This window comes from Burkholderia sp. COPS, from assembly GCF_019425585.1.
Lineage (GTDB): Bacteria > Pseudomonadota > Gammaproteobacteria > Burkholderiales > Burkholderiaceae > Burkholderia > Burkholderia cepacia.
In genome coordinates, this window is record NZ_WIXR01000009.1 from 280190 (window position 1) to 395532 (window position 115343).

Below are 115343 nucleotides of genomic sequence, written 5' to 3' on the forward strand. Positions count from 1 at the left end.
CGCTCACACCGGCCGCCGAGGCATTTCATCGGATGGTCATCGAGGCGAAGCGTGGCGGGACCGCAAGCAGTGGCGCATCGGCATAACGACGACAGAGAGACACGAAGGAAGACCGGACAGTGAGGTTGGCCAGGCCGCTTGGATCGCTCTACGTGCAGGTTCTGCTCGCGATGATGCTCGGCATGGGCATCGGTCACGCATGGCCCGCGGCGGGCACGATGCTCAAACCCCTCAGCGATGCGTTCGTCGGCCTGGTCAAGATGACCATCGCCCCGATCGTCTTTTGCACGATCGTCTCGGGCATCACGTCGCTGGCGAACGGGAAGGCGATCGGCCGCACGATCGTGCGGGCACTGGCGCTCTTCTATCTGTTGACCGCCGCTGCGCTCGCGCTCGGACTCGTCACCGCATATGTGCTGCAGCCCGGCGCCGGCATGCACGTCGATGTCCACCACCTGGATCCAGGCATCCTCGCTCCGTATGCGAAGCATGCGGAGCCGCGGGGGCTTGTCGCGTTCGGGCTGAGCGTGATTCCGGACACGATGCTCGGCGCGTTCGCCAAAGGCGAAGTGTTGCCGGTGCTGCTGCTGTCGCTGTTGTTCGGCTTCTCGCTGAATGCGCACCCGCGGGCCGGCCGGCCCGTTCTTGCGCTGATCGACGGTGTCGCCCAGGTCGTCTTTCGCGTGCTCGCGATGATCATGCGGCTCGCGCCGCTCGGCGCATTCGGCGCGATGGCGTTCACGGTGGGCCGTTTCGGCATCGGTTCGGTCGGCTCGCTCGCGAAGCTGATGGCGTCCTTCTACGTGGCCTGCGTGCTGTTCGTCACGCTGGTGCTCGCACCGCTCGCGCGACTGCACGGTTTCGCGCTGTGGCGGCTCCTGCGCTACACGCGCGAAGAATTGCTCATCGTCCTCGCGACATCGTCCACGGAGCCGGTTCTGCCGCGTCTGATCGTCAAGCTGGAGGCACTCGGCTGCGACAAGGGCATCGTGGGGCTCGTGCTGCCGGCGGGCTATTCCTTCAATCTGGACGGTACCGCGATCTATCTGACGCTCGCGGCATTGTTCATCGCCCAGGCGTGCGACGTGCCGCTCTCCGCGTCGCAGATCGCGGTGATGCTCGCCATCATGCTGCTCACATCGAAGGGGGCGGCCGGTGTTTCCGGTAGCGGGCTGGTCGCGCTGGTCGCCACACTCGCCGTCATGCCCGACCTGCCCGTCGCCGGCGTCGCACTGCTGGTCGGCATCGATCGCTTCATGTCGGAGGCGCGTGCCCTGACCAGCGTGATCAGCAATGCGTGCGCGGTGATCTTCGTTTCGCTGTGGGAAGGTGCGTGCGATCGTACGCGTCTTGCGCAGAGGCTCGCGGCGGGCGGGCCGGCCTCGCCGGACGGGGCCGATGAAAACGGTGTCGCGGGAGACGGCGGCGGTGACGGGAAGGCGGTCTGACACCAGCCTTCCCGTCGATCAGGCTCAATGAGCGGAAGCGGAATCCAGCCCGGTCGATTGCACGTCGGCCTGCACGTCGGGCGACGCCAGATAATCGAGCAGCGCCTTCGCTTCCTTCGGATGCTGCGCGCCGACGGGGATGCCGGCAGCGAAGCGCGTGACGGACTGCAGCGATTCGGGAATCTTGCCGACGAAGGTCGCACCGTGGACGGGCAGCAGCTCGCTGACCTGCTGGAAGCCGATTTCGTAGTCGCCGTTCGCGACGACAGACGCCACCGGAATCCGCGGGATCATCTTCGCCTTGGACTTCACCTGCTCCTCGATGCCGAGCTTCTTGAACAACTCGCGTTCGATATACACGCCGCTCGCGCTGTCCGAGTAGGCGATCGACTTCGCGTGCAGCAGCACCTGCTTGAGACCTTCGGTGGTGCTGATGTCGGGCTTTGCCGCGCCGTCGCGCACGACCATGCCGATGCGCGAATCGGCCAGCTCGACGCGGGATCCCGGGATGACCTTGCCTTGCTTGATCAGTTCGTCCAGCGCGTAGCCGACCATGATGACGGCGTCGGCGGGCTCGCCGCGCGCGAGCCGGTTCGGAATCGCTTCGGGCGACTTGCCCATCGACGGGCCGAGCGCGGTGTCGAGCGTATTGCCGGTCGTGGACGCGAACCGCGGGCCGAGCAGTTTATAGGCGGCCGTGAAGCCACCCGAGCTCATCACGTGGAGCTCGGCCGCCTGTACGTTGGCCGCAAACGCCGCGGTGGCGACGAGCGCGGTCGCGCAAAATTTCAGGAGCTGATTTCTCATGGTCGTGGTCATGCGAATTCGTGTGGGTGGGTGAGGTTTCGGATGGGCTGAACATCAATGCGCCGGCGTGAGCGTCGCCGTGCGGTGACGGTAGAGCGCGAACGTCGCAAGCAGCGCGCACACCGCGGCGAAGCTCATCCAGTAGCCGGGTGCGGCCTTGTCGCCCGTCATGTGAATGAGCCCGGTCGAGATGGCCGGCGTGAAGCCGCCGAACACGGCCGTCGCGAGGCTGTAGGCGAGCGAGAAGCCCGCGACACGCACCTGCACCGGCATCACTTCGGTGAGCGCGACGACCATCGCACCGTTATAGATCCCGTACATGAACGAGAGCCAGAGCAGGACGAGCAGCATGTTGGCGAACGACGGCGCGTGAGCGAGGAACGACAGCGCCGGATAGGCGGTCAGGACGGTGAGCATCGTCATGCCGACCAGCAGCGGCCGACGGCCGAACCGATCGGACAGCGCGCCGCCGATCGGCAGCCACACGAAGTTCGACACGCCGACGCAGAGCGTCACGAGCAGGCTGTCGGCGGTGCTCAGATGCAGCACCGTCTTGCCGAAGGTCGGCGCATAGACGGTGATCAGATAGAAGCTCGTGGTGGTCATCGCGACCAGCATCATGCCGGCGACCACGACGCCCCAGTTCTGAACCAGCGTGCCGAACACTTCCTTCATGCCCGGGCGATGCTTGCGCGCCTTGAATTCCTGGGTTTCCTCCAGGTTGCGGCGCAGCATGAAGATGAACGGCACGATCATGCAGCCGACGAAGAACGGCACGCGCCATCCCCAGGTGGCGATCTGCGATGCGCTCAGCCACTGATTGAGTGCAAAGCCGAGGCCCGCCGCGATGACGATCGCAACCTGCTGGCTGGCCGATTGCCAGCTGGTGAAGAAGCCCTTGCGGCCGGGCGTTGCCAGCTCGGCGAGATAGACCGATACACCGCCCAGCTCGGCGCCTGCGGAGAAGCCCTGCAGCAGCCGCCCGATCAGTACGAGCACGGGCGCCAGCAGCCCGATCGACGCGTAGCCCGGCACGAACGCGATCAGGATGGTGCCGCTCGCCATGATGGACAGCGTGACGATCAGGCCCTTGCGGCGGCCGACCTCGTCGATGTACGCGCCCAGCACGATTGCGCCCAGCGGCCGCATCAGGAAGCCGGCGCCGAACACGGCGAAGGTCATCATCAACGAAGCGAACTCGCTTTGCGCAGGGAAGAAGACGTTGGCGATCTGCGTGGCGTAGAAGCCGAACAGGAAGAAGTCGAACTGCTCGAGAAAATTGCCGGCCGTGACGCGAAAGATCGCGGCGGCCTTCGAACGTTCGGCCGGAAGGCTGGACGAGGGGTGCATCGAGGTGTCTCCTGAAAATCCGGAAATATGCGGGGCGGGACGATTGTCGTTTTCCGGAATGTTCTCCCGGCGTCGATCAAACGATAAGTGCGATTTTTGGAAGAATTGATGCACTGAGGTTATCAATCGACACGGCGTCGCCTGTTTCGATCAGCGCCTGCACGCCGGGCGACGTCGGCGGGCATCACGAGATGTCGAGCTGATCAAGCGACACATTCGGCGAGGGCCGGGGATGCGCTGCTCGCCAGGATCGCCCACGATCGCCGGCGCAGCATGCTGCCTGACGAGGTGTCCGGGAAGAACCTGATCGCGTTCTACGGAGAAACCCGGGCGACCATCAAGCAGGCGCTCGTCCGCCTGGCGGATCTGCTTTTCGGCGACGCCGGTTACCGTGCGACAGGCGCCAGCGGACCAGCTCGTCTGCGCCGGGACCTTCCTGGATCTCCAGATCCGCCGCGTCGGTCCGCTCCCCCGTCTCCTGATCGATAAAGCTCCACCGCACCTCGGCGCCTGTCTTTCGATTCACGAACCTCATCGGAGGCGCCGAAGCGCCGGAAACGTCCAGACTGTCCCCAATCTGGGCAAGTACCGGCATCACCGGGGCGATCTGCCAGCCCTTGTGAGTCAGGAGATATTCAAATCGCTCCGGATTCACCTGATAGCGCCTACGCTCAACGAGACCGTTGGCCTCCAGATGCTTGAGCCGGTCGCTGAGCGTCGCGTTGGTGATGCCGGACGACTGGCGAAACTCGTCGTACCGGCTGAGCCCGCAAACAAGGTCGCGCAGTATCAGCAAGCCCCATCGGTCGCCGATCGCCGCCATGACGCCGGCAATCGGGCACACCATTCCGTCAAAACCCTTCGAGCGCATGGCCGTTTCCCTGATTAGCCCCGGCGATCGTCGCCGAGAGTGAGTCTCATTATAAGAGTCGCATGAGCGTCGACAGGACGCTTCCGCCCAAGAGCCCGCCGCCTTCCCAGTTCAAGTGCCGAAAAATTCTTGTCTTGTGGGACACTCACTCTTATTATAAGAGTGAGTGTCCCACTTGTTGACCGACGTCGTCAGTGAGCGTCCGTAGCGTCGAACTCAAGGAAACCATCATGCCTCCTCATGCCCCTTCCAGAATCTTCGTCATCGGTGGTACAGGCGCGCAGGGCCTGCCTGTCATCAGCGCGCTCGTCGCGGACGGCAAGTATTCCGTTCGCGCGTTGAGCCGGGATCCCGATTCCCGGCGCGCCAAGGCGCTGCTCGCACTCGGCAACGTGTCGATCCTGAAAGGCACGTTTGCCGACGAAGCCGTTCTGCGGGCAGGCTTTCGCGGCTGCGACGGTGCGTACGTCAATCTGGACGGGTTCAACACCGGCGAGAAAACGGAGATCTACTGGGCGATACGATGCTACGAAATCGCGCTGGAAGAAGGCATCGAGTTCTTCGTGTATGGCAACCTCGACTACGCGCTCAAACAGGCCGGCTACGATTCGCGCTTTCGTGCTGGCCATTACGACGGCAAAGGCCGCGTAGGCGAATGGATCCTGTTCCAGAACCAGACGAACCGGGACCGCATGGGCGCGGCCGTGTTCACCACCGGGCCATACATGGAGATGGCCATTTCGGCGAAGACGCCGATGATGCCCTTCGTCGAGGACGGAGTCGTCACCTGGCGCGTGCCGCTCGGCAACGGCGCGGTGCCGCATGTCGCACTGGAGGATTGCGGCTACTACGCGCGCTGGCTGTTCGATCACCCGGAGCGCGCGAACGGCATGGATCTCCAGGTCGCCATTGAGCACGTCGAGTACGGGAAGCTGGCCGAGGCGTTCGAACGGGTAACGGGGCATCCGGCGCGCTATATCGACACGGATCTGGGCACTTACTGGAACGGCCCGCTCAAGATGGCGGCGAGCTCGCCCGCCGGATACAACGCGGACCCGAATGACAAGAGCACGATGAGTTTCCGCGACAACTTCACCGGATTCTGGAACATCTGGAAGCACGGCGTCATCCGCCGCGACTACGCGCTACTCGACGAAATCCATCCGAACCGCATCCGGACCGTCGAGCAATGGCTTCGACGCGAAGACGAGCGTGGCCGGCAGCAAGGCAAAGGAAGTCTCTGGGAGCGGGTGCAGCCGGAAACCCTGCTCAAGTCGGTGCCGCTTCTGAAGGTATCCGAAGACGGCAGAAAAGGCGCGCTTTAATCTACGGCGTCACGTCCAGTCGATACCGGTAATTCGATCAATGCTTAGTTAACCTAATTGGATTAGGAAATGAATCAGATCGTCGAGATCCGGAAGAACGGCGGGACGGGCTTGCTGGGTGTGCTGATCGTCTGGGGATTGGCCGTTGCCGCGGCGGCCGAAGCGGGGGTTTATCGAGCGATCTACCCGCTGGGGCTCGCCTGCCTCATTGCCCTCGGTATCGTGGCGCCAGTCGTCGTTTATTCGATGTCCCGGGGCTTTCGCACATACGTCGCGACCATCGGGCTAAGAACGCTGACGGCGTTTCATATCTGGCGGATTGCGGCCGCGCTGGTCTTCTTCTGGTACGGGGCGCACGATCTCCTGCCGGAAGCGTTCGTCAGGAATGCGGGATGGGGGGACCTCATCGCGGGGTTGATGGCGTTCGGCGTCACCATGCTGCCGAAAACACGCAACCGGTATCTGACCTTTCATCTGTTCGGGTTCGCAGATTTCGTCGTGGCGGTCGGTACGGGATTGACCTATTTCCTGCTCAACGATCCCCGCATGTCCGGCATCCAGACACTGCCGATGGCATTGATCCCGTTCTACGGCGTCGGAATATCAGGAGCGAGTCACATCATGGCGTTCGACCTGCTGCGCCGCCGCCCGGGCCTCTCGAACGTGCGGTGAAGCTTGCCGAAGCAACGGCACCAGCGCGCCCTGTGCAAAACCGCTTCTTCAATCGGACAAGGAAATCATCGTGAACTTTCGTCGTACCCGTGCCGCAGCCAGCGTGCTGTTCGGCTTGCTGCTGTGCGGCCCCGCGTTTGAGGACACCGCGTCGGCACAGCCCGGTATCCCGTCGGCCGCCTCCGCCGGCGAAGCGACGGCGCCGCGGGACCCGCGCGCGAATCCGACGGCCGTCGAGGCCGATGCCTGGTTCGACAACTACCGGTTCCGGGATGGCGAGACGCTGCCCCGGCTGAGGATCCACTACGCAACGCTCGGCACGCCGCATCGCAATGCCCATGGTGCCGTTGACAACGCCGTCCTGGTCCTGCACTGGACCGGCGCGGACAGTCGAACGCTGCTGAGTCCGACCTACACAAAAGCGCTGTTCGACCGGGGACGTCCACTCGACGCGAATCGCTACTACCTGATTTTTCCCGACAACGTGGGCCACGGCCAGTCGAGCAAACCGAGTGACGGGTTAAGGGCGAAATTTCCAAACTACGATTACGGCGACATCGTCGATCTCCAGCACAAGCTGGTGACTGAAACCTTGGGCATCGAGCATCTTCATGCGATTCTCGGCATGTCGATGGGCGGCATGAACGCCTGGCAATGGGCGGAAACATATCCCGACATGATGGACGGCCTCATGCCCGTGGTCTCACTACCGATTACGGTCTCGGGCCGCAATCTGCTGTGGCGGCGCATGGTGATCGACGCGATCCGTTCCGATCCCGACTGGAAGAGCGGGGAGTACACGCAAACGCCCCGAGGCTGGGTCCAAGGCTTCGGTGTGTTGCGAATGATGATCGACAGTGCGCCCGCGCTACAGCAGGAAATTCCGGACGGCGCGGCGGCAAGCAAGTTTCTCGCGACCGTGCGCTTCCAGGCGGAGCATGTCGACGCGAACGACATTCTTTATTCGCTCAAGTCGTCGTTTGACTACGATCCCGAGCCAGGGCTTTCCAGGATTCGGGCCAAGCTGTTTGCCCTGAATTTCTCCGACGACGAATTCAACCCTGACACCCTGCGCGTTCTCGAGCGACTTGTGCCGACGCTTCAGCATGGCCGGTATCTGGTGCAGCAGGGCACACCGTCATCGCCGGGCCATTTCACGATGACTCGTCCCGATCTTTGGGCGCGGCATGTGGGCGAATTCATGCAATGGCTGGGCGAGGCACCCTCACAAGCGAGTCTTGGCGATATCCGGCCGATTCCGGTTTCAGCCGGCTCATGATGTGTTCTACGAGGGATGGGGGCGCGGCGACCGCTTCTGAATCTCGATGACGCAATTGAGCGGTCTATTGAAGGATCGGCCAGCGGCAGCTACTGGCCGAGACTGCATAAAAGCGCGTTCGATCACCTGGACTGGATCAACCCGTTCCGATGAGAAGCGACGAAGGGGCGTTTTGTCGACGGCGAGGACCACAAGCAAGTAACGTTGCGTCCCGAATGTCTTGATGACTTCATCGCCGAGGACAAATCACTCCCGCTACACCGTTTGCATGAGTTGAGCAGATCTTCCGACTGGGCCAGCGAGCGCTGGATCAGTTCGTTAGCCTGAGTATCGAGGGACCGAACATTTTCGGGCACAGCAACAACCGAACCCATAAACCCGACGATCAGGTCGGGCGGTTCGATCGTATATCCGCTGGGCGCGAGTACCCGGTTCACGTAGTGCCAGGGCGGCAGCCCCATATTCGGATGCGTCGATCGATATCGCATATGCCGTCATGCAGGGCTTCAACAAAGAGTGCGGCGTTATCGGCGAACCGTCACTGAAATTCAAGAGCGTCGCAATTTCGCTACCCGAAAAACATCGCAAGCTTCGAGCCGCGCCACAACTGCGGCGCTCGATGCGCAACGCTCGTACAGTGCCCGGCCAGTTGGCGACCCATTTGTTACATCGCTCGAACGCAATCTTCGCCCCTCCTGCTCGTGGGTTGCTCCAACAAGCGTGGTCACAGCATCGAGCTGACGATGTCGGCATGCTCGTCTACCGAGGCGGGCAAGCGGATCGACAGATATTCGATGTCTCGGCAAACGAACTCGCCCGCTAAAAACTATTGAAAATACGATCTCTGTAGTTCTGCTCACACACCGCAAAAGTGTAGGGTCGCAGAAAAGGTGGCCTTTCCCTACAAAATCCGCAGAAAAGTTGAACTCCGTTTGGACGACGCCCCATAACCCTATAAGAATCAAAGATTTGCGCTGATTCTGGGTCACGCAATCTCATCGTTGTCACAAGGCCCAATCGGCTCCCCCTAAGCCGCATCCGTGCTTTCCTTACTCTGTCAGCTTGAGATATGCAGGCCGAAGCAGCCGCGCATGTGCTACAAATGTGCATATGGTGTGCAACCGGACACCCTCATGGAATCCGACATTACCGGCAGGTCCGGCGATTTCGCCCAATTCATGGCGTCATTGAGAGAGCCGATAAGCATCGCTCCGATCATCTCGGCAAGACGTTTCGCAGTTGCCTTGCACATCGATATGCAGACGCTCGCGCGGCTGGCCCATGTACACCGCAACACGGTGAGCCGCCTGGAGGGCTCGGAGAGCGTCCAGAAGTTCCTTCGAGAGGCGCTTCGGATCATCCGGGCGGCAACCGATATCTCAGGTGACGTGCAGAGCGCGCTCTTCTGGTATCGCAATGATCCGTTGCCAATCTTTGACTACAAGACTGCCGAACAGCTTGTATCGGAGGGACGTACAGAGGACTTGCTGCGCTATATCACATCGCTTGAAGCAGGCGCCGCCGGATAAGATTGAGAACACCCGTTGCGGGTCTGCCAAATAGCAGCTAATCACGAGCAAGCTCGTCGATCGGTCCGAGCTACTCCGGGCGCTGCCGACGACGGCAAGAGAGTTTTGCTGACATGCCGCAGGCTGTGCCCGCAAAACCTTAAGAGTGACACGCCAATACTACTAAACGGTCTCGCCGACAGCTTGACTGCGGCTATCTCGCCTCAGTGATTGGGGGCTGACTCCATACCCGCGTACGAACACTTCACGCAGATGGCGCCGGTCACGGAATCCGGTCTCGCGTGCGATGATTTCGAGCGAATGCCGGCTGCATTCCACCATGTTCCTCGCGACCTCCAGACGAAGTTGCTCAATCGCCTTGGCCGGAGACTGACCAGTCTCGGAGAGGAAAATGCGCCCGAACTGCCGCGTGCTGAGATGCGCGGCCTTTGCCAGATCATCGACGCGCAGCGGCTTCGACAGATTCTGACGCGCGTACGCCAGCGCCATCTGGATTCTGTCCGACTTCGGTGCGAGTTCGAGCAGTTGCGACCGCTGCGGCTGTCCGCCGGAGCGCCGACGCTCCATGACGAGCACGCGCGCGACCGAGGTCGCGATATCCGGGCCGAGATCCTTCTCAACCATGCCGAGCGCGAGGTCCATCGCCGCGGTAAGTCCCGCTGACGTCCAGATGGACTCGTCGACGATAAAGATGCGATCGTCCTCGACTTGTGTGAGAGGGTAGCGTGCTTTCAACGCTTCCACATAGGCCCAATGCGTGGTGGCACGTCGCCCGTCGAGGAGGCCCGCTTCCGCCAGTGCGAACGCGCCGGTGCACAGTCCCGCAATGCGTCGCGAGCGCGCGGAAGCATCGACGATCAATTCGAGCTCGCTGGCGGGCGTGACGTGATTGGTCGGATCGATCACGCCACTGATCATCCACGTGTCCGCGGCAGTCCGGCTGTTCATCGCTTCGGTTACGACCGAGACACCCAGGGACGAGCGAATCGGCCCCCCGGAAACCGAATAGTTCGTCACCTGATAGACACGTTCGCGTGCTAGCACATTCGCGAACTCGAATATCGTTTGCGTGCCGATGGCCATGACCTGAAATTCGTCAGTCAGCAAATAGCCAATCCGATGCATCTTCGCCACCGTCCGTCGTGTCCGAAAAAATGATTATAAATGTCGTTGGAAAAGCACGCTGACCGCGCGGATGATAAGCACTCGATTCAACGCACTGCCGAGCATGCAAACAGCCATGTCGCCGGGTCGCGGAACCGCCGTCGTAAGCAGGGCGCTGTCGATCATAGGCGCCGCTTACGCGGAGCATCTTGCGAAAAACGGCTATGACCTTGTTCTGATCGACGAGATTCGGCCGCTTCTCAACGAGATGGCCGACGAACTGACGACGCGCTGTCGCCGGGCCGTCGAGGTAGTCGTGGTCGATGGCGGATCGGACGTCGACCTAACGGGCGTCCGAGCGAAGATCGATCAGGATGCAAGCATCGTTCTGGTCGTCAACGTCATGGACGGAAATGGCTGCCCGCTGCTTTCCGGCGAGCAGGTCAACGCGTTGATCGAATTTATCGGGCCGGATTCCGCAATCACCTGCGCAGCGATCGGAAAGTTTTCGTCGCGACGGGGTGACGTGAACGTGTATGCCGCAGGCGTCCTGATTACGGCATCCGGGCAAGTAGATGATTTGCCGCGCCTCGTTTAGCGAGGAAATTTATTTACTGAATGACTGGCTCAAACAGCGGACATATATATGGCTCATGTTTCTCAAAGCACGAATGCCACGACCCGATTTGTCGAGGTCGCAGGCCGGCGTCTCGCGTATCGCACGTTCGGAAGCGGAATACCGCTGGTGCTTTGCGTGCGATTTCGCGGAACGATGGACTCGTGGGACTCCCTGTTCCTGGACAGTCTGGTCGAGCAAGGCTTCCAGGTCACGACGTTCGACTACAGCGGTCTCGGCCAGTCGAGCGGCGAGCCGACCTATAGTCCGGCGTCGCTCGCCAAGGACGCGATCGATTTGATCGCCGCGCTGGAACTCGGCAAGGTCGTGATCGGCGGATGGTCGATCGGCGGCATGGTCGCGCAGATCGTATTGGCCACCGCGCCTCGATTGGTCAGCCACGCGGTGCTGATCGCGACGACGCCGCCCGGCCCGCTGGTCAAGCCGGCAGACCCGCTGTTTTACGAAATGGCGAAACGCGAAAACGACTTCGAAGACTTCGTCTCACTGTTCTTCGAACCGGCTTCGCCGGCGAGCCGCGCCGCGGCCGAAGCGTCCGCGCAGCGACTCGCGCAGCCGCGCGCGGATGCCAGCCCGCCGGTACCGTACGAATGGGCAGGGAAACAGCTCGGAGACGGTCCGAAAAATCCCGCGTTTCCAGCAGATGCGGTGCTCGACGCACTGAAGTCGACACCGATTCCCGTTCTCCATATCGGCGGGGACCACGACATCGTCTTCCCGGTCGAGAACTGGTACGCGCTCAACGGCCAGTTGCCGACGATGCATCTGGTGACGTTCCCGCGTGCCGGGCACGGCCCGCAACTCGAACATCCGCGATCGACCGCCCGGCATATCGCCGCATTCGTCGGCGCGACATCGTAGCACGCGCATACGCGACACGATCGACCGCGGCGCGGGCGTCGCTCGCCAGCGTCGCGAATACATGACGATGCCAGTCGCTTCGATACGACAACCCGATATTTCGATTAGGACACTTTAATGAACGACTTGATCCAGCTGGCGCTGGACGCCGCGGGTGGGCTCGACCGCTTTCTCGGTTTCCGGACAGTCTCCGCCCGCCTCCATCACACCGGCGCGTTGTGGTCGCTGAAGCAACGGGACGGTGTGCTGACCGATTGCCGTGTAACGGTCGATCTTCACGAGCAGCGCGTGTCGCACGAACCGTTCGCGCCGACCGACGCCCATTCCGTCTATACGCCGTCTCGCGTCGAGATCCGGCGTCCGAACGGGAGCGTCATCGAGACGCTCGAGCAGCCTCGCGCGTCGTTCGACGGGTACGAGATGGAGACACCGTGGTCGAATCCGCAACTCGCCTATTTCGCCGGCTACACGATGTGGACTTACCTGACGTCGCCGTTCCTGCTTCGACACGACGGTATCGACGCGCACGAAATCGACCCGTGGACCGTCGATGGGCTCACGTGGCGGCGGCTGCGAGTCGAATTCGCGCCGTCCATCGCGACCCACAGCGCGACCCAGACGTTCTATTTCGATGCCGACGGCCTGCTGCGCCGTCACGACTATGAAGTCGACATCCAGGGGCGCAATGCCGCGGCTCGCTACGTCGGCGATTACGTCGAGGTGCAGGGCATCCGGATGCCGACCCGCTTTCGCATCTACCCGCGTACGCCCGAGAACGTCGCGCTGCCCGAGCCGTTGATCGTCGGCGTCGATCTGTCCGATTTTCGCTTCGAATAACGGAGGGCACATGGAACAGCAAACGACTTACCGCGCCGCAGTCGTAACGGGCCCCGGCCGATTGAGCATCGTCGATCGGCTGGTGCAGCGCCCGGCATATGGGCAGGTTCGCATTCGCGTCGAGGCTTGCGGCGTCTGTCATTCCGACAGCGCGACCGTCGAGCGTGCGACACAGGACGGCGCGGCTCAGCGAGTGCCTGGCCACGAAGTCGTCGGGCGCATTGACGCGATCGGCGAAGGCGTTGCCGGCTGGGAAATCGGCCAGCGCGTCGGTGTCGGCTTTCTCGGTGGCGAGGATCGCGTATGCCCGTCGTGCCGGCATGGCGACGCCGTCAACTGCGAGAATCCGGTCATCACGGGCATGACGGTCGATGGCGGCTACGCCGAAATGATGCTGGCCGAGGCCCGCGGTCTCGTCCGCGTGCCCGAGGAACTGGATGCAGCAGAGGCCGCGCCACTACTGTGCGCGGGGTTGACCACGTTCAACGCACTGCGCAACGCGGGCGCCCGCGCGGGCGACGTCGTCGCGATTCATGGAATCGGCGGGCTCGGGCATCTCGCGGTCCAGTTCGCGAACCGCATGGGCTTTCATACCGTCGCGATTGCACGCGGTGCCGACAAGCGCGCGCTTGCGCTGGAACTCGGCGCGCGCCGCTATATCGACGCGAGCGTCGAAGACGTCCCGGGCGCGCTGCGCGCGATGGGTGGCGCCAAGGTCATCCTGGGCACCGCGCCGACCGGCAAGGGCATGTCTGACGTGGTGCCAGGGCTGTCCCCGCGCGGCAAGCTCGTCGTCGTGGCGGTACCGGACGAGCCGATCACGTTGAACGCGCTCGATCTCGTGTTCGGAGGCCGCTCCGTTGCGGGCGCGTTGACCGGCACGGTCGCCGACAACGAGGAGACGTTGTCGTTCGCGCAGCTGCAGAACGTGCGGCCGCTCGTCGAAACGTTCCCGCTCGACCACGCACAACTGGCGTATGACCGGATGATGCGCGCGGAAGTCCGCTTTCGCGCGGTCCTCGTGATGAATGACGAACCCAACGGAGCCGCAGCATGAACACACTCGCTCAAACGATCATCGACGCACATGGCGGGCTGGCCCAGTGGCGCAAGTTCACCCGCGTTCGCGCGAACCTGGTGCAGGGCGGCGTCCTGTGGCCGTTGAAGGGGCAAGCCGGTGTGCTTGACCGTACGTCCGTGACCGTGGCGACCGACCGCCAGTGGTCTTCGCACGCGCCGTTCGGAACCCTCGCCGCACGCAGCGATTTCACGGGCGAGCACGTTGCGCTGCTCGACGGTAACGAGCACATCCTGGATGCACGCGACCAGCCCCGCGCGTCGTTCGCCGGCCACGTGCTGGAAACCGGCTGGGACGCATTGCAGCTCGCGTTCTTCGCCGGCTGCGCGATGTGGACGTATCTGAACACACCGTTTCTTCTTGCCTGGGACGGCGTCGAGTCCGAGGACGCAGGGCAATGGCATGAACGCGGCGAGACCTGGCGAAAGATCGTCGTGCGTTATCCGGCTTCGCTCGAAGTATTCAGCAAAGTCCAGGCGATCTACGTCGGGTCCGACCTTCTGGTCCGGCGCCTCGACTACGACGTCGAGATTGCCGGCAGCACACCGGGCGCGCACTACGTCGACGGCTATACCACGGTCTCCGGGATTCGCTTCCCGACCCGCCGGCGGATCTATCCACGCCAGCAAGACGGCACCTCGGTCGAGCAACCGCTCGTCGTGTCGATCGACCTGCACGACATCACGCTACTTTGACATCGACGAACGCGCGACGCGCGTCGAAAGGACTTGCAACCATGAATTCTACGATTCGGGCCGCCAACGCGCCGACGCAATATGTGGACGCGGCGGGCGTGCGCTACGCGTTTCGCCGGTTTGGTCGCAGCGGCCGCGTGCCGCTCCTCTGTCTGCAACACTTCACGGGCACGCTCGACAACTGGGATCCGGCGATTGTCGATGCGCTCGCCGAGGATCGCGAGGTGATCCTGTTCGACAACGCCGGCGTCGGCGCATCGGGCGGCGAAGTGCCGACGACGGTCGCCGGAATGGCCGAGCATGCAATGCGTTTCATCGACGCGATCGGTCTGACGAGGCTGCACATTCTCGGGTTTTCGCTGGGCGGCTTCGTCGCGCAGGAAATCGCGCTCGCACGGCCGGCCGCCATCGGCCGCCTGATCCTTTCAGGCAGCGCACCCGAAGGCGGAGAAGGCGCGGGCATGGACCGCCCCGAGCTCGTCGCGATCTACACGAACGGTGACATGCCGATGAACGAGAAGCTCAAGCGCCTGTTCTTCCCCGCCACGGCCGACGCCCAGGTCGCCGCCGCGGCGTTTATCGACCGCCTCGAGACGCGCGGCACCGAGCGCGACACGCCGGCGGGCGCTCCGGTGGCTACGGCACAACTGCAGGCGATGATCGCCTGGGCGAACTGGCGTGGCGACGTGCGCGGGAAACTGGCGGGCATCGCGCATCCGGTGCTCGTGACCAACGGCGACAACGACATCATGATTCCGACGAAGAACTCGCTCCTGCTCGCCGAGGGCTTGCCGAATGCGACCTTGATCGTCTATCCGAATTCCGGCCACGGCGCGCTGTTTCAGTACGCATCTGCGTACGTATCGCACGTGCGCGTGTTTCTGGATGGCGCATGAGCGCCGCCACCCATCTTCCATCATGAGGACTGCTTCATGAAAGCCATCGTTTACGCCACGGCCGGCCTGCCGATCGATGATCCGCAGTCGCTGTACGAAGCCGAACTGCCCAAGCCGGAACCGGGGCCCCGCGATCTGCTCGTGCGGATCGACGCCATCGCGGTCAATCCCGTCGACCTGAAACTGCGTCAGGGCGTGCAGCCGGGCGAGCCTCGGATTCTCGGGTGGGACGCGGCGGGCACGGTAGAGGCGGTCGGCGGCAGCGTCGAACTGTTCGCGCCGGGCGACCGGGTCTGGTATGCGGGCGACATCACGCGGCCGGGCAGCTATGCGGAATACGGCCTCGTGGACGAGCGCATCGCGAGCCGCCGGCCGGCTACGCTATCGGCGGCCGACGCTGCTGCGCTGCCGCTGACCGCCATTACCGCGTGGGAGTTGTTGTTCGATCGCCTGCATGTCGCGGAGGGCGGCGGAGCCGGGCAAAGCCTGCTCGTGATCGGTGCTGGCGGCGGCGTCGGCTCGATCCTGATCCAGCTAGCGCGCAAGCTGACCGCGCTGACGGTCGTCGGTACGGCGTCGCGGCCGGAAACGCAGGCGTGGGTCGCCGGGCTAGGCGCGCATCACGTCATCGACCATGCAAAGCCGCTCAAGTCGCAACTGGCCGTAGCCGGTATTGAGCAGGTCGATCACGTGATCAGCCTCACCCATACCGACACGTACTACGCGCAAATCGTCGAGATCCTGAAGCCCGAAGGCCAGCTTGCGCTGATCGACGATCCGGCGACGCTCGATGCGATGCCGCTAAAGCGCAAGTCGATTTCTCTCCACTGGGAATTCATGTTTACGCGGTCGATGTATCGCACGCCTGACATGATTCGCCAGCACGCGCTGCTCGAGCGCGTCGCCACGCTAATCGACGACGGCGTGCTGAAGAGCACCGTCGGCGAACACCTCGGCAGGATCGACGCCGCCAACCTGCGCCGTGCGCACGCATTGCTCGAAGCCGGCCGCGCAAAGGGCAAGATCGTGCTGGAAGGCTTCTGAGGCCCCTCGACGCATTCCTCACTCATTCCGGGAAGACCATGAGCACCATCACCACACAAGACGGCACGCAAATTTTCTACAAGGACTGGGGCGCAGGCCGTCCGGTCGTATTCTCCCACGGCTGGCCGCTCAACGCAGATGCGTGGGACGCGCAGATGCTGTTCCTGTTGCAACACGGGTATCGCGTGATCGCACACGACCGCCGCGGTCACGGACGTTCGGACCAGCCGTCGCAAGGCAACGACATGGACACCTACGCCGACGATCTCGCCGCGCTGCTGGACGCGCTGGATCTGCGTGAAGCGACGCTGGTGGGCCATTCGACGGGCGGTGGGGAAGTCGCTCACTACATCGGCAGGCACGGCACGAATCGCGTCGCGAAGGCGGTGCTGATCGGTGCCGTGCCGCCGATCATGCTGAAGACCGACGCGAATCCGGGCGGCCTGCCGCTCGACGTATTCGACGGAATCCGCAAGGGCGTCGCCGACAACCGCTCACAGTTCTACAAGGATCTCGCGATTCCGTTCTTCGGCTTCAATCGCGCCGATGCCCAGGTGTCGCAAGGCACAATCGACGCGTTCTGGGCGCAGGGCATGACCGGTGGCATTCACGGCCAATACCAGTGCATCCGCGAGTTTTCGGAAGTGGATTACACCGAAGACCTGAAGAAGATCGACGTGCCGACGCTGATCCTGCACGGCGACGACGACCAGATTGTGCCGATCGAAGACTCGGGCCGGCTGTCGGCCGGGATCGTAAAGAACGCGACGCTGAAGGTCTACGCGGGCGGATCGCACGGAATGTGCGTGGTGAATGCGGATCAGGTCAACGCCGACCTGCTCGCTTTCCTGCAGTCGTAACACGCGGCGTTTGGCCGGCGCGCGACGACGTCGACGGCGCTCTGCCAGGTACGCCGCTCCCGCGGCGTAGGCCAGCTTTTCCTACCTTCTCCTTCGACCTGCGCGTCGACATCGGATCATGAATTCCAACCTTCTCACGAATGCCGCCGGCTCGCCCGTCGCGGACAACCAGAACTCGATGACCGCCGGTTCGCGCGGCCCCGTGATGCTCCAGGACGTATGGCTGCTTGAAAAGCTCGCCCACTTCGACCGTGAGGTGATCCCGGAGCGCCGCGTGCACGCAAAGGGCTCCGGCGCGTTCGGCACCCTCACGGTGACGCGCGACATCACGCAATACACGAAGGCGAAGGTGTTTTCGCGAGTCGGCACCGAGACACCGCTGTTCATCCGTTTCTCCACGGTGGCCGGCGAACGCGGCGCCGCCGATGCCGAGCGCGACGTGCGCGGCTTCTCGATCAAGTTCTACACCGAAGACGGGAACTGGGACGTCGTCGGCAACAACACGCCGGTCTTCTTCATTCGCGATCCGCTCAAGTTTCCCGATTTCATCCACACACAGAAACGCGACCCGCACACGAACCTGCGCAGCAACATCGCCGCGTGGGATTTCTGGTCGCGCCACCCCGAGTCACTGCATCAGGTCACCATCCTGATGAGCGATCGCGGCATTCCGAAGAACTACCGGCAAATGCATGGCTTCGGCTCGCATACCTATTCGCTCGTCAACGCGAACGACGAGCGTTTCTGGGTGAAGTTCCATTTCAAGTCGCTCAATGGTGTCGAGCACTATACGAACGACGAAGCTGCTCAGGTCGTCGCGCACGACCGTGAGAGCGCACAGCGCGACCTCGTCGAGAACATCGATCATGGCAATTTCCCGCGCTGGGCATTCCGTGTCCAGGTAATGCCCGAGGCCGATGCGGCGAAGGTGCCGTACAACCCGTTCGACATCACGAAGGTGTGGCCGCATGCAGACTACCCGCTGATCGACGTCGGCGTGATCGAGCTGAACCGCAATCCACAAAACTACTTCGCCGACGTGGAGCAGGCCGCGTTCACGCCGGCGAACGTGGTGCCCGGCATCGGCTTCTCGCCCGACCGGCTGTTGCAGGGCCGCCTCTTTTCGTACGGCGACACGCAGCGGTACCGGCTGGGCGTGAATCACCATCAGATTCCGGTGAACGCGCCGAAGTGCCCGGTCCATTCGTTTCATCGCGACGGCGGGATGCGCGTTGACGGCAATTTGGGCAGCACAGTGAACTATGAGCCGAACAGCTTCGGCGAATTCGCGCAGGACCGCAACGCGCCCGAGCCGCCGCTCGCGGCTGGCGCGGTGGACCGCTACGACCATCGCGAGGACGACGATTACTACAGCCAGCCGGCCGCGCTCTTCCGCCTGTTCGATGCCGGGCAGCGTGCGCGGCTGTTCGACAACATCGCCCGGCATATCGCCGGCGTTCCCGTGGAAATCGTCCAGCGCCAGCTCGACCACTTCCATCGTGTGGACCCGGCCTACGGGGCCGGCGTTCGCGACGCAATCGAGAAACTCGGCTCGCGCTGATGCGGCGAGGCAACTCCGTGCCGGCGGAAGTCTGTGCTTCGCCGGCACGGGACACCGGAAACTGCGTGCGGGCGATCTGCCGATTCGATCGCGCACGCTCCAGCGTTCATTGAAACGAAAAGGATCTCGAAATGGCAGAAACCAAACGATACGACTATCTGTTTCTCGGTGGCGGAAAAGGCGGCAAATCGCTCGCGATGGATATGGCACGCCAAGGTAAACGGGTTGCGGTAATCGAGCGCGGCATGATTGGCGGATCCTGCATCAACGTCGCCTGTATCCCGAGCAAGGCGCTTATTCATGCGGCGCGCTCGATGCAGGTGTGGCGGGAAGCTTCGAAGCAATCGGAGTTGTCGGCGAATATGGAGCGCGTGTCCGAAAGCGTTAGGTCCGTGGTGGGCGGCATGATCGAGATCAATCGCCGCGCGTTCGAGCAGTCGGGCCTCGACCTCGTCATCGGCGCCGGCCGCTTTGTCGGACCGCGTACGATCGTGGTGCGGTCCGACGACGGGGCCGAAACCGTCTACAAAGGCGAAAACGTCTACATCAACACCGGCACCGTGGCGGCCATGCCCGATATCACCGGGCTGCGCGATGCGCATCCGCTCACCCATGTCGAAGCATTGCGCCTCGACGTGCTACCCGAACACCTCGTGGTGCTGGGCGGCGGCTACATCGGCCTCGAGATGGCCCAGGCGTTTCGTCGTCTTGGCAGCCGGGTCACCCTGCTCAGCGATACGCCGCGCGTCGCGATGCGCGAAGACGAGGATGTCAGCGTGGTGATCCAGCAGACGCTTCTCGAGGACGGCATCGAGCTTAGGCTCGGCACGAAGATTGTTGCGGTCCACGGCAGAAGCGGTGCGAGCGTCACGGTTGATTTCGCCGACGGAAGCTCCGTGACCGGTACGCACCTGCTTGTGGCCGCCGGGCGCAAGCCTCAGACGGATGCGATCGGGCTGGATCTCGCGGGCGTCGAGACAGATGCACGAGGCTTAATCAAGGTCGACCACCGGCTTGCAACCACAGCCGAGCGCACCTGGGCAATCGGCGAGGTCGCCGGCACGCCGATGTTCACGCACGCGTCGTTCGACGACTACCGCGTTCTCAAGGCGGGTATCGAAGGCCGTCCGGCGAGTACCGAAAAGCGCATCATCCCCTATGCGCTGTTTATCGATCCGGAACTGGGCCGCGTCGGCTTGAACGAATCAGAAGCAGATGCCCTGAAGATCGACGTCCGTGTGGCGAAGCTGCCGATGACGTCGGTGCCGCGCGCGCGTACCGACGGAAAAACTCGGGGTTTCATGAAGGCGCTGGTCGAGCCAGATACCGGCAGGATCCTCGGATTCACGATGCTGGGTACCGGCGCTGGTGACGTGACGACAGCCGTGCAAATGGCGATGCTCGGCGGACTGCCTTATATGGCCGTTCGCGATGCAATCATCGCGCATCCCCTCATTTCCGAGGGGCTGAATTTGCTCTTCGCAACTTTACCGTAACACCCAATTCTGCATAGGCCCTCCTAATCGTGGATTGCTCCAGCAAGCGTGCTCAGAGCGTCGAGTCGACTATGTCGGCACGCTCGTCTACCGAGACAGGCAAGCGGATCGACAGATGTTCGATGCCTTGGCAACCGGACTCGCCCGCTCGAATTTAGACTATTGAAAATAATAATTTGATAGTTTTGTTCAAATACCGCAAAAGAGATCACCTTTTTTGCCAACCTACAAAAGAGGTCACCTTTTAGCCGGCCCCCACCATCCATCCCCAATAAATCCCCTTGACGGCCTATCTTTCGATATATATCTTTAGATATGTTTTCCGACATATAGGACACGATCATGCGACACAACCCTTCCCGCGGCCATGCCCGAAGCGGCGGTCATGGTGCGCATGCCCGCCCTGACTGGTTCGCCGGTCTCTGGTACGCGATCGGCCGCCACCGTCGCGGCCACGATCCGTTCGGTGGTGGCGGCCCGTTCGGCGGCCGTGGCGGGCGCGGCGGCTTTGGCGATTTCGGCGACGACGGCATGCCACGCGGCCGCCAGTTCAGCTCCGACGATCTCCAGTTGCTGTTGCTTGCGCTCGTCGCCGAGCAACCGAGCCATGGCTACGAGCTGATCAAGGCGCTCGACACGCGTTCGAACGGTTTCTACAGCCCGAGCCCCGGCATGGTGTATCCGGCGCTCACGTATCTCGAAGAAGTCGGCTTCGTCGCGTCGCAGGCGGAAGGCAACCGCAAGCGTTATGCACTGACCGACGCCGGCCGCACCCATCTCGACGCCCAGCGCGAACGGGTCGACACGCTGTTCGCACGCCTCACGCACCTCGCGCGCAAGATGGAGTTCATGCGCCGTGCGTTCGCCGGGGAATCGGCGGGCAACGAAACGCAGGACGAAACGCAAGCAGGCTGGCTGCCGGAGTTCGTCGAGGCGCGCCTCGCACTCAAGCGCGCGTTGCTGCACAAGAGCGCAGCCGGCCCGGATGAACAGCGCCGCGTCGCGGCCATCCTGCGCCGCGCGACGGGCGAAATCGAAGGCGGCACCGGCGCGTGATCCGCGCCGCCCCATCAAACCTCAGGAGAACGGATTGATGCAGAACACATCCGAGCGCACCGTGACCCGCGTGCGCCACACCCTCAAGTTCCGCTTGCTGCAGGTCCTGCGCGTGCATGCCGTGACGCCGCACCTGCTGCGCGTCACGCTCGGCGGCCCCGATCTCGCGGATTTCGAATCCGCGTCGTTCGACGATCACGTGAAGGTATTTTTCCCGCCGCCCGGCGCCGAACGGCCTGCGATGCCGACGCTCGGCGCGAACGGTCCGGAGTTTCCGGAAGGCGAACCGAGGCCGGTCGCGCGCGACTTCACGCCGCGCCGCTTCGACCGCGCCGCCCGCGAACTCGACCTGGAATTCGTGCTGAACCATCCGGGCCCCGCGTCGCAGTGGGCCGCCCAGGCACGCGTCGGCCAATGGCTCGGCATCGGCGGCCCGCGCGGTTCGTTCGTTGTCCCGACCGGTTTCGACTGGCACCTGCTGATCGGCGACGATACGGCGCTGCCGGCGGTCGCGCGGCGCCTCGAGGAATTGCCGGCCGGTGCGCGCGCGGTCGTCGTGATGGAAGTCGCGGATCGCACCGCGCAGATCGCGTTCGACACGCGCGCCGACGTGCATGAAATCTGGCGCTTCCGCGCCGAAGCCGACGCCGCAAACGGCAACGAGCTGCTGAATGCCGTGCGCGACCTGCCGCTGCCGCCGTCCGGCGACGGCTACGTGTGGGCGGCAGGCGAAGCGCTGTCGATACGCGCGGTACGCCAGCACCTGACCGGCGAGCGCGGCGTCGACAAATCGCGCATCCGCGCGGCGGCCTACTGGAAGCGCGGCGCGGCGGCCGTGCACGAAACCCTGGAAGACTGATGGATGCGGGTAGCCGTCAAAGGCGTACCCGGTTGACCGGCGGATGACACAATCGTCGCGTCGGCGCACCAGCGGGCTTGGCACCGCTATCGCGACTGGTATATATCTGTGTGTGCGACGCCGCTGTCGGGCGACAGCCGTCGCAGCCTGCCCAGGAGCGTCCGGTCATGACAAAAGAAAGCCCCGCTTCGCCTTTCCTTCGCAACCTGAAGATCGCCGGCTATTGCGGCCTTGCCGCGGTGGTACTTGCGCTGTTCGTCGCGATGTGCGCGATCCTGAAGGAAAGCGCGCTCGATCGCGACGCCGCGCAACATCCGGCCGATACGCCCGAACTGCACGATGCGGGCGGCGGACCATCCGCATCGGCTGAACCGGCCAGGACACCCGGCTGACGGCGTCCGGCCCGATCCCCCCGCTTACGGCGCGTGCCGGCGCCCCATCACGACTGCATGCACCGAATCGCCGAGCCGTTCGAGCAGTGCGGTCGCGCGTTGTCCATACAGGTGCGCGGCCAGCGCGCCGGCCGTGCCGACCAGCACGCCGCCCGCCATGTCGAACGGCCAGTGCACGCCCGCATAGATACGCCCCCATGCAATCGCCGCGGCCAACGCGACCATCACGAACCCGGTGAGCCGGGTCGTGCCGCCGAGCATCAACCCGACTGCCATGCTCCACGCGAACGTCATGTGGTCGCTCGGAAACGAGCTGTCCGGCGCATGCGGAATCAGTTGCGTGCCGACGCCGGCCATGAACGGACGCGGCGAGAACCAGAAATGCCCGATGACCTGCGCGAGCGCGAGCGCCACGCATACGCCGACGCCGGCTTCGATCGCCTGGCGCCGCGTCGTGCGTGCGCCGAAGATCCAGGTCAGCAGCAGCATCGCGGGCAGCGCATAGACGAGCCAGTCGGCAGCGAAGATGGCGAGGCGGGCAACGCCCGGCTGCGGCGCAACCCCGGCGTTGATGGCGGAAAAAAGGGTGAGATTGAGGGTCTGCATGAATCCGGTTGCGTGGGGCGTAAAAACTCGGCCGGTTGCCCGGCCTGATACGAACGATGCTAGGGCGCTCCCGCTTAAGCGATGCTTAATGCGGCAGTCGCACGCGACGAAGCCCGCCGCGGCGAACGCACTTAGAGCCTGCACTGCAGCACAAGTTCACACAATTGTCACATTCCCGAGCGACCGCCTCCCGGAAAAACTCACCTACCATCCCGTAAAGACTCACCTTTTTCACATCGTGACGTCATCGATGCATGCGAATATCGGGACGCCGGGTGCCGTCCAGGCCGTTTGCATCATTCATCTCAATATTTACGCGTCGAATTCTACGAAATCGGCAACAATTAATTCCATATGCGGCATCGCACAACGGCAACGCACAGGCATAGGATTACGAGCTTACGAGCACTCATCCACGAAGCGATCAACAACAAGGAGTCCGCATGAAACCCAGCGATGTCCGATCGAAAGCGTTTGCGATGCCGTTGACCAGCCCTGCCTTCCCGATGGGCCCTTACCGTTTCGTCGATCGTGAGTTCCTGATCATCACGTATCGCACCGATCCGGACCGTCTCCGCGAAATCGTCCCCGAGCCGCTGCAGGTTACCGAGCCGCTCGTGCATTACGAATTCATCCGCATGGCCGATTCGACCGGCTTCGGCGATTACACCGAAAGCGGCCAGGTCATTCCCGTCGAATACAACGGCCAGCCGGGCGGCTATACGCTCGCGATGTATCTCGACGATCACCCGCCGATCGCCGGCGGCCGCGAACTGTGGGGCTTCCCGAAGAAACTCGCATCGCCCACGCTGCACGTGAACACCGACCACCTCCTCGGCACGCTCGACTACGGCAAGGTGCGCGTCGCGACCGGCACGATGGGCTACAAGCACAAGGAACTCGACATCGACGAGCAGACGAAGCGTCTTGCCGGCCCCAATTTCCTGCTGAAGATCATCCCGCACGTCGACGGCACCGCGCGTGTCTGCGAACTGGTGCGCTACTACATGCAGGACATCAAGATGAAGGGCGCGTGGACGGGCCCCGCATCGCTCGAGCTGGCGCCGCACGCGCTCGCGCCGGTAGCCGACCTCCCCGTGCTCGAAATCGTCGAAGCCCGGCACATCGTCGCGGATTTGACACTGGGCCTCGGCGAAGTCGTCTACGATTACCTGGCTCAGTAACACGTCCGCAGTCCTTTCTCCCTGTCAAACCTTTCACCACGGGAATTCGAACATGAGCAACCTGAATGGCAAGACCGCAGTCGTCACGGGCGCCGCGAGCGGCATCGGCAAGGAAATCGCACTCGAGCTCGCGAAAGCGGGCGCGGCCGTCGCGATTGCCGACCTGAACCAGGACGGCGCGAACGCCGTTGCCGACGAGATCGTCAAGGCCGGCGGCAAGGCGATCGGCGTCGCGATGGACGTGACGAACGAGGAAGCCGTGAACAGCGGTATCGACAAGGTGGCCGAAACGTTCGGCTCGGTCGACATCCTCGTGTCGAACGCGGGCATCCAGATCGTCAACCCGATCGAGAACTATTCGTTCTCCGACTGGAAGAAGATGCAGGCGATCCACGTCGACGGTGCATTCCTGACGACCAAGGCCGCGCTCAAGCACATGTACAAGGACGATCGCGGCGGTGTCGTGATCTACATGGGTTCGGTGCACTCGCACGAAGCGTCGCCGCTGAAGTCGGCGTACGTGACGGCCAAGCACGGGCTGCTCGGCCTGGCCCGCGTGCTGGCGAAGGAAGGCGCGAAGCACAACGTGCGCTCGCACGTCGTGTGTCCGGGCTTCGTACGCACGCCGCTGGTCGACAAGCAGATTCCGGAGCAGGCGAAGGAACTCGGGATCAGCGAAGAGGAAGTGGTGAAGAAGGTGATGCTCGGCAATACGGTCGACGGCGTGTTCACGACGGTGCAGGACGTCGCGCAGACGGTGCTGTTCCTGTCGGCGTTCCCGAGCGCCGCGCTCACGGGCCAGTCGTTCATCGTCAGCCACGGCTGGTTCATGCAGTGAAGCCGCGCGCCCCCACGGAAAAGCAGGCCGTCGATGCGGCGGACCTGCATCACGAAGCCGGCGCACCGGTCCCCGCACGGTCGCTGCCGTACGAAACGATTGCACTCGTGCTGCAAGGCGGCGGCGCGCTCGGCGCGTACCAGGCCGGCGTGTTCGAAGGGCTGCACGAGGCGGGCATTCCGCTCGACTGGATCGCGGGCATCTCGATCGGCGCGCTCAACACCGCGCTGATCGCGGGCAATGCGCCCGAACATCGCGTCGAGCGGCTGCGCGAGTTCTGGGAAACGATCTGCAAGCCGGCGTTCTTCCCGACGGTTCCGGCCGCATTCGAGTTCGCGCTGTTCAACAGCATCGACCAGGTTCGTACGTTCTTCACCGCGTCGCAGGCCGCAAGCGCGATGATGCAGGGCCAGCAGGGCTTCTTCGTGCCGCGCTTCCCGCCGCCGCTGCCGGGCGTGTCGGATCATCCGGAGAAGATCAGCTGGTACGACACGTCGCAATTGCGCGCGACACTGCTGAAGCTGTGCGATTTCGACCGGATCAATTCGGGCGAAACGCGCGTGTCGGTCGGCGCGGTCAACGTCGGCACCGGCAACTTCGTGTACTTCGACAACTCGCGCATCCGCCTGGCACCCGAGCATTTCATGGCGTCCGGCGCGCTGCCGCCCGCGTTCCCGCCGGTCGAGATCGACGGCGAGTACTACTGGGACGGCGGTGTCGTGTCGAACACGCCGCTGATGGAAGTGCTCCGCGCACGGCCGCGCCGCGACACGCTCGCGTTCCAGGTCGACCTGTGGAGCGCGCGCGGGCCGCTGCCGCGCACGATGGCCGACGTCGCCGAGCGCACGAAGGACGTGCAGTATTCGAGCCGCACGCGCTTCGTGACCGACACGCTGCAGCGCGAACAGCGCTACCGCAACGTTTTGCGCCACGTGCTCGAGCAGGTGCCGGAAGAGCAGCGCAAGGCGGATCCCTGGTGCGTCGAGGCCGACGCGATGTCATCCAGCAAGAAGTACAACATCCAGCACCTGATCTACCAGCAGAAGGCGTACGAGCATCACTACAAGGACTATCAGTTCGGTCTGTCGACGATGCGTGACCACTGGTCCGCGGGTCTCGACGACATCCGCAAGACGCTCGCAGTCAAGGACGGCCTCGCGCTGCCCAACAACGACGCGGGCTTCGTGACGCACGACATTCACCGCAAACGGTAATGCCGTGCGCGACGGATCGGCGCGATGCATGCGCCGGTCCGTCCTCTTCCCCGATCAGACATGCCGATTTTCATTGCACTGTTCGCGCTCATCGCTGCCGGATGGGGCGCGGTTCACCTGTTTCACGTCATCGCCGCGCAGTTCGGCCAGCCGGTCGCGATCGCGGCCGCCGTGCTCGCCGCCGCGATCCTGATCGCGCTGGTCGCCTGGTGGATCAAGCGCCGCCGCGACATCGCACCGAATACGAAGGAAGAAGGCTGGACCCACGTCGTGCATCGCGCGTGGGGCGAGCTGCGCGTGTCCGCGACGCAGGGGCTGCTGTGGCTGTCGCACGACGGCGCGGACGGCCGCTATACGCTGTCGCAGCTCGACGGCTGCCAGGCTGCGCCGATCGGCGGCCGCTGGCATCTCGTCGTGCACGTGCGCGACGGCGTGCGCAGCGAATGGAAGCTGCCGATGATGGACAAGCGCGACGCGCAACGCTGGGCGCGCGTGCTGACGCTCGCGAAGGACAACCGGCTTTGAGACGGCATGCCGTGGATGCACGGGCACGGCATGCGCGCATGAACAGCCGCGCCGCCTAGCCTGCATGCCGGTGCGCTATCGCGCGCCGAGCGCCCACAACGCATCGAGTACATGCTGGGTCGCCCGCTCGACCGGCCCCGCCCGATGGGCGATCCCCAGTTCACGCCACAACGCCGGGCGCAACGCCCGCATGACAATGCGCGCATCGGGGAGCGGGGCGCCCGCCTCATGCGGCAGCAGCGTCGCGCCGTACCCCGCGGCGACCAGGCTCTTGATCGCATCGTTGTAGTTGAGTTCGATCCGCGGCTCCGGCCGGTGGCCGCCGAGCGCAAACCATTCCGTCGTCAGCCGTGACAGGCGGGTGGTCGCATCGTTGAGAATCAGCGGGCGGGCGGCCAGATAGCCGGGCGTCACGCGCGCCGGAAGCGGCCAGTCCGCCGGCAGAAACGCCATCACCGGATCGCGCCGCCACGCACGGATCGACAGCCCCGCGACGGCCGTCTGCGGCAGCGCTACCAGCCCGACATCGAGCGTGCCCTGCGCGATGCGCGCCAGCGTGTCGTGCGACGTGAGCACCGCGATCTGGACATCGATGTCCGGATGCTGCTCGCGCAAGCGGGCCACCGCCTGCGGCAGCAGGTGCGCGATCGCCCCGGTCGATGCGCCGAGGCGCACGCGCCCGGTCAACCCCTGCACCTGTCGCTGCACGTCGTCCAGCGTGGATTCGACCTCGGCCAGCAGGCGGCGCGCGCGCTCGACCAGCACTTCACCGATGGGCGACGGCCGCACGTTTCCGCGCGTGCGGGACAGCAACGGCGCGCCGATGCGACTCTCCAGTTCGGCAACGTGAAGACTGACGGTCGGCGGCGCGAGGTGAAGCAGTTGCGCCGCGGCGACAAAGGACCCTTGGTCCGCGATGGCGACCAGCGTGCGCAGGCGGTCCAGGCTGATCTCCCGCATTCTCCACCCCTCGTTCAAGAAAACTGAATCTGATGGTCAGTAAATTCAACTTTTTCTATTCTAGGCGCTCGGTGGACGATACGGCTTTCCCGACCACGAACGCAAGGAACGCGACCACCATGAGCCAGCCCACTGTCTACATCGACGGCGATCAAGGGACGACCGGATTGCAGATCCACGAGCGCCTGCGCGGGCGCACCGACTTGCGGCTCGTCGCGCTGCCGGAGGCCGAGCGCAAGGATCCCGTGCGGCGCGCCGAGGCGATCAACGCAGCCGACATCGCCATTCTGTGCCTGCCCGACGCGGCCGCACGCGAAGCGGTCGGCTTCATCCGGAATCCGGCGGTACGCGTGATCGACGCGAGTTCGGCTCATCGCACGCAGCCGGAATGGGTCTACGGCTTTCCCGAGATGGCCGACGGGCAGGCACGGGCAATTGCACACGCGCGGCGTGTCACCAATCCGGGTTGCTACCCGACCGGTGCGATCGGGCTGCTGCGGCCGCTGCTGCAGGCCGGGCTGCTGCCGCGCGACTACCCGGTGAGCATCCATGCCGTGTCCGGATACTCGGGCGGCGGGCGGACCGCCGTCGACGCGTTCGAAGCGAACGACGCTTCGCGCGCGAATCCGCTCCAGGTTTACGGCCTCGCACTCGCGCACAAACATGTGCCCGAGATCCGGCTGCATGCCGGTCTGGCGAACCGTCCGTTGTTCGTGCCGGCTTACGGTGCCTATCGGCAAGGCATCGTGCTCACCGTGCCGATCGAGTTGCGCCTGCTCCCTGCCGGTGTGACCGGTGAGCAACTGCATGCGTGTCTCGCGCACCATTACGCCGAGTCGCGCCACGTCGACGTCACACCGCTCGCGGACACGCATGCGATCACGCATCTCGATCCGCAAGCGCTGAATGGCACCAATGACATGCGGCTCGGCGTGTTCGTCAATGCCGAGCACGGCCAGGTGCTGCTGTCCGCCGTGTTCGACAATCTCGGCAAAGGCGCATCCGGCGCAGCCGTGCAGAATCTCGACCTGATGCTCGGGGCGGCAGGCGCGGCAGGCGGGGCACAAGCGGCGTAAGCCGTGCGCAGGCACCGGCGTCGGCAGGCCCGGCACCTCGCGACCGCGACGTGTGGGTACCCGTTCGACGCGACCGGCTCGCGACGCGATTGCGAGCCGGAAACGGGGCCTGCCGATGTTGTGCGCATGCCCCCGTAAAAGCTCACCTTTAGCCGGATTCAGGCCGTATCGTCACCCGCCGCGGCATTCAAGCCAGCCAGCGTCTCCATCAGAAAATCCACGCACACGCGCACTTTCGCCGACGCAGCCACGCGCTCCGGATACACGGCCCAGATGTTCGCGGGCTGGATTGCGTCCGGCAGCACGCGACACAGTGCACCGCGTTCGATCAGCGGCGCGGCTTCCCAGATCGAACGCAGCACGATGCCGCGCCCGGCCAGCGCCCATTGCACGGCGACCTCGCCATGGTTCGTCGACAGCGCGCCGCCAACCTTCACCGTGGCCGTTTCACCGCGCACGTTCAGCCGCCACACGCCGAACGGGTGATCACGCTCCTTGATGGCAAGACAGTCGTGCGAAGCGAGATCCGCGAGCGAGCGCGGTGTACCGCGCCGGGCGAGATAGTCGGGCGACGCACACAGCACGCGGTAGTTCGCGGCGAGGCGGCGCGCGATCAGGTGGTCGGCGATCTCGTCGCCGATGCGCACGTCGAGGTCGTAGCCTTCGCCCGCGACGTCGACGAGCCGGTCGAACAGATCGAGCCGCACGTTCAGTTGCGGATAGCGTGCCGAGAAGTCGAGCAGCGCCGGCGCGATGACGTGCCGGCCGAAGCCGAAGCTGCTCGAAATGCGCAGCGTGCCGCGCGGCACCGTGCGCGTGGTCGACACGTCCTCGACGAGATGATCGACGTCGTCGAGAATCTTCTCGGCGCGCGCGAACACGCGCTCGCCTGCTTCCGTGACCGTCACGCGGCGCGTCGAGCGATGCAGCAGGCGCGTGCCGAGCTGCGCCTCGAGCAACGCGATGCGCTTGCTGACATAGGCAGGCGACACCGCGAGCTGCTCGGCGGCCGCGCTGAAGCTGGTCAGGCGGACGACCAGGCTGAACACGCGCAGGTCGTCGAGATTCGGCGATTTATTCACGATTCGTGGAAAGTCGATTAACCTTTCGCGCGATTTTAATCCAGATGGAAATAAATAGAATGACGTGACGCGCCGCTGCCTCTCCCCGCGGCCAGCCCACCAGCCAAGGAGCTTTGCATGACCGACAGGACCTACAGAATTGCCGTGATCCCCGGCGACGGCATCGGCCGTGAAGTGATGCCCGAGGGCCTGCGCGCGCTCGACGCCGTGACCGCGCGCTTCGGCATCCGCTTCGACTTCGTCCAGATCGACTGGGCGAGCTGCGACTACTACGCACAGCACGGCAAGATGATGCCGGACGACTGGAAGGCGCAACTGTCGGGCATGGACGCGATCCTGTTCGGCGCGGTCGGCTGGCCCGCGACGGTGCCCGATCACGTTTCGCTGTGGGGCTCGCTGCTGAAATTCCGCCGCGAATTCGACCAGTACATCAACCTGCGGCCCGCGCGCCTGTTCGACGGCGTGCCGTCGCCGCTCGCCGGCCGCCGCGCGGGCGACATCGACTTCATGATCGTGCGCGAGAACACCGAGGGCGAGTATTCGTCGGTCGGCGGCACGATGTTCGAAGGCACCGATCGCGAGATCGTGATGCAGCAGGCGATCTTCACGCGTCACGGCACCGAGCGCGTGCTGAAATTCGCGTTCGAACTCGCGCAGCGGCGCGCGAAGCGCCTCACCGTCGCGACGAAGAGCAACGGCATCGCGATCAGCATGCCGTGGTGGGATGCGCGCACGGCCGAGATGGCCGAACGTTATCCCGACATCGCCGTCGACAAGCAGCACATCGACATCCTGTGCGCGCGTTTCGTGCTGCAGCCGGATCGCTTCGACGTCGTCGTCGCGTCGAACCTGTTCGGCGACATCCTGTCGGATCTCGGGCCCGCGTGTACGGGCACGATCGGCATCGCGCCGTCGGCGAACCTGAACCCCGACCGCACGTTTCCGTCGCTGTTCGAACCCGTGCACGGCTCCGCGCCCGACATCACGGGGCAATACATCGCGAACCCGGTCGCGATGATCTGGTCGGCCGCCCTGATGCTCGATTTCCTCGGCAACGGCGCAGGCCGCGAACGCGAAGCGCACGATGCGATCGTCGCCGCGATCGAGGACGTGCTGCGCACGGGGCCGCATACGCGCGATCTTGGCGGCAACGCGGGGACACAGGAAGTGGGCGAGGCGATCGCCGCGCGCATCGCGGGCTGACGATCAGGCCCGGCGCAATCGCACGCGCCGGGCAGAGTCTGCACGAATCGGTGTCGGTGAGTTGCACGCCATGCGTTTGCGCACGCATGCGAATTCCCGAGCCTGCCTGGTGAAGTCGAGCGGTGAGCAACGTCGCACCACAACGCGCACGGCACGCGCCATCAGGCGCCGACGTCGATACGATCGGTGAGTTGCACGCCACACACGTGCACACCGATCGTCAAACCGCTACCGGCCCCGATCGATCGGTGAGATGCATCATGTGGTGAAGCACACCGTTGCATACCGATACGCGCATCACGAAATCCCGACGTGCATGGCACGTCCGCGTTGCCCGGGACGATGCCGCGTCGAACGGCTCGAAGCACACAGTCCGACGCGACATTTCCCTTCGTCCCGAAAAACCTCACCTTCAGCGCATCGACTCCCGAATTTCCTCACCGTTGAAGCCCGGTGATGCGTTCGCGGGTCCGTCGAGTCGGCACGCGCGTCACAGGCCGAGATCGGACAGCCCGGGATGATCGTCCGGACGACGGCCGAGCGGCCAGTGATAGAGACGATCCTGCTCGCGAATCGGCAGGTCGTTGATACTCGCGTGACGATGCGCCATCAGCCCGTTTTCGTCGAACTCCCAGTTTTCGTTGCCGTACGAACGGAACCAGTTGCCGGCATCGTCATGCCATTCGTACGCAAAGCGCACCGCGATGCGATTGCCGTCGAATGCCCACAGCTCCTTGATCAGTCGGTAGTCGAGCTCGCGCGCCCACTTGCGCTGCAGCAGCCCGACGATCTCGTCGCGGCCGGTCACGAATTCCGCGCGATTGCGCCATCGGCTTTGCGGCGTATAGGCGAGCGACACGCGCTGCGGGTCGCGTGTGTTCCACGCATCCTCGGCGGCGCGCACTTTCTGGCGCGCCGTTTCGAGCGTGAAGGGCGGAACGGGCGGACGGATTTCGAGGGAAGCGGACATGGGTTGCTCCTGTTCAGGTTCTGGCCACGGACGACCGCGGCCGGTTCGGATTCGCTGCTTCGACTACCGTGACACCGCGTCGAGCAGCAGTTCGGCCGTCGCGCGCGCATCGCGCGCGGCGTTTGCATCACCACTGACGAGCGCCACGCCGATTGCGCCGTCGATCAGCACGAGCCACTGACGCGCGATGCGCGCGAGCCCACGACGCTCGATGCCGGTTTCATCGGCATACGCATCGAACCGCTCGCGCACGAACGCCAGCAAGCGTGCCTTGTGCGCGCGTGCGACGACGCGCACCGGATCGTCGGCATCGGGAATCTCGCCCGATGCGTTGAGGAACGCGCAGCCGTGAAAGTCGGGTTGCCCGAACCAGTCGCGCAGCACGTCGAACATGCCGAGCAGCTGCACGCGCGGTGCCTTGCCGCGCGCGAGCGTCGCGTCGACGAACCAGCGCATCCAGCGCTCGTCGCGACGTTCGAGTGCGGCCAGCACCAGTGCCTCTTTCGATTCGAAATGCGAATAAAAGCTCTTTCGCGCCGCGCCGGATCGCTTGACGATCGCGTCGACACCGGTTGCATGGATGCCGCCCGAGTAGATCAGCGCTTCGGCTGCATCGAGCAGCCGGTCGCGAACGCCCGGTTCGCCGGAAAGGTCGTGATGTGTGTTCATGGGTTTACGGTAGAACGATCGTTCTCCATCGTCAACACTTGGATGAAAAAGCCCTGCTGGCGGGAGGGCTGAAGCGCAACCTGGCGCGCGATGCGCGCCCGCCGCGTTTACGACATTTTTTCTTGAAGCGGACGCGCGACGCTCACTACACTTCGGTCACCCCGTCTGGGCGAAAGGACATCATGCAGCGACCGGAATCCGCGCGCCCCGCGCGCGCCTATGCGGCTTATGCCAAGCGGCTCGACGGCCGCATCGTCGTGCGGCGCTTCGACCCGCGCAACGATTCGTACGACACGTTGACCGCGCTGCTGCATCGCGCCTTCGCACCGCTCGGCGCACTGGGCTTCAACTGCCCGTGCGTCGATCAGCCGGCCTCGGCGACACGCGAACGCGTGCTCACCGGCGAGTGCTTCGTTGCGCTCGGCAACGCGCATCTGGTCGCGACGATGACGATGCGTTCGCACGATCCCGATTCCCGCTGCGATCCGTACCGCAGCCGGCACGTCGCGACGCTCGGCCAGCTGGCCGTCGATCCCGTCTGGCAGGACCGCGGCATCGGCCGATCGCTGCTCGCATTCGCGCAACGGCGGGCCGCCGCGCGCGGCGCGACGCACCTGGCGCTCGACGCACCGTACGCGGCGGTCCGGCTCATCGATTTCTATCGTCGCGAAGGATTTCAAGCGGTCGACGTGATGCGCTTTCCGGGGCACAACTACGACAGCGCGATCCTGTGCAAATCGGTCTGCGTCACGAACGGTCGCATCGGTGCCGGTGATACGACGCAGATCGACATTGCACGATCGGTCGGTGCCGCGTCGTGAAACACGACATGCCGAAGCGCGAAGGCGGCGACGATCGCACCCGGCTCGCCGTCCGGCAGGCACGCGTGCGCGCTGCACTGCGGCTGCGTGGCGTGTTGAAGCTGACGATCGTCACGATCGCGGTCGCGCACGTGCTGGCATTCGTGTTCGACAACCTGCTGGTCGTGGCCGGTTTCGCGCCGGATGCCGCAGCGGTGCTGCTGTTCCGTTTCGTGACGTGCGCGCTGGTCAGCTTCTGGCTGCAAGCGGATGCGTTGCGCGCGTATCAATACGCGGCGCAACACGGTTTCGTCACCGCGCCCGGAGTGCAGGGCGGCCCGGTCGACGTTGCGCCGCAGTGTCCGAGACGCTGGCTCGTCGTGTTGAGTCTTCAGCTCGACCCACGCGGGTTGAACGGTGAACGGATCAAGTAGCCGTCGGCGCACCGATCGACGTCGATCGATATCGAATGGTTTCACGCATGAGTGAGTCGCGACGATGCGCGCAGGCTCACGGTTGACGCCACGGTTCGGCACGACATCGCGTGCGGCGCATGACGAGCGGTCGCGCGGCAAGGCAAGCGGGGAAGTGTCTGGAAGGTGAGAGCAGGTGCCGGAAGGCACGAGGGCGGAAAGCGACGCAGCTTCCGTCAGGTGAAGTGAACGTGCGATTGCAGTTCACCGATGCGCGATCGTGTCGCGATTCGGCGCGCCAACACAGCTCCCGAATAATCTCACCTTGAGCCCGGATTCGTGCGTTTCGGCCTCGGAAACGCAGACGTAAACGAAAGCGGGGCAGGCGGCGAACACGCAGCACTGCCCCGCGGCACTCAGGCCGTCCAGTCGAGAATCACCTTGCCGCTCTCGCCGGACAGCATCGCGGCAAAGCCTTTCTCGTAATCGTCGGCCGCGAAGCGATGCGTGATGATCGGCGACAGGTCGAGGCCGCTCTGCAGCATCGCGACCATCTTGTACCAGGTCTCGAACATCTCGCGGCCGTAGATGCCCTTGATCTCGAGCCCCTTGAAGATCACCTGGTTCCAGTCGATCGCCGTCTGCGCGGGCGGAATGCCGAGCAGCGCGACCTTGCCGCCGTGGTTCATCGCCTCGAGCATGCTCGTGAACGCGCTCGGCACACCCGACATTTCGAGGCCGACGTCGAAGCCTTCGGTCATGTGCAGGTCGGTCATCACGTCGCGCAGCGACTCGCGCGCGACGTTGACCGCGCGCGTCGCGCCCATCTTGCGCGCGAGTTCCAGCCGGTAGTCGTTGATGTCGGTGATGACGACGTTGCGCGCGCCGACGTGCTTCGCGATCGCAACAGCCATGATGCCGATCGGGCCCGCGCCGGTGATCAGCACGTCTTCGCCGACGAGGTTGAACGACAGCGCCGTATGCGTCGCGTTGCCGAACGGATCGAAGATCGACGCGAGATCGTCGGAGATCTCGGGCGGGATCTTGAACGCGTTGAATGCCGGAATCGCCAGATACTCGGCGAACGCGCCTTCGCGGTTCACGCCGACGCCGACCGTGTTGCGGCACAGATGCCGGCGCCCCGCGCGACAGTTGCGGCAGAAGCCGCACGTGATGTGGCCTTCGCCGGACACGCGATCACCGATCGCGAAGCCGCGCACTTCCTGCCCCATCTCGACGATCTCGCCGACATATTCGTGACCGACGTGCATCGGCACGGGAATCGTCTTCTGCGCCCAGTCGTCCCACTTCCAGATATGGATGTCGGTGCCGCAGATCGCCGTGCGGCGGATCTTGATCAGCACGTCGTTGTGGCCGACTTCGGGACGCTTCACGCGCGTGAGCGTGAGGCCGGGGCCGCGTTCGAGCTTTGCCAGTGCTTTCATGGTCGCGCCTCCGTCAGATCACGCCGAGCGACTTGCCGACGCGCACGAACGCGGCGACCGTCTGGTCGATCTGTTCGGGCGTATGCGCGGCGCTCATCTGCGTGCGGATGCGGGCGCGGCCGCGCGGCACGACGGGGAACGAGAAGCCGATCACGTAGACGCCTTCGCCGAGCAGCTTGTCGGCCATGTTCGTCGCGAGCTGCGCATCGCCGAGCATCACCGGGATGATCGGATGCGCGCCCGGCACGAGCGTGAAGCCGGCTTCGGTCATCTGCTTGCGAAACCGCGCGCCGTTCTCGCGCACGCGCTCGCGCAGCTTCGCGCCTTCGTCGCTGCCGAGCAGTTCCAGCACCTTCAGCGATGCCGCGGCGATGCTGGGCGTGAGCGTGTTCGAGAACAGATACGGACGCGAGCGCTGGCGCAGCAGCTCGATCACCTCGCGCCGCGCGGCAACATAGCCGCCCGACGCGCCGCCGAGCGCCTTGCCGAGCGTGCCGGTGATGATGTCCACGCGGCCTTCGACACCGCAGTGCTCGGGCGTGCCGCGGCCGTGCGTGCCGATGAAGCCGACCGCATGCGAATCGTCGACCATCACGAGCGCGCCGTAGCGATCGGCGAGATCGCAGATGCCTTTCAGGTCGGCGATGATGCCGTCCATCGAGAACACGCCGTCGGTCGCGATCAGCTTGTGGCGTGCGCCCGCTGCATCGGCTTCCTTCAGCTTCGCCTCGAGGTCGGACAGGTCGTTGTTCTTGTAGCGGAAACGCTTCGCCTTGCAGAGACGGATGCCGTCGATGATGCTCGCGTGGTTCAGCTCGTCGCTGATCACCGCGTCGTTCTCGTCGAGCAGCGTCTCGAACAGCCCGCCGTTCGCATCGAAGCAGCTCGAATAGAGGATGCTGTCCTCGGTGCCGAGAAAGGCGGCCAGCGCGCTTTCCAGTTGCTTGTGCACGGTTTGCGTGCCGCAGATGAAGCGCACCGATGCCATGCCGAAGCCGTCCTGGTCGAGGCCGGCCTTCGCCGCGTCGATCAGGCGCGCATCGTTCGCCAGGCCCAGGTAGTTGTTCGCGCAGAAATTGAGCACGCCGGCACCGCCGGCGAGCCGCACGGCTGCCGCCTGGGGACTCGCGATCTCGCGCTCGGTCTTGTAAAAACCGTCCGCGCGGATCTGGTCCAGCGTCCCGCGCACCTGGGCGAGAAAGGCATCACGCATCGCAAAGCTCCTGACAGGGTTTCGCATTCCGCAACGCGCCACTCGTGGCGGCGGCGCAACGGCCTGCTACTGTTATAGTCGGTCGTTCGGTTGACCGCATTTATCCGATATTCCGAACTAGAATTCGAAATACCGAACAACTCTAAGCGAACGGAATCCAAATGGCAAGTTCCTCCGGTTCGCGGCGCACGCCTGCCAGCGCCGCACCGCAACCGCCGGCCGCCACGCCGCCGCGTGTCGGCGAGCAGATCCAGCGGCTGCGCAACGAACGCAAGCTGACACTCGACGACCTGTCGCGCGCAGCCGGCGTATCGAAATCGATGCTCTCCGAGATCGAACGCGACAAGGCCAACCCGACGATCGCCGTGGCGTGGCGGCTGACGAACGCACTCGGCATCACGCTCGACGAGCTGTTCTCCCAACCGAAGGCGCCCGAGACTATCCGCGTCGACGGCCCGCACGACATTCCGACGCTCGCCGGCCATGACGGCCGATACCAGTTGCGCGTGTGGGGCCCGATCGACCTCGCCGGCAAGTTCGAGTGGTACGAGCTGACGCTGCCGGGCGGCGGCGCACTGATATCGAACGCCCACGAGCCCGGCACGCGCGAGCACCTGACCGTGCTGCAGGGCGCGATGGAAATCGAAGCCGCGGCGGCAAGCCGGCGCCTGAAGGTAGGCGACACCGCGCGCTACCCGGCCGACGAGCCGCACGCGATCCGCAATCCCGGCAAGGCCGAGGCGCGGGCACTGCTGATCGTGATACACCGCTGACGGCGCGGATAGCCGGCCGAAAGGCCGATTGCAGGCCAGTTGCGGAAAACACTGTATGTTTGTACAGTATACGGACATTCCGCCATGCATGGGCTGGAGCCGGCGCACCGAGGCGCCTGCCCGGTCGACAGGAGCCTGCAATGACAGAAGAACAAGATTTGGCCGCGCTCAGCTTCAAGGCTGCCGCGCACGACCTCGAGCTGATCGTTCGCCATATCGCCGGGCGTTATATCCGCCAGCGCGTGCCGCTGACGTGGCGCCTGCTGCACGCGATCGAAGCCGAGGCGCTTGCCGATCTCGGCTTTGCCAGCCGGCACGAGGCCGGCATGCGTCAATTGTTCGAACGGCCGTCGGACATGACGTTTCCCGAAACGGACGATCCGATCGACTTCGGGCGCTCGAACGCGCTACCGGCCGTATTTTCGTTCGCGGTGCTCGCGTACGAAGCCGCGTCAACCTCCAACGACACCGCGCCTCGCGAGCGGGCTCACCGCCCGTCCAAGGCGTGGGGCGACTGACTGCCCGCCCGGGCCGTCACGCGTGGCGGCCTTGTCCTGCCCCTTGCCTCTTGATGCCCGAGACGTTGCGGAAAGGGCTACCATATACGCAACTAACGGAATAAATCACATGTCCCTTCCCGCCTCTCCCGACACCCCCGCACGCCCGGAAGAAACGGACCTGTTCGACCGCGGCGCGTCCGACTGGATCGTCTCTCCCGAAGCCGCATTCGATGCATGGCTCGCCATGCAGGACTATCGTCGCTCATCGGCCGACGTCTATCGCGCGCAATGGGGCGCGTTTCTCACATGGCTGCGTACGCACCAGAAGAATCTGGCGACGGTCGATACGGCAACCATTGCGAATTTCGTCGGCGAGCTCCCGATCCGGAAAACCCAGCGAATGCGCTATCTTCGGCTGATCGAGCGCGTGCTCGACCATATCCGGCGCACCGAATACGCGTCGACCAACCCGGCCCGGTTCATTGCTCAGGATGGCGAAGCGAACTGGCGCAAGGCGCGCGACAACGAACCTACCGGTTTCCTCACGCCGGCCGAGCGCGCGACGTTGCTCACGTACCTGTTTTCGCCGATCGGCGTATCCGGTTCCGCGTACTGGAAAGAGCGGCGCGACCGCGCGCTCGTTGCCGCGTTTCTTGGCGCCGGCATTAAAACCGGTGAAGCTCGCGCACTTACGATTAGTTGCATCAATACGGCCGGAACGTCGCTTCAGATCGAGTCGACGCACCCTGATTTCTCGCGCGAAACCCATCTGGCGTCGTTCGCGATCGCCCTGCTCGAAGCGTGGCTCACCGAACGCAAGCGCCAGGAGATTCCCGGCGAACTCGTGTTCCCCGCATCCCATGCCGGGCGGCCGATGCACAAGGCGACGATGCTGCGCGCCATCGACGCGATCGTCGAATCCGCCGGGCTCACGTCGTCACGCACCGCGCGCGCCAGCCCGCAAACCCTGCGTAATACCTACGCGGCCGAACTGTTCGAACACGACGTGCCGCCCGAACGAGTCGGCAAATGGCTGGGCTTCATGCGACCGATCTCGTCGAACCGCCTGCATCGCGCATGGAAGAACTGGCGCGACGGTCTGGCCGACAACAATGCCGACGGTGACGCGTCGGGCATCGACGAAACTCACTGATCCCCAAACGGCTGCTCGCGCCAAGCCATCCGTGAGCAGCCTTGTATGGCACAGCCTCACCGTTCAATCGCTCCCGAAAAACCTCACCTCTGGTTTCCCGGATCGTCTCACCTGTGCGATGCAGTCGCCCCTTGAGTCACGTGCGCACAAAGCGGGCGACGGCTTCCAATCGGGATGGCCATGCGCCCGAAGCGTGTTCGCACTCGGGGCAGGCCACTTCAAAACCCTCTTTTCCGTGTGACAGCTCGGGCTCACCGTCGCAATGCGGGCAATGGGCCGGTACCGGCGTCTCTTGATCCAGTGAGGTACCGATCGCGGCAAACGCCTCCGCATCCAGTTGCCCGGCATCAGCCAGGCGGCGGATCAGCGCGGCGATTTCCGGATTCATTCCGCGGCTCGCGCGCAGCAAACTCACATCGCGCGTCGCGCGCTCCAGTTCGTCTCCCTGACTGCGCAACTGCTCTTCGAGCCGGTCGGCACGCGCCTTGGCAGCACTCAATTGCTGCAGGAAATCGAATTCCTTGCGCTGAACGTCGCGTAAGCCGTTCTGGTAGGTCGACGCCGTGCTGCGCAACGAATCCAGCTCGACCAGCATCGGCTTCACGCGGCGTTCGGCTTCGGCCACCGCGTCCTTGATTTGCTGCGCGTAGTGCTCGGTGCGCTGCTGCAGTTCGGCTTGAAGCGCATCGATGCGGTCGCGCAGCGTGGCGTTCTGCGCCTGCTCGGCTTCGACACGGCCGACCGCCGCGGCCAGTTCCTTCTCCAGTCGAGCGACTGTGGTGAGTAACGTCGCTTCGCTTGCCGAACCGTGCGTCGTTTGCGATGCGAGCTGGACTTCGAGTTCGGTCACGCGCGCCTGCAATTGCTCGTTTTTCGCTTCGCCACGTGCGAGCGCGCCTTCGAGCGTCTCCTGGCGGACGATTGCGTCGCGCAACCGCTGTTCGGCGTCGGCCACGTCGGCGCGGACCTGTTCGCGATCGACATCGAGGCTGTCTCGCGCGGCTTTCAACGCTTCTTCATAGAGTGCCCCGAGCAACGCGCCGGCTTTTTCCTCGACGGCTTTCGGAATTGCGGCACCGTCGAGCCTGACCTTGGAGGCGGAACGGATGCGCTCCCAGAAATGGTCGATGTCTTTCGGGATATCGCTGGCGCTGCCGGTCTGGGTGAGATCGCGGACGTTGGCAGCCGACGGCCGGATGCCAAGATCGAAGAATAACCGCTTGCATGCATGCAGCGACAATTCCTGCCGTCGCGCACCTTTTGCACGCAGCGATTCCAGTTCGTCCCGAATGGTTTGGCGTATTTCGTCCAGGGTCATCGCTGTGCTCACAGACATTGAAGTGTGGCAATCATAACGAAATACGTACTTATCGATACTTGTTTCCGCTCGGCGTTGTGAATTTACGTCGCTTCGCACAGAAATCGGGTCTGTGAGCGGATCTGGGCGACTGTGGTCCAGGATTCCGTGAAACAAAGCGAAGAAAGTTAGCCAAGTCCTTGTCGTACAAGCGTTTTCCTGTCGATCCCGAATTTTGGCATTTGTTTCACATGACAGCGGATCCGGTTGCCTGTCGGTGTTCAGGGGTTGGGGTGTCTGTGGAAAACTCTGCAGCCGATGTCTTGAGAGTATTAGAAGTAAACACCCTTGAACCCTTAGTTAAAAACGTTAACGCCACGGCACAGCCTTATGCTGCAAGGCTCTCCGGCCGACAAGGTGAAGTTTTACGGGAGCCAAGGTGATCTTCTGCGGGAGCTGAAGTGATGGGGTTCAGGGAGCTGCGTGAGCCGTTGCGGGAAAGGTCGTGAGCGGATTCGGGATCACAGTGAAACACGAGATTTCCCAAAGGTGAGGCTTTTCGGGGCCTCACAGCCACAGAACCCGCGCTGTGCCTGACTGCACAGTTTTCTGCCTGTGCAGACATAGGTGAGAATTTGCGGGACCTTCTTTGTGCCCCGATTCTGCCCATCTTTTAGGCAGTTTCTGTGAAAGGTGAGGTTTCACGGGATTCCGCGGGCGTTTGATGTGAGGATTTCCGGGAAACGGACGTCATTTTGCACAGCAAAAGTGCTCTCGTGGGCCTGTGATGCACTAAAGGTGAGGTTTTTCGGGAGGGAAATCCGGGTTTTCCTGGCCGGATCCCGCTGAGGTGAGCTTTTTCGGGGCATGGATCACAGGCTGTGATTCGGGCCACAGGTGAGCCTTTTCGGGAATGGAATTTGCCCGAAAAATGGTCAAAGGTGAGGCTTTTCGGGATCTGTGGACGGTCGAATTGGCCGAAAAGCCCGCCAGGACTGGAAGAAATCTCGTTTTTGCTGTGCCTCTTTTTGGCACAGGTGAGATTTTTCGGGGGGCCACACACCGTTGTCGTATGACGGATTTCCATCGAAAGGTGAGGCTTTTCGGGGGATGTCGGCGGCGCACAGCCAAATGCCTTCTGTGCATAAGTATCGGAAGGCATTGAGGTTTTTGATACCGCGTCAGTTACGGTGAGATTTTTCGGGAGCCATTTCCGTGCCAGAGGCGGCACAGCGATTTTTCGGTAAGGTGAGCATTTTCGGGAGGCTCTGGTGGCGAATCCCGCGCGTGCCGGGCATTCGTCGGTATCCAGACGAATGAACATGCTGTGCTCAAGGTGAGTTTTTTCGGGACCCGATACGGTTTTTGCGCTGTACAATGCGCGCCCGGGCCGGCACAGCAGGCTCGTTCGGGTCGCGCGGGCCGGTTTGGCGGGCGTCTTCCGGGGTGGCGGGCCCGATCACGATCGCGCGGTAGCTCGCGCCTGTACATGCATACAGGGCTGAGCGGGTCGATCGGGAAGCGCGATCAGGTGGGATCGCAACCCTGTGCCGAACTTCCGGCAGCGCAGTCGTAAAATTACGACAAATCGAAAGGTGAGCCGATACGGGAGCACATTTCGCACGTTCCGCGCACAGGTGAAATTCTGTGAATCGGCGCATCCCGCAGCACGTCTGGACGAGTCCGGAACGCTGCAAATCCGGACTGGTGAGGGTTTTCGGGAGCGCCTGGGGTGAGTGCCGTTTTACACGCGCACTTCACCCGCTATGGTGAGCATGTCGTTCTGGACGCACTTCACCGCAGACGCTATCCTTCCGGAAAACTTCTCCTCCGACCCGACGTATGGCCACGACGAAGCGCGCCAAGAAAACCGATGTGGATGTGGTGAGTGCCAGTTCAGCCGAATTGCGTAAGGCCGTCGAGGCGATCGCAATTCAGCCGAAGAGCGGCAAGATCACGCTCCTCACTCGCAAGCTGTTCAATGTCCTGCTGGCCGTGGCGCAGCAGGCCGACGACTCGGGCGATACGTATCGCGCGCTGCTCTCGGACATCGTCGCCAACTCCGCCTTCGATTCGAACGACACCGCGCTGGTGAAGGAACACCTGCGCCGCATGGTGTCGGTGCAGGTCGAATGGAGCACGGGGACGTCGAGCCAGAAGCCGGGACGCAAGTGGGGGATCTCGACGCTGATCGCAGACGCCGAAATTCTCGAGGATCCGGCGACCCGCCGCGTGTGGGTCGAATTCTCGTTCGCGCCGAAGATCAAGAAAAAGCTGCTCGATCCGGTCCAGTACGCGCGACTGAGCCTGCAGTTCCAGAGCCAGCTGCGCAGCAGCGCCGGCCTCGCGCTGTACGAAATCTGCGTGCGCTACCTGACGAACCCGAGCCACCTGACGATGCGCGAGCCGTGGGAATGGTGGCGGCCGATCCTGTCGGGCACGCCCGACACGGAAGCCGGCGACGAAGCGAAACGCGAGTACAAGTACTTCAAGCGCGACTATCTGCGTCCCGCGATCGCGGAAGTCAACGCGGTCACCAATATCTTCGTCGAGCTGATCGAACACCGTGAAGGGCGTCGGGTGGCGGAGATCCAGTTCCGCGTGACCGAGCGCAAGCAGCCGATGCTCGCGCTCGACGAACATCCGAACGTGTTCGACAGCACGCTGGTCGACCGGATGGTGAAGATCGGGATCCCGCTGAAGGAAGCGCAGACGCTCTATGCGGACAGCGAGGAAAATCGTATTCGTGCCGCGCTGCAGATGACCGAGCAGCGGATGCGCAGCACGACGCTGCCGCCGGTGCGCAGCGCGCCGGCGTTGTTCAAGGATGCGCTGAAGAAGGGTTATGCGCCGCCGGTCGAATCGGTCGACGCGCTGCCTGCCGGCACGCCGCCTGCGAAGATGGCGGCGGCCCAGCCGGACGATCTGAAGGCGCGCCTGTTGAGCGAGTTCGCTGCGTTCCGCCGCAAGGAAGCGAAGGTGCTGTACGAAGAGCAGGGCGACGCCGAGCGCGAAGTGGCGCGCGAGTCGTTCGAGTCGGAGGCGCTGCCGACGATGGGCACCCATCTGCGCGACGACTGGCGCAAGCGCGGCCTCGATTCCAAGCTGGCCGAGACGGCCTTTTTCGACTGGCTGGCCCAGAAGACCTGGGGCGAGCCGACGGACGGCGACCTGCTGTCGTTCACGCTGAACCAGTCGCGGGCCGCCTGAGGCCCGCTCAGGCCCGCTGACGGGCCGCCGCCGGCCCCGCCCTCGGTTGGCGGGCCCGGCATCTTCACCAGGCCCGGCCGGCCGTCTCCATCACTCCGACAACAGCATCCGCTCGAGCTGCTCGAGGATCGCGTCGCGCTTGTCCTTCGGGAGGCCGCGCAGGCGCAGTTCGATGCGATCTTCGCCATACGACTTCAGGTCGCCGACCGACTTGCCGCCAAGCTTGATCTCGAGACGCTGCGCATAGCGCTGACGGCCGGCAGCCTTCGGCGTTTCCTGCGCCGCGACGCGGCCCTTGACGATGTCCGACACCTGGCGCGTGCTGAGATCATCCGACACGATCTTGTTGATCAGCCGCAGCGTGGCCTCGGTGCCGCGCGCATTGTGATAGCGGCCGACCTGATACGCCATGTTTGAACCGAAGCGATCGGGGCGCGCGACCATTTCCTGCATGATCGCTTCCGGCAGTTTGCCGATCGACAGGGCGACGGCCACCGTCGATTCGTCGAGGCCGAGGTGCTCGGAGAGTTCCTTCTGGCTCTGGAAATGCTTGTCGTCGAGGAAGCGGCGCCACACGACGGCGTTGTCGAACACCGTCTGCGAATCGCGCTGGACGTTGAGATCGTAGCCGAGCTTGTAGCTCTGGATGCCGATCGGCACGTCGATCACGATCGCCTTGACCGACTCCTTGTTGGCTTCCTTCAGCGCCCGCACGCGGCGGCCGCCATCGCTGACGAAATACGTGCCCGGATTGTCGTAGTCCGGAATCACGTGGATCGCCTGCTGTTGCCCTTGCTTCGCGAGGTTGACCGCGAGTTCGGCAATCGACGATTTCAGATAGAAGTGCCGCGGATTGAACGGGCTATGCTTGATCGCCTTCAGCGACAGCTCGATCACCTGCCCGGGCGCATAGCGGTTCTCGAGACGCCACGCACGATATTGCGCCGATTCATCGATCGACGGATCGAGCGTGAGCTCAGGAGCGGGCTGCGGCGCGGTGTCTTTCTTCGCGGATTTGGTCGGTGCCGGGGTAGGGGTCTCGGACTTGACGATGCCGTCGATCGCATTGAGTCGATCGAGCGCCGTGCGCTTCTCGCTCGTCGTGATATCCGGGCGCGCTTGGAATCCTTTGGCAAATTGGGAGGGTTTCATGTGACTCCTTTGTGCGCATAAAGTCAGGGCAGCATCGCGACGATTTCGTCGGCGCATGCGCGGATTTCCATGGCGGCCAGCTTGCCGCCACGATCGTTCATCTGCAGCACGGTCTGACCGAGCGCCATCGCCTGCTTGTACGCCTCCCGGGTCGGTATCTGCGTTTTCAGCAGCGGGAAGCCGAGTTCCTCGAGCGCGCGCTTGAGCTCGCGGGTCAGCATGCGCTTCTCTTCGGTCTTGTTCAGCAGGAAGACTGCGCGGAGGTCTTCGTTCATGACCTGCGCCTGCTGGATCAGTTTGACCAGCCCGACGCTCGACCAGTAATCAGCCGGCGACGATGACGTCGGAATCACGGCAATCGATGCGGCCAGCAGGACGACGCCCGACACCTTCTCGGTGATCGACGGCGGGCAGTCCACGACGATGATGTCGTAGTCGTTGATGAACTTCTTGATCTCGCGATGGATCTGGCCATCGGCTTCGGCAAGGTTGACGACCGGAAACGGGATGCCGTTTTCGCTGTCGCCGGATGCGCTCGACCAGTGAACCAGCGTGTTTTGACGGTCTGCGTCGATGACGAGGACGCGCTTCCCTGTTTCATGGAACGCGGCACCGAGGTGCATGGCAATCGTGCTTTTGCCGACGCCACCTTTTTGTTGAGTGACTGCAATGATTTCCGCGGCCAATTTTCACTCCTATTTTGGTCGTTGGAATTCTACAGGACGATATTTGAATTTCAATGAAATTGTCGTTCGACAACTACGCATTGGCCATTCGGGCTATCGGTTTATGCGCATAAACGAACCGGAGATGGCGAGTGACTCGATTGGAGGGTGTGGCGGGTGTCTGCAACGTCGATGAACGGGGCGGGGTTTGAGTCATCGAGTGTGGCGTCGTCGGTGTGAATAGCGAGTTGCCGCGGGATCGTGGCGCGTTGTCCTTTCCGTTCGATGAGGCGGTTCGGGCTGAGAGCTGGAGAGTTTGTGCGCATAAACTCCGCTGAAACCGAGGCTGTCGATCGCGCGACCGAGGGAGCGACTCTTCTGAGAGTGGAGTGTGAGCGGTATGTCCTGGCCCGGAACACCGCGTTGAGGCGTGCAATTGAATCCGAGAGCGTCGGCATAACCCGCCCCCCTTGGGTGCCTCGTTTATGCGCATAAACTGCGGCCGATGGCGATGGCGATGGCGATGGCGATGGCGATGGCGATGGCGATGGCAAGCGGCAAGCGGCAAGCGGCAAGCGGCAAGCGGCAAGCGGCGAAGGATCACGTCCCGAAGGCTCCGGAATCCAGTGCGCGGTGATTGACCAGCGGGCATGTCGACGTAGCACCCCCATCCACGTGAGGACGTTTCCACAGCTACCGCGCCGCGAATCGAGAGGTACCTCACCCGGCAATCACGCGCTTTATGCGCATAAACCAACCGGCGTGCGACGCAACCGCCCCCCTCCTTTCCGGTCAGAAACGCCCATCGTATTGATCCGGCGTACGGCACCTCGATCCGTCATCCCGTGACAGACAGAAAGCAGCTCACCTTTATGCGCATAAACACATCAACGCAACGCCGTGAAGCGCATCCCGAACAGCACTCCCCTCTCATGGCCTGTCGCACTGCCTCATCCACCTGCCTCTGCGAAGCGGCGAATCCACTCGAGATCCCGCGATCCCGCGCCAACCTCCCCACCCGGACCCCTGATACAGACTGGCTACAATACGGGGTTCTACCCTCCAGGCTTGAACGATGATCACGATCTACCACAACCCCCGATGCTCGAAGTCGCGCGAGACGCTTGCTTTGATCGAGTCGCTGAATACAACCGGTGCGCCCCTGAATGTCGTCGAGTACCTGAAGACGCCACCGACGGTAGAGGAGCTGGAAGCACTGCATCGGCAGCTTGGCCGCCCGGTTCGAGACATGCTGCGCGACGGTGAGGAACCGTACAAGACGCTGAATCTGGCCCGCGCCGATCTGACCGACGCACAAGCCTACGCGGCGATTGCCGCTCATCCGATTTTGCTGCAGCGGCCCATTGTCGTTTATCGGGGCAAGGCCGCCATCGGCCGGCCGCCCGAATCGGTGCGGGCGCTGTTCGAATAATTCTTGCCCGCCGTATTTTTCTGATTGCGTCGGCCCGGCGCAAACAAACATCGGCATTCGAAGCCGACACGATCGCCGAACACCATGCGACCACCACCCGGGCGATCGCAGCCAGGCGAGCCGCCCCTAGCCTTCCCCGGACGACCCATCAGCGTCGTCCGGCCCCCGCCCCGCCGCCGCTTTCGCGGCCGTCCGCAGCAGCGCGATCTGACCGCGATAGGCCCTGCAGCCACTGCAGGTCGGCAGGTGTACTCGCACCTGCAGGCGCTCATGCAGGGTCAGATGCCGGTCGAGCGCATCCGACAGCAGTCGCGTCACGTCAGTACATTTCCCCGGCAGCATCTTCGGTCGTCAGTCCTTTTTCACTGAGGCAGGTTCGCAGGCGCGTGCGCGCCCGATACAGCAGCACGCTGCAATGATTCGTCGTCAGCGTCAATTCGCTGCAGATGTCCGTGATCTCGACATCGAGGAATTCGCGCATCATGAACACGCGCCCGATCTGCTCCGGCAGGTGGTCGAGGCAGGTCTGGAACAGCGTCCAGAACTGCTGTTGCTGCAACAGCGTTTCCGGGCGCGGCCACGGTCGCGGCTTCGCATGCGCGGCCCAGTGCCCGTTTTCCTTGAACAGCTCGCGATCGAGCACCGATTCGCCGTCGAGCTCGGCATCGAGCGCCGACAAGCTCACCGTCCGCTGCCGCGCGCGCAGCACGTCGATCAGCTTGTTGCGCAGGATGCCGAACACCCAGGTCTTGTGGGCCGACAGCCCGGCGAAATCGCCCGCGTGCGACCACGCGGCGGCGAGCGCTTCCTGCACGGCGTCTTCGGCCGCGTCGGCATCGCGGAGCTGGAGTCGCGCGAAGCGCAGCAGGTCGCGCCGCAGTTGCGCGAGATAGGCGGGATCGTCGTATTCGGACGGCATGTCTGGGTTGCGGTGTCTCGAGGCAATCGCGTGCGCCACCGAGCGGGCGCGTCGCGGTGCGAGCAGCTTACTGGGCGCGGTGCCCGCCTGCAATGCATGTTCCGTCGCGAATTCACGAAACCGGTCGACGCGCTGCGCTATGCTTGCCGAACCCTGTGTCGTGTGTCGACTTCGACACGCGGCGGGCAATGTGTAACGTCCGATCATAACGGCCAAGTTATCCACAATTTCTGTGGAAAACCTTGTGGAAAGTCGGCCGGGCGGCCCCGTGGGGCGGTTCGCGGGCTGGCTTGCCTATAAACAGACCTTTGTCGCTCGTTCGGAAGCAATCGATCCGATTCCTCACTCACCGGAAGGAGAATGTCATGTCCTATCGCATCGCCGTGGTCGTCGGCAGCCTGCGTCGCGCTTCGTGGAACCGCGCGCTCGCGCACGCCGTGATCTCGCTCGCCCCCGCCGATTTCTCGTTCGAGTTCGTCGAGATCGGCGAACTGCCGCTGTACAGCCAGGACTACGACGCGGATTTCCCGGAAGTCGCGAAGCGCTTCAAGCAGTCGATCGAAGCCGCCGATGCGCTGCTGTTCTTCACGCCCGAGTACAACCGCTCGATTCCGGGCGTGCTGAAGAATGCGCTCGACTGGGGCTCGCGCCCGTGGGGTTCCAATTCGTGGTCGGGCAAGCCGGGTGCGGTGCTCGGCACGTCGCCGGGTGCGACGGGTACCGCGCTCGCGCAGCAGCACCTGCGCAACGTGCTCGCGTACCTCGACGTGAAGACGCTCGGGCAGCCCGAGATGTTCATCAAGCACGATCCGGCACGCATCGACGATCAGGGCCAGATCGTCAGCGAAGACACCCGCAAGTTCCTGCAGGGTTTCGTCGATCGCTACACGGGCTGGGTGCGCTTGCTGAAGTCGGCCTGAGCGTCGCCCCGTTCATGCCGCCGGCGCCGGCCCGCGCGTAGCGGGTCATGTGCCGGTGTGCCGCGCGTGCCGTGCGTCGCGCGCTTCGCGGATGCCCAGCAGGATCTCGTCGAGCAGCGCGATGTCGAACGGCTTCGACAGCACGCGGACGTTGACGGTGCGCGTGCGGTCGAGTTCCTCCGCGTAACCCGTGACGAGAATCACGGGCAGCTTCTCCGGCCGCTTCTCGACCGCTTCGGCGAGGTCGATGCCATTCAGGCGGCCCGGCATGTGGATATCCGAGATCACGAGGTCGAACGCGTCGTTCGCAGCGGCGCCTTCGATCAGGTGCAACGCGTCGTCGGCGGTGGGCGCGTAGGTCACGCGGTGCCCGAGCAGCGACAGCAGCGCTTCGGTGCCGGCCGCGACTTCGCTGTTGTCCTCGACGAGCAGCACGTGCAGGCCGGCGAGCGCGCCCGTGCCCGTGCCCGCGTCGTGCGCGACCGCCGGCGGCCGTGCGACGACATCCTCGGCGCGCGCGCGCGGCAGGTAAAGGCGCACCGACGTGCCGGCGCCGACCGCGCTGTCGATCGTCGCGAGGCCACCCGAGCGTTCGCAGAACGCGAATACCTGCGGCAGGCCGAGCCCCGTCCCCATCCCCTGAGCCTTCGTCGTGAACAGCGGCTCGAACGCGCGGGCGAGCACGTCGGGCGCCATGCCCGAACCCGTATCGTCGAGCGAGATCTGCACGAAATCGCCGGTCAGCGGAAAGCCGTCCTCGCGACGCAGCGTCACGTTGCGCGCGCCGACCGTGAAGCGGCCGCCGGCCGCCATCGCGTCGCGCGCGTTGACCGCGAGGTTGATCACCGCGAGTTCGAGTTCCGCGACGTCGACGCGGATCGGCCACACACCAGGCTCGATCGCGACGACCAGCGACGATTTCGAACCGAGCGACGTCTTCAGCAGTTCGCGGCATGTGCCGACCCATTGCCCGACGTCGATCGTCTCGTTGTGCAGCGGCTGCTTGCGTGCGACACCGAGGAGCTGGCGCGTGAGCGACTGCCCGTTCTTCAGCGCGCGTTCGATCGCGCCGAGTTCCTTGTCGAGATGCTGGACCCCGCGCCGCCGCACGATCTGCACGTTGCTCGAGATGATCATCAGCAGGTTGTTGAAATCGTGCGCGACGCTGCCGACGAGATTACCGAGCGCCTGCATCTTGCGCGACTGCCGGTACGCCGATTCGATCGAACGTCGCATCGACGCTTCGGCCTGCCAGCGATCCCACGCCTCCTCTTCCGCCTTCAGCCGCTTGAGCGACAGCCAGATCACCGACCACAGCGCGACCGACGGCGCGAACATCGAGAGGAACAGCACGCTCAGGTGTTCGTACCATTCACGCCAGATCGCCGACGTGCGATACGAGCACGTCACGTAGACGGGATAACTGCCGACCTGGCGATACGCGACGATCTCGCTGCTCCCACCGTCGTGGCGCACCCGCACGACGCCGGCGCGCGGATCGTTGCGCGCGTCGCCGAACGTGGCGGCGCGATCGGTATGCGCGAATGCAGGCGGCGGCGGATACGACGCGATCACCGCGCCGTCCGAGCGCGCGAGCGCCATCGTCATCGGCGTGCTCGCACCGCCGAGCAGGTCGCGGTAGAACGCGTTGAAATACGACGACTTCAGCGCGATCGACACCATCCCGGCGAACGAACCGTCGCTATGGCGACGCGCGACGCCCGTGTTGAACACGGGAATGTTCTCGAGCTTGAGCGGCCCCATCATCAGCCGCGAGATGTGTTCGATCACCTTGCCGTCGCGAATGCCGGCGAAATCGTCGCGGTTCGCGATCGACGCATAGGGCGCCGGATAGTAGAGGCTGTTCGCGAGCAGCATCCCGCTCGCGCCGAAGATCGACACGGCCGCCACCTGCGGATAGCCGCCGCCGATCGTGTTCAGCGCTTCGTGGATGTCGGACTCCCTGTTGCGCACGGTCGCGTCGTCCATGTCCTGCACGAGATCGACGATGCGCGCATCGAGCGTCTCGCTCAGGTCGAACACCTTGAGCGCGTGCTCCTCGGCAACCCGCACGGTGCGCATCGTCACGTCGCTCGCGGCGGCCTCGCGCGTCTTCAGGTCGTTGTACGCCATCACCACGACGTAGATGCAGGGCAGCACGATCGCCGCAACGAGCAGCACGATCAGCGTCACGCGCCGCACCGCGAAATCGTGCTCGGGCGCACCGGACGCATAGTTGCCGTCGTCCTGCCAGTCGTCGGCGGGCGGGGAGGCGGGAGCGTGGGAATCGGCGGGCCGGTCGGACGTCATCGAGGAAGCGGGTGAGGCGAAGGTGCCTGCCATCATAAACGAGTTGCGACGGCCCGCCGTACAGCCCCGGATGCACCCGGACGCCAGTAATCCTGTCGATTCCGACAGGCGGAAATTGTCAGATTGAAAACGCGACGAATCCGGCAGCGCAAACGTACACAAGGAAAAATTTTGCGTGCTTATCTCGAAAATGGTCGCGGCTGTTTTCGGAATGGCGCATGTTCGGACCAATTCTGTCCGAAATGGTGAATATGGCGAGTTGCATCGCCTCCGGTTTACTCCGAGAATCGCGCCTTGCTTTCCCTATGACAGATATCTGCGCCTGCCGGCATTCGCCGCGCGGCGCGTCGCGCGCGCCCGCGTTGCGGCGCCCGCGCGCGGTTGCAAGGCGGCTGCCCGCGCCCGAACGCATTGGCGCCTCAAGAAGTGCGCCGCGCGGTCGTTAACGCGAGAGAGACCATTCCGTATACCGCTTCGCCCCATGCCTTTGCCGATTGTAATTGCCGACGATTCGCTGCTCGCTCGCAAACTTCTGACAAAGGCGCTGCCGGGAGGCTGGGACGTCGATGTCGCGTATGCCGCGAATGGTCGAGAGGCCTTGGCGCTGTATCGTGACGGCAAAGCTTCCGTAATGTTTCTGGACCTGACGATGCCCGACATGAGCGGATATCAGGTGCTGGAGACACTGCGCCACGAAGATCTGAACACGTTCGTGATCGTGGTATCCGCCGATATCCAGCCGCAGGCGCAAGCACGCGTGCGCGAATTGGGCGCGATCGCATTCGTTGCCAAGCCCGTGACGTCGGAGGCATTGCTGCCCATTCTCAAGGAGTATGGGTTGTATGCCTGACTCGGTGTTCACGGCGGAGCAACGCGACGCGTTGCAGGAGATCGCCAACCTCGCAATGGGCCGTGCCGCCGCACGGCTCGCGTTGTTGCTCGGGCGCTTCATCGAACTGTCGGTGCCGCGCGTGCGGGTCGTGAAAGCGACCGACGCGGGCGATGCGCTGCGCGAGATGACGGGCATCTACGACAACGTGACCGCCGTGCGCCAGGGCTTCCGTTCCGACATCAAGGGCGAGGCCATTGTGCTGTGCCGTACCGCGAGCATCGCGCGGCTCATGTCGGTCGTCGACCGCACGTTCGGCGAAGGCGTGTACGGCGGGATGGCGACACCCGACGAAGTCGTGTTCGACGTCGCGAACGTGCTGATGGGCGCCTGCGTCGCATCGATCCTCGACGAGCTCGGGCGCAAGCCCGTGTTCTTTCCGCCGGGGCTGCTCGGCGCGAACGTGTCGTTCGACGACGTCTTCCAGCCGACCGAGCTGGCATGGAGCGTGGCATTGCTGCTCGAGGTGAACTTCGGGCTCGAGGACCACGCATTCCGGGCTCACTTCGTGATGCTGATGGCCGAGGATTCGATCCGGCTGATGGGCGACGCGCTCGACGCGTTGCTGTCCGCGCTATGACGGCCGCTGCCCCGTCGCTGAGCGATCTCGTGATCGAGCGGGTGGGCTTCGGCCTGTTCGTGCTCGACCGCGCGATGACCGTGCTGATGTGGAATCGCTTCATGCAGGACCACAGCGGCATCCCGGCCGCCGACGTGATCGGCCGCAACCTGTTCGACTGTTTTCCCGACCTGCCGCGCGCATGGCTGTCGCGCAAGCTCGAGAGCGTGTTCCAGCTCGGCAGCTTCGCGTTCAGTTCGTGGGAGCAGCGGCCCTACCTGTTCCGCTTCGAGCACGACCGGCCGATCACGGGCGGCGTCGACTACATGCAGCAGGACTGCACGTTCATGCCGCTCACGCGCGGCCGCGACGTCGAAGCCGTGTGCGTGACGATCTCGGACGTCACGCACGTGAGCGTGATGCAGCGTGAGCGCGAGGAAGCGGTCGCGAAGCTGCGCGAACACGCGAATCGAGACGGCCTGACCGGCATCGCGAACCGGCGCTTCTTCGAGGCGCGGCTCGGCGACGAATTCGCGCGCTGGCAGCGCTACGGCGGCGACATGTCGGTGCTGCTGTTCGACCTCGACCACTTCAAGACGATCAACGACCGTTTCGGGCACGCGGCCGGCGACGCCGTGCTGCGCGAGACGGCGCGCCGCGTCGCGTCGATCGTGCGCGCGCAGGATACGTTCGGCCGCTTCGGCGGCGAGGAATTCGCGCTGCTGCTGCCGTGCACGAATCTCGACGAGGCGATGCTCGTGGCCGACAAGGTGCGCGATGCGATCGGCAGCGTGCCGGTCGATGCCGAGGGCGTCAGCGTGCCGGTGACGGCGAGTGTCGGCGGCGCGTGTGCAAAGGCGGGCGCGGCCACTTGCGACGTGCTCGTCAACGAGGCCGACGCCGCGCTCTATCGCGCGAAGCGCCTCGGGCGCGACCGCTCGGTGGCCTACGCGTAGGCGCACCCGCACCGCCCTGCTGCGCGCGCAGCGAATGCGCCCCGCGCGTGCCGTGCTCAGCTTTTCGCGATGTCGGCCAGCACGCCGGCCAGGACGGCCGGCTGCGACATGAACGGCGAATGGCTGCTGTCGAGCTGGTGCACGTGGGTCGGGTTGCCGGGCGCGAACGCGTCGGCTTCGTCGATGAAGCGCTGCTGCAGCGCGGGCAGGATCACGCGATCCTGCAGGCACTTGATGTAGTGGCGGTCGATCGCGCCCCAGCGCGCGGCCGTCGTCGGGATCGCGGTCGCGAACGGCGCGGCCGGCACGTCGCAGGTCATCAGGTTCGCGACGGCTTCGAAGTCGGCTTGCGGCACGTCGTCGTACAGCGCGCGCTTCGCGAGCTCGCGATACGCGGCGTCACCGCTGCGCGGATCGATGCGCAGCGCACCGGCGACGCGCGGGCTCGCCAGCATCAGCGGGCCGAGCATCTCACCCTTGTTCTCGGGCGCGCGCACGTAGTCGAGGCCCGGCACGCCCGACGCGGGCATGAAGGCCGCGAGATAGACGATCTTCGCGATTTTCTCGGGCGCGCGTTCGGCAGCCGCCGTGATCGCGAGGCCGCCCATGCTGTGCCCGACGAGCACGACCTTGCCGCGGCCGAGCGCGTACGCGTCGTCGACCGCCTGCATGACCTGCGTCGCGTAATCGTCGAGCGTCGTGTTCGCGACCGGCGACGGCTCGGCGCCGAACGCATCCTTGTCGAGCGGGCGGGTGAAGTAGGAAACCGGAAAGCGGGCGTTGATGCCGTGCGCGGGCAGGTCGCGCGCGATCGACAGGTGGCCGCGCTCGGCCAGCGCGGCCGCAACGTGCGCATAGCACCACGCGCCGTGCCAGGCGCCGTGCACGAGCACGAAAACGGGATGATCGGACTGCGGGGTGGCGCTTGCGTTCGTCTCCATGGTGTCCGGGTCTTCAGATTTTGAGAAAGGTGTCATCTTAGACGAACCCGTGCGCACCCAGACGGGCCGCTTTCGATCTGTCCCTCTTGTCTCGTACAGGCCACATTTCGTCCGTATCCGATATGAATTTATTCCGAAGCGCGCTAATTTGTTGCTTTGCCTGCGATTGCGCCCCATGAACGTCGACTATCTCTTCTATCGGAAGCCGAACAAACCCGGCCCCTATTCGCTCGACGATCTGGGCGACATCGCGCCGCCGATCGGTCCGGGCGACCTGATACGCGCGGGCATCGCACGCGTGTTCGCGCAGATCGACTGGCAGGAATCGCCCGACGTGCCGGGTGCGTGGTTCGGCACGGGCGGCGCCGTGTTCCAGTTCACCGCGGAGCCCGACGGCCACGTGACGAGCTTCATGGGCTCGCGCCTCGAACGCCGCTCGATGTTGCAGCTCACCCGCGAAATGGGGCTCATTGCGCTCGACCTGCAGCGCGACATCGTCTACGGCTGACGCAGCGCCGGCGCCGCTTCCTGCCCGGGCCGGGCGCCCTTGCCGGTCAACGGCCTCCGGCATGCCGCCGCATGCGGCGAGTGTCCGCCATCGAACTTCAAAGATTGCTATACTTTCGCCCAATTCCGGCTTCCGGCCGGTAATTTGTGCCTGTCTGCGTCGATCGTTCGCATATCTCGCACGCATTTGACGCCCTGACCATCCCAGCCGGGCATGGCTTCTTCAATCGCCCCGCGTGGGTGTCTCCGTGGAGCTTGTCTTGGCCGTTTCCAATTCCGTCGTGGACGAACAAGAAACCGACGCCGCTGCCGTCACATCGGGCAGTTCTTTCTATCTTGCGATGCGCATCCTGCCGGCCGTGCAGCGCGATGCGATGTTCCAGGTCTATGCGTTTTGCCGCGCGGTCGACGACATCGCCGACAGCGACCTGCCGCGCGCCGAGCGCAATGCGGGCCTCGATCGCTGGCGCGCCGACATCGACGCATGCTACGCCGGCCGCCCGCCGCGCCACCTGGCCGCGCTCGACCGCGAGATCCGTGCCTTCAACCTGCAGCGCGACGACTTCCACGCGATGATCGACGGGATGGCGATGGATGCGGTCGAAGACATCTGTGCGCCCGACGAGCCGACGCTTGACCTCTTCTGCGATCGCGTGGCGAGCGCGGCCGGCCGGCTGTCGGTGAGGATTTTCGGGATGCCTGAAGCCGAAGGGATCAAGCTGTCGCATCACCTCGGCCGCGCGCTGCAACTGACCAACATCCTGCGCGACATCGACGACGATGCGGCGATCAACCGCTGCTACCTGCCGCGCGAGCTGCTCGCGCGCGAAGGCATCGCGATTACCGGCCCGGCGACGATCGTGCGCGATCCGGCGCTGCCGCGCGTGTGCGCGACGCTCGTCGAGCGCGCGCTCGAGCATTTCCGCCAGGCCGACGCGGTGATGGATACGTGCCCGCGTGCGCAGGTGAAGGCGCCGCGCATCATGTCGGGTGCGTATCGCTGCATTCTCGAAGCCGCGATCGCACGCGGCTTCGCCTTCCCGCGCGCGCCGTTGCGCAAGCCGAAGGCGCGCATGCTGATGATCGCCGCGCGCTACGCGCTGTTCTGAGTCGACCGAGTCGATGCCCAGGACCGTCCACGTGATCGGCGCCGGCCTTGCCGGCCTGTCGGCCGCGGTCGAGCTGCAACGCCGCGGGCGGCGCATCGTGCTGCACGACGCGCACGCGCATGCGGGCGGCCGCTGCCGCTCATGGTTCGACGGGACGCTGAACACGACGCTCGATAGCGGGCTGCACACGGTGTTCGCGGGACAGCCCGCGACGCAGCGCTACCTGCGCGCGATCGGCGCGGCCGACCGGCTCGCGGGGCCCGCGCTGCCTGAATTCCCGGTCGTCGACGTCGCGTCGCAGCAGCGTTGGACGCTGCGCTTCGGCGACGGGCGCTGGCCGTCGTGGCTGTTCGATGCCGCATCGCGTGCGCCGGGCACGACGCCGCTCGACTACCTCGCGCTCGCCCCGCTCGCGTTCGCGCGCATGGGCCGCTCACTCGCACAGACGATGCGATGCGACGGCATGCTGTGGGAACGTTGGCTGCGGCCGTATTTCCTCGGTGTGCTGAACGTCGAGCCGCGCCACGCGAGCGCCGAACTCGCGCGTGCGGCGCTGTGCGGCACGTTTGCCGCGGGCGGCCCCGGCTGCCGTCCGCTCGTCGCGCGCCAGGGTCTCGGCAGCGCATTCGTCGAGCCGGCGCTGCGGATGCTGCAGCACGGCGGCGCGCAGATCCGGCTGAACTCGCGGCTCGACGCGTTCGAATTCGGCGCGCACGGCAATGCGGTCGATGCGGTCTCGGTCGGCGGCGAGCGGATCGACCTCGCACCGGGCGACGCCGTCGTGCTGGCCGTGCCGCCCGAGGTCGCGCAGCCGCTCGTGCCCGAGCTCACCGCGCCCGACACGTTCAGCGCGGTCGTGACCGCGTATTTCGCGATCGAGGCGCCGGCCGGCACGCCGCTGCAGACGGCGGTCGTGAACGGTGTCGTCGATGCGGTGCGCACCGGCGGCGGCCAGCTCGCGGCGACGATCCGCGACGCCGGCCGCTGGCTCGACACGCCGCGCGACACGCTTGCGCGGCGCATCTGGGAAGACGTCGCGCGCGTGACGGGCGCGAACCCGGAAACCATCCCCGCGTGGCAGCTCGTCGTCGAGCCGCGCGCGGGCTTTGCGGCGGTGCCGTCGCAGGAAATGAAGCGTCCGGCCGTGCGTACGCGCTGGACCAATCTCGTGCTGGCGGGCGACTGGATTGCCACCGGCTTGCCCGCCACGATCGAGGGCGCGATCCGCTCCGGCCAGCTGGCCGCGGACGTGCTCCAGACACAGTAAGCAACAGAGGGACCGATGAACGATCTCACCGAAATGGCTACCTTGTCCGCCGGCACCGTGCCGGCCGGCGTCGATGCGGCCGTCGCGCGTGCGACCGACGCGCTGCTGGCCGCGCAGAACGCGGATGGCCACTGGGTCTACGAACTCGAAGCCGATTCGACGATTCCCGCCGAATACGTGCTGCTCGTCCACTATCTCGGCGAGACGCCGAACGTCGAGCTCGAACAGAAGATCGGCAAGTATCTGCGCCGCATCCAGCAGGCCGACGGCGGCTGGCCGCTGTTCACCGACGGCGCGCCGAACATCAGCGCGAGCGTGAAGGCGTATTTCGCGCTGAAGGTGATCGGCGACGACGAGAACGCCGAGCACATGCAGCGTGCGCGCCGCGCGATCCACGCGATGGGCGGCGCCGAGATGTCGAACGTGTTCACGCGCATCCAGCTCGCGCTGTACGGCGCGATTCCGTGGCGCGCGGTGCCGATGATGCCGGTCGAGATCATGCTGCTGCCGCAGTGGTTCCCGTTCCACCTGTCGAAGGTGTCGTACTGGGCGCGCACCGTGATCGTGCCGCTGCTCGTGCTGAACGCGAAGCGCCCGCTCGCGAAGAACCCGCGCGGCGTGCGCATCGACGAGCTGTTCATCGATCCGCCCGTCAACGCCGGCCTGCTGCCGCGCCAGGGTCACCAGAGCCCCGGCTGGTTCGCGTTCTTCCGCGTGGTCGACCATGCGCTGCGCGCGGCTGACGGCCTGTTTCCGAACTACACGCGCGAACGCGCGATCCGCCAGGCCGTTTCGTTCGTCGACGAGCGCCTGAACGGCGAGGACGGCCTCGGCGCGATCTATCCGGCGATGGCCAACGCGGTGATGATGTACGACGTGCTCGGCTACGCGGAAGATCATCCGAACCGCGCGATCGCACGCAAGTCGATCGAGAAGCTGCTCGTCGTGCACGACGACGAAGCGTATTGCCAGCCGTGCCTGTCGCCGGTGTGGGACACGTCGCTCGCCGCACATGCGCTGCTCGAGACGGGCGACGCGCGGGCCGAGGAAGCCGTGCTGCGCGGCCTCGAATGGCTGCGCCCGCTGCAGATCCTCGACGTGCGCGGCGACTGGATCTCGCGCCGCCCGCACGTGCGGCCCGGCGGCTGGGCTTTCCAGTACGCGAACGCGCACTACCCGGACGTCGACGATACGGCGGTGGTCGCGGTGGCGATGGATCGCGCGCAGAAACTCCGGCAGAACGACGCGTATCGCGATTCGATCGCGCGCGCGCGCGAGTGGGTCGTCGGGATGCAGAGCAGCGACGGCGGCTGGGGCGCGTTCGAACCGGAAAACACGCAGTACTACCTGAACAACATCCCGTTCTCGGATCACGGCGCGCTGCTCGATCCGCCGACGGCCGACGTGTCGGGCCGCTGCCTGTCGATGCTGGCGCAGCTCGGCGAGACGCCGCTGAACAGCGAGCCGGCGCGCCGCGCGCTCGACTACATGCTCAAGGAGCAGGAACCGGACGGCAGCTGGTACGGCCGCTGGGGGATGAACTACGTGTACGGCACGTGGACGGCACTGTGCTCGCTGAACGCGGCCGGCCTGACGCCGGACGATCCGCGCATGAAGCGCGGCGCGCAGTGGCTGCTGTCAATCCAGAACAAGGACGGCGGCTGGGGCGAGGACGGCGACAGCTACAAGCTGAACTATCGCGGCTTCGAACAGGCGCCGAGCACGGCGTCGCAGACGGCCTGGGCGCTGCTCGGCCTGATGGCGGCCGGCGAGGTGAACAACCCGGCGGTGGCGCGCGGTGTCGACTACCTGATCGCCAACCAGAACGAAGAAGGCCTGTGGGACGAGGCGCGCTTCACGGCGACGGGCTTCCCGCGCGTGTTCTACCTGCGCTACCACGGCTATCGCAAGTTCTTCCCGCTGTGGGCGCTCGCGCGCTATCGCAACCTGAAGCGCGACAACACGACGCGCGTCACGTTCGGGCTGTAACGCGTGGCGACGCAATCCACCGGCATGCTGCCCGTCATCGCCGTGACGGGGATGGCGTTCGAGGCGCGCATCGCGCGCGGCGACGGCGTCGAAGCGGTCTTCGCCGCGCGCGCCGACCGGCTCGAACGCGCACTGACGGAGGCGACCGCGCGCGGTTGCGCGGGCATCGTGAGCTTCGGCACCGCGGGCGGGCTCGCGCCCGACCTCGCGCCCGGCGCGCTCGTGATCGCGAACGCGATCGACGGGCCGTTCGGCCGCGTCGAGACCGATACGCGCTGGAGCACGCGGCTCGTCGCCGCGCTGCACGACACGCCGGTGTGGGCGCGCGTCACGCGCGGCACGATCGCGGCCGTGGGCGCACCGGTCGTCGGCGAACAGGAAAAGACGGCGCTGCATCGCGCGAAGGGCGCGCTCGCCGTCGACATGGAGTCGCATATCGCGGCGGCCTTCGCGGCGGCGCGCGGTGTGCCGTTCGCGGTGTGCCGCGCGATCGTCGATCCGGCGTGGCGCACGTTGCCCAGCGCGGCGACGGCCGGCCTGCGCGACGACGGCAGCACGGCGATCCTGCCGATCCTGCGTGAACTGCTGAAGCAGCCATCGCAGCTCGGCCCGCTGCTGCAGGTGGCCGGCGACGCGCGCGCGGCGCGCACGACGCTGATCCAGGCGCGGCACGCATTCGAGCGTGCGGGCGCGATGCGGATCGTCTGAGCGGCGTTCGCCGCTTTTCGCTTTCCCTCCTCTTCCCGTTTCTCGCCGACGAATCGCGGACAAATCGCGGACAAAAAAAGAGCGCTGCAGACTTGAACTGCAGCGCTCTTTTTCCTTGCGGCGGTAGCCGTTGCAGCGTTACTGCGCGGCCGGACTGCTCGCAGGCGTTGCCGGCGCGGTTGCCGATGCCGCGGCAGGCGCAGCAGCCGGCGTGCTCGCCGGCATCGCACCGTCCGCACCCGGATCGTCGTACTGCGGCAGCCCCGGCGCGGCCGGCGCATTGTTCGGCGCCGCGCCCGGTGTACCGCCCGACTCGCCCGGATCCTCGTAGTTCGGCAACCCCGGCACGGCAGGCGCCGCGGCCGGCACGGCGCCCGATTCACCCGGTTCGTTGTAGGTCGGCAGCGTCGCCGCCGACGACTGGCTGCGGTACGTCAGCGACTTGCGCTGCTGCAGGTACGCGTCGCGCACGAACGAATACGGATCGAGCGCGGCCTGCTTCAGCAGGTCGGTCGCGCCGAGCAGGTCCGAACGCGCGCTGATGAACTGCGCGATGTACATCGGGTTGCGCGCGGCCGGCTCGATGTAGTTGAGCAGGTTGAAGCGCACGTCCACCGCGCGGCCGACGCCGTCGCGGAACGTGCTCGGCCCGAACACGGGCAGCACGAGGTACGGGCCCGACGGCACGCCCCAGCGTGCCATCGTCAGGCCGAAGTCCTGGTGATGCTTCGGCAGCCCGGCCGGCGTCGCGATGTCGATCAGGCCGGCGACGCCGAACAGCGAGTTCATCGCGACGCGCATCAAGTCCTGCGTCGCATCGGTGATGCGCAACTGCAGCAGGTTGTTCGCGATGTTGCCGAGGTCGCCGAGGTTCGAGAAGAAGTTGCTGATCGCGGTGCGCACGGGCGTCGGCGTGACCTTCTGGTAACCCTTCGCGATCGGCTGGGCGATGTTCGTGTCGACGGTGTCGTTGAACTTGTACATCGCTCGGTTCATCGGCTCGAGCGGGTCGTTGGGGTTGCGGTTCGGTCCCGTCGCGCAGCCGGTCAGCACTGCGCTGGCGGCAACGGTCGCCGCAATGATTCGCACCTTATTCATTGATTCCTTGCGATTGGTTCTTGGCGCGTTTGACGCGCGGTTTGCCCATCAGGACGGGCTGGAACACCACGGCGCCGATCAGCGTGCAGGTCAGGGCCAGCGCGAGCAGCTTGCCCATGCTCGACGTGCCCGGATGGTGCGACAGCCACAGGCTGCCGAATGCGGTCGCCGTCGTCGCGGCGCTGAACAGGACGGCGTGCGTGAGGCTCGAGTGCAGCAGCCCGGTTTGCCCCCCGCGCCACGCCATCACGAAATACACCTTGAACGCGACGCCGACGCCGAGCATCAGCGGCAGCGCGATGATGTTCGCGAAGTTGAGCGACATGCCGAGCACGACGCACAGTTCGAGCGTCACGATGCCCGACACGAGCAGCGGCACCAGCGTGCGCAGCACGTCGCCGAAGCGGCGCAGCGTGACCCACAGCAGGATCGTGATCGAGATGATCGACCACAGGGCCGCATGCAGGAACGCGTTGATGATCGTGTCGGCCGAATGCAGGATCGAGATCGGCCCGCCGGTCGCGCCCGGTTCCGCGGCCTTCACGGTCTTCGCGAAGCGGCGCAGCATCGTGTCGTCGTTCGGGTCGACGCCCTTCGGCACCTTCGGCGAAATCTGCACGAGTGCATGGCCGTCCGGTGCGACCCAGTCGCGCACGAGCTGCGGCGGCAGCGATTCGCGCGTGATGTCCTGCGGCTGCAGCAGCGAGGCGAGCTGGTTGAGCGCGATGCGCAGCGTGTCGGAAAACGCACGCTCGGCGCGGTCGCGCGTCGCGGCGTCCGCGGCGGCGAGTTTCGCGAGCGAGGCAGACAGGTGCTGCGCGGCGGCCGCACCCGGGCCCGGATGATCTTCGGCCGCGTAGCTCAGCAGGTCCGACACGCGCTTGAGCGCGGCGACGCGCTGCGCGTCGGTCGCGGGCGGCGCGGCCGGCTGCGTCAGCGCGGGCAGCAGGTCGCTCGCGGCGGCTGCGATCGCCGCGCGCTTGGCCGGCTGGTCGGCGGGGATGAAGGTCGACAGCGTGGTCGTGCGGCCCACTTCAGGCAGTGCGTCGAGGCGCTTCGCTGCCGCGTCGGCATCGGCGAGCGACGGCGCGAGCAGCGTGACGTCGTTGACGGCGGCTTCCGGCGAATCCTTCAGCGCGAGCAGCGTCGCCATCGATTCGCTGTGCGGATCCTTCAGGTGCAGCGGGTTGAAGTCGAAGTGGAGAAATGCGAGCAGCGGCAGCGCGCCGACCACGACCACGAGCGTGCCGATCAGGATCGGCTTGCGATGGCGATCGAGGTAGTCGTCGACCGGCGCGAGCCACGGGAAGCCCGGCGTCTTCGATTCGCCCGGCGGCGCGAACAGGCGCAGCAGCGCCGGCAGCAGCGTGATCGTGGTCAGCAGTGCGACGAACATCCCGACGCCCGCGATCAGGCCGAGTTCGGACACGCCGCGATAGGCGGTGGGAATGAACGAGAAGAAGCTCGCCGCGACGGCCGCGGTGGCCAGCGCGAGCGGCATGCCCATCGAGTGCGCGGCGCCGATCAGCGCGTGATCGATGCGCGGATCGCGGAAGCGCTCCTCGCGGTATTTCACGCCGTACTGGATCGAGAAGTCGACGCCGAGGCCGACGAACAGCACCATGAACGCGACCGAGATCATGTTCAGCGAGCCGACCATCGCGAGGCCGAGCGCGGCGGTCACGACGAGGCCGACGAACAGCGTGACGAGCACCGAGCCGATCATCCGCTTCGAGCGCAGCGCCAGCCACAGGATGACGAGGACGGCGAGCAGCGTGAGCGCGCCGTTGAGCGCCGCGCCATCTTCGACGGACGCGAATTCGTCGTCGGCGAGCGGCTGTTCGCCGGTCAGGCGCACGGCGGCGCCGTAGCGCTTCTCGAGGTCGAGCGAACGGGCCGCGTCGCGGATCACCTGGCTGGTTTCCGCGCCGGCCTTCAGCGCGCCGTAGTTGACCACCGGCTGCACGGTGACGAACGCGCGCGCGGGCTGCCGCGCGGCATCGTTGTCGACCAGCGCGCGCCACGAGAACGCGGCCGGCTTGCCGGCCAGCACGTCGTCGACCGTCGCGGCGCTGCGTGCGAGCAGCTTCGCCATCGCGGGCAGTTTCACCTGGCCGGTCAGGAGCGGCTGGCCGAGCGTGGTGGAGAGTGTGGTCGCGAGCCCGGTCAGGCTCGGGTTCTTCGCGAGTTCGTTGACGAGCGGGCGGGCGCTCGCGAGCTGCGCGGTGGTATCCGTGACCTCCTGCGGCGACAGGAACAGCAGCCCGTTGTGCTCGAAGAACGGCCCGCCGCCGGGCTCGGCGACCTGGCCGATGCGGCCGGCGTCGGCATCCTTGCGCAGCGCTTCGGTCAGCGCATGCGCGGCGGCGTTCGCGAATTCGGGCGCGGGCGCCTCGACGACCGCGAGGATCGTGCCGTTGCGTTGCGGGAACGCCTTGTCGACGGCCTGCCCGAGCGCGGCCCATTGCGGCTCGGCATCGACGAGCTTGCTGATGTCGGTGTTGATCTTGAAATGCTGCGCGACATAGACGCCGCTGAACGCGGCGATGACGAGCGACAGGACGACGACCCAGACGGGGCGGCGCACCGACCATGCAACGAGTCGGACGATGAGAGATGTCACCATGTGGCGGTGGGGAGCGGCTGGCAAGGGCAAAGTAGCCAAGTATACCGGCGCAGCGTGGCGGCGGTCGTGACGTTGGGGGTTTCGGGGCGGGAAGGAGATTTGTTCGCGACGGCGGAATCGATACCGATGGTTCGCCGGTTTGTAAGGGGATATTTACATAATCGGCGCCGCCGTGCCTCGTCGCGCCGCCGCACGCCTGTGACAAAGGAACCTGAAAGGTAACAGTCGGTCACGGCGGCGCACCGAGGCGTCGGGCCCGGTATACTTTGCTTCGTCGGCCGGTGCAATGAACCGGTCGTTTTTTCTCATCGAGCGATATTCGTATGAAACGTCATCTGTTTGCTTTCGTCGCGGCGGCCGCCGTGTCGGTTTCCGCTTTTGCGCAGAGCGCGCCGGTCGATATCGTCCGCAATGCGGTCGAAGGTACCGTCAACGCGATGAAGGCCGATCCGGCCGCACGCGGCGGGGACATGGCGAAGGTCTCGGCGGTCGTCGAGCAGCGCTTCCTGCCTGCGACCAACTTCGAGCGCACGACCCGCATCGCGGTCGGCGACGCGTGGAAGCAGGCCACGCCGCCGCAGCAGCAGGAGCTTTACAAGCAGTTCAAGCTGCTGATGACGCGCACCTACGCCGCGTCGCTCGCGCAGCTCGGCAGCCAGGACGCGAAGTTCTCGTTCAAGGCCGGCGGCGCGTCGGGCGCCGACGCGCTCGTGCAGTCGACCGTCACGACGCCGGGCGACAGCCAGTCGGTCGGCTATCGTCTCGGCAAGGTCGGCAACGACTGGAAGATCTACGACATCGACATGTCGGGCGCGTGGCTGATCCAGGTCTACCAGGGCCAGTTCAAGAGCCAGCTCGCATCGGGCGGGATCGACGGCCTGATCGCGTATCTGCAGAAACACAATTCGCGGACGAACTGACCGCTGCTGCGCGGTTCGGAATCCGGATGCATGAAGGGCGCCCTCGGGCGCCTTTTTTCATGGCTGTGCGTTGGTTGCGCGTCAGGTGCCGACGCCGAGCATCCGCAGGCAATCGTCGACCACCGCGTCGACGAACGCGGCGCGATCCGTTTCCGGCGCCGCGATGATGTGGTCGGTCGCGCCGTGCACGCCCGCATAGATCAGCAGCGCGGTGACCTGCGGGTGCGCGAGCCGCCAGGTGCCGGCCCGTGCGCCGCCGTCGAGAATCGCGCCGAGCTGTTCGAGGATCGCGTTCTTGTCGGCATTCGCGCGATCGTGGTGATGGTGATTCGCGTAGACGATGTCGTGCGTGCGGTAGGTCGCCGCGTAGATTTCGATGTTGGTGCGGATCCACGCGCGCAGGCGCGCGAGCCAGTCGTCGGGATCGCACGCGTCCACCGCGTGCTGCAACCGGTCGAGGAACGACGCCGTGTAGCGCTGCGCGAGCGCGGCGAGCATGTCGGATTTCGATTCGAAGTAGTGATAGAACGTGCCCTTCGCCACCTGCGCGTGCTCGACGATCTCGCTGATGGTCGTCGCTTCCACGCCCTGCGCGAGGAACAGCGTCTCGGCCGCGGCCATCAGCTCCTCGAGGCGCACTTCCGCCGGCTTCGTGCGCGGCAGCTTGCCCGCCGGCGCGTCGTCCTTACTTGTCGTGGTTCCTGCCTTTGTCCTGTCCGTCATCGCGCGGCTCGACGCCCGTTCGTGCAAAGCCCGCAGTTTAGGCCAGCGCCCCGTTCCCGGCCAACGCAATCCATTGACCGACGGTCAGTCGATATATATGATGCGAATCATTCTCATCTTCGTGCCCGTGAAGGGCCGACCGCCATGCCTCGCTACCGTCGCGCCGCACTCGTCCTGGCCGCCTGTCTCGGCACCTTTCTCGCCACGCTCGACATCAGCATCGTCAACGTCGCGTTGCCGACGTTGCAGACGGCGCTCGATACCGACATCGGCGGCCTTCAGTGGGTCGTCAACGCGTACGCGCTCGCGCTGTCGGCGTTCATGCTGTCGGCCGGCCCGCTCGGCGATCGCTACGGACACAAGCGTGTGTGGCTCGCCAGCGTGGTCCTGTTCACGGCCGGGTCGGTGGTCTGCGCATGCGCGAGCCGGCTCGAGCCGCTCCTGATCGGGCGCGCGATCCAGGGGCTCGCCGGCGCATTGCTGATACCGGGCGCGATGCCGATCCTCACGCATGCGTTTCCCGATGCGCGCGAGCGTGCCCGCGCGATCGGCGGATGGTCCGCGTTCAGCGCGCTCGCGCTGATCCTCGGGCCGCTGGTGGGGGGCCTGCTCGTCGAGCATGGCGGATGGCAGGACATCTTTCTCGTCAACGTGCCGATCGGCATCGTGACCGTGCTGCTCGGCGCGTGGGGCATTCCGGAGCGCCGGCATCCTCAGCACGCGGCGTTCGATCCGCTCGGCCAGGCGCTGAGCGTGGCCTGGCTCGGGTTGCTCACGTACGGGCTGATCGGCATCGGCGAAGCCGGCGCGTCGCACGTGAAGGTGCTCGCGCCGCTCGCGGGCGCCGCGGTGGCGTTCGTCGTGTTCGTGCGTGTCGAAACGCGCGTCGAGCGGCCGCTGCTGCCGGTCTGGCTGTTTCGCGACCGGCGGCTGGTGCGTGCCAATCTCGCGTCGTTCGTGCTCGGGTTCTCGGGGTACAGCAGCCTGTTCTTCCTGTCGCTGTTCCTGCAGCAGGCGCAGGGCCGCACGCCCGCCGCCGCCGGCTGGCAACTGATGCCGCAGTTCGTGATGACGGCGATCACGTCGATGCTGTTCGGGCGCATCGCGGCGCGTATTCCGTTGCACGCGCTGATGGTGGCCGGGTATGGCCTGGTCGGCGCGATGCTCGCGGCCATGGCGGGCTTCGGTGCGGGAACGCCGTATGTGCCGGTCGGCGTCGCGCTGGCGGTGCTCGGGGTCGGCATGGGGCTCGCGGTGCCCGCGACCGGCATGACCGTGATGGAACTCGCGCCGGCCGAACGCGCGGGCATGGCGTCGGCGACGATGAACGCGTTGCGCCAGACGGGGATGAGCATGGGCATCGCGGTGCTCGGCAGCATGATGAGCGTCGGTGCGCTGCACCGGATGACGGCCGCAATGCAAGCGGCCGGCAGTGCGCAAGCGGATACGCTGGCGCGGCAGGCGGTGATGGAGCATGTGTTTGCGGCGGGACAGCCGGCACTGCTTGGCGCATATCGGGATGCGATGGCGCACGGGTTTTCGATCGCGGTCCTGTGTTCCGGAATCCTCAGTATCGGTATTGCGGTGATGCTGATGATGCGGCGTGAAACGAAGAAGCAACCGGGGCGCGCGGCGGCGGCGCGTGTGACGTCTTCACGGCCGGAATGATGCGGCTTGCCGGCCGGCGAGCCTTTTGCGGCAGATCGCGGCGCCGAGCTACTTTCGCCGATGCTCGACCGCGAACTTGATCAGCTCGGCCTGTCCCTCGATCTCCAGCTTGCGCTTCAGGTTGAGCCGGTGCGTCTCGACCGTGCGCACCGACAGCCCCGTCTGTTGCGCGATCTGCTTGCTCGACAGCCCTTCCGCCAGCGCGTCGAGGATGTCGCGTTCGCGCGGCGTGAGCCGGTCGAGCGGCGACGCGGTCGTGCTCGCGTGGATCATCCGCGCGGCGAGCCCTTCGCTGAAGAACGTCTGGCCCGCCAGCACCGTGCCGATCGCGCGCACGATCTCGCTCGCGGGCGAATCCTTCAGCAGGTAGCCGCTCGCGCCGGCACGCACGGCCTGCGTCACGTATTCGACGTTGTCGTGCATCGACAGCATCAGCACGCGGATGCCCGGAAAGCGTTCGTGAAACACGCCCGCGAGCGTGATGCCGTTCATTCCGTTCATGCCGATGTCCATCAGCGCGAGATCGGGTTCGAGCGACGCGGCGAGCGCGAGCGCCTCGTCGGCGTTGCCGGCTTCGCCGACCACGGACAGGTCGGCCGCTTCGAGCCGCATCCGCAAGCCGTCGCGCACGAGCGGGTGATCGTCGACGAGCAGCAGTCGGGCGACGGGCCGGGCGGTGTCGGGGGCGCTCATGCGTGAAAGGTCTCCTGTGATGGGGCGCGTCATGACGCGGCGCCGGGTAGCGGCACGCGCGCGGCGACGATCGTGTGGCCGACCTGCGACGTGATCGTCAGCGTGCCGCCGAGCGCGTCGAGGCGCTCGCGCATGTTGCGCAGGCCGATGCCGTGGCGCACGTCGGCCTGCGAGCGTTCGGCGTCGAAGCCGCAGCCGTTGTCGGCGATGGTCAGCGTGACGGATTGCGCGCCGACGTCGAGCGTGACGGCCGCGCGCGACGCGCGCGCATGATGCACGATGTTGCTCAACGCTTCCTGCGCGATCCGGAACAGCGCGGTGTTGACCGCCGCGGGCAGCGGCCGGGCGCCGCTGTGTGCGACCTGCGTATAACCGATGTCGATGCCGCTTTCGGCGCCGAGCTCGCGCACCAGTTGCTCGAGCGCCGCCGCGAGGCCGAGATCGTCGAGCATCGCGGGGCGCAGCGCATGCGAGATGCGCCGCACTTCACGCAGCGTGTCGCCGAGCCGCACGACGCCCGATGTCAGCGCCTGCTCGGCCTCGGGCATGCGCGCGGTACCGCGTTCGAAGCGCGCGAGCGCGGATTCGAGCATCAGCTTCGCCGATACCATCATCTGGCTGATTCCGTCATGCAGCTCGCGTGACAGCCGCGCCCGCTCCTGCTCCTGCGATTCGACGACGCGCTGCGCGAGCAGCTTGAGCTTCGCGTCGGCACTGCGCGACTCGCTGACATTCAGCACCAGCGCGCACACGGCGATCGCGGCGGCACCCGTGAGCGCGATCGCGGTGAGCCAGCTCATCGTGCGCTCGATGTTCGCGGACGCGCGCGCGTCGATGCGCTGCAGCGCGGTGTCGACATCGTCGAGATAGATGCCGGTGCCGACCATCCAGCCCCAGCGTTCGAGCGCGATGACGTAGCCCAGCTTCGGCGCGACGCGGCCCGTCGACGGCCGCTGCCACGCGTAGCGCACGTAGCCGCCGCCGCTCGACGCCGCGCCGATCAGCTTCTGGATCGTCAGCGCGCCCTGCGGGTCGCGCATCGACCAGTAGTTGTGGCCGACGCGCTCGGGCTCGCGCGGATGCATCAGGGAATTGCCGTGCAGGTCGTACACGAAGAAATAACCGTCCGGGCCGAAATCCATCTTCTGCAGCATCGCGAGCGCCTGCGTGCGCAGCAGCGCGTCGTCGCGCGCGTTGCGGCCGCTCGCGTCGTAGAGCGGCATGATCGCGCTCGTCGCGAGCTCGACGTAGTGCTTGAGCTCGACCTCCTTGCTCGACAGGTACGCGGCCTGGATCGTCGCATGCTGCGTGCGCGCGAGGGACGTCGCCTGCTGGCGCACGCCGAAACCGATGCCGGCGATCGCGAGCAGGAACGGCACGATGGCCAGAAGGAAGATCTTTGCCTTGAGTCTCATGGTGGTGCGAAGCGGCCGCGCACCGCGCGGGCCGGCCGGGCCAGGCAGCCGCGGGGCGGCGTGTCGAGGCGACATTGTCGGCGATTTTGCGCGCGGGCGGCGACAGGGGCCGGCCAGCCGCCCTGCCGTCGCCCGGCGGTGGCCCGTTCAGGCCCGCCGCGCCGCGAGGCCGCCGGAGGGGGCCGCGAGCACGACGATGCGGTTGCGCCCGCCTTCCTTCGCGCGATACAGCGCGTCGTCGGCCAGCTTCAGCGCGGCCTGCATGTCGTCGTCGTGTTCCGGATAGCTCGTCGTCACGCCGATGCTCACCGTCAGGCGGCCGGTCGCCCCGGCGTCGTGCCGGATGCCGAGATCGAGGACGCCGGTGCGGATCGTCTCGGCGATCGACGCCGCGCCGTCCGTGTCGACGTCGGGCAGCACGACGACGAACTCCTCGCCGCCGTAGCGCGCCGCGTAGTCGGCCGGGCGGCGCAGGCAGCCGGCGATGCAGTGGCCGACCGCGGCGAGCGCGTCGTCGCCGGCCTGGTGCCCTTGGGTATCGTTGTAGCGCTTGAAGTAGTCGACGTCGATGAACAGAAGCGACAGCGCGTGCTGCGAGCGCGCGGCCCGACGCCATTCGCGTGCGAGCGTGACGTCGAGCATGCGGCGGTTGTCGAGGCCCGTGAGGCCGTCGGTGCGCGCGAGCGCCTGCAGTTCGGTTTCCGCGCGGTGGCGCTTGCGCAGCTGCACGTCGAGCAGCAGCGACAGGCCGACGAAGCCGATCGCGAGCGCGACCATCGCCGAGCCGATCGGAATCGCACGGTCGTACCACGCGGCGTAGGTATCCGCTTCCGAGCGCGCGACCATGATGATGAGCGGCAGGTGCTCGAGATGCCGGAACACGTACAGGCGGCGCACGCCGTCGATCGACGCGGTATCGGCGAAGCTGCCTTCGTTGGCGGTCATGAAGCGCCGGAACGTGCTGGCGCGGCTGATGTCACGGCCGACGATCTTCGGGTCGTACGGCTCGCGCGCGAGCATCTTGCCGTCGGTGTTGATCAGCGCGATCGAGCCGCGATCGCCGAGCGACAGCCGCGAGAACAGGTTCTGGAAATATTCGAGCCGGATCGACATCACGGCGGCGCCGCCGAACGAGCCGTCGGGCTTCGTGATCCGCCGGCTGAGCGCGATGCTCGGCGAGCCGCCGCGCAAGCGCGAATGATACGGGGGGCTGACGTACAGGCCGACGTCGGGATGGTCGCGGTGCACCGCGAAGTACGGCTCGTCGCCGAAGTTGGCCTTGCGCGGCACGTCGCTCTTGCCGTCGACCGCGATGTCGCCCTTCGCGTCGAGCACGTAGATGCCGCCGAGGTACTTGGCCGTCGTCGCACGGTCGAACAGCACCTGGCGGCGCAGCGGCATCGGCAGCTTGACGACATCCGGGTCGTTCGCGCCTTCGACGACGGCCTGCAGCGACAGCGAGTAGATCTCGATGTTGCGCTCGATGTCCCACGACGCCATCAGCGCGAGATTCTGCTGCATCGAGATCGAGCGGTCGCGCGCGTCGATGCGGCCTTCGTACAGCACGATCCCGCACAGGGACAGCAGGAGCAGCGCGATCAGCAGCCCGGTATAGAAGATCAGGTGCGGCAGCAGGAGCCGGCGCAGATGTGCGGCGACACGGCTCGTCAGGCCGGATTCGCTGGGCACTGCGTAATCGGTTTCTGCCATGGTCCGTGGATCGATGGGCATTGCCGCCGGGCGGCGGGCCGATGCAATTGTTCGTATGACGTGGCGGCGGCGATCCGCCACGCGTCCATTCGACGCCTTTCTGCCGGCCGGCGAGAAAATGGACACTGATTACCGGGAATCGCGGCCAGATATACCGGTAAATCGCGCATTTACTGGTGACATCTACGCCGATTCAACGATCCGACGAATCGGCAGTGTGAATTCAACGGAGTATAACGCGCGCGTTCGCGCGCGCGAAAAATGTTGCGGGCCGTTGATCCGGATCAAGTTTCAGTGAATTCCCGGGCTTGCGAATATCCGGCAAAGCGTTCCGGCGCAAGGCTGTACGGCATGAGCGGCGAAACCGCCGCGCGCGCGGCCGCCGATTCCATCGGGTTAACGGCAGGCGAGTAAAAAAATGAAGGTATCGATATGCGCCGATTATTCGTTTCAACAGCCGTGCGAACGCGAAAATGAATACGGGCGGCCGTTGCGGCCGCCCGTTTCGTGAAGCCCGGCGTACGGGCTCCCGTCATACGGGCTCCCGGCACGCCGGAAACCCGCCGCACGGCCGTGCTTATCCGCCGTGCTGTTGCGCCTTGAACGCGAGCCGGAACCGGTGCAGCAGCGGCTCGGTATAACCGCTCGGCTGCGACGTGCCCTGCAGCGCGAGCGCGCATGCGGCCTTGAACGCGGTCGACTGGTCGTAGCCGGGCGCCATCGGGCGATAGTTCGGGTCGCCGGCGTTCTGCTGGTCGACGACGCGCGCCATCCGCTTGAACACGTCGAGCACGAACGCCTCGGTGATCACGCCGTGGCGCAGCCAGTTCGCGATGTGCTGGCTCGAAATGCGCAGCGTCGCGCGGTCTTCCATCAGGCCGACGTCGTGGATGTCGGGCACCTTCGAGCAGCCGACGCCCTGTTCGACCCAGCGCACGACGTAGCCGAGGATGCCCTGCGCGTTGTTCTCGACCTCGCTCAGGATCTCGGCTTCGCTCCACTCGGCACGCTCGACGACCGGCACGGTCAGCAACCCTTCGAGCAGCGTGTCGCGTTCGCTCGCGTACGGCGTCTTCTCGAGTTCCTGCTGGACGGCCTGCACGTCGACGAGGTGGTAGTGCAGCGCGTGCAGCGTCGCGGCGGTCGGCGACGGCACCCACGCGGTGTTCGCGCCGGCGCGCGGATGCGCGATCTTCTGCTCGAGCATCGCGTGCATCAGGTCGGGCATCGCCCACATGCCCTTGCCGATCTGCGCGCGGCCGCGCAGGCCGGCCGACAGGCCCGCGAGCACGTTGTTGCGCTCGTACGCCTGGATCCACGCCGACGATTTCATGTCGCCCTTGCGGATCATCGGGCCCGCTTCCATCGCGGTGTGCATCTCGTCGCCGGTGCGGTCGAGGAAGCCGGTGTTGATGAACGCGACGCGCGCGGCGGCGGCGGCGATACACGCGGCGAGGTTCACGCTGGTGCGGCGCTCCTCGTCCATGATGCCCATCTTCAGCGTGTTGCGCGGCAGGTTGTACAGATCCTCGATGCGCGCGAACAGCGTATCGGCGAATGCGACTTCGACCGGGCCGTGCATCTTCGGCTTCACGATGTAGATCGAGCCGGTGCGCGAGTTGCGCTTCGCCTTCAGGTCGTGCAGCGAGCACAGCACCGTGACGACGCCGTCGAGGATCCCTTCCGGAATCTCGTTGCCGTCGCGGTCGAGCACCGCGCCGTTGGTCATCAGGTGGCCGACGTTGCGCACGAACAGCAGCGAGCGGCCGTGCAGCGACAGCGTGCCGCCGTCGGGCGTCGTGTACTCGCGGTCGGCGTTCAGGCGGCGCGTGAAGGTCTTGCCGCCCTTCGCGACTTCCTCGACCAGCGTGCCCTGCATCAGGCCGAGCCAGTTGCGGTAGAGCTGGACCTTGTCGTCGGCGTCCACCGCCGCGACCGAATCCTCGCAGTCGATGATCGTGCTGACCGCGGCTTCGAGCACGATGTCCTTCACGTTCGCGAGATCGGCGCGGCCGATCGGCGTCGATGCGTCGATCTGGATCTCGAGGTGCAGGCCGTTGTGCTTCAGCAGGATCGCGGACGGCGCGTCGGCCGCGCCCTGGTAGCCGACGAACTGCGCCGGCTGCGCGAGGCCGACGATCCCCTTGGCGGTTTCGACGGCAAGCTGGCCGTCCTGCACGCGGTAGCGCAGCGCGTCGCGGTGCGAGCCGCTCGCGAGCGGCGCCGCGTTGTCGAGCACGTTGCGCGCGTAGTCGATCACGCGCTGGCCGCGCGTCGGGTTGTAGGCCGTGGTGCGTTCGGCGCCGCCGTCTTCCGGCAGTGCGTCGGTGCCGTACAGCGCGTCGTACAGGCTGCCCCAGCGGGCGTTCGCGGCGTTCAGCGCATAACGCGCGTTCGACAGCGGCACGACGAGCTGCGGGCCGGCCTGCGTCGCGATCTCGCTGTCGACGTTCGCGGTGGCTGCCGCGACGTTCGACGGGACCGGCACGAGGTAGCCGATTTGTTCGAGGAATGCGCGATACGCGGCGTGGTCGCGCACCGGGCCGGGGTGCGCGCGGTGCCAGGTGTCGAGTTCCTGCTGCAGGCGGTCGCGTTCCGCGAGCAGCTCGCGGTTGCGCGGCGCCAGGTCGTGCACCAGGGCCGAGAAACCGCTCCAGAACGCGGCCTTGTCGATGCCGGTGCCCGGCAACGCTTCGTTTTCAATGAACTGGCTCAGCGCTGGCGCGACTTGCAGTCCTGCTTGGTCGATCATCGTTAATCCTCCCGGGGAAAAATGCGCGCGCGGTTTGGCTGGTTATGTCGCGACGCTTTGTGTGCCGGCGCGGGCAATCTGCGCGTCCTGTTCGGACTTTACGCCAGACACGCCGATCGCGCCCGCGATCCGGCCGCCGACGGTGACCGGCACGCCGCCTTCGAGCAACCCCGTCAGCGGCGCGCTGAGAAACGCGGTGCGGCCACCGTTGATCATATCCTCATACGCCTTCGTCTCGCGCCGGCCGAGCGCCGCCGCGCGCGCCTTGTCCTGCGCGATACAGGCGCTGGCCGGCGATGCGCCGTCCAGGCGTGCAAACGCGAGCAGGTGGCCGCCGTCGTCGACGACGGCGATCGACACGGCCCAGCCGTGGCGTTCCGCTTCCGCGCGGGCGGCGGCAAGCATGCGGTCGGCATCGGCCAGTTCGAGTTCGGGTTTCGTCTGCATGGAGATCCTCCGGAATCAGGTCAGTTGACGAGATGGTTGTCGACGAGCTCGATCCAGTGGCGCACCGGCGTGCGGCCTGCGCCGTTCAGGTGAGTCTGGCAGCCTACGTTGGCCGTGACAATCAGGTCCGGGCGTGCGGCTTCGAGCGCGTCGAGCTTGTTGTCGCGCAGCGTCGTCGCGAGTTCGGGCTGCGTCAGCGAATACGTGCCGGCCGAACCGCAGCACAGATGGCCGTCGGCGACATTCGTCAGATCGAAGCCGAGCCGCGTCAGGATGTTTTCCACCGCGCCGCCGAGCCGCTGCGCGTGCTGCAGCGTGCACGGGCAATGAACCGCGATGCGGCGCGGCGTCGATTCGGCCAGCGCGTCGAGCGGCTCGGCCGCGATCACTTCCGCGAGGTCGCGCGCGAGCGCGCTGACGCGCCGCGCCTTCTCCGCGTAGACGGGGTCGGAGCGCAGCAGGTCGCCGTATTCCTTCACGAACGCGCCGCAGCCGCTTGCCGTCAGCACGATCGCTTCCGCGCCCGCTTCGATCGCGGGCCACCATGCGTCGATGTTGCGGCGTGCGCGGGCGAGGCCGGCATCCTGCGCGTTCAGGTGATATTCGGTCGCGCCGCAGCAGCCGGCCTCGCGCGCCGGGCTCACGCTGATGCCGAGCCGGTCGAGCACGCGCGCGGCGGCCGCATTGGTGTTCGGCGACAGCGACGGCTGCACGCAGCCCTCGAGCATCAGCACGCGCCGCGCGTGGCGCACGGGCGGGCGCGGCGCGGCCGCGGGCACGGCGGCCGGGATCTTGTCCCGCAGCGTGCCGGGCAGCAGCGGGCGCAGCGCGCGGCCGGCCTTCAGCAACGCGGCGAACGTTGCCGGGCGCGGCACGACGTGCCGCAGCCCCGCGCGCAGCAGGCGCTCGCGCGCGGGCCGCTGCGCACGCTTTTCGGCTTCCGCGCGGCCGATGTCGAGCAGCGTGTGATAACGCACGCCGGACGGGCAGGTCGTCTCGCAGTTGCGGCACGTCAGGCAGCGGTCGAGATGCCGCTGCGTGCGTTCGCCGCACGGCTCGCCTTCGAGCAGCTGCTTGATCAGGTAGATGCGCCCGCGCGGCCCGTCGAGCTCGTTGCCGAGCACCTGGTAGGTCGGGCAGGTCGCATTGCAGAAGCCGCAGTGCACGCACGCGCGCAGGATCGCTTCCGCTTCGTCGGCCCGGGCGAGGGCCTTGCTTGCTTCGCTGAGATTGGTTTGCATCGGCGGGTCGGGATCGGGGTCGCGTCAGAAATCGGCGTACAGGCGGCCGGGATTGAAAATCGCATGCGGGTCGAGCTGTGCCTTGAGCTGGCGGTGCACGCGCAGCAGCGCGGGCGGCAGCGGCTGGAACGGCTCGTGCGTCGTGCCCGGCGTGAAGCAGGTCGCGTGCCCGCCCCATTGCGCGGCGAGCCGCTGCACGTCGGCCGGTGCGGCGTCGCTTTTCAGCCAGCGCTGCGCGCCGCCCCAGTCGGCCAGCAGCGCGCCGGGCAGGGCGTCGAGCGGCGCGGCGGCCGGCACCGACACGCGCCACAGCGGGCGCGGGTCGTCGAAGAACGGCAGCGCAAGGTCGCGCAGCCGTGCCCAGAACGCATCGTCATGGTTGTCCATGGCGTTGCCGCCGATCGTGCCGCGAGCGGCCTTCACCGAGCCCTCGCCGCCTTCGATCCGCACGCGCAGCACGCCGTCCGCGTGGCAGGCGCCCGCGAGCGGCAGCCCCGCGCGCCGCCATGCGGCGACGCGCTGCACGGCTTTGTCCACTGCGAGCGGCAACGCGAGATCGCACGTCGCACGGGGCTTCGGCAGCACCTTCAGCGACACCTCGGTCACGACGCCGAGACAGCCGAAGCTGCCCGCGAGCAACCGCGACACGTCGTAACCCGCGACGTTCTTCATCACCTCGCCGCCGAAGCGCAGGTGTTTCGCGTGGCCGGTGATCACGCGGCAGCCGAGCACGAAGTCGCGCACCGCGCCGGCCCACGGGCGGCGCGGGCCCGACAGCGCCGCCGCGACCATGCCGCCGACCGTGGCCGCGCCGCCGAACGACGGCGGCTCGCACGGCAGCATCTGGCCGGCCGAATCGAGCATCGCCTCGAGGTCGGCGAGCGGCGTGCCCGCGCGCGCGGTGACGACGAGTTCGGTCGGGTCATAGGACACGACGCCGCGATGCGTGCGCACGTCGAGCGTGCGGCCTTCGACGGCGCGGCCGAGGAACGCCTTGGTACCGGCGCCGCGAATGTGCAGCGGCTGGCGGTCGTGGATCGCCGCGTCGACCTGGGCGACGAGTGTCGCGCTGTCGTCGATCGATTCGATTTCGCGTCGCATCAGAAACGCTCCAGTTCGGGAAACGGCAGCTTGCCGTGATGGACGTGCATCGCGCCGAATTCGGCGCAGCGGTGCAGCGTCGGGATGTTCTTGCCGGGATTGAGCAGGCCCTGCGGATCGAACGCGGCCTTCACCGCGTGGAAGAACGTGATTTCGTCGGCGTTGAACTGCACGCACATCTGGTTGATCTTCTCGCGCCCGACGCCGTGCTCGCCGGTGATGCTGCCGCCCGCCGCGACGCACAGCTCGAGGATCTTTCCACCCAGCGCTTCCGCGCGGTCGAGTTCGCCGGGGCGGTTTGCGTCGAACAGGATCAGCGGGTGCATGTTGCCGTCGCCGGCATGGAACACGTTCGCGACCGGCAGCCCGTATTCGGCGGACAGCGCGGCAATTCCTTCGAGTACGCGCGGCAACTCGCGGCGCGGGATCGTGCCGTCCATGCAGTAGTAGTCGGGCGACATGCGGCCGACCGACGGGAACGCGTTCTTGCGGCCGGCCCAGAAGCGTTGGCGCTCCGCCTCGTCGCGCGCGACACGGATCTCCGAGGCGCCGGCATCGCGCAGCAGCGTGGCGACGCGTTCGGCATCTTCGTCGACGTCGGTGGGCGAGCCGTCGAGTTCGCACAGCAGGATCGCCTGCGCGTCGACCGGATAACCCGCGTGGATGAAATCCTCGGCCGCGCGGATCGCGAGGTTGTCCATCATCTCGAGGCCGCCGGGGATCACGCCCGCGCCGATGATCCGCGCGACGGCGGCACCGGCTTCGGCGACGTCGTCGAAGCTCGCCATCAGCACCTTCACGCTCGGCGGCTTCGGCAGCAGCTTCACGGTCACTTCGGTGACGATGCCGAGCATCCCTTCCGAGCCGGTGAACAATGCGAGCAGGTCGAAGCCGGGTGCGTCGAGCGCGTCGGCGCCGAGCGTGAGCGTATCGCCGTCGATCGTCAGGATCTCGATCTTCAGGATGTTGTGCACCGTGAGCCCGTATTTCAGGCAGTGCACGCCGCCCGCGTTCTCGGCGACGTTGCCGCCGATCGAGCATGCGATCTGCGACGACGGATCGGGCGCGTAGTAGAGGCCGTGCGGCGCGGCTGCCTGCGAGATCGCGAGGTTGCGCACGCCGGGCTGCACGCGCGCGACGCCGGCATCGGGGTCGATGTCGAGAATCCGGTTGAACTTCGCCATCACGAGCAGGAGGCCTTTTTCGAGCGGCATCGCGCCGCCCGACAGCCCGGTTCCCGCGCCGCGCGCGACCACCGGCACGCCGAGCGCGGCGGCGACGCGCAGCACTGCGCGCACCTGCTCGACCGTGTCGGGCAGCACGACCGCGAGCGGTACCGTGCGATAGGCGGCGAGGCCGTCGCATTCGAACGGCTTGAGCGCTTCGCGCTCGTGCAGCACGTCGAGGCCTGGCGCCGCCGCGTGCAGTGCGGCGACGAGTGTGTCGCGGCCGACGGTCGCCAGCGGGCCGTCGATCCGTTCGTCGTAGGTGAAACTCATCGTGTGTCTCCGTCTCCACTCTCTTCACCATGCGGGCGGCCGCGGGATGCGCGACGCGCCGGATGGACGGCATTCTTGGCGGCCGGCCGGTGTGTGTCCATACGTCGCGGTCGTGGTCATACCAGTTTTTCGAAGTGTGCCGTGAAGGCGGGGTGGGTCTTGACGTAAAAGCCAATCACGACAAGGGTTTATGAGAAAATCGGCGACATCCGTCCAAAGTGGTCATACCAGTATGGAAATGCAGGATCGACAAGCGCCGGCGCGCAATGTCGCCGATGTCGTCGCCGAGCGGATCGAGCAATTGATCGTCGACGGCGTGCTGAAGGCCGGGCAGGCGTTGCCGTCCGAACGGCGGCTGACCGAAAAGCTCGGCGTGTCGCGCACGGCCGTGCGCGAAGGGATGAAGTTGCTGCGTGCGCGCGGGATCATCGAGACGACGCACGGCAAGGGTTCGTTCGTCGCGAGCCTGACCCCGCAGCGCGAAGTCTCGCCGATGATGCATCTGCTCGGCTCGCAGCCGCGCACGCTGTACGACCTGTTCGAAGTGCGCGGGATGCTCGAGACGGAGGCCGCGCGGCTGGCGGCGCTGCGCGGAACGTCCGCCGATTTCATCCTGATCAAGCGTCGTTATGACGAGATGACCGCCGCCGATGCGCAGGATCTCGACCCGGTCGCGCGCGCGAAGCTCGATCACGCGTTTCATCTCGCGATTTGCGAGGCGTCGCATAACCCGGTGCTCGTGAATACGTTGCAGTCGCTGACGGATCTGCTGCTGAGTTCGGTGTTTGCGTCGGTGAACAACCTCTATCACCGCGAGCCGTTGAAGAAGCAGATCGATCGCCAGCATGCACGGCTCTATAACGCGGTGACCGGGCGGCTGCCCGAGCAGGCGCGCAAGGCGGCGAGCGAGCATATCCGCCAGTGCGTCGAATATCTGAGGGAGATCGAGCAGGAGGAGCAGCGGCTCGTGCGGTCGACGTTGCGGCTTGAAGGGTGGACTTGAGCAGGCGCCGGTGTGTTCGTGTCATGACGTCCATCAAGCGACGTGCGTTGGCGATGCGGGTTGATTGGTTGTTGCATCATGATGTGACGTATATGGCACGAGGCACGCGCTGATTTGCACGTTCGTGCAACACGCGCCGTGTACCGTCGCACGTATTACGCCATCGATCCTGACAGGAGGGTGCTGCATGTCGATTCCGACGCATGGCGACGGGCCTGACGCCCGCGCCGATCTGACTCCGCATGAAGACCGCGCCGCGCTGGTGGCGACGCTTGACGAGTTGCTGGAGGCCGAGCGCGCAGGCGCACGTGTCGCATCCGAAATGGCGGCCGAGGTGAGCGACGATCCCGAACTGCACCGGCTGATCGCCCATATTCGCCAGGACGACACGCACTGGTGCAGCGTGCTCGTCGATGCGATCCGGTCGCTCGATGCGGAACCGACGCGTGCGACCGGCGTGTTCTACGAGAAGGCAATGGCGATCGACGATCTGGCTGGGCGGTTGGCGTTCCTGAATCGTGGCCAGCGCTGGGTCGTGCGGAAGCTGCAGGCGTTGCTGCCGACGCTCGCCGATCGGGACATGCATCACGCACTGTCGTTGATGCTGGTGGCGCACGAGAAGAATATCGGGGCGGTTGATGTGCGGCTGCGCGGCGGGGCGCAACCTGCGCCGTAATCACTGGAATTGCGGCTTTAGCCCGGAGTACGTCCATGTCATTTGCCTCGCCTGGCCTGATCGAGCCTCTGCTGCGTCATCTGCAGGGCCTCGATTGCCAGACACCCGAGCCGGTGCGGGCCGAGGCGATTCCTGCCGCACCGAGGGGCGAGTACGTCATGGCCGCGGCCGAGACCGTCACGGGCAAAACGGCGGGTTTTGCGCAGCCGCTGCTGCAACGCCTCGTCCGACACGGCCCGGCGGTGTCGAGCAACCGCGCGCATGCTCGCGCCTGCGCGTGAACCGGCCGAACAAGAACTGCAAAGCTTCGTCGAGTACGGCAAAGGCCTCGAAGAAGCGGGCTCCGACTGCGATTGCGCGGCAACGGTGCTTGCGCCGAGACAGGTGGGCCCATTCCATTCGCGGCCATCGCGTAATAATCGATACTATCCGGCGGGCGGCGCCATTCTCTGTCGATCATCGCGGCCGCCGGATGCCACGTACGCTGCTTGAACCACGCGCTCAATCGTTACAACCGACCTATGAATCGATCGCTTCTCTCCGTCGTCTCGGCAATGTTGTTGATTTTGGTTCCAATGACCGAGGTATTGGCTAGCGAGCCCGGCAAAACGGTAACCACTGATCCCTCGCTCGTACCGGCGACGGTCGATTCAACAAGCGCGCAACAGACAGCTGTCACGCTCGCTCAACGTGGGCAGGCAGCAGAAAAAGCCCAAAACTACCCGCTAGCCATCAGCTATTACACCGCGGCGCTCAACTTGCATCCGCTTTTTCTTGACGCGCTGGTAGGGAGAAGTCTTGCATACGACAAGATCCACGAGCGGGAAAATTCCGCGGATGATGCCTTGGCTGCGGCGAAAATAATAAACGACGCGGGAAAAAATTACAGGCTTGCGTCCTATCTATACAGGTTCGCGGGTCTTGGATACTACTTGTCGAACAAGTATGAAAAATCCGTAGTCGCCTTTACGGGGGCAATTAATATCGATCCGTCGGATCCGGGTGCCTATGTACACAGGGCGGGTTCATATAAATTAATGCTGGATTTCGATCATGCTCTCCTGGACCTGAAAAAGGCGTTGGAACTCGACCCCGGGAGCATCGCCGCAAAAGACAGTTATGCAATGGCCTTCGCAGATATGGGGTTGTATCAGGTCGCCATCGACAAATTGAACGAGTCGCTGGCCGCGGATAAAAATGCGTCGACGACCTACGTGAATCTCGGCCAAGTGTATATGTCGATGGAAAGGTACGACGACTCCCGCCGAAATTTGAACAAGGCGCTACAACTCGATCCGCAAGATTGGGATGCTGTCTTGAATGACGTGAAGCTGAATTTCTATACAAAGAATTATGCGGCCGCATTGCGTGAAGCCAATGCATGGCTGGACAACAACAGCGAAAACAGCAGTTCCGAAGATGTCGCATACATGCTGATCTGGAAGCACCTGGCATCGCAACGGCACGGAGTGGATGACCGGGTGAGCCTGGACGGCGAATCTTCGAGATTGCGGAATCAGGAATCGTGGCCTCGCCCGGTCATCGATTTCTTCCTGTCGAAAATGGATGCCGACCAACTCAGGACGGCAGCGGCCAAGGGTGATGCCGTGCCTCCCGGGGCACGTCAATGTGAAGCCGAGACTTATATCGGGGAAGCGAATATGATGGCCGGCAAGGTGGAGGACGCAATGAGAAATTTCGAAACGGCTGCTTCGCTTTGTCCGGTTTCGTGGGCTGAATATGATTTGGCGAAATTCGAAATAAAATCGATAAAGAATTTCGTCGCGTCACCGTAATGATCGCTTGCAGATCGTTTGGCGACATCCATCCCGATCCGCGAAGATAAAAAAAGCCCGCCGAAGCGGGCAACCTCTCGATGCAGAGGGGGAGATACGAATACGCAGGGCTGCGCGCGTTCAGCCTTTGGTCGCTCCAAACGTCAGCCCCGCCACAAAATGCTTCTGCATCGCGAAGAACATCGCGACGGACGGCAATGCCGCCAGAATCGACCCGGCCGACACGAGATTCCACGACGTCGTCCATTGCCCCTTCAACGCGGCGACCCCTGCCGTGATCGGCGCGGCCTCATCGCCTTGCGTGAGACACAGCGCCCAGAAGTAGTCATTCCACACGAACGTAAAAACAAGAATCGCCAGCGCGGCCAACGCCGGCCGGATCAACGGCAACACGATCCGCCAGAACACCGTCCATTCCCCCGCTCCTTCGATCCGCGCCGCCTCGATCAGCTCGAACGGCAACTGCTTGATGAAGTTGCGCAGGAACAGCGTGCAGAACCCCGTCTGGAACGCGACATGAAACAGGATCAGCGCCTCGACCGTATTGAACACGCCGAGCCGCAGCGACAAGTCCCGCACCGGAATCATCAGCACCTGCACCGGCACGAAATTACCCGCGACGAACGTGCCGAACAGCGCCGTGCTCCCGCGAAACTTGTAGGTCGCAAGCGCAAAGCCCGCCATCGCCGCGAGCGCGATCGAGCCAAGCACGGACGGCACCGTGATCTGCACGCTGTTCCAGAAGTAATGCAGCATCGGCGACGTGGTCAGCGCATCGCGATAGTTCTCGATCATCGAGAAGTGCCGCGGCCAGCCCCAGTAGTGGCCTTCGACGAGTTCCTCGGTCGAGCGCACCGACGTGACGAACACGGCGATCATCGGCAGCAGCCAGATCACGAGCGCGACGGGCAGCGACAGCTTGTACAGCCGGCGCGAAACCGGCTTCCATTGGGCAACGGGTGTCGGAAACATGATGAAGGCATCCCCGGAAGGTCATTGCTCGTTGCGCAGCAGGCGGCGCAACTGGAACACGATGTAGACGAGCATGATCGCGAACAGCACGACCGCGATCGACGCGGAATAGCCGAGCCGGTAGTACTTGATCGCCTGGTCGTACATGTAATACGCAAGCACGGTCGAGCTCTCGAACGGGCCGCCGCTCGTCATCACCGAGATCAGGTCGAAGCTGCGCAGCGCACCGATCACCGTGACGACGATCGCCATGAAGGTGGTCGGCCGCAGTTGCGGCAGCACCACGTGCCACAGCAGCGCGAAGCCGCGCGCGCCTTCCATGCGTGCGGCTTCGATCTGTTCCGGATTGAGCGACGTGAGGCCGGTGAGGTACAGGATCATGCAGTACGCGGTTTGCGGCCACAGCGCGGCGAACACGATGCCGAACGTCGCGTAGCGCGCGTCGCCGAGCACCGGGATGCCGTGCCCGGCGATCAGCGCGAGCAGGCCGAACGTCGGATCGTAGAACCACGAGAAGATCAGGCCGACGACCACACCCGACAGCACGAACGGCGCGAAGAACAGCGACTTCACGAGCCGGATGCCGGCGACCGCCTGGTTCAGGTACAGCGCGAGCGCGAGGCCGAGCGGCGGCGCGAGCATGAAGAGCGCGAGCCAGATTACGTTGTTGCGCAGCGCCGTGTAGAACGTCGGCGCTTGCAGCAGCTCCGCATAGTTCGCGAGACCGACAAACGTGCGCTCGGTCATCCCGTCCCAGTTGTACAGGCTCAGCCACAGCGTCGACAGGATCGGCCAGATCACATAGACGGCAACCATCGCGCAGGCCGGCGCGAGAAACAGCCACGCAGCACGCCGTTGCCGCCGCACGGCGGGCGACGGGCGGCGCGCGGGTAGTGCAACAGCGGAAACCGCGGCGGGCGCGCGAGGGTGCGGCGGTTCCGGCGGCGCGGCGGGCGGCTCGAGGTGTCGGGACGAAATCGGACTGGACACGGCAGGGCTCCTGAACGAGCGAACGATGGGACAGCCGCAGCGGCGGAGCACCGCCGCGCGGGTCACGGCATTACTTCTTGTAGATCCGCTTGCGAGTCTGTTCGAGCTGCGCGAGCACCGTATCGAGCTGCGCCGGATTCGCGAGGAACTGCTGCATCCCCTTCATCCCCTCGTCGGCCATTTCCTTCGTCATGTCGCGGTCGTAGAACTGCGCGACGCCGCCCTTCGTGTCGGCCAGGATCCGGAAGCCGATGCGCGAGACCGGATCGGCCGGCTCGGGCGACTTGCTGTTGGCCGACAGCGAACCGAGGCCTTCCGCGAGCTTCGCGCCCATCTCGGGTGTTTCGACGAACGCGAGGAACGTGTGCGCGTCGGCCTTGTTCTTCGCCTTCGTCGGGATATGCAGCGATTCGACCGGGCCATCCTCGGCGGTCGGCACCTTCGGGTCGATGATCGGGAAGCGGTAGTAGCCCATTTCCTGCTTCACGTTCGGCGGAAATCCCGCCGCGATGAAGGTGCCCATCAGCATCATCGCGGCCTTGCCCTGGAACAGGAACGGCTGGGCGCCGTCGAGATCGTAGGACAGCGCGTTGTCGATGAAGTAGCCCGCGTCGATCAGCGACTTCCACGTCGTGTAGACCTTCTTCACGCGCGGGTCGGTGTACGGCACGTCGCCGGCCATCAGCTGCTGGTGGAACGCGTTGCCGTTCAGGCGCAGGTCGAGATAGTCGAACCAGCCGGCGAGGGTCCACGCGTCGCGGCCGCCGATCGCGACCGGCGTGATGCCGGCCGCCTTCAGCTTCTTGCATGCGTCGAGAAACTGGTCCCACGTCTTCGGCTCGTCGGCGATGCCGACCTTGCGGAACAGGTCCTTGCGGTAGAACAGCCCCCACGAGTAGTAGACGGTCGGCGCCGCGTACTGCTTGCCGTTGTACGACGATGCGTCGCGCGTCGATGCATACATCGCGCCCCAGCCGTTCTTCGTCCAGTCGCCGCTCAGGTCCTCGAACAGCCCGCGCTTCGCGTAGTACGCCATCCGCTCGCCGGCGTGCCAGTTCACGACGTCCGGCGCGACGGTCGTGAGCCAGGCGGGGAGCTGCACCTTGTACGCTTCCTCGTCGACGAAGGTCGCCTTCACGTCGATGTCGGGATGCGCCTTGTGGAACGCGTCGAGCGTCGACTGCCAGACCGCGCGCTGGCTGGCGCCCTTGAACGCGATGTTGATCGTCAGCGTGCCGGCATCGGCCGGCGCCGTCGTGCCGAGCGATGCCAGTGCGACAGCGGCGGCCGTGGCGAGCCGGGTGGCGAAGCGAAGGGGGCAATGTGTCATGCGTGTCTCCATTCCTGTGTGTCGTCTTGTGCGTGACCGGCGCATCGTGGCGCCGGTGCCAGGGTGCTACGAACGGCTTCGATACACGGCGACGTCTTGCGGCCCGACTTGCGCGGTGCCGAGCACGAACGCCGACGGCGGTACCGCGTCGATCGTGTGCGGCGTGTCGCCATAGTTGAAAACGTAGGTCAGGCCGCCGCGCCGGCTCATGCGCACGCCGTCGCCGAGCGGCGTCGGCGTGAGGCCGGCTTCGGCCGCGACATCGGCGAACAGCCGGGCGGTGGTCGCGTCGTCGAACAGCGCGGCCCAGTAGTGCAGCGTGCCGTGCGACACGCAGGCCGGGTGACCGTCGGCGAAGCGCGCGCGCACGACGCTGCGCGTGTCGTCGTGCAGTTCGACGAAGTCGCGCCAGTGGCGCGCATGGCCCGCGAGCGGCGTACCGTCGCATAGCGTGCCGTCGATTCGCTCGGTCACGTTCGGCCGCAGCGATTCGACGCGCCATACGCGCACCGGCAGGATCGACGCGAGCGGGCCGGGCGGCAGCGTCGGCGGAATCTGCAGGTCGACGGTTTTCGAGCCGGTGCGCGGCCCGAACACGGCGTGCGCGCCCGAGGCCGCGAGCCGCGCGGCGAAATCGTCCGGGACGACCGGCAGCGGCGGCACGACGACGAGCCGGTAGCCGTCGAGCGGCGCATGCGCGGAAACGATGTCGACGTCGAGGCCGAGCGAACGCAGCGCCGTGTAGTACTCGAACGCGAAGCGCGGGTAGTGGAAATCGGCGCCTTGCGGCTGCACTTCGAACAGCCACTTCGCTTCGTAGTCGAACACGAGCGCGACGGGGGCACGCACCGCGCCGTTCGCGTCGACATCCGCGCCGGCGTCGAGCACGGCGGCGATCTCCTGAGCGACGCGCTGCGCCTCGCGGCCGCCTTCGTCGAGCCGGTTGTCCGGCGTGTTCAGGCCCGCATGCATCTGCTCCTGCGCGAACGGCGCCTGACGCCAGCGGAAGTACGACACGCAACCGGCGCCGTGCGCGAACGCCTCCCAGCTCCACAGGCGCACCATCCCCGGCAGCGGCGCGGGGTTCCACTGCGCCCAGTTCACGGGGCCCGGCTGCTGCTCCATCACCCAGAACGGCAGCGTCGACATGCCGCGATAGAGGTCGTGATTGAACGACGCGAAATCGGGATGGCCGGTGCGCAGCCAGCGCGCCTTCACGTCGGGCGCGAACCATTGCTCCTCGAGCGCGCCGAGCGGATAGCTGTCCCACGTCGCAACGTCGAGGTCGCGCGCCACTTCGTAGTGGTCGAACTCGGTGAACAGCTGCATGAAGTTGTGCGCGACGGGCCGGCCCGGCGAGTGCGCGCGGATCACGTCGACCTGCATCCGGTGATAACGCGCGACTTCGTCCGACGCGAAACGCCGGTAGTCGAGGCGATGCGACGGGTGCGCTTCGGTCACGGTGCCGACGGGCGCATCGACCTCGTCGAAATGGCGATACTCCATGCTCCAGAACACGGTGCCCCACGCGCGGTTCAGCGCATCGATCGTGCCGTAGCGCGCCTTCAGCCACGCACGGAAGCGCACGAGCGCGGCCGGCGAATAACTGACGACGGTCTGGTGGCAGCCCAGCTCGTTGTCGGTCTGCCAGTAGCGCACGGCCGGGTGCCGGCCGTAGCGCTCGGCGACCGCCGTGCAGATCTGCCGCGACGCCTCGAGATAGGTCGGCGACGAGAAGTCGTAGTGGCGGCGCGAGCCGAACGCGCGCGGCCGGCCGTCGGCGCCGATCGCGAGGATGTCCGGATGGCGGTCGACCAGCCATTTCGGCGGCGTCGCGGTCGGCGTGCACATCACGATCTCGAGGCCGGCCGCGCCGAGCACGTCGACCGCCCGATCGAGCCAGCCCCAGTCGTATTCGCCGGGCGACGGCTCGATGCGGCTCCACGCGAATTCGGCGATCCGCACCTGCTCGATGCCGAGCGCTTTCATCCTGCGGGCATCGTCGGCCCACATCGATTCCGGCCAGTGTTCCGGGTAGTAACAGACTCCGAGGCGCATGCCCGATCCTTATGCGTAGTGGTGAACGTGGATGTCGGCGCACGCGGGCACCGCGCGGCCGTCTTCGGCGAAGAGATGGCACGCCGCGGCCGGCGCATGTACGTGCACGCGCTCGCCGGTACGCACCTGCGCGTCGCCGGGCACTTTCGCGATCAGCGCGTGGCCGCCGGGCTGGTCGAGGTGCACGTAGGTCTGTTCGCCCAGGCGTTCGACGAGCGCGACGTCGCGTGCGAGTGTCGTGGCGTCGTGCGCGGCGCCGAGCGTCAGGTGTTCGGGGCGAATGCCGAGCGTCACGGCGGCGCCGGCGCCGAGCGCCGAGCCGTCGCGCGGCAGCGTGAAGGTTTCGCCGGACGGCGTGAGCGTGACGGTCGTGCGACGGGCATCGCACGCCGTGACGACGGCCGGCAGGAAGTTCATCCGCGGCGAGCCGATGAAGCCCGCGACGAAGCGGCTGGCCGGGTGGTGGTAGAGGTCGAGCGGCGCGCCGACCTGCGCGATGCTGCCGTGCTGCGCGGTGTCGGCGCCGGCGTGCAGCAGCACGATCTTGTCGGCGAGCGTCATCGCTTCGGTCTGGTCGTGCGTCACGTAGACGACGCTCGCGCGTTCGAACTGCCGGTGCAGCCGCGCGATCTCGATGCGGGTCTGGCCGCGCAGCGCGGCGTCGAGATTCGACAGCGGCTCGTCGAACAGGAACACGCCGGGCTCGCGCACGATCGCGCGGCCGATCGCGACGCGCTGCCGCTGGCCGCCCGACAGCGCCTTCGGCTTGCGCTCGAGCAGCGTGTCGAGCTGCAGGATGCGCGCGGCATCGCGCACCTTCCGGTCGATCTCGGCTTTCGGCACGCGTGCGAGCTTCAGCCCGAACGCCATGTTCTCGTAGACCGTCATGTGCGGAAACAGCGCGTAGCTCTGGAACACCATCGCGACGCCGCGCTCGGCGGCCGGCACGTCGTCGACGCGGCGGCCGTCGATCGACAGCTCGCCCGCGCTCAGGTCCTCGAGCCCGGCGATCATCCGCAGCAACGTCGACTTCCCGCATCCGGACGGCCCGAGGAATACGCAGAACTCGTGCGCGCCGATCTCCAGATCGACGTCGCGAATGACCGGCGCGTGATCGCCATAGGCTTTCTGCACGCGCCGCATCGAGATGCTCGCCATTGTCTCCGCTCCATGTTTTAATGCGCCATCATCGGTGATTAAGCGCTTAATCATCGCGATCAAAAAAAGAGGCGATGTGATCGCGGCCGAGTCGCGCCCATCGGTCGGGCGGCAGGGTGTGCGGCGATAGTGCGCCGCTTCGGTAAACGAAGCAAATACTGGATAGACGTCTCATATAGTGAGCAAGCGATGGCAACCCTGGATGAAGTGGCGCGCCGCGCCGGCGTGACGGCCGCGACCGTGTCGAACGTGCTGCGCGAGCGCGGCCGGGTGGGCGAGGCGACGCGTGCGCGGGTGCTGGAAGCCGTGGAGGCGCTCGGGTATCGGCCGCATCTCGCGGCGCGTGCGCTGGCGGAAGGGCGCGCGCCGACGGTCGCGCTGATGGTGTCGAGCATCGCGAACCCGTTCTACCCGGAGTTCGCGCTGGCGGTCGAGCGCGCGGTGCGCCGCAACGGGCAATTCCTGATCGTCTGCAATACGAATGAAGATCCGCTGCAAGGGCGCGCGTATCTCGACCAGATTGCCGGCACGATCTCCGAAGGGATTCTCGTGACCAACGCGAACCTGCACCTGCCCGATCTGCTCGACGTGGCGGCGCGCGGTGTGCCGGTCGTGCTGTGCCTGTGGGAGCGGCCGGAGGCGCCGCCCGACGGATTGCCGTGCGTCGCGATCGATTTTCGGGAGGCGGGGCGGATCGCGACGCGGCACTTGCTCGAGCTGGGCCACGAGCGGATCGGCGTGATCGTCGGCGGGTCGGCGAGCGGCGTGCAGGCGGCGCGTTACGACGGCTTCGTCGATGTGATGCGTGAAGCCGGGCTCGATGCGTCGATCGTCGCGGCGGAACCCGATTCGATCGACGGCGGCGTGCGCGCGGCGGGGCGGCTGCTCGACGCGCATCCGCGGCTGACCGCGCTGGTCGCGACCAACGACCTGCCGGCGATCGGGGCGATGCATGCGGCGGCCGATCGCGGCAGGCGTGTGCCGGACGACCTGTCGATCGTCGGGATCACCGACATACACCTGGCCAGCGACACGCGCCCCACGCTGACGACCGTTGCGATCCCGACCGCCGAGGCTGCGGGGCTCGCGGTCGAATTGCTCAATGCGCTACGCGACGCGGGCGCGCGCAGCAGCGCTGCGTCGCGCGTGCGGATCGCGTCGCTGCCGAAACTGGTGGTGCGCGGGACGACCGGCCGCGCGCCCGGCGGGAGCGCGACGCGGCCGATTTGATGTATCGATATGCTGAATGTCGCGACGGAGGTTGGCGCCGCGATTGGCGCGACCCGACAAGGCACGACAAGACCGGCCCGCCCCGCGCGCGCGGGGCAGCAGGCGGCACACGCAGCACCGGCTTCAATCGCCTTCGACGAGCCCCATCACGATGCGCCTGGCCGATTCGAGATGCACGACCGTCATCGACCGAGCGGCACGCGCATTGCGTTCGCGGCACGCCTGCAGGATCTCCTCGTGCTCGACCTGGAACGACGGCGTATCGGCGAGCAGCGTGGCCTGCAGGCGCTCGTACCGTTCGACCTGGCTGCGCAGCTCCGCGATCGTCTTCAATTGCCGTGCGTTGCCGCAGCACGAATACAGCAACGCATGGAATTCGCGGTTCAGTTCGCCCTGCCGGCGCGGCACGGCCGTATCGCCGAGCAGGCGATGGACGAGTTCGGCACGCGCGAGGGTCTCGTCGTCGAGCCGCTTCACGCTTCGGTAGATCGCGTCGCCTTCGAGCAGCACGCGCAGGTCGTAGATTTCCTGCACGTCCGACGCGCCCAGCATGCGCACCACGGCGCCGCGATTCCTGAAGATGTCCAGCAACCCTTCGCGCTCCAGGCGCTGGATGGCCTCGCGCATCGGAATCCGGCTGATGCCGAAGCGGTCGGCGAGGTCGCGCTCGACGAGCCGCTCGCCCGCTTCGAACTCGCCGTTGATGATCATGTCGCGCAACGAGGCGGCGACCGCGTCCGCCGTGGAATCGAGTTTGGCTTCCATGCCTGTGTGTTCCGTCAATTTGGAATAATGGTATACCAAACGAAAATCCGGTGCCAAAATGGCGAACGCAGGCGGGCTCCGTACGACGAAATCCGGCCCGGTCGAAGCAACCCACATCAATGGAGAGCGAGATGGCATCTGGCGAACACAAGTATCGCGTCGCAGTCGCATGGACGGGCAATCGCGGCACCGGCACGTCGGGGTATCGCGAATACGGCCGCGATCATGTGATCCGGGCCGGTTCCAAGCCGGAAATTCCCGGTTCGTCGGACCCGGCGTTTCGGGGCGACGCGTCGCGCTGGAACCCCGAAGACCTGTTGCTGGCGTCGGCATCGGCGTGTCACAAGCTGTGGTACCTGCACCTGTGCTCCGAAGCGGGCATTCGCGTGCTCGCTTATGTCGACGATGCGGAAGGCACGATGGTCGACCGTGACGAGCCGGGCCGCTTCACGGAAATCGTGCTGCGCCCGCACGTGACGATCCAGGCCGGCGACGATCGCGAGCGGGCGGAACATCTGCATCACGATGCGCACGCGAAGTGCTATATCGCGAACTCGGTCAATTTTCCGATCCGCTGCGAGCCCACGATCGAATTCGCCACGGCGTGACGCCGACACCCGCCGGACGAAATCGACGATGAAGCTTTTCTACTACCCCGGCAACGCCAGCATGGCGCCGCACTTCGTGCTCGAGGAAATCGGCCAGCCGTTCGAGCTTGAATACGTCGACCGCACGCACGATCGGCACAAGTCGCCGGACTACCTCGCGCTCAATCCGAACGGGCTCATTCCGGTACTGATCGACGGCGACCTGGTGCTGTACGAAGCCGCGGCCATTTGTCTGCATCTCGCCGATGCGCATCCCGAGAAGCGGCTGGCGCCCGAACTCGGCACCCCGGAACGGGCGCAGTGGTCACCGCAGCGACTCGTGCGCCCGGCGATCCAGCGCGCGATGAAATTCGATTCGCCGTTGTTCCGGAGTGCGTACAGGTGGATATACGAAAGGTCCGCTTGAAATCGATCTGGTCTGGCCGACGGATTCTTTGAGAAACCGATTGGGGATGTCCGATTCCATGTCAATCAGACGAGACTGAAATTCGGAATTTGTGGTTTCCATTCAACGGCTTGGCATTTGTTGACAGTTGCCTTTCGATCGGCTCGGTAAGATCGCGTTCAATAACCAAACGAACGGACGCGGGCCGCGTCGACCAGAATGAATAAGAATGCGCACCGTCTGGTGTTTTCCAGGCTTCGGGGTATGGTGGTGGCCGTCGCGGAGACAGCGACAGCTGAAGGGAAATCCGCAACAGGCGAAGCTCGCGCGCGGCGGCGGTCGTCGACGTCCGCCGCTCGCGTCCTGGTGGCGGGCGTCGCCGCACTCGGCATGCTACCCACCCTGTCCGATGCGCAGATCATCCCGACGCCCGGCACCAGCACGCAGGTGATCCAGACGCCGAACGGCCTGCCCCAAGTCAACGTGGCCAAGCCTTCGGGGGCCGGCGTGTCGGTCAACACCTACAACCAGTTCGATATCCAAAAGGCTGGCGCGATCCTGAACAACTCCGCCACGATGGTTCAGACGCAGCAGGCGGGCTGGATCAACGGCAACCCGAATTACGGAGCCGGGCAGGTCGCGCGGATCATCGTCAACCAGGTCAACAGCCCGAACCCATCTCAAATTCGCGGCGCCTTGGAGATCGCAGGCACTCGCGCAGAGCTGGTCATCGCTAACCCGTCCGGGATTTTAGTGGATGGTGGAACCTTCCTGAATACCAGTCGCGCGACCTTGACGACTGGCGTGCCGTTCTACGGCGCCGATGGTTCGCTCGCCGGTTACAAGGTCGACCGTGGGCTTGTGACCGTCTCGGGCACGGGCCTGAACGCTACCGGCACCGATCAGGTGGACCTTATCGCTCGCGCTGTACAGGTCAATTCCGCTATCTATGCGAAGAACCTGAACGTGATCGCAGGTGCCACCCAGGTCAACCACAACACGCTTGCCGCGACGCCGATCGCCGGCGACGGCTCCGCTCCGGCGGTCGCGATCGACGTGAGCCAGTTGGGTGGTATGTATGCCAATCGGATCGTCCTTGCATCGAACGAGTTTGGTGTGGGGGTCGCCAACGCCGGCACCATCGCTGCGCAGGCAGGCGACCTGACGTTGCAGTCGAACGGCCGGCTCGTGCTCACGGGCAAGACTGCGGCAAGCGGCAATATGGCGCTGTCGGCCTCGGGTGGTATCCAGAACAGCGGCATAACGTACGCGCAGCAATCGCTCTCGGCCAATACGAGCGCCGATCTCACGAATACCGGCACGCTCGCGGCGCAGCAGAATACGGCAGTGAATGCCGGGAGCGTCAACTCGACCGGCACGCTCGGCGCCGGCGTGAACAATGACGGCACCGTCGCACACAGCGGCGACTTGAACCTGACGGCGTCGGGCCTATTGACCGCGACCGGCCGGAATGTGGCGGGCGGCAATGCATCGCTGACGGGCGGCAGCATGAATCTCGCCGGCAGCCAGACAGCGGCGAACGGCAATCTGTCGCTGAGCGCGACGGTCGGCGACGTGAACCTCTCGAACGCGACGACGAGCGCGCAAGGCGCCATTCAGGCGAACGCATCGGGCACAGTGATCAACGACCACGGCAACCTGTCGAGCGGCGACAGCACGACGCTGACCGGTGGCAATCTGTCGAATCAGGGTGGCGAGATCTCGTCGCAGGGGCCGTTGTCGGTGAGTGTCGCCGGCCAGATCGCCAACCAGTCCGGCGGACTGGTATCCGAAAGTACGGCGGACGTGCGTGGTGGCGCCATCGCAAACAACCAGGGCACCGTTCAAAGCGCGGCCGGCATGACGGTGGCCGGCGCGTCACTGGATAACACGGCGGGCCGAATTACGTCGCTCAACGGAGATGGCCTGTCGGTGAAGACGAGTCGCCAGTTGACCAACGTCGCAGGAACGACCGCGAACGGCGCGCAAGGCGGTGTGATCGGCGGCAACGGTGATGTTTCGATCCAAGGCGCAAACGTTGTCAATCGCGGCGCGATTACATCCAATACGAATCTGCGGGTATCGGGCCAATCGGTCGATAATGGCAGCGGTACGCTGCAGGCTGCGCAAAAGGTGGCTGTCGATGCGGGCGCGCGCCTGATCAACAACGGCGGCTCGATCGTCGGTCTGACGGCCGCGCTGACGGGCACGACCCTCGACAATAGCGCGGGAGACGTTCAGGCCGTCCAGCTTTCGCTGACTGCAACCGACCTCGTGAACCACGGTGGCACGATCACGCAGACGGGCGCCGGCCCGATGGCCGTCAATGTGTCGCGTACGCTCGACAATTCCAAAGGCGGCACGCTGCAAACCAACAGCACCGACCTGGCGCTCACCCCCACCGCACTCGCGAATGACGGCGGGACGATCACGCATGCCGGCAACGGCACACTGACGCTCGGAGGCGGCTCGGGCTCGATATCGAACGTAGGCGGTTCGATCGCGAGCAACGGACGCGTCGCCGCCCAAACCGGCGCGCTAAACAACGCGGCGGGCTCGATCAACGCGCAGAGCGGACTGACGGCAACCGTCGCCGGCACGCTGAACAATGCGAGCGGCAAGCTGTTGTCGAATACGGATCTGAGCGTCACCAGTGGCATGCTGACGAACGATGGCGGCCAGATCGGTGCGGGCACGAACGCGACAATCCACTCAGGCTCGATGACGAACCAGGGCGGTTCGATCGTCGCGCCGAACCTGTCGATCACAGCCGCGTCGACGCTCGACAACAGCGGCGGCAAGCTCGAGGCCAATCAGCTTGGGCTCACGGCCGCAAACCTCGTCAACCACAGCGGCACGATTACGCAGTATGGGGCGTCAACGATGGGCATGAATGTCAGCGGCACGCTCGACAACTCGGCCGCTGGCGTGATCCAGACCAACAGCACGGATCTGACGCTCAAGCCCGCCGAGCTGAACAACGCGGGTGGCACCATCACACATGCCGGCACGGGCACCCTGACGATCGCGCCGGGCAATGGCTCGAGCGCGCTGAACAACGCGTCGGGCACCATCGTGACGAAGGGGCAAGCCATCGTCAACGCGGCCGCCTGGAACAACGCGAGCGGTATCCTCGCCGCGCAACGCGGCATCAACGCGACCATTGCAGGCGACGTGAACAACGCGCAGGGCCTGCTGCGATCGGACGTGTCGCTGTCGTTGAAGAGCGGCGGTGCCTTGTCGAACCAAGGCGGCCACGTCCAGGCCGGACAATCTACTGCTGGTGACACCAGCACACTCGACATTCAATCGGCTTCGATCGACAACGCGGATGGCGCCATTGTCGACCTCGGTGCGGGCAAGATGACGGTGCAAGGCGACAACCAGGTCGCGAACAGTCATGCCGGCGGTGTGTCCGGCATGGGTGCGATTACCGGTAACGGCGACGTGACGGTCAGCGCGGCATCGATCAGCAATACGCAGGGCGGTCAGCTCAGTGGGGCATCGCTGCATGTCCAGGGGAACTCGCTCGACAACAGCGGCGGCATCATCGGGAACGTCACGAATTCGAACGGCAACGTGAACGTTACGACGACCGGCGCGGTCACGAACACGAACGGCCAGATCGGCTCGACGCACGACCTGTCGGTCGCAGCGGCCACGCTGCAAGGTGGCGGCACATACAGCGCGGCGCACGACGCCACCGTGAACCTGCAGGGCGACTACACGGCGGCATCCGACACGCAGTTCAAAGTCGGTCACGATCTCGCCTTCACGCTGCCCGGCACCTTTACGAACAACGCGAACCTGCAGTCGGTCAACAACCTGAGCGTCAATGCGGGCAACATCGTCAACGCGGGCGCCCTGACGGCCGGCGGCTTGCTGCGTATGCAGTCGACCGATTTGACCAACACGGGGGCGCTGGTCGGCGCCAGCGTATCGCTCAACGCGACGAATACGATCTCGAACCTTGGACCGACCGCGCTGATCGGCGGATCGGACAGCAACGGTACGCTCGAAATCCTCGCGCGTGACATCGAAAACCGCGACGACACGACGGCCACCGACTCGATGGCGACGACGGCCATCTTCGGGATGGGCAAGGTCGTGCTGGCGGGCGGCAAGGACGCGAGTGGCAACTACACGAACGCAGCGTTGGTCAACAACGTGTCTGCCTTGATCCAGTCCGGCGGCGACATGGATTTGCATGCCGACAAGGTGACAAGCACGCGCCGCGTGATGAAAACTTCCATCAGCCAGATCGATCCGGCTTCTCTCGCGCAGTTCGGCATTCCGATCAGCGGACGCACGGGCCAGGTCGGCGTGAAGGATCCGTACAGCATCGGCGGCGTCTACACCGAGCCGCCTCACGGCGGTCAGTGGAACAGCACGTATCAGTTCACGACCTACTATGCGGACAGCGCGACGGCGACGACCGTAACGGACATCAGCCCGGCCGCCCAGATCGTGTCGGGCGGCAAGATCGACGCCTCTTCGGTCGGTACGCTGCAAAACTACTGGAGCAACATCGCGGCGGTCGGCGACATCAAGATGCCAGCCCGCTACGATGCCGACGGCTGGGCGGCGTCCGGTCAGAAACTGCCGGGCGTGTCGGTTTCCTACTCGGGGCAATATCACTACAACAATTACGACAATTCCGAATATGACTGGAAGCTTCCGTTCGGCAATGCACCGTTTGTCGGCTCTCGGCCGGGTGGCTACACGCAGGCGGCGCCAGCATCGATCAAAGACTACAAGTTGCCGCGTTACGATGCGACGTTGAATTCGAACGGCACGATTTCCGGTACTGGAGTGAGTGTCAACAACTCGGCGGGTAACGCATCGATTCCGTCGCTCGGCCTGCTGCCGGGACAGTCGGTGCCGGGTCTCACGCCTACCAATCTGAGCGGGAACGCGAGCGGTGCGAAATCGGGGGCGTCGTCCGTGCACGGTGGTGCGCCCGCGCCGGTCGACCCGATCATCGCCAGTGCGACGGCGCTGAACGTGCTGAACAATCTCGCCATTCCGCAGGGCGGATTGTTCAAACCGACTACCGCGCCGAACGCGAGCTATGTGATCGAGACGAACCCTGCGTTCACGAACCAGAAGAATTTCATTTCGAGCGACTACTTCTTCGGCCAGCTTGGCGTCGATCTCACGCACATCCCCAAGCGCCTCGGCGACGGTTTCTACGAGCAGCAGCTTGTGCGCAACGAAGTCACGTCGTTGACCGGCAAGGCGGTACTCGGGCCGTACGCCGACCTGGAGACGATGTACCAGTCGTTGATGGCGGCTGGTGCGAGCCTGTCGAAATCGCTCGATCTCCCGATCGGCGCGAGCCTGTCTGCCGATCAGGTATCGAAGCTGACCAGCAACGTAATCATGATGGAAACGCGTGTGGTCGACGGTCAGTCGGTGTTGGTGCCCGTCGTGTATCTCGCGAAGGCCAGCCAGCAGAACATCGACGGCCCGCTGATCAGCGCAACGAACATCGATTTCCAGAACGCGCAGTCGTTCGCGAACAGTGGCACGATCAAGGCGGACAATACGCTGGCAATCCAGGGCAAGCAGATCGACAACGCATTCGGCGCGCTGCAAAGCGGTGGGCTGATGTCGCTGAAGACAGAGAACAACATCGATCTGACGTCGGCGAACGTGAAGGCGGGCAGCCTTCAGCTTGATGCCGGCAAGGACTTGATTCTCGACACGGCGACGAAGACGAATACGCGCGTGAGTCGGGACGGCGCGACGAGTGTAGTGACGACGCTCGGGCCGACCGCCAAGCTGGAGGTCGCGGGTGACGCGTCGCTCGTCACCGGCGGCACCTTCCAGCAGAACGCGGGCAATCTGTCGGTAGGCGGCAACCTCGGGATGAACGTCGGCGGCAACTGGGATCTCGGTGCGGTGCAGACGGGCGAGCACAAGATCGTGCAACGCGCCAACGGCGTATCGAACACCGACATCAACACGGTCACCGGCAGCTCGGTGAAGGTTGGTGGGCAGTCGAGCATCGGCGTGGGGGGTGACTTGACGGCCAAGGGCGCGCAGATCGACCTCGGCCAGGGCGGGACGATCGCCGCCAAGGGTAACGTGACGCTCGGCGCGGCGAGCGCGACGTCGACGGTCAACAGCAACAGTTCAGGCAGTGATAGTCACGGCAGCTATGCGGAAACGCTGCACACGTCCGATCAGGCGCTGACCGGCACGACGCTCAAGGGCGGCGATACCGTTACGCTGGCGTCAGGCAAGGATCTTACAATCAGCGGTAGCACGATCAGCCTGGATAAAGGTAATGCGAACCTGCTGGCGGCCGGCGATGTGAATATCGGCACCGCAACCGAAACGCACGAGTTGAACTCTCACGAAACGCATAGCCACAGCAATGTTGTCAGCGGAGCGAAGATCGCGAGCGGGATCGACCAGACGGCGACCTATAGCCAAGGCAGCACGGTGTCGGCCGACGGCGTCAACATCGTCAGCAACCGCGACATCAACGTGACGGGCAGCAACGTCGTTGGTACGGACGACGTCACCTTGCAGGCGAAGCGCGACGTCAACGTCACGACCTCACAAGACACGACTCAATCGTCCAGCTATTTCGACAAGAAGGAGTCGGGTCTGCTCACGAATGGTGGTTTGTCTGTGACAGTGGGCTCACGCTCGGCCGCGCAGCAAGACCAAAGCAGTTCCGTGACGAACAAAGGGAGTGTGATCGGGTCATCGCAGGGCAATGTGACGATCCAGGCAGGGAAGGATGCGTCGATTGCGGGCAGTACGGTCGTTGCGGGCCAGGATGTCGGCATCACGGCACAGAACGTGACCGTAAATGCTGCATACGATACCTACAAGGACGCGCAGTCTCAGCAGTTCAGCCAATCGGGTTTGAGCGTCGGATTGGGTGGCGGCCTGGTTGGACTCGGACAGTCGATGGCAGGTGCGGTCCGCCAAGGCCAGCAGTCGGGTGACTCGCGTCTCGTGGCAGTGCAGGCGGTGGCGGCCGCCGAGCAGGCTTACCAGAACCGCGGTGGGATCAAGGACGCGGCCAATGCCCTGTCGAACGGCAACGTAAGCGAGGCTGCCAAGGGTGTTCAGGTACAGCTCAGCATCGGATCGAGCCATAGCAGCAGCAATGCGACGACATCGATCTCGAGCGCGAAAGGTTCGTCGATCATCGGCAACGGCAACGTCTCCATTACTGCGACCGGCGCGCCGGACGCGGACGGAAATGTTCAGGCAGGTACCGGCAACATCGCGATGACCGGAGCGTCGGTACTCGGCAAGAATGTTGCTCTCGACGCCAACCACGCGATCACGCTGCAAAGCGCGCAGAGCACCGATCAGAGCACGAGCTCGAACAGTTCGACTGGCTGGAATGCGGGCGTCGCGATCGGCGTGGGCAAGAACACGGGCATCAGCGTCTTTGCGAATGGCTCGAATTCGCATGGCCAGGGCAACGGCGACAGCGTGACGCAAACCAACACGACGGTGGCGGCCGGCAACTCGCTGACGATGATGTCGGGCGGTGACACGACGCTGTCGGGCGCCAAGGTGTCTGGCGACAAGGTCAAGGTAGATGTCGGCGGAGACCTGACGATGACGAGCCTTCAGGATACGTCGAACTACAGCAGCAACCAGCACAACACGGGCGTCAGTGGCAGCTTTACGTTCGGCTATGGTGGTGGCGTTGACGCGTCGATCGGCCATACCAGTATCGACGCGAACTATGCGTCGGCGAACCAGCAAACTGGCATCGTGGCAGGCAAGGGAGGGTTCGATGTCAACGTGACGGGCCATACGCAGCTCAATGGCGCGCAGATCGCGAGCGCGGCGCCGGCCGACAACAATACGCTGACGACCGGCAGCCTCGGATTTACCGACATCCAGAACAAGATGTCGTATTCGGGCTCGTCGGAAGGTTTTTCGACGTCGGGCGGTCCGAGCTTCGCGCAGACGAGCGATAGCGCAAGCGGCGTCACGCACGCGGCGGTGAGCCCGGCGAAGATTGTCGTGAAATCGGATGAGCAGAACGGCACGGACAGCACGTCCGGCCTGTCGCGTGACACGACGAACGCGAACCAGACGGTGGAGAACACGTTCAACCTGCAGAAGGTCCAGAACAATATGGCCTTCGCCCAGGCGTTCGGCAAGGTCGCGACTTTCGCGGTGGCGGAAGCGGCGACGCAGCTGGAAAACAGCAGCCCGCAGATGAAGGCGGTGTTCGGCGAAGGCGGTGCAGGTCGTGACGCGCTGCACGCCGCAGTGGCGGCGATCGGGGCAGCGCTGTCGGGTGGGAACATCGGTGGAGCGGTCGCGGGTTCGCTGGCCGGAGACGTGTTGCAGTCGCTGGCGCAGCCTATCATCGATCAGACCGTGAGCCAGTTGCCGCTGAGCGCACAAGCCGCCGCGCGGAATGCGCTGAACGAGATCGTGGCGACGGCGGGCGGTGCGGCGGCTGGCGCTGTCGCAGGTGGCGGTTCATACGGTGCGCTGGCCGGTGCAGGTTCGGCCGTCAACAACGAGCTTTACAATCGGCAGCTTCACGTAGAAGAGGTGAAGGTTGTCGAGCAGCTCGCAAAGGAAAAAGCGCAGGCGGTATGCCGTGGCGATTCCAGTTGCGTGGCGAAGGCAACGACCTACTGGACCGACATGCTCGAGCGCGCGGCGAAGGGAATGGTCGACGACACCGCCAACAAGGAAAACATGGCGTATCTCCAGACGCTGATCCAGACGGCTAACAATCCGACCAGCGAAGGTGCAATGGGCGGCCTCAGTTCCTACCTGGCGAACCTTCAGACCGCGCAAGATATGTTGTCGCAGTATATGGGCAAGCCGATTCTGGTCCGCGGCACGCCGATCATCTCCGACGGTTCGGCTCAGACGTATTTCAGTGCGACACCGGAGCAACGTTCCAATCAAAGCCTCAATGCGATATTGGGCTCGCTGCCTGGCTCGATCGTGCCGGGTGCGAGCCAACGCGATCAGAATCGAGTGGATTCCTTCGCGACGCAAAACGGCTCCGTGAAACCCGATTACACGATCGAGGAAACAGTCATCGGCGGTATCCTTACCAACAAAATCGCGTCGACAGCCGCGCGCGTGGGCGAGTCGATTGATGTTTGGTTGGCGGGGCCGGTGAATCCGACGGGCAAAGGGTTCATCAGCACCGGCAAGGTGACGATGGAGAGCATGCCGGTGAAATTGAATACCGCAGAACAAGGCGTGCTGTCACAACTCGACCAGCTGCCGTCCAAGGATTTGCAGGGACAGGCCCGTGAATATGTGGCGAACAACTACTTCGTACGGAATGGCTTTACGCCGCTTGATGGGAAGTGTGGGGCCAATTGCTTTGACGGCGTCTACATCAAGGGCGACACTGTCTACGTCAATGAAGTAAAGCCGTTGAACAAATCTGGCTCGATTAACTTAAATCCTGAAAACCCGGCGACCGGACTTCCGACTCAGCAAACGGATAATTGGGTGGAATACGCCATTAAACGTCTGAAAGACACCGAGGACCCGCAATTCGTTAACACGGCAACTGTTATAGAGCAAGCCATGAAAAAAGGAAAGCTAGTGAAGTTGGTTTCCGGAGTTGACTCCAATGGAATGGTTATTGTAAAGATTCCCCGGAATTAACCATGACAAATCGAACGGCATTGGATAAATTGGCGAATTTTGTTCAAATTGAGAGAAATGGAATTCCCGAGCTTGTTCATGATGCGATATATCGACGAAATAAAGTTCGCCTTGGCATTGTTTACAATGCATTGGCAAGTCGTGCGCGAGCACAGGCGGTTTTTGATTATTTTTCCGATAGAAATATCGCTGCGAGCAAGCAAAATTTTTATCTATCGTCAAAGTTATCCATAGCGAGTTGCGATTTGGATGGAGGTGCTAGTTTCACCACAGGACTTGAGATGCTCTGTGCGATCTTGTCTGATAACGAAAGTGTTATTGAGGCAGCGGCACGTATGGAAACGTCGACGCTGTTGAATGGAAGAAATGATCCAAAATCGGCGGCAGCGTTTCAATACAGATTCCAGCTCGCGATCTTGGGTAAGGATCAGGAGTTGGGGGCGCGTATCGAGGAGGTGAAAAAAAATGGAACCAAAGCTGATCGGCAGGCCATTTCAAATGGTGAGTATTTTTTCTCATTGCTTCTAGCTCGCGATGCCGCAGGGTTAAGGGCGTTGATCGAAAAGCGGCACGCAAACGTCAAATGCGTTTGGCCGGATTTGGAGAACTTCATCTCATACCTTGGGACGCTTGAGACAAAAATTTGCTGGCGACGTGGCATCCAAATTGAAATCGACCATCCGCTGGTGCCAATGGAGTTGATGCCAGTCAAGCCACTCGATCACTACGATGACGTCTACGACTTTCTGAAGCCGGGGTGGGTGCCGCCTCCGCAGGGACTGATTGGCCGCGTTTCCCGGTGGTTTAAGACGTGATCGGCGCACATCGCACTCGCTTTGAGGCAACGATGAAGAAATCCAAATGGCCCGTAGCCCTAGCGTTTGTCATGTCGACGCTTCTCGCTGCATGCGAGACCGTGCCACCTGATGCACCGCCGCGTCCTCCGCCGAAACCGGAAATGGAGCCTGTGTTGCCGTCGTGGTCGAGCACGATCTGGGTGATGGGCTTCTGGAAATGGAGCGGTACCGAATGGGTTTGGATTCCGGGGCATTTAGCACCCAAACCATAAAATCGAACGAACAACACCACCTCTATGACAATCCGTACCCCGGTCGTGCTGCTGTCGGCCGCATGGTTGATTCCAATGGCCGCGTCGGCGCAGGAAGCGCCGCGCCTGATCATTCCGGGCAACGACCAGCAAACCCGACAGCAGGAAGAGGCACGTGAGCGCGAACGGGCCGTCACCGCGCCCGGGGTACGATCGAACGTGGCGGCAAGCGCTGGGTATCCCACGCTGCCGTCCGAAACGCCCTGCTTTCGCATTGACCGCTTCGCACTCGACGTACCCGATGGGCTACCCGCTTCCCTGAAGTTGCAAGGCGCGTCGACGTTGCCGATGGATCGCTTCGCCTTCGCGCGCGAATGGCTCGAGCACTACACTGGGCAGTGTATAGGCAAACAGGGACTCGACATGCTCGTCAAGGGTCTGTCGCAAGCCATTCTGGCACGCGGGTACGTCACGACGCGCGTGCTGCTGCCCGAACAGGATCTGTCGACCGGCGCCCTCAAATTTTCGCTAATCCCCGGCGTAATCCGCCATGTACGTTTTGCCGGCGAGAAGCTGCGCGGCACCTGGAAGACCGCCTTCCCGACCGGCGACGGCGAACTGCTCAACCTGCGCGACCTTGAGCAAGGTTTGGAGCAGATGAAGCGCGTGTCGAGCCAGGACGTGTCGATGCAGATCGTCCCGGCCGACGTGCCCGGCGAAAGCGACGTCGTGCTCGACGTGAAGCGCGCCAAGCCGTGGACCGTCGTCGCGTCGATCGACAACTCGGGCACGCGGGCGACCGGCCGCCTGCAGGGCAACCTGTCGCTCGGCATCGACAACCCGCTCGGCCTGAACGACATCTTCAACGTCGGCGTGAGCCAGGATCTCGAGTTCGGCGACAAGCGGCTCGGCTCGCACGGCTGGAACGGCTTCTACTCGATCCCGTGGGGCTACTGGACCGCAACGCTCTCCGCATATACGAGCACGTACTACCAGCAGATCGCCGGCGTGAACCAGACGTTCATCGCAAGCGGCAATTCGAAGACGGTCGACCTCAAGCTGAACCGCGTGCTGTCGCGCAGCCAGAACGACGTGTTCGGTGCGCAGTTCCGGCTGTCGCGCCGCTTCGGCCAGAGCTTCATCGAGGACACCGAGATCCCGCAGCAGCGCCGCAACAATACGTTCGTCGAGTTCGGCTTGACCGATCGGCACTACTTCGGCAACGCGCAATTCGACGGCACGCTCGCGTACCGGCAGGGCATCGGAGCATTCGGCGCGCAGGAGGACATGCTTGCGGCCGACGGCGGCCCGACCTACCGCTACAGGATGGCCGTGCTCGACGCGAACCTGTCGGTACCGTTCGCGCTCGCGCAGCAACCGTTTCGCTACGTGACGACGTTCCACGGCCAGTACACGGGCAACACGCTCTACTACATCGACGACCTGACGATCGGTAGCCGCTATACGGTGCGCGGCTTTGACGGGGAGACGATGCTGGCGGCTTCGCGCGGTTTCTACTGGCGTAACGAGCTTCAGGCGCCGATTGGGCAGACGGGTATGGCGGTCTACGCGGGCCTCGACTACGGTCGAGTGTGGGGCCCGCAGCCGGTCGCGCTGGTCGGCACGCAACTGGCAGGCGCCGTGATCGGCATAAAGGGCAGCGTCGCGACTCGATTGGGCGCCTACGGTTACGACCTGTTTGCCGGCACGCCGATCTACAAGCCATCCGGATTCCCAACGGCACGCGTAACGGTGGGTTTTCAGGTCACGGCACAGTTCTGATGAAGCGAGCGCAATACGGCACCCGGCCCGCCGTCGTTGAAGAGGGCGGCGGCGAAGCGCGAGAGCTGACGACTTCGATCGCATAGAACGGGTACTGTCGTCGGAGAGCCCCGAACGACGACCTTGCTCTCCACGTCCGGCGGCGGAACCCTACCCTACCGCCGCTACCTCACGGCACGACCCCATAAACCCCCCGCGCCGCCGCGCGAATCGCATCGGCCATCACCGCGACGGCCGGCGAATGCAGCCGGTCGGTGCGCGTGATGATCCCGAAATCGTCCATCCGGCAATCCATCTCCAGCGGCAGCATCGTGACGATCCCGTGCCGCGCGTAGTAGCGCGCGACGTCCTCGGCCAGCACCGCGATCATGTCGCTCTGTTCGAGCAGCTGCGTGATGAACAGCAGCGCGGACGTCTCGACGAGGTTCGCCGGCGGCGCGAGGCTCGCGCGCTGGAACACGAGCTCGAAGCGATGGCGCAGCACGCTGCCGGCCGGCGGCACGACCCACGCGGCGCGCTGCACGTCCGCGAGCGCCAGCGGCGCCTGCGCGAGCAGCGGATGGCCGGTCCGCACGACGGCCGCCACCGACTCGCCGGTCAGCGGCTCGTAGCGCAGCCGCAGCTTGTCGTGTTCGGCGGAAAGCCGGCCGACCACGATGTCGATCTTGTCCTGCGCGAGATGCTCGAGCAGCACGTTGCTGGTGTCGATCTCGACCGATACGTGCAGGCCCGCATGCGTGCCCTTCACCGCGGCCACCGCCGGCGGCACGAGCCGCAAGCCCGGCGACGTGATCGCGCCCACCGCCACGTGGCCGAGATGGCCGGCCTTCAGCGCGGCCAGTTCCTCGTGCGCCTGGTCGAGGCTGCCGAGCGCCGCGCGCGCGTGACGGATCAGCGCATCGCCGTACAGCGTCGGCCGCATCCCGCGCGGCAGGCGTTCGAACAGCACCGCGCCGATCGATTCCTCGAGTTCGCGCAGCAGCTTCGACGCGGCCGGCTGCGTCATGTTCAGCGCGGCCGCCGCGCGGTGGATGCTGCCTTCGTCGGCAAGCGCGACGACCAGCAGAAGCTGGCGCGTCTTCAGGCGGCCACGGTTTCCCCACGGGCTGGCTTCGGGCATCGTACGGGTTTATATCGATATCGGAATCGATATCGTAATCGCCAAAAACGTCATTAGCCAGTTATCAAAATTCTGCCTAGACTGCGCCGGTATCCCGTCACCACAGGACTGACGATGTCGGCAACAAAACCCAGGCTGCGCTCCGCCCAATGGTTCGGCACGAACGACAAGAACGGCTTCATGTACCGGAGCTGGATGAAGAATCAGGGCATTCCCGATCACGAGTTCGATGGCCGTCCGATCATCGGCATCTGCAACACGTGGTCCGAACTGACGCCGTGCAACGCGCACTTCCGCAAGCTCGCCGAGCACGTGAAGCGCGGGATCTTCGAAGCGGGCGGCTTCCCGGTCGAGTTCCCGGTGTTCTCGAACGGCGAATCGAACCTGCGCCCGTCGGCGATGCTCACGCGCAACCTCGCGTCGATGGACGTCGAGGAAGCGATCCGCGGCAATCCGATCGACGCGGTCGTGCTGCTCGCCGGCTGCGACAAGACGACGCCCGCGCTGCTGATGGGCGCGGCGAGCTGCGACGTGCCGGCGATCGTCGTATCGGGCGGGCCGATGCTGAACGGCAAGCTCGAAGGCAGGAACATCGGCTCCGGCACGGCCGTGTGGCAGCTGCATGAATCACTGAAGGCCGGCGAGATCGACCTGCATCATTTCCTGTCGGCCGAAGCCGGCATGTCGCGCTCGGCCGGCACCTGCAACACGATGGGCACCGCGTCGACGATGGCGTGCATGGCCGAGGCGCTCGGCGTCGCGCTGCCGCACAACGCGGCGATTCCGGCCGTCGATTCGCGCCGCTACGTGCTTGCGCACATGTCCGGCATCCGCATCGTCGAGATGGCGCTCGAAGGGCTCGTGCTGTCGAAGGTCCTCACGCGCGCGGCGTTCGAGAACGCGATCCGCGCGAATGCGGCGATCGGCGGCTCGACGAATGCGGTGATCCACCTGAAGGCGATCGCCGGACGCATCGGCGTGCCGCTCGAACTGGAGGACTGGATGCGCATCGGCCGCGACACGCCGACGATCGTCGACCTGATGCCGTCGGGGCGCTTCCTGATGGAAGAGTTCTATTACGCGGGCGGGCTGCCGGCCGTGCTGCGTCGGCTCGGCGAAGGCGGGCTGCTGCCGCACCCGGACGCACTGACGGTGAACGGCAAGTCGCTGTGGGACAACGTGCGCGAAGCGCCGAACTACGACGACGAAGTGATTCGCCCGCTCGACCGGCCGCTGATCGCGGACGGCGGCATCTGCATCCTGCGCGGCAACCTCGCGCCGCGCGGCGCGGTGCTGAAGCCGTCGGCGGCGAGCCCCGAGCTGCTGAAGCATCGCGGCCGCGCGGTGGTGTTCGAGAACCTCGACCACTACAAGGCGACGATCAACGACGAGGCGCTCGACGTCGACGCCAGCTCGGTGCTCGTGCTGAAGAACTGCGGGCCGCGCGGTTATCCGGGGATGGCCGAGGTCGGCAACATGGGGCTGCCGCCGAAGCTGCTGCGCCAGGGCGTGAAGGACATGGTGCGGATTTCCGACGCGCGGATGAGCGGCACCGCGTACGGCACGGTCGTGCTGCATGTGGCGCCGGAGGCCGCCGCCGGCGGGCCGCTCGCGGCCGTGCGCAACGGCGACTGGATCGAGCTCGACTGCGAGGCCGGCACGCTGCATCTCGACATTCCGGATGACGAACTGCAGCGCCGCCTGTCGGACGTCGATCCGACCGCGGCGCCGGGCGTGGCCGGGCAGCTCGGCAAGGGCGGCTACGCCCGGCTGTACATCGATCACGTGCTGCAGGCCGACGAGGGGTGCGACCTCGACTTCCTGGTCGGCACGCGCGGCGCGGACGTGCCGAGCCATTCGCATTGAGCGGCAGGCGGCGCGAGAGGTGCCACACACGCGCGCCGCAGCCGGTTGCGGGCCCGCCCGGGCCCGCTTCGTGAAACCGTGAACGCATGACGGCCGGTCACCACCGACGCCGAAGCAGGACGCGAACCATGACATCGAGCAGCACGCCGCGTTATCGCGGCATCTTCCCCGTCGTCCCGACGACCTTCACCGACACCGGCGAGCTCGACCTCGCGAGCCAGAAACGCGCGGTCGATTTCATGATCGACGCGGGTTCCGACGGGCTGTGCATCCTCGCGAATTTCTCCGAGCAGTTCGCGATCACCGACGACGAACGCGACGTGCTCACGCGCACGATCCTCGAACACGTCGCGGGCCGCGTGCCGGTGATCGTCACGACGTCGCACTACGGCACGCAGGTGTGCGCGGCGCGCAGCCTGCGCGCGCAGCAGCTCGGCGCGGCGATGGTGATGGCGATGCCGCCTTATCACGGCGCGACGTTCCGCGTGCCGGAAGCGCAGGTCTTCGACTTCTTTGCGCGCGTTTCGGACGCGATCGACATCCCGATCATGATCCAGGATGCGCCCGCGAGCGGCACGGTGCTGTCGGCCCCGTTCCTCGCACGGATGGGGCGCGAGATCGAGCAGGTCGCGTACTTCAAGATCGAGACACCCGGGGCGGCGAACAAGCTGCGCGAACTGATCCGGCTCGGCGGCGACGCGATCGAGGGGCCGTGGGACGGCGAGGAGGCGATCACGCTGCTCGCCGACCTGCATGCCGGCGCGACCGGCGCGATGACGGGCGGCGGGTTTCCGGACGGTATCCGGCCGATTCTCGAAGCCTGGCGCGAGGGGCGCCACGACGACGCTTTCGAGCGCTATCAGGCGTGGCTGCCGCTGATCAATCACGAGAACCGCCAGTCCGGGATCCTCACCGCGAAAGCGCTGATGCGCGAAGGCGGCGTGATCGCGTGCGAGCGGCCACGGCATCCGATGCCGGAACTGCATCCGGACACGCGCGCGGAACTGCTCGCGATCGCGCGCCGGCTCGATCCGCTCGTGCTGCGCTGGGCGCACTGAACGACCACCGAACGATTCGCGAAGGAGGCATGCACGATGAGTGATCAGGTTTCGCTGGGTATCGTCGGCGTCGGCAAGATCGCGCGCGACCAGCATCTGCCGGCGATCGACGCCGAACCGGGCTTCAAGCTGACCGCGTGCGCGAGCCGCCATGCGGAAGTCGCCGGTGTGCGCAACTATCGCGACCTGCGCGCGCTGCTGGCCGCCGAGCGCGAGCTCGACGCCGTGTCGCTGTGCGCGCCGCCGCAGGTGCGCTACGCGCAGGCGCGCGCCGCGCTCGAGGCCGGCAAGCACGTGATGCTCGAGAAGCCGCCGGGCGCGACGCTCGGCGAAGTGGCCGTGCTGGAGGCGCTCGCGCGCGAGCGCGGGCTCACGTTGTTCGCCACATGGCATTCGCGCTGCGCGAGCGCGGTGGAGCCCGCGCGCGCGTGGCTCGCGACCCGCACGATCCGCGCGGTGCAGGTGCGCTGGAAGGAGGACGTGCGGCGCTGGCACCCGGGGCAGCAATGGATCTGGGAACCGGGCGGCCTCGGCGTGTTCGATCCGGGCATCAACGCGCTGTCGATCGTCACGCGGATCCTGCCGCGCGAGCTCGTGCTGCGCGAGGCGACGCTGATCGTGCCGAGCGACGTGCAGACGCCGATCGCCGCCGAGCTCGATTGCACGGATACCGACGGCGTGCCCGTGCGCGCGGAATTCGACTGGCGGCACGGCCCGGTCGAGCAATGGGAAATCGCGGTCGACACGGCCGACGGCGTGCTCGCGATCAGCCGCGGCGGCGCGCAACTGTCGATCGCGGGCGAGCCGGTCGAGATCGGGCCCGAGCGCGAGTATCCGGCGCTGTATGCGCACTTCCATGCGCTGATCGCGCGGGGTGAAAGCGACGTCGACGTGCGGCCGCTGCGGCTCGTCGCCGATGCGTTCCTGTTCGGCCGGCGCGTGCAGACCGACGCGTTCGGACGCTGACTGCACTCACTACGCTGACTACGCGGGCGCGCTGACGCGCGATCGCGCATGACGAATCATTACGGCACAAGCCGACATCAAGGAGACACTGCATGAACCGCACGACCCACACGATTCGCCGACACACCCTGCGTGCGCTGCTCGCCGCGCTGTGCATCGCGCCGCTCGGCATGCAGGGCGCGGCGCGCGCCGACGCGCCGCTGAAGATCGGCTTCCTGGTGAAGATGCCCGAGCAGGCATGGTTCATCAACGAGCAGAACGCGGCGTCCGCGCTCGGCCAGAAGGAGAATTTCTCGGTCGTGAAGATCGGCACGCCCGACGGCGAGAAGGTGCTGGCCGCGATCGACAACCTCGGTTCGCAAGGCGCGCAGGGCTTCGTGATCTGCGCGCCCGACGTGCGCCTCGGGCCGGCGATCGCCGCGCGTGCGAAGCGCTACAACATGAAGTTCGTGACCGTCGACGACCAGCTCGTCGATTCGACCGGCAAGCCGCTGCCGAACGTGCCGCACCTCGGGATGTCGGCGACCAAGATCGGCAACCAGGTCGGCCAGGCGATTTCCGACGAGATGAAGCGACGCGGCTGGAAGCCCGAGGAAGTCGGCGCGCTGCGGATCACGAACTACGAGCTGCCGACCGCGAAGCTGCGCACCGACGGCGCGACGCAGGCGCTGCTCGCGAACGGCTTCCGCCAGGAGAACATCTTCGATGCGCCGCAGAAGACGACCGACGACGAAGGCGGCTTCAGCGCGGCCGCGCCGGTGCTCGCGCGGCATCCGAACATCAAGAAGTGGGTGGTCTACGCGCTGAACGAGGAAACCGTGCTCGGCGCGGTGCGCGCGACCGAACAGCTGCATATTCCGGCCGCCGACGTGATCGGCGTCGGCATCAACGGTGCCGGCGAGGCGTTCGCCGAATTCCAGAAGAAGGAGCCGACCGGCTTCTACGGGACGATCGCCGTCAGCTCGACGAACCACGGCAAGGACAGCACGCAGAACCTCGTCGACTGGATTCGCAACGGCAAGACGCCGCCGGCCGACACGCAGACGAGCGGCAAGCTGATGACGCGCGCGAACTGGCAGGCCGTGCGCGCCGAACTCGGCATCTGAGCGTGCGGGGCGGGCAAGCGATGACGACGCAGACGATGACGACCGTATCTGCCGGCAACACGGACACAGCCACGGCCGCCGCAGCCGCCGCAGCCGGCACGTCGTGGCCGGACGCGGCATTGCTCGCGCTCGACGGCATCACGGTGACGTTCCCGGGCGTGCGCGCGCTCGACGCCGTGTCGCTGTCGGTGCGCGCGGGCGAAGTGCACGGGCTGATGGGCGAGAACGGCGCGGGGAAGTCGACGCTGCTGAAGGTGCTGTCCGGCGTGAACCAGCCGCAGGCCGGCACGCTGACGCTGAACGGCGCGGTGCAGCACTTCGCGTCGACGCGCGCGGCGCTGGAGGCCGGCATCGCGATCATCTACCAGGAACTGCATCTCGTGCCCGAGCTGACGGTCGCGGAAAACCTGATGCTCGGGCAACTGCCGAGCCGGCTCGGCGTGGTCGACGAACGCGCGCTTGCCGTGCGCGCGCTCGATGCGCTGGAGCGGCTCGGCGAGCACATCGATCCGGGCATTCCGGTGAAGTATCTGTCGATCGGCCAGCGCCAGATGATCGAGATCGGCAAGGCGCTGATGCGCGACGCGCGCGTGATCGCGTTCGACGAACCGACGAGCTCGCTGTCCGCGCGCGAGACCGCGCAACTGTTCCGGATCATCCGTGCACTGCGCGCGGAAGGCCGCGCGATCATCTACGTCACGCACCGGATGGAGGAAGTGTATGAACTGTGCGACCGCGTGACCGTGTTCCGCGACGGCCGTCGCATCGAGACGTTCGAATCCGTGGCCGATCTCGACCGCGACCGGCTGATCGGCTGCATGGTCGGCCGCTCGATCGAGGACGTGTACGGCTACCGGCCGCGCACACCCGGCGACGTGCTGATCGAGGCGAAGGGGCTGGCGGGGCCCGGGCTCGCCGAGCCCGTGTCGTTCACCGCGCGGCGCGGCGAGATCGTCGGCTTCTTCGGGCTGGTCGGCGCGGGCCGCTCGGAGCTGATGAAGCTGCTGTACGGCGCCGCGCGCCCGAGCGCGGGGCACGTGGAGCTGAACGGGCGGCGGGTCGCGTTCGGGAGCCCGCGCGACGCGGTGCGCGCCGGCCTCGCGCTGTGCCCGGAAGACCGCAAGCAGGAAGGCATCGTCGCGATCGCGTCGGTGGCCGACAACCTGAACATCAGCGCGCGCCGGCATTTCAGCCCGGCGCGCATGCTGCTCGACGGGCGGCGCGAGCGTGAACTCGCGCAGCGCTATATCGAGCGGCTCGCGATCAAGACCCGCGACGGCGACACGCCGATCGGCGCGCTGTCGGGCGGCAACCAGCAGAAGGTCGTGCTCGCGCGCTGGCTGGCCGAGCGCATCGACGTGTTCCTGATGGACGAGCCGACGCGCGGCATCGACGTCGGCGCGCGCGCGGAAATCTACAACCTGTTCTACGAACTCGCGGAAGCGGGCCGCACGGTGATCCTCGTGTCGAGCGACCTCGCCGAGGTGATCGGCGTGTCTGACCGGATCATCGTGATGAAGGAAGGACGGATCGCGGGCGAGGTCGCGAAGGCGCAGGCGACGCCCGACGCGCTGATCAAGCTCGCGCTGCCGCGCTAGCGGCCTGCAGTCAACCGGAAAGCAACTGATATGAGCCAGGCAATGCAACCCCAACGCACTTCCCCGTCCCCCGATGCCGCGGCCACGGCCGCGCCCGCGCGAGCGCGCGGCGGCGTGTGGCAACTGATCAACCGCTCCGGCATCGTGATGGTGTTCCTCGTGCTGTTCGCGACGCTGTCGCTGACGGTGCCGGACTTCCTCACGCCGCGCAACATCCAGGGCCTGCTGCTGTCGGTCACGCTGATCGGCTCGATCGCGGTGACGATGATGTTCGTGCTCGCGCTCGGCGAGGTCGACCTGTCGGTCGCGTCGATCGTCGCGTTCGCGGGCGTCGTCGCGTCGACGCTGATCACCGCGACGCACAGCGTCGTGCTCGGCATCGCCGGCGGCGTGCTCGCGGGCGGCGCGGTCGGGCTCGTCAACGGCGTGCTGATCGCGCGCTGGCGGATCAACTCGCTGATCGTCACGCTCGCGATGATGGAAGTCGTGCGCGGGCTCGCGTTCATCACGTCGAACGGCGACGCGGTGATGATCTCCGAGGAGCGCTTCTTCGATCTCGGCGGCGGGTCGTTCCTCGGCATCTCGTATCCGATCTGGAGCAACATCGTCGGCTTCGTCGTGTTCGGCTTCCTGCTGCGCAAGACGGTGTTCGGCAAGAACGTGCTGGCCGTCGGCGGCAACGGCGAGGCGGCGCTGCTCGCGGGGCTGCCGGTGATGCGCATCAAGATCACCGTGTTCGTGCTGCAGGGGCTCGTGACCGGCTTCGCCGGCGTGATGCTCGCGTCGCGGATGAGCCTCGGCGATCCGAAGACCTCGGTCGGCCTCGAGCTCGGCGTGATCTCCGCGTGCGTGCTCGGCGGCGTGTCGCTGACGGGCGGCGTCGCGACGATCTCCGGCGTGCTGGTCGGCGTGCTGATCATGGGCTCCGTGCAGGACGCGATGAGCCTCCTGAACGTGCCGACGTTTTACCAATATCTGATACGCGGCGGAATTCTGTTGCTCGCGGTGCTGTTCGACCAGTATCGTCGCAACCAGCGGCGCGCGATGAAGATCTGACCCTGACGAACGCGCGGCCGCCTGCGAAGGCGACAGACATCGGGAGACGGCATGCAACAGATTCATCCGGGCGCGGCGGCGCTGCTCGTGGACAGCCGCAACACGCTCGGCGAAGGCGCGACGTGGTGCGATGCGACGCACGCGCTGTACTGGACGGACATCGAAGGGGCGCGGCTGTGGCGCTGCCGCGCGGACGGCTCGGGCCTCGCGCAGTGGCCGATGCCGGAACGGCTCGCGTGTTTCGCGCTGACGCAGGATCCGGACGTGCTGCTCGTCGGGCTCGCGACGCATCTCGCGTTCTTCGACGTGCGCAGCGGTGCGTTCACGCGGATCGTCGACGTCGAACCCGATCTGCCGACGCGGCTGAACGACGGGCGCTGCGATGGGGCCGGCGCATTCGTGTTCGGGATGAAGGACGAAGGCAGCGAGCCGCCGCAAGCGGTCGGCGGGTTCCATCGGCTCAATCCGGATCTCACGCTCGAGCGGCTCGCGTTGCCGCCGGCCGCGATCGCGAACAGCATCGCGTTCTCGCCGGATGGGTCAAAGATGTATTTCTGCGATTCGCTGGTGCGCGAGATTTTCGTGTGCGATTACCGCGCGGGCGGCGATGTCGCGAACGTGCGATCGTTCGCGCGGCTGACCGATGCGGACGGCGATCCGGACGGCTCGACGGTCGATCGCGACGGTGGCCTGTGGAACGCGCAGTGGGGCGGCCGGCGGGTGGTGCGCTACGGGCCGGACGGCGTTGAAACGGAACGCGTCGAAGTGCCGACCGCGCAACCGAGTTGCGTGGCGCTCGACGGCGAAGGCCGGCTGTACGTGACGAGCGCGCGCGTCGGGCTGAGCGACGACGCGCTGGCGAGCGATGCCGACGCCGGCGGCGTGTTCGTCGCCCGCACGCGCCACGCGGGGCTGCCGACCGCGCGGTTTGCGGGCAAGCCCGCGAACTGAGTACGGCTGGTGCGCGCAGCGGCGCGGCCGGTCGCGCCGCCGCGCGCTGCCGGCGCCGTCATGGCCGGACGGGTCACGACTGCTGCGCGGCCTGCAGCCCCAGCAACGCGACCGCGTTGTCTTTCAGAATCAGCGAATGCACGTCGGGCCGGAACCCGGCACCCTGAAAATCCTCGAGCCAGCGGTCCGGCCGGATCAGCGGAAAATCGGACGCGAACAGCACCTTGTGCCTGAGCAGCGTGTTCGCGTATTTCACCAGCTCGGGCGAGAAGTACTTCGGCGACCATCCCGACAGGTCGATGTAGACGTTCGGCTTGTGCAGCGCGATCGACAGCGCCTGCTCCTGCCACGGCCATGAAGGGTGCGCGATCACGATCTTCATGTCCGGGAAGTCGGCCGCGACGTCGTCGAGGTGAATCGGTTCGGAGTACTTCAGACGAAGCCCGCCGCCGCCGCGCATCCCCGATCCCATCCCCGAATGCCCGCTGTGGAAGACGGCCGGCAACCCGTATTCCGCGATCACCTCGTAGATCGGATAGGCGAGCCTGTCGTTCGGGAAGCATCCCTGCATCGTCGGATGGAACTTGAAGCCCTTCACGCCGTGCTCGTCGATCAGGCGGCGCGCCTCGCGCGCGCCGAAGCGGCCCTTGTGCGGATCGATGCTCGCGAACGCGATCATCACGTCGGCGTTGTCCTGCGCGAACTGCGCGATTTCCTCGTTCGGAATGCGCCGCCGGCCGATGTTCGTCTCGCAGTCGACGGTGAACATCACGAAGCCGATCCGGCGCTCGCGGTAATGCGCGATCGTCTCCGGAATGGTCGGCCGACGGCCCTGCTTCAGCACGGTGCCGAAGTACTTGTCGGCCGCGTCGTCGAATGCCTTCGCGAACAGGTCCGGCGGCTGGCAGCACGACACTTCCGCGTGCACGTGCGTGTCGATGGCGATCAGGTTGTCGATGTCCAAGGGTGTCTCCTCATGTCGTGATGCGTCGGCCGGCACGGCGCGAAATCGGCTGTCCGGGCCCGTTTAGGGGTTTGTCCGGAGCCGCTTCCATTCTACTTTACATATCAGGTTACCTGATAGTAAATTGGTCGCGAGTCGCACAGGGCGGCATCGTCATTGGAGAACGAAAATGGGTTACGAAGGGCGCTGGAAAACGGTGAAGGTCGAGGTCGAGGGCGGGATCGCATGGGTGACGCTGAACCGTCCGGACAAGCGCAACGCGATGAGCCCGACGCTGAACGCGGAGATGATCGACGTGCTGGAGGCGATCGAACTCGATGCCGAGGCGCAGGTGCTCGTGCTGACCGGCGAGGGCGACGCCTGGACGGCCGGGATGGACCTGAAGGAATATTTCCGCGAAGTCGACGCGGGCCCGGAAATCCTGCAGGAAAAGATTCGCCGCGACGCGAGCCGCTGGCAGTGGCAATTGCTGCGCATGTATGCGAAGCCGACGATCGCGATGGTCAACGGCTGGTGCTTCGGCGGCGGCTTCTCGCCGCTCGTCGCGTGCGACCTCGCGATCGCGGCCGACGAAGCGGTGTTCGGCCTGTCGGAAATCAACTGGGGCATCCCGCCGGGCAACCTCGTCAGCAAGGCGATGGCCGACACCGTGGGCCATCGCCAGGCGCTTTACTACATCATGACCGGCGACACCTTCACCGGCCCGCAGGCCGCGCAGATGGGGCTCGTCAACAAGAGCGTGCCGCGCGCGCAGCTGCGCGACGAAGTGCGTGCGCTGGCCGCGAAGCTGCTCGACAAGAACCCGGTCGTGATCCGTAACGCGAAGCACGGCTTCAAGCGTTGCCGCGAGCTGACCTGGGAACAGAACGAGGACTACCTGTACGCGAAGCTCGACCAGGCGAACTACCGCGATCCGGAAGGCGGGCGCGAGCAGGGCCTCAAGCAGTTCCTCGACGACAAGAGCATCAAGCCGGGCCTGCAGGCGTACAAGCGCTGACGCGCGCCGCCGCACGCAACCGGATCCGAGTGGAGACACGGAAATGCACGAAGTGAGTTTGTTGATCGACGGCGTGTCGCGCGGCGCGTCGGACGGCGGGACCTTCGACCGGATCGATCCGGCGACGGGACGGGTGGCGTCGCGCGCCGCCGCGGCGACGCTTGCCGATGCGGACGCCGCGGTCGCGGCAGCGGCGCGCGCATTCCCCGCGTGGGCCGCG

General features: G+C 65.4%; 99 protein-coding genes and 3 pseudogenes (2 of these 102 running past the window's edge). 64 read left to right on the plus strand and 38 right to left on the minus strand.

Annotation, left to right across the window (positions count from 1 at the left end; all coding sequences use genetic code 11):
• Positions 1-86 carry the 3' portion of a LysR family transcriptional regulator gene (locus tag FOZ70_RS07190; protein WP_027790154.1) on the plus strand. Its footprint begins 838 nt before the window's first position, so only the last 86 of its 924 coding nucleotides appear in the window; the start codon falls outside the window, past its left edge; it ends in the stop codon at positions 84-86.
• A gap of 33 nt (positions 87-119) precedes the next feature.
• Positions 120-1448 (plus strand): C4-dicarboxylate transporter DctA, encoded by a 1329-nt coding sequence (dctA, locus tag FOZ70_RS07195; RefSeq protein ID WP_219705324.1) that lies wholly within the window; start codon positions 120-122, stop codon positions 1446-1448.
• 24 nt (positions 1449-1472) lie between these two features.
• On the opposite strand, the gene FOZ70_RS07200 is transcribed toward dctA, so the two are convergent.
• From FOZ70_RS07200 to FOZ70_RS07210, 3 genes are all read right to left on the minus strand, one after another.
• Entirely contained in the window at positions 1473-2255 is a 783-nt protein-coding gene (locus FOZ70_RS07200; RefSeq protein WP_042973569.1) for a substrate-binding domain-containing protein, read from the minus strand.
• Positions 2256-2309: 54 nt separating this feature from the next.
• Positions 2310-3605, minus strand: coding sequence for an MFS transporter (locus tag FOZ70_RS07205; protein WP_027790157.1), 1296 nt, complete (start codon positions 3603-3605; stop codon positions 2310-2312).
• Between the two features lie 337 nt (positions 3606-3942).
• The gene (locus FOZ70_RS07210) at positions 3943-4476 is read right to left on the minus strand and encodes a helix-turn-helix domain-containing protein (protein ID WP_219705326.1); all 534 of its coding nucleotides are present in this window, start codon (positions 4474-4476) and stop codon (positions 3943-3945) included.
• Positions 4477-4706: 230 nt separating this feature from the next.
• Between FOZ70_RS07210 and FOZ70_RS07215 the strand changes: the two genes are divergently transcribed.
• From FOZ70_RS07215 to FOZ70_RS07235, 5 genes are all read left to right on the plus strand, one after another.
• Positions 4707-5801 (plus strand): NmrA family NAD(P)-binding protein, encoded by a 1095-nt coding sequence (locus FOZ70_RS07215; RefSeq protein WP_219705330.1) that lies wholly within the window; start codon positions 4707-4709, stop codon positions 5799-5801.
• Positions 5802-5870: 69 nt separating this feature from the next.
• On the plus strand, positions 5871-6473 hold the full coding sequence (locus tag FOZ70_RS07220) for a hypothetical protein (RefSeq protein WP_219705332.1): 603 nt from the start codon (positions 5871-5873) through the stop codon (positions 6471-6473).
• Positions 6474-6543: 70 nt separating this feature from the next.
• Entirely contained in the window at positions 6544-7752 is a 1209-nt protein-coding gene (locus FOZ70_RS07225; protein WP_346656391.1) for an alpha/beta fold hydrolase, read from the plus strand.
• A gap of 496 nt (positions 7753-8248) precedes the next feature.
• The gene (locus FOZ70_RS07230; protein ID WP_193093216.1) at positions 8249-8575 is read left to right on the plus strand and encodes a hypothetical protein; all 327 of its coding nucleotides are present in this window, start codon (positions 8249-8251) and stop codon (positions 8573-8575) included.
• Positions 8576-8885: 310 nt separating this feature from the next.
• A complete protein-coding gene (locus FOZ70_RS07235) occupies positions 8886-9281 on the plus strand; it encodes a hypothetical protein (protein ID WP_042973520.1) in 396 nt (131 codons plus the stop codon).
• Between the two features lie 162 nt (positions 9282-9443).
• Here FOZ70_RS07235 and FOZ70_RS07240 read toward each other — a convergent pair whose 3' ends face one another.
• Positions 9444-10406, minus strand: coding sequence for a GlxA family transcriptional regulator (locus FOZ70_RS07240; protein ID WP_219705529.1), 963 nt, complete (start codon positions 10404-10406; stop codon positions 9444-9446).
• A 103-nt stretch (positions 10407-10509) separates the two neighbouring features.
• Between FOZ70_RS07240 and FOZ70_RS07245 the strand changes: the two genes are divergently transcribed.
• The 13 genes from FOZ70_RS07245 to FOZ70_RS07305 all read left to right on the plus strand — a co-directional run bounded on the left by FOZ70_RS07245 (position 10510) and on the right by FOZ70_RS07305 (position 22657).
• Positions 10510-10983 carry a hypothetical protein gene (locus FOZ70_RS07245; RefSeq protein WP_059503516.1) on the plus strand — a complete coding sequence of 158 codons (474 nt, stop codon included), beginning with the start codon at positions 10510-10512 and terminating at the stop codon, positions 10981-10983.
• A gap of 48 nt (positions 10984-11031) precedes the next feature.
• Positions 11032-11883, plus strand: a complete 852-nt coding sequence (locus FOZ70_RS07250; protein WP_060125899.1) for an alpha/beta hydrolase — start codon at positions 11032-11034, stop codon at positions 11881-11883.
• 117 nt (positions 11884-12000) lie between these two features.
• Positions 12001-12720 (plus strand): hypothetical protein, encoded by a 720-nt coding sequence (locus FOZ70_RS07255; RefSeq protein WP_059620158.1) that lies wholly within the window; start codon positions 12001-12003, stop codon positions 12718-12720.
• 10 nt (positions 12721-12730) lie between these two features.
• On the plus strand, positions 12731-13777 hold the full coding sequence (locus FOZ70_RS07260) for an alcohol dehydrogenase catalytic domain-containing protein (protein ID WP_219705334.1): 1047 nt from the start codon (positions 12731-12733) through the stop codon (positions 13775-13777).
• Positions 13774-14493, plus strand: a complete 720-nt coding sequence (locus FOZ70_RS07265) for a hypothetical protein (protein ID WP_219705336.1) — start codon at positions 13774-13776, stop codon at positions 14491-14493. Before FOZ70_RS07260 ends, FOZ70_RS07265 begins: the two co-directional genes overlap by 4 nt.
• Positions 14494-14534: 41 nt before the next feature.
• A complete protein-coding gene (locus FOZ70_RS07270; protein WP_060125902.1) occupies positions 14535-15389 on the plus strand; it encodes an alpha/beta hydrolase in 855 nt (284 codons plus the stop codon).
• A 36-nt stretch (positions 15390-15425) separates the two neighbouring features.
• Entirely contained in the window at positions 15426-16433 is a 1008-nt protein-coding gene (locus FOZ70_RS07275) for a zinc-binding alcohol dehydrogenase family protein (protein ID WP_021157506.1), read from the plus strand.
• A gap of 38 nt (positions 16434-16471) precedes the next feature.
• The gene (locus FOZ70_RS07280) at positions 16472-17293 is read left to right on the plus strand and encodes an alpha/beta hydrolase (protein ID WP_059620149.1); all 822 of its coding nucleotides are present in this window, start codon (positions 16472-16474) and stop codon (positions 17291-17293) included.
• Between the two features lie 118 nt (positions 17294-17411).
• Complete coding sequence (locus FOZ70_RS07285; protein ID WP_219705338.1) at positions 17412-18854, plus strand: catalase; 1443 nt, start codon at positions 17412-17414, stop codon at positions 18852-18854.
• 131 nt (positions 18855-18985) lie between these two features.
• Positions 18986-20350: an FAD-dependent oxidoreductase gene (locus tag FOZ70_RS07290; protein ID WP_193093210.1), complete on the plus strand. Its 1365-nt coding sequence runs from the start codon at positions 18986-18988 to the stop codon at positions 20348-20350.
• Positions 20351-20692: 342 nt separating this feature from the next.
• Positions 20693-21406: a PadR family transcriptional regulator gene (locus FOZ70_RS07295; RefSeq protein WP_219705340.1), complete on the plus strand. Its 714-nt coding sequence runs from the start codon at positions 20693-20695 to the stop codon at positions 21404-21406.
• 37 nt (positions 21407-21443) lie between these two features.
• Complete coding sequence (locus tag FOZ70_RS07300) at positions 21444-22265, plus strand: siderophore-interacting protein (protein WP_059489786.1); 822 nt, start codon at positions 21444-21446, stop codon at positions 22263-22265.
• Positions 22266-22432: 167 nt separating this feature from the next.
• Entirely contained in the window at positions 22433-22657 is a 225-nt protein-coding gene (locus FOZ70_RS07305; protein WP_021157500.1) for a hypothetical protein, read from the plus strand.
• Positions 22658-22681: 24 nt separating this feature from the next.
• On the opposite strand, the gene FOZ70_RS07310 is transcribed toward FOZ70_RS07305, so the two are convergent.
• A complete protein-coding gene (locus FOZ70_RS07310) occupies positions 22682-23263 on the minus strand; it encodes an undecaprenyl-diphosphatase (RefSeq protein WP_059620143.1) in 582 nt (193 codons plus the stop codon).
• A gap of 443 nt (positions 23264-23706) precedes the next feature.
• On the opposite strand from FOZ70_RS07310, the gene FOZ70_RS07315 reads away from it, so the two are divergent.
• Genes FOZ70_RS07315 through FOZ70_RS07330 form a run of 4 tightly spaced genes read left to right on the plus strand, consistent with a single transcriptional unit; the run spans position 23707 to position 27024 of the window.
• On the plus strand, positions 23707-24447 hold the full coding sequence (locus tag FOZ70_RS07315; protein ID WP_021157498.1) for an acetoacetate decarboxylase: 741 nt from the start codon (positions 23707-23709) through the stop codon (positions 24445-24447).
• 52 nt (positions 24448-24499) lie between these two features.
• On the plus strand, positions 24500-25285 hold the full coding sequence (locus FOZ70_RS07320) for a 3-hydroxybutyrate dehydrogenase (RefSeq protein WP_048021178.1): 786 nt from the start codon (positions 24500-24502) through the stop codon (positions 25283-25285).
• Positions 25282-26499, plus strand: a complete 1218-nt coding sequence (locus FOZ70_RS07325; RefSeq protein WP_021163707.1) for a patatin-like phospholipase family protein — start codon at positions 25282-25284, stop codon at positions 26497-26499. Before FOZ70_RS07320 ends, FOZ70_RS07325 begins: the two co-directional genes overlap by 4 nt.
• A gap of 60 nt (positions 26500-26559) precedes the next feature.
• Positions 26560-27024 (plus strand): hypothetical protein, encoded by a 465-nt coding sequence (locus FOZ70_RS07330; protein ID WP_048021176.1) that lies wholly within the window; start codon positions 26560-26562, stop codon positions 27022-27024.
• A gap of 75 nt (positions 27025-27099) precedes the next feature.
• Here FOZ70_RS07330 and FOZ70_RS07335 read toward each other — a convergent pair whose 3' ends face one another.
• The gene (locus tag FOZ70_RS07335) at positions 27100-27984 is read right to left on the minus strand and encodes a LysR family transcriptional regulator (protein WP_021163709.1); all 885 of its coding nucleotides are present in this window, start codon (positions 27982-27984) and stop codon (positions 27100-27102) included.
• A gap of 119 nt (positions 27985-28103) precedes the next feature.
• Here FOZ70_RS07335 and argC point away from each other — a divergent pair, with 119 nt between their 5' ends.
• Entirely contained in the window at positions 28104-29060 is a 957-nt protein-coding gene (argC, locus tag FOZ70_RS07340; RefSeq protein WP_021163710.1) for an N-acetyl-gamma-glutamyl-phosphate reductase, read from the plus strand.
• 158 nt (positions 29061-29218) lie between these two features.
• Here argC and FOZ70_RS07345 read toward each other — a convergent pair whose 3' ends face one another.
• Positions 29219-30142 (minus strand): LysR substrate-binding domain-containing protein, encoded by a 924-nt coding sequence (locus FOZ70_RS07345; RefSeq protein ID WP_176130301.1) that lies wholly within the window; start codon positions 30140-30142, stop codon positions 29219-29221.
• Between the two features lie 117 nt (positions 30143-30259).
• Between FOZ70_RS07345 and FOZ70_RS07350 the strand changes: the two genes are divergently transcribed.
• Positions 30260-31345, plus strand: a complete 1086-nt coding sequence (locus tag FOZ70_RS07350) for a tartrate dehydrogenase (RefSeq protein WP_059489900.1) — start codon at positions 30260-30262, stop codon at positions 31343-31345.
• 490 nt (positions 31346-31835) lie between these two features.
• Here FOZ70_RS07350 and FOZ70_RS07355 read toward each other — a convergent pair whose 3' ends face one another.
• On the minus strand, positions 31836-32315 hold the full coding sequence (locus FOZ70_RS07355; RefSeq protein WP_059812175.1) for a nuclear transport factor 2 family protein: 480 nt from the start codon (positions 32313-32315) through the stop codon (positions 31836-31838).
• A gap of 63 nt (positions 32316-32378) precedes the next feature.
• The gene (locus FOZ70_RS07360) at positions 32379-32984 is read right to left on the minus strand and encodes a TetR/AcrR family transcriptional regulator (protein ID WP_021163714.1); all 606 of its coding nucleotides are present in this window, start codon (positions 32982-32984) and stop codon (positions 32379-32381) included.
• Positions 32985-33166: 182 nt separating this feature from the next.
• Here FOZ70_RS07360 and FOZ70_RS07365 point away from each other — a divergent pair, with 182 nt between their 5' ends.
• Complete coding sequence (locus FOZ70_RS07365; protein WP_111999539.1) at positions 33167-33805, plus strand: GNAT family N-acetyltransferase; 639 nt, start codon at positions 33167-33169, stop codon at positions 33803-33805.
• On the plus strand, positions 33802-34218 hold the full coding sequence (locus FOZ70_RS07370; RefSeq protein WP_346656392.1) for a hypothetical protein: 417 nt from the start codon (positions 33802-33804) through the stop codon (positions 34216-34218). Before FOZ70_RS07365 ends, FOZ70_RS07370 begins: the two co-directional genes overlap by 4 nt.
• Before the next feature lie 395 nt (positions 34219-34613).
• Here the strand turns inward: FOZ70_RS07370 and tdh are convergent, their stop codons facing one another.
• Positions 34614-35642: an L-threonine 3-dehydrogenase gene (tdh, locus tag FOZ70_RS07375; protein WP_021163717.1), complete on the minus strand. Its 1029-nt coding sequence runs from the start codon at positions 35640-35642 to the stop codon at positions 34614-34616.
• Between the two features lie 13 nt (positions 35643-35655).
• Positions 35656-36855, minus strand: coding sequence for a glycine C-acetyltransferase (locus tag FOZ70_RS07380; RefSeq protein ID WP_219705343.1), 1200 nt, complete (start codon positions 36853-36855; stop codon positions 35656-35658).
• Positions 36856-37016: 161 nt separating this feature from the next.
• On the opposite strand from FOZ70_RS07380, the gene FOZ70_RS07385 reads away from it, so the two are divergent.
• From FOZ70_RS07385 to FOZ70_RS07395, 3 genes are all read left to right on the plus strand, one after another.
• Positions 37017-37628: an XRE family transcriptional regulator gene (locus FOZ70_RS07385; RefSeq protein ID WP_021163719.1), complete on the plus strand. Its 612-nt coding sequence runs from the start codon at positions 37017-37019 to the stop codon at positions 37626-37628.
• Between the two features lie 140 nt (positions 37629-37768).
• On the plus strand, positions 37769-38146 hold the full coding sequence (locus FOZ70_RS07390; RefSeq protein ID WP_021163720.1) for a DUF2471 family protein: 378 nt from the start codon (positions 37769-37771) through the stop codon (positions 38144-38146).
• A gap of 109 nt (positions 38147-38255) precedes the next feature.
• On the plus strand, positions 38256-39281 hold the full coding sequence (locus FOZ70_RS07395; protein WP_048021159.1) for a tyrosine-type recombinase/integrase: 1026 nt from the start codon (positions 38256-38258) through the stop codon (positions 39279-39281).
• Between the two features lie 136 nt (positions 39282-39417).
• On the opposite strand, the gene FOZ70_RS07400 is transcribed toward FOZ70_RS07395, so the two are convergent.
• Positions 39418-40599 (minus strand): DNA-binding protein, encoded by a 1182-nt coding sequence (locus FOZ70_RS07400; RefSeq protein WP_059552575.1) that lies wholly within the window; start codon positions 40597-40599, stop codon positions 39418-39420.
• Positions 40600-42420: 1821 nt separating this feature from the next.
• Here FOZ70_RS07400 and FOZ70_RS07405 point away from each other — a divergent pair.
• Positions 42421-43788, plus strand: a complete 1368-nt coding sequence (locus tag FOZ70_RS07405; protein WP_059495289.1) for a replication initiation protein — start codon at positions 42421-42423, stop codon at positions 43786-43788.
• A gap of 90 nt (positions 43789-43878) precedes the next feature.
• On the opposite strand, the gene FOZ70_RS07410 is transcribed toward FOZ70_RS07405, so the two are convergent.
• A complete protein-coding gene (locus tag FOZ70_RS07410) occupies positions 43879-44940 on the minus strand; it encodes a ParB/RepB/Spo0J family partition protein (protein ID WP_021163724.1) in 1062 nt (353 codons plus the stop codon).
• A gap of 23 nt (positions 44941-44963) precedes the next feature.
• Positions 44964-45626, minus strand: coding sequence for a ParA family partition ATPase (gene parA / locus FOZ70_RS07415; RefSeq protein ID WP_219705347.1), 663 nt, complete (start codon positions 45624-45626; stop codon positions 44964-44966).
• Positions 45627-46680: 1054 nt separating this feature from the next.
• On the opposite strand from parA, the gene arsC reads away from it, so the two are divergent.
• The gene (gene arsC / locus FOZ70_RS07420) at positions 46681-47037 is read left to right on the plus strand and encodes an arsenate reductase (glutaredoxin) (protein ID WP_059487735.1); all 357 of its coding nucleotides are present in this window, start codon (positions 46681-46683) and stop codon (positions 47035-47037) included.
• 126 nt (positions 47038-47163) lie between these two features.
• Here the strand turns inward: arsC and FOZ70_RS07425 are convergent, their stop codons facing one another.
• Both FOZ70_RS07425 and FOZ70_RS07430 read right to left on the minus strand, forming a co-directional pair.
• On the minus strand, positions 47164-47379 hold the full coding sequence (locus FOZ70_RS07425; protein ID WP_059553207.1) for a zf-HC2 domain-containing protein: 216 nt from the start codon (positions 47377-47379) through the stop codon (positions 47164-47166).
• Entirely contained in the window at positions 47357-47956 is a 600-nt protein-coding gene (locus FOZ70_RS07430) for an RNA polymerase factor sigma-70 (RefSeq protein WP_042976293.1), read from the minus strand. Before FOZ70_RS07430 ends, FOZ70_RS07425 begins: the two co-directional genes overlap by 23 nt.
• Positions 47957-48321: 365 nt before the next feature.
• Between FOZ70_RS07430 and FOZ70_RS07435 the strand changes: the two genes are divergently transcribed.
• Positions 48322-48876: an NAD(P)H-dependent oxidoreductase gene (locus FOZ70_RS07435; protein WP_011353625.1), complete on the plus strand. Its 555-nt coding sequence runs from the start codon at positions 48322-48324 to the stop codon at positions 48874-48876.
• Between the two features lie 45 nt (positions 48877-48921).
• Here FOZ70_RS07435 and FOZ70_RS07440 read toward each other — a convergent pair whose 3' ends face one another.
• Positions 48922-51186 (minus strand): hybrid sensor histidine kinase/response regulator, encoded by a 2265-nt coding sequence (locus FOZ70_RS07440; protein WP_042976295.1) that lies wholly within the window; start codon positions 51184-51186, stop codon positions 48922-48924.
• A 481-nt stretch (positions 51187-51667) separates the two neighbouring features.
• Between FOZ70_RS07440 and FOZ70_RS07445 the strand changes: the two genes are divergently transcribed.
• From FOZ70_RS07445 to FOZ70_RS07455, 3 genes are read left to right on the plus strand one after another with little or no spacing between them, the layout of a single operon-like run.
• Entirely contained in the window at positions 51668-52036 is a 369-nt protein-coding gene (locus FOZ70_RS07445; RefSeq protein ID WP_021161390.1) for a response regulator, read from the plus strand.
• A complete protein-coding gene (locus tag FOZ70_RS07450) occupies positions 52029-52655 on the plus strand; it encodes a chemotaxis protein CheC (protein ID WP_021161391.1) in 627 nt (208 codons plus the stop codon). The genes FOZ70_RS07445 and FOZ70_RS07450 overlap by 8 nt, the downstream gene beginning before the upstream one ends.
• Positions 52652-53590, plus strand: coding sequence for a diguanylate cyclase (locus FOZ70_RS07455; protein WP_021161392.1), 939 nt, complete (start codon positions 52652-52654; stop codon positions 53588-53590). The genes FOZ70_RS07450 and FOZ70_RS07455 overlap by 4 nt, the downstream gene beginning before the upstream one ends.
• A gap of 56 nt (positions 53591-53646) precedes the next feature.
• On the opposite strand, the gene FOZ70_RS07460 is transcribed toward FOZ70_RS07455, so the two are convergent.
• Positions 53647-54531 (minus strand): alpha/beta fold hydrolase, encoded by an 885-nt coding sequence (locus FOZ70_RS07460; protein WP_059857192.1) that lies wholly within the window; start codon positions 54529-54531, stop codon positions 53647-53649.
• Between the two features lie 175 nt (positions 54532-54706).
• Here FOZ70_RS07460 and FOZ70_RS07465 point away from each other — a divergent pair, with 175 nt between their 5' ends.
• The 5 genes from FOZ70_RS07465 to FOZ70_RS07485 all read left to right on the plus strand — a co-directional run bounded on the left by FOZ70_RS07465 (position 54707) and on the right by FOZ70_RS07485 (position 60111).
• Entirely contained in the window at positions 54707-55039 is a 333-nt protein-coding gene (locus FOZ70_RS07465; RefSeq protein ID WP_027790205.1) for a hypothetical protein, read from the plus strand.
• A 259-nt stretch (positions 55040-55298) separates the two neighbouring features.
• Complete coding sequence (gene hpnD, locus FOZ70_RS07470; RefSeq protein WP_059553200.1) at positions 55299-56147, plus strand: presqualene diphosphate synthase HpnD; 849 nt, start codon at positions 55299-55301, stop codon at positions 56145-56147.
• Between the two features lie 13 nt (positions 56148-56160).
• Positions 56161-57414, plus strand: a complete 1254-nt coding sequence (hpnE, locus tag FOZ70_RS07475) for a hydroxysqualene dehydroxylase HpnE (protein ID WP_042976298.1) — start codon at positions 56161-56163, stop codon at positions 57412-57414.
• A 15-nt stretch (positions 57415-57429) separates the two neighbouring features.
• On the plus strand, positions 57430-59403 hold the full coding sequence (shc, locus tag FOZ70_RS07480) for a squalene--hopene cyclase (protein ID WP_021161397.1): 1974 nt from the start codon (positions 57430-57432) through the stop codon (positions 59401-59403).
• A gap of 24 nt (positions 59404-59427) precedes the next feature.
• Positions 59428-60111, plus strand: a complete 684-nt coding sequence (locus FOZ70_RS07485) for a phosphorylase (protein ID WP_021161398.1) — start codon at positions 59428-59430, stop codon at positions 60109-60111.
• A gap of 138 nt (positions 60112-60249) precedes the next feature.
• Here the strand turns inward: FOZ70_RS07485 and FOZ70_RS07490 are convergent, their stop codons facing one another.
• Complete coding sequence (locus FOZ70_RS07490) at positions 60250-61209, minus strand: VacJ family lipoprotein (RefSeq protein ID WP_219705348.1); 960 nt, start codon at positions 61207-61209, stop codon at positions 60250-60252.
• Positions 61202-63835 (minus strand): MMPL family transporter, encoded by a 2634-nt coding sequence (locus tag FOZ70_RS07495; protein ID WP_219705350.1) that lies wholly within the window; start codon positions 63833-63835, stop codon positions 61202-61204. The genes FOZ70_RS07490 and FOZ70_RS07495 overlap by 8 nt, the downstream gene beginning before the upstream one ends.
• Before the next feature lie 323 nt (positions 63836-64158).
• On the opposite strand from FOZ70_RS07495, the gene FOZ70_RS07500 reads away from it, so the two are divergent.
• A complete protein-coding gene (locus tag FOZ70_RS07500) occupies positions 64159-64755 on the plus strand; it encodes an ABC transporter substrate-binding protein (RefSeq protein ID WP_059857189.1) in 597 nt (198 codons plus the stop codon).
• An 81-nt stretch (positions 64756-64836) separates the two neighbouring features.
• Here FOZ70_RS07500 and FOZ70_RS07505 read toward each other — a convergent pair whose 3' ends face one another.
• The gene (locus FOZ70_RS07505; protein ID WP_219705353.1) at positions 64837-65478 is read right to left on the minus strand and encodes a TetR/AcrR family transcriptional regulator; all 642 of its coding nucleotides are present in this window, start codon (positions 65476-65478) and stop codon (positions 64837-64839) included.
• Between the two features lie 144 nt (positions 65479-65622).
• Here FOZ70_RS07505 and FOZ70_RS07510 point away from each other — a divergent pair, with 144 nt between their 5' ends.
• Positions 65623-67146 carry an MFS transporter gene (locus FOZ70_RS07510; protein ID WP_219705356.1) on the plus strand — a complete coding sequence of 508 codons (1524 nt, stop codon included), beginning with the start codon at positions 65623-65625 and terminating at the stop codon, positions 67144-67146.
• Between the two features lie 48 nt (positions 67147-67194).
• Here FOZ70_RS07510 and FOZ70_RS07515 read toward each other — a convergent pair whose 3' ends face one another.
• The 9 genes from FOZ70_RS07515 to glcD form a co-directional block, all read right to left on the minus strand.
• The gene (locus FOZ70_RS07515) at positions 67195-67839 is read right to left on the minus strand and encodes a response regulator transcription factor (protein ID WP_042976314.1); all 645 of its coding nucleotides are present in this window, start codon (positions 67837-67839) and stop codon (positions 67195-67197) included.
• 29 nt (positions 67840-67868) lie between these two features.
• Complete coding sequence (locus FOZ70_RS07520; RefSeq protein ID WP_059812158.1) at positions 67869-69254, minus strand: cache domain-containing protein; 1386 nt, start codon at positions 69252-69254, stop codon at positions 67869-67871.
• A gap of 147 nt (positions 69255-69401) precedes the next feature.
• Positions 69402-70964: a sensor domain-containing diguanylate cyclase gene (locus FOZ70_RS07525; RefSeq protein WP_042976319.1), complete on the minus strand. Its 1563-nt coding sequence runs from the start codon at positions 70962-70964 to the stop codon at positions 69402-69404.
• A 284-nt stretch (positions 70965-71248) separates the two neighbouring features.
• Positions 71249-71500: a hypothetical protein gene (locus tag FOZ70_RS07530; RefSeq protein WP_219705359.1), complete on the minus strand. Its 252-nt coding sequence runs from the start codon at positions 71498-71500 to the stop codon at positions 71249-71251.
• 41 nt (positions 71501-71541) lie between these two features.
• Positions 71542-73716, minus strand: a complete 2175-nt coding sequence (locus FOZ70_RS07535) for a malate synthase G (protein ID WP_059651479.1) — start codon at positions 73714-73716, stop codon at positions 71542-71544.
• Between the two features lie 42 nt (positions 73717-73758).
• Positions 73759-74163, minus strand: coding sequence for a heme-binding protein (locus FOZ70_RS07540; protein ID WP_048023940.1), 405 nt, complete (start codon positions 74161-74163; stop codon positions 73759-73761).
• A gap of 20 nt (positions 74164-74183) precedes the next feature.
• Entirely contained in the window at positions 74184-75404 is a 1221-nt protein-coding gene (gene glcF / locus FOZ70_RS07545) for a glycolate oxidase subunit GlcF (RefSeq protein WP_219705362.1), read from the minus strand.
• A 24-nt stretch (positions 75405-75428) separates the two neighbouring features.
• Positions 75429-76505 carry a glycolate oxidase subunit GlcE gene (gene glcE / locus FOZ70_RS07550; protein ID WP_219705365.1) on the minus strand — a complete coding sequence of 359 codons (1077 nt, stop codon included), beginning with the start codon at positions 76503-76505 and terminating at the stop codon, positions 75429-75431.
• Positions 76505-78004, minus strand: a complete 1500-nt coding sequence (gene glcD, locus FOZ70_RS07555; RefSeq protein WP_219705368.1) for a glycolate oxidase subunit GlcD — start codon at positions 78002-78004, stop codon at positions 76505-76507. Before glcD ends, glcE begins: the two co-directional genes overlap by 1 nt.
• A gap of 232 nt (positions 78005-78236) precedes the next feature.
• Here glcD and glcC point away from each other — a divergent pair, with 232 nt between their 5' ends.
• The 4 genes and pseudogenes from glcC (at position 78237) to FOZ70_RS07575 (ending at position 81479) form a co-directional block, all read left to right on the plus strand.
• Entirely contained in the window at positions 78237-79007 is a 771-nt protein-coding gene (gene glcC / locus FOZ70_RS07560; protein WP_219705371.1) for a transcriptional regulator GlcC, read from the plus strand.
• A gap of 250 nt (positions 79008-79257) precedes the next feature.
• Positions 79258-79683: pseudogene (locus FOZ70_RS07565) on the plus strand (DUF6306 domain-containing protein); the annotation flags it as partial.
• 35 nt (positions 79684-79718) lie between these two features.
• Positions 79719-80016: pseudogene (locus FOZ70_RS07570) on the plus strand (DEAD/DEAH box helicase); the annotation flags it as partial.
• A 188-nt stretch (positions 80017-80204) separates the two neighbouring features.
• A complete protein-coding gene (locus tag FOZ70_RS07575) occupies positions 80205-81479 on the plus strand; it encodes a tetratricopeptide repeat protein (protein ID WP_219705375.1) in 1275 nt (424 codons plus the stop codon).
• 120 nt (positions 81480-81599) lie between these two features.
• Here FOZ70_RS07575 and FOZ70_RS07580 read toward each other — a convergent pair whose 3' ends face one another.
• From FOZ70_RS07580 to ugpC, 5 genes are all read right to left on the minus strand, one after another.
• The gene (locus FOZ70_RS07580) at positions 81600-82451 is read right to left on the minus strand and encodes a carbohydrate ABC transporter permease (RefSeq protein ID WP_027790229.1); all 852 of its coding nucleotides are present in this window, start codon (positions 82449-82451) and stop codon (positions 81600-81602) included.
• Positions 82452-82472: 21 nt separating this feature from the next.
• A complete protein-coding gene (locus FOZ70_RS07585) occupies positions 82473-83441 on the minus strand; it encodes a sugar ABC transporter permease (protein WP_059857175.1) in 969 nt (322 codons plus the stop codon).
• Between the two features lie 70 nt (positions 83442-83511).
• Complete coding sequence (locus FOZ70_RS07590; protein ID WP_219705378.1) at positions 83512-84771, minus strand: extracellular solute-binding protein; 1260 nt, start codon at positions 84769-84771, stop codon at positions 83512-83514.
• 66 nt (positions 84772-84837) lie between these two features.
• Positions 84838-86829, minus strand: a complete 1992-nt coding sequence (locus tag FOZ70_RS07595) for a beta-galactosidase (protein ID WP_219705381.1) — start codon at positions 86827-86829, stop codon at positions 84838-84840.
• A gap of 9 nt (positions 86830-86838) precedes the next feature.
• Positions 86839-87987 carry a sn-glycerol-3-phosphate ABC transporter ATP-binding protein UgpC gene (ugpC, locus tag FOZ70_RS07600; protein WP_069255090.1) on the minus strand — a complete coding sequence of 383 codons (1149 nt, stop codon included), beginning with the start codon at positions 87985-87987 and terminating at the stop codon, positions 86839-86841.
• A 189-nt stretch (positions 87988-88176) separates the two neighbouring features.
• On the opposite strand from ugpC, the gene FOZ70_RS07605 reads away from it, so the two are divergent.
• Entirely contained in the window at positions 88177-89217 is a 1041-nt protein-coding gene (locus FOZ70_RS07605) for a LacI family DNA-binding transcriptional regulator (protein WP_124922985.1), read from the plus strand.
• Between the two features lie 123 nt (positions 89218-89340).
• Here FOZ70_RS07605 and FOZ70_RS07610 read toward each other — a convergent pair whose 3' ends face one another.
• Positions 89341-89982 carry a GntR family transcriptional regulator gene (locus tag FOZ70_RS07610; protein ID WP_048023710.1) on the minus strand — a complete coding sequence of 214 codons (642 nt, stop codon included), beginning with the start codon at positions 89980-89982 and terminating at the stop codon, positions 89341-89343.
• A 131-nt stretch (positions 89983-90113) separates the two neighbouring features.
• Between FOZ70_RS07610 and FOZ70_RS07615 the strand changes: the two genes are divergently transcribed.
• The 6 genes and pseudogenes from FOZ70_RS07615 to FOZ70_RS07640 all read left to right on the plus strand — a co-directional run bounded on the left by FOZ70_RS07615 (position 90114) and on the right by FOZ70_RS07640 (position 103441).
• Positions 90114-90590 carry an OsmC family protein gene (locus tag FOZ70_RS07615; RefSeq protein WP_219705384.1) on the plus strand — a complete coding sequence of 159 codons (477 nt, stop codon included), beginning with the start codon at positions 90114-90116 and terminating at the stop codon, positions 90588-90590.
• 28 nt (positions 90591-90618) lie between these two features.
• Positions 90619-90891, plus strand: a pseudogene (locus FOZ70_RS07620) (glutathione S-transferase N-terminal domain-containing protein); the annotation flags it as partial.
• Between the two features lie 303 nt (positions 90892-91194).
• A complete protein-coding gene (bcpA, locus tag FOZ70_RS07625; protein WP_219705389.1) occupies positions 91195-100611 on the plus strand; it encodes a contact-dependent inhibition toxin BcpA in 9417 nt (3138 codons plus the stop codon).
• 2 nt (positions 100612-100613) lie between these two features.
• The gene (gene bcpI / locus FOZ70_RS07630; protein ID WP_175892972.1) at positions 100614-101426 is read left to right on the plus strand and encodes a contact-dependent inhibition immunity protein BcpI; all 813 of its coding nucleotides are present in this window, start codon (positions 100614-100616) and stop codon (positions 101424-101426) included.
• 71 nt (positions 101427-101497) lie between these two features.
• Positions 101498-101680, plus strand: a complete 183-nt coding sequence (gene bcpO, locus FOZ70_RS07635) for a CDI system lipoprotein BcpO (RefSeq protein WP_226159916.1) — start codon at positions 101498-101500, stop codon at positions 101678-101680.
• Positions 101681-101704: 24 nt separating this feature from the next.
• Positions 101705-103441, plus strand: coding sequence for a ShlB/FhaC/HecB family hemolysin secretion/activation protein (locus FOZ70_RS07640; protein ID WP_219705392.1), 1737 nt, complete (start codon positions 101705-101707; stop codon positions 103439-103441).
• Between the two features lie 169 nt (positions 103442-103610).
• Here FOZ70_RS07640 and FOZ70_RS07645 read toward each other — a convergent pair whose 3' ends face one another.
• Positions 103611-104561 carry a LysR substrate-binding domain-containing protein gene (locus tag FOZ70_RS07645; protein ID WP_059487691.1) on the minus strand — a complete coding sequence of 317 codons (951 nt, stop codon included), beginning with the start codon at positions 104559-104561 and terminating at the stop codon, positions 103611-103613.
• A 114-nt stretch (positions 104562-104675) separates the two neighbouring features.
• On the opposite strand from FOZ70_RS07645, the gene FOZ70_RS07650 reads away from it, so the two are divergent.
• From FOZ70_RS07650 to FOZ70_RS07680, 7 genes are all read left to right on the plus strand, one after another.
• Complete coding sequence (locus FOZ70_RS07650; protein WP_027790240.1) at positions 104676-106427, plus strand: IlvD/Edd family dehydratase; 1752 nt, start codon at positions 104676-104678, stop codon at positions 106425-106427.
• Positions 106428-106555: 128 nt separating this feature from the next.
• Entirely contained in the window at positions 106556-107485 is a 930-nt protein-coding gene (locus tag FOZ70_RS07655) for a dihydrodipicolinate synthase family protein (RefSeq protein ID WP_219705395.1), read from the plus strand.
• Between the two features lie 36 nt (positions 107486-107521).
• Positions 107522-108451 carry a Gfo/Idh/MocA family oxidoreductase gene (locus tag FOZ70_RS07660; protein ID WP_021163528.1) on the plus strand — a complete coding sequence of 310 codons (930 nt, stop codon included), beginning with the start codon at positions 107522-107524 and terminating at the stop codon, positions 108449-108451.
• Positions 108452-108543: 92 nt separating this feature from the next.
• A complete protein-coding gene (locus FOZ70_RS07665) occupies positions 108544-109557 on the plus strand; it encodes an arabinose ABC transporter substrate-binding protein (RefSeq protein ID WP_048023717.1) in 1014 nt (337 codons plus the stop codon).
• A 20-nt stretch (positions 109558-109577) separates the two neighbouring features.
• Complete coding sequence (araG, locus tag FOZ70_RS07670; protein ID WP_219705398.1) at positions 109578-111155, plus strand: L-arabinose ABC transporter ATP-binding protein AraG; 1578 nt, start codon at positions 109578-109580, stop codon at positions 111153-111155.
• A gap of 30 nt (positions 111156-111185) precedes the next feature.
• Complete coding sequence (gene araH, locus FOZ70_RS07675) at positions 111186-112211, plus strand: L-arabinose ABC transporter permease AraH (RefSeq protein ID WP_048023720.1); 1026 nt, start codon at positions 111186-111188, stop codon at positions 112209-112211.
• A gap of 51 nt (positions 112212-112262) precedes the next feature.
• Positions 112263-113162 (plus strand): SMP-30/gluconolactonase/LRE family protein, encoded by a 900-nt coding sequence (locus tag FOZ70_RS07680; RefSeq protein WP_059708745.1) that lies wholly within the window; start codon positions 112263-112265, stop codon positions 113160-113162.
• 73 nt (positions 113163-113235) lie between these two features.
• On the opposite strand, the gene FOZ70_RS07685 is transcribed toward FOZ70_RS07680, so the two are convergent.
• Positions 113236-114126 (minus strand): amidohydrolase family protein, encoded by an 891-nt coding sequence (locus tag FOZ70_RS07685; RefSeq protein WP_059676673.1) that lies wholly within the window; start codon positions 114124-114126, stop codon positions 113236-113238.
• 169 nt (positions 114127-114295) lie between these two features.
• Here FOZ70_RS07685 and FOZ70_RS07690 point away from each other — a divergent pair, with 169 nt between their 5' ends.
• A complete protein-coding gene (locus FOZ70_RS07690) occupies positions 114296-115123 on the plus strand; it encodes a p-hydroxycinnamoyl CoA hydratase/lyase (protein WP_021163522.1) in 828 nt (275 codons plus the stop codon).
• 43 nt (positions 115124-115166) lie between these two features.
• Positions 115167-115343 carry the beginning of an aldehyde dehydrogenase gene (locus FOZ70_RS07695; RefSeq protein ID WP_059487686.1) on the plus strand. Its footprint extends 1275 nt past the window's final position, so 177 of the gene's 1452 nt are visible here — the first part of the coding sequence; its start codon is at positions 115167-115169; its stop codon lies beyond the right edge, outside the window.

Excerpts from the sequence above, each read along its gene's own strand:
- FOZ70_RS07430 (WP_042976293.1), bottom strand. The coding sequence starts at position 47,956 with ATGCCGTCCGAATACGACGATCCCGCCTATCTCGCGCAACTGCGGCGC.
- FOZ70_RS07590 (WP_219705378.1), bottom strand. The coding sequence starts at position 84,771 with ATGACACATTGCCCCCTTCGCTTCGCCACCCGGCTCGCCACGGCCGCC.
- FOZ70_RS07460 (WP_059857192.1), bottom strand. The coding sequence starts at position 54,531 with ATGGAGACGAACGCAAGCGCCACCCCGCAGTCCGATCATCCCGTTTTC.
- FOZ70_RS07595 (WP_219705381.1), bottom strand. The coding sequence starts at position 86,829 with ATGCGCCTCGGAGTCTGTTACTACCCGGAACACTGGCCGGAATCGATG.
- FOZ70_RS07425 (WP_059553207.1), bottom strand. The coding sequence starts at position 47,379 with ATGCTGCCGGGGAAATGTACTGACGTGACGCGACTGCTGTCGGATGCG.
- FOZ70_RS07435 (WP_011353625.1), top strand. The coding sequence starts at position 48,322 with ATGTCCTATCGCATCGCCGTGGTCGTCGGCAGCCTGCGTCGCGCTTCG.
- araH (WP_048023720.1), top strand. The coding sequence starts at position 111,186 with ATGAGCCAGGCAATGCAACCCCAACGCACTTCCCCGTCCCCCGATGCC.
- FOZ70_RS07440 (WP_042976295.1), bottom strand. The coding sequence starts at position 51,186 with ATGACGTCCGACCGGCCCGCCGATTCCCACGCTCCCGCCTCCCCGCCC.
- FOZ70_RS07245 (WP_059503516.1), top strand. The coding sequence starts at position 10,510 with ATGCAAACAGCCATGTCGCCGGGTCGCGGAACCGCCGTCGTAAGCAGG.
- FOZ70_RS07220 (WP_219705332.1), top strand. The coding sequence starts at position 5,871 with ATGAATCAGATCGTCGAGATCCGGAAGAACGGCGGGACGGGCTTGCTG.
- FOZ70_RS07275 (WP_021157506.1), top strand. The coding sequence starts at position 15,426 with ATGAAAGCCATCGTTTACGCCACGGCCGGCCTGCCGATCGATGATCCG.
- ugpC (WP_069255090.1), bottom strand. The coding sequence starts at position 87,987 with ATGGCGAGCATCTCGATGCGGCGCGTGCAGAAAGCCTATGGCGATCAC.
- FOZ70_RS07580 (WP_027790229.1), bottom strand. The coding sequence starts at position 82,451 with ATGTTTCCGACACCCGTTGCCCAATGGAAGCCGGTTTCGCGCCGGCTG.
- FOZ70_RS07665 (WP_048023717.1), top strand. The coding sequence starts at position 108,544 with ATGAACCGCACGACCCACACGATTCGCCGACACACCCTGCGTGCGCTG.
- glcC (WP_219705371.1), top strand. The coding sequence starts at position 78,237 with ATGGAAATGCAGGATCGACAAGCGCCGGCGCGCAATGTCGCCGATGTC.
- FOZ70_RS07395 (WP_048021159.1), top strand. The coding sequence starts at position 38,256 with ATGTCCCTTCCCGCCTCTCCCGACACCCCCGCACGCCCGGAAGAAACG.
- FOZ70_RS07390 (WP_021163720.1), top strand. The coding sequence starts at position 37,769 with ATGACAGAAGAACAAGATTTGGCCGCGCTCAGCTTCAAGGCTGCCGCG.
- argC (WP_021163710.1), top strand. The coding sequence starts at position 28,104 with ATGAGCCAGCCCACTGTCTACATCGACGGCGATCAAGGGACGACCGGA.
- FOZ70_RS07450 (WP_021161391.1), top strand. The coding sequence starts at position 52,029 with ATGCCTGACTCGGTGTTCACGGCGGAGCAACGCGACGCGTTGCAGGAG.
- FOZ70_RS07525 (WP_042976319.1), bottom strand. The coding sequence starts at position 70,964 with ATGGCAGAAACCGATTACGCAGTGCCCAGCGAATCCGGCCTGACGAGC.
- shc (WP_021161397.1), top strand. The coding sequence starts at position 57,430 with ATGAACGATCTCACCGAAATGGCTACCTTGTCCGCCGGCACCGTGCCG.
- FOZ70_RS07645 (WP_059487691.1), bottom strand. The coding sequence starts at position 104,561 with ATGCCCGAAGCCAGCCCGTGGGGAAACCGTGGCCGCCTGAAGACGCGC.
- FOZ70_RS07410 (WP_021163724.1), bottom strand. The coding sequence starts at position 44,940 with ATGAAACCCTCCCAATTTGCCAAAGGATTCCAAGCGCGCCCGGATATC.
- FOZ70_RS07640 (WP_219705392.1), top strand. The coding sequence starts at position 101,705 with ATGACAATCCGTACCCCGGTCGTGCTGCTGTCGGCCGCATGGTTGATT.
- FOZ70_RS07535 (WP_059651479.1), bottom strand. The coding sequence starts at position 73,716 with ATGATCGACCAAGCAGGACTGCAAGTCGCGCCAGCGCTGAGCCAGTTC.
- FOZ70_RS07400 (WP_059552575.1), bottom strand. The coding sequence starts at position 40,599 with ATGACCCTGGACGAAATACGCCAAACCATTCGGGACGAACTGGAATCG.
- FOZ70_RS07520 (WP_059812158.1), bottom strand. The coding sequence starts at position 69,254 with ATGAGACTCAAGGCAAAGATCTTCCTTCTGGCCATCGTGCCGTTCCTG.
- FOZ70_RS07330 (WP_048021176.1), top strand. The coding sequence starts at position 26,560 with ATGCCGATTTTCATTGCACTGTTCGCGCTCATCGCTGCCGGATGGGGC.
- FOZ70_RS07210 (WP_219705326.1), bottom strand. The coding sequence starts at position 4,476 with ATGCGCTCGAAGGGTTTTGACGGAATGGTGTGCCCGATTGCCGGCGTC.
- FOZ70_RS07295 (WP_219705340.1), top strand. The coding sequence starts at position 20,693 with ATGCGACACAACCCTTCCCGCGGCCATGCCCGAAGCGGCGGTCATGGT.
- glcE (WP_219705365.1), bottom strand. The coding sequence starts at position 76,505 with ATGCGACGCGAAATCGAATCGATCGACGACAGCGCGACACTCGTCGCC.
- FOZ70_RS07455 (WP_021161392.1), top strand. The coding sequence starts at position 52,652 with ATGACGGCCGCTGCCCCGTCGCTGAGCGATCTCGTGATCGAGCGGGTG.
- FOZ70_RS07680 (WP_059708745.1), top strand. The coding sequence starts at position 112,263 with ATGCAACAGATTCATCCGGGCGCGGCGGCGCTGCTCGTGGACAGCCGC.
- FOZ70_RS07320 (WP_048021178.1), top strand. The coding sequence starts at position 24,500 with ATGAGCAACCTGAATGGCAAGACCGCAGTCGTCACGGGCGCCGCGAGC.
- FOZ70_RS07235 (WP_042973520.1), top strand. The coding sequence starts at position 8,886 with ATGGAATCCGACATTACCGGCAGGTCCGGCGATTTCGCCCAATTCATG.
- FOZ70_RS07310 (WP_059620143.1), bottom strand. The coding sequence starts at position 23,263 with ATGCAGACCCTCAATCTCACCCTTTTTTCCGCCATCAACGCCGGGGTT.
- tdh (WP_021163717.1), bottom strand. The coding sequence starts at position 35,642 with ATGAAAGCACTGGCAAAGCTCGAACGCGGCCCCGGCCTCACGCTCACG.
- FOZ70_RS07445 (WP_021161390.1), top strand. The coding sequence starts at position 51,668 with ATGCCTTTGCCGATTGTAATTGCCGACGATTCGCTGCTCGCTCGCAAA.
- FOZ70_RS07690 (WP_021163522.1), top strand. The coding sequence starts at position 114,296 with ATGGGTTACGAAGGGCGCTGGAAAACGGTGAAGGTCGAGGTCGAGGGC.
- glcF (WP_219705362.1), bottom strand. The coding sequence starts at position 75,404 with ATGCAAACCAATCTCAGCGAAGCAAGCAAGGCCCTCGCCCGGGCCGAC.
- FOZ70_RS07305 (WP_021157500.1), top strand. The coding sequence starts at position 22,433 with ATGACAAAAGAAAGCCCCGCTTCGCCTTTCCTTCGCAACCTGAAGATC.
- glcD (WP_219705368.1), bottom strand. The coding sequence starts at position 78,004 with ATGAGTTTCACCTACGACGAACGGATCGACGGCCCGCTGGCGACCGTC.
- hpnE (WP_042976298.1), top strand. The coding sequence starts at position 56,161 with ATGCCCAGGACCGTCCACGTGATCGGCGCCGGCCTTGCCGGCCTGTCG.
- FOZ70_RS07255 (WP_059620158.1), top strand. The coding sequence starts at position 12,001 with ATGAACGACTTGATCCAGCTGGCGCTGGACGCCGCGGGTGGGCTCGAC.
- FOZ70_RS07615 (WP_219705384.1), top strand. The coding sequence starts at position 90,114 with ATGGCATCTGGCGAACACAAGTATCGCGTCGCAGTCGCATGGACGGGC.
- FOZ70_RS07575 (WP_219705375.1), top strand. The coding sequence starts at position 80,205 with ATGAATCGATCGCTTCTCTCCGTCGTCTCGGCAATGTTGTTGATTTTG.
- FOZ70_RS07490 (WP_219705348.1), bottom strand. The coding sequence starts at position 61,209 with ATGAATAAGGTGCGAATCATTGCGGCGACCGTTGCCGCCAGCGCAGTG.
- FOZ70_RS07250 (WP_060125899.1), top strand. The coding sequence starts at position 11,032 with ATGGCTCATGTTTCTCAAAGCACGAATGCCACGACCCGATTTGTCGAG.
- FOZ70_RS07605 (WP_124922985.1), top strand. The coding sequence starts at position 88,177 with ATGGCAACCCTGGATGAAGTGGCGCGCCGCGCCGGCGTGACGGCCGCG.
- FOZ70_RS07540 (WP_048023940.1), bottom strand. The coding sequence starts at position 74,163 with ATGCAGACGAAACCCGAACTCGAACTGGCCGATGCCGACCGCATGCTT.
- FOZ70_RS07660 (WP_021163528.1), top strand. The coding sequence starts at position 107,522 with ATGAGTGATCAGGTTTCGCTGGGTATCGTCGGCGTCGGCAAGATCGCG.
- FOZ70_RS07485 (WP_021161398.1), top strand. The coding sequence starts at position 59,428 with ATGCTGCCCGTCATCGCCGTGACGGGGATGGCGTTCGAGGCGCGCATC.
- FOZ70_RS07505 (WP_219705353.1), bottom strand. The coding sequence starts at position 65,478 with ATGACGGACAGGACAAAGGCAGGAACCACGACAAGTAAGGACGACGCG.
- FOZ70_RS07285 (WP_219705338.1), top strand. The coding sequence starts at position 17,412 with ATGAATTCCAACCTTCTCACGAATGCCGCCGGCTCGCCCGTCGCGGAC.
- FOZ70_RS07335 (WP_021163709.1), bottom strand. The coding sequence starts at position 27,984 with ATGCGGGAGATCAGCCTGGACCGCCTGCGCACGCTGGTCGCCATCGCG.
- FOZ70_RS07300 (WP_059489786.1), top strand. The coding sequence starts at position 21,444 with ATGCAGAACACATCCGAGCGCACCGTGACCCGCGTGCGCCACACCCTC.
- FOZ70_RS07500 (WP_059857189.1), top strand. The coding sequence starts at position 64,159 with ATGAAACGTCATCTGTTTGCTTTCGTCGCGGCGGCCGCCGTGTCGGTT.
- FOZ70_RS07315 (WP_021157498.1), top strand. The coding sequence starts at position 23,707 with ATGAAACCCAGCGATGTCCGATCGAAAGCGTTTGCGATGCCGTTGACC.
- bcpA (WP_219705389.1), top strand. The coding sequence starts at position 91,195 with ATGAATAAGAATGCGCACCGTCTGGTGTTTTCCAGGCTTCGGGGTATG.
- FOZ70_RS07465 (WP_027790205.1), top strand. The coding sequence starts at position 54,707 with ATGAACGTCGACTATCTCTTCTATCGGAAGCCGAACAAACCCGGCCCC.
- FOZ70_RS07270 (WP_060125902.1), top strand. The coding sequence starts at position 14,535 with ATGAATTCTACGATTCGGGCCGCCAACGCGCCGACGCAATATGTGGAC.
- FOZ70_RS07655 (WP_219705395.1), top strand. The coding sequence starts at position 106,556 with ATGACATCGAGCAGCACGCCGCGTTATCGCGGCATCTTCCCCGTCGTC.
- FOZ70_RS07380 (WP_219705343.1), bottom strand. The coding sequence starts at position 36,855 with ATGCGTGATGCCTTTCTCGCCCAGGTGCGCGGGACGCTGGACCAGATC.
- FOZ70_RS07280 (WP_059620149.1), top strand. The coding sequence starts at position 16,472 with ATGAGCACCATCACCACACAAGACGGCACGCAAATTTTCTACAAGGAC.
- FOZ70_RS07265 (WP_219705336.1), top strand. The coding sequence starts at position 13,774 with ATGAACACACTCGCTCAAACGATCATCGACGCACATGGCGGGCTGGCC.
- FOZ70_RS07610 (WP_048023710.1), bottom strand. The coding sequence starts at position 89,982 with ATGGAAGCCAAACTCGATTCCACGGCGGACGCGGTCGCCGCCTCGTTG.
- FOZ70_RS07230 (WP_193093216.1), top strand. The coding sequence starts at position 8,249 with ATGCAGGGCTTCAACAAAGAGTGCGGCGTTATCGGCGAACCGTCACTG.
- FOZ70_RS07365 (WP_111999539.1), top strand. The coding sequence starts at position 33,167 with ATGCAGCGACCGGAATCCGCGCGCCCCGCGCGCGCCTATGCGGCTTAT.
- bcpO (WP_226159916.1), top strand. The coding sequence starts at position 101,498 with ATGTCGACGCTTCTCGCTGCATGCGAGACCGTGCCACCTGATGCACCG.
- FOZ70_RS07350 (WP_059489900.1), top strand. The coding sequence starts at position 30,260 with ATGACCGACAGGACCTACAGAATTGCCGTGATCCCCGGCGACGGCATC.
- FOZ70_RS07495 (WP_219705350.1), bottom strand. The coding sequence starts at position 63,835 with ATGGTGACATCTCTCATCGTCCGACTCGTTGCATGGTCGGTGCGCCGC.
- FOZ70_RS07515 (WP_042976314.1), bottom strand. The coding sequence starts at position 67,839 with ATGAGCGCCCCCGACACCGCCCGGCCCGTCGCCCGACTGCTGCTCGTC.
- FOZ70_RS07510 (WP_219705356.1), top strand. The coding sequence starts at position 65,623 with ATGCCTCGCTACCGTCGCGCCGCACTCGTCCTGGCCGCCTGTCTCGGC.
- FOZ70_RS07240 (WP_219705529.1), bottom strand. The coding sequence starts at position 10,406 with ATGCATCGGATTGGCTATTTGCTGACTGACGAATTTCAGGTCATGGCC.
- FOZ70_RS07530 (WP_219705359.1), bottom strand. The coding sequence starts at position 71,500 with ATGACGGGAGCCCGTACGCCGGGCTTCACGAAACGGGCGGCCGCAACG.
- FOZ70_RS07260 (WP_219705334.1), top strand. The coding sequence starts at position 12,731 with ATGGAACAGCAAACGACTTACCGCGCCGCAGTCGTAACGGGCCCCGGC.
- bcpI (WP_175892972.1), top strand. The coding sequence starts at position 100,614 with ATGACAAATCGAACGGCATTGGATAAATTGGCGAATTTTGTTCAAATT.
- FOZ70_RS07360 (WP_021163714.1), bottom strand. The coding sequence starts at position 32,984 with ATGAACACACATCACGACCTTTCCGGCGAACCGGGCGTTCGCGACCGG.
- araG (WP_219705398.1), top strand. The coding sequence starts at position 109,578 with ATGACGACGCAGACGATGACGACCGTATCTGCCGGCAACACGGACACA.
- FOZ70_RS07205 (WP_027790157.1), bottom strand. The coding sequence starts at position 3,605 with ATGCACCCCTCGTCCAGCCTTCCGGCCGAACGTTCGAAGGCCGCCGCG.
- FOZ70_RS07405 (WP_059495289.1), top strand. The coding sequence starts at position 42,421 with ATGGCCACGACGAAGCGCGCCAAGAAAACCGATGTGGATGTGGTGAGT.
- arsC (WP_059487735.1), top strand. The coding sequence starts at position 46,681 with ATGATCACGATCTACCACAACCCCCGATGCTCGAAGTCGCGCGAGACG.
- FOZ70_RS07650 (WP_027790240.1), top strand. The coding sequence starts at position 104,676 with ATGTCGGCAACAAAACCCAGGCTGCGCTCCGCCCAATGGTTCGGCACG.
- FOZ70_RS07290 (WP_193093210.1), top strand. The coding sequence starts at position 18,986 with ATGGCAGAAACCAAACGATACGACTATCTGTTTCTCGGTGGCGGAAAA.
- FOZ70_RS07200 (WP_042973569.1), bottom strand. The coding sequence starts at position 2,255 with ATGAGAAATCAGCTCCTGAAATTTTGCGCGACCGCGCTCGTCGCCACC.
- FOZ70_RS07385 (WP_021163719.1), top strand. The coding sequence starts at position 37,017 with ATGGCAAGTTCCTCCGGTTCGCGGCGCACGCCTGCCAGCGCCGCACCG.
- FOZ70_RS07355 (WP_059812175.1), bottom strand. The coding sequence starts at position 32,315 with ATGTCCGCTTCCCTCGAAATCCGTCCGCCCGTTCCGCCCTTCACGCTC.
- FOZ70_RS07215 (WP_219705330.1), top strand. The coding sequence starts at position 4,707 with ATGCCTCCTCATGCCCCTTCCAGAATCTTCGTCATCGGTGGTACAGGC.